Origin of the sequence: Listeria sp. PSOL-1 (genome assembly GCF_902806445.1) — a bacterium.
GTDB lineage: Bacteria > Bacillota > Bacilli > Lactobacillales > Listeriaceae > Listeria.
Genome location: NZ_LR760298.1, coordinates 634,387 through 749,729, shown reverse-complemented (window position 1 = coordinate 749,729; position 115,343 = coordinate 634,387). Strand labels below are relative to the sequence as shown.

The following is a 115,343-nucleotide window of genomic DNA, read 5'->3' as shown; positions in this document are numbered from 1 at the left end:
GAAAATCACGTCCTGGTTCCGTATAATCTGCTAGATAAATAATTTTATCAAGCGTACTCATAGCTGCTTTACCAGTTGTGTGCACACGGATCGCTTCAATAATTTCTGGATCGGTCACCGCAAACGCTTGCTGAATAAGATAACTGCCGACTGGCCCATGCCAAATCGATGGATGGAAATCAAGTAGCCGAGGATCTAGCTTTTGGTTAATGATGACTTCTTTTGCATGCTCATTGGAATAATATTTAGCATAATCATGTAAGATCCCAGCAATACTTGCTTTTTCAGTCGGAATATTGTAATGCTCAGCTAAATGAATGGCTGTTGTTTCAACGCCAAGTGAATGTAAATAACGCTTTTCGGGCATAGCTTGTTTCACTTTTTCAAGCATTTCAGTTCGTTTCATAGCATTTATGCTCCTTTATATATTGGACAACCTCAGCGGGTGTATAATAGTCAATTGGTTTGTTAGCTGCTATTTTCCTGCGAATAAGTGTTGAGCAAATCGCTGTTTCTGGCACATCTACCCAAAGAACATCAAACGCTGATTGCTTCAAATAATTAGGGCGATTCACACCAACAAATTGAACAAGCTGAACAAGCTCATTTACATGATACCATTTTGGCAAATATTCTACCATATCTCCACCAATAATAAAATAAAATAAGGTCTCTGGCTCTTCTGCCACCATTTCTTTCATCGTGTCAAATGTATAGGATTTTCCCTTGCGATGAAGCTCTCGTGGATCAATCTCAAAATAAGGGTTCCCTTTGATCGCAAGCTGAAGCATAGCAAGACGCTCCTCGTTGGATGCGAGAACGGTGGTTTCTTTATGTGGTGGCTGATTATTAGGCAAAAAAATGATCTTTTGAAGACCGAGCTTGTTGCGCACTTCATTAGCGATAATTAAGTGCATGATATGCGGTGGATTAAATGTTCCACCAAGGATGCCAATTTTCTTTTTCATCAAAAGAACTCCTTTTATGGCAAAATAATTTCTTTTTTACTTCTTGATTCTTTGTAGAGAATGATTGTACGACCGATCACTTGAACAAGCTCTGAACGCGTTCTCGCGCTTAAGGTTTCAGCGATTTTTTGACGATCTTCTTCAGCGTTTTGTAAAATGGATATTTTAATTAACTCGCGCGCTTCAAGAGCTTCAGTAATTTGCTGTACCATATTGGGATTCACGCCACCTTTTCCAACTTGAAAAATTGGCGTTAGCGCATGTGCCTGTTTTCTTAAATAACGTATTTGTTTTCCTGTTAACATGATGTCCTCCTATTTTGAAAGTGCTTCAAGTACAGCTTCTTTCATTAATTTACGATCTGGGGTAATTCCTGTCCAATATTTAAACGCGAGTGCTCCTTGACCAATAAACATCGATAAACCATTTTGTGTCTTCGCTCCTTTTTCACGAGCCACTTTAAGAAATCTGGTTTCAAATGGATTATAAATAATATCTGAAACAAGGGTATCTGCGGATAAGTTTTTAAGTGAAAGTGGCAACTGATCCTTTGTTTCTATAAGGCCAATGGATGTCGTTTGAATGATGATCGAATACTCACTTAAGCGAGCTTCTGCTTCAGCAATCGAAAGCGCTGAATCTTCTCTTGAAATGAGCATCTCTTTTGCACGCTGGATCGTACGATTGGTAACGTCAATGCGTGCCAAACTTCTTTTTTTCAACGTTAAATAAATTCCTTTACTTGCACCACCAGCACCAATAATTAATATTTTGTCGTTTGGATGAATTTTATAAATGTCCATCAATGCTTCAAAATAACCGTCACCATCTGTGTTATAGCCATGCCAACGATTATTTTCACGAACGACCGTATTGACTGCATAGCAGCTTTTGGCTAAACCATGAATTTCATCTAAATAAGGAATAATCCGTTCTTTAAAAGGGACAGTGACATTAAAACCTGATATATCCGATTGTTTAAGTCGCGTTATTTCGGCATCAAATCGTTCTGGATCTATTTGTATCGCATCATAATGCGCATCTAAACTAAGCTCTTGAATCAGGCGGTTATGGATGATTGGTGATAGCGAATGATGAATCGGATTTCCAATGACGGCATATTTTTTCAAGATGAATTCGCTCCTTTTTAAATAAACGCATCGCGAATCGTTACATTAACACCTTTTGGCACCCACGCGATTATTTTTGCCTCTCCTGCTGGAAGTGTAACCCAACCTAAACCAGAAAAAACAATGTCAGAGCGTTTATTTATTTTAAACTGATGGGGGACTAGTTCTGGTAATAAATCTAATTCATCGGTTGTTGGTGGAGCTAAAACTTCACCTTTTTGTCTTTCGTATAACTGGTCGGCATTTTCTAGTTTCGTACGATGTGGCTTAAGTTCTCCCGCCATATAAATGATGAATGGCTGTCTTTTACCTTGAACAAAATCAAGACGTGCCAATGCACCAAAAAATAGCGTTTGCTCTTCATTAAGCTGGAAAGTAATTGGTTTAATTTCTTTTTTAGGTGTAATCAGTTTAAGCGTTTTTGGTTTGATAAAATGAGCCATTTGATGGTGATTAATAATTCCTGGTGTATCAACTAATACATGATCATCTTCTAAAGGGATTTCAATTTTATCAAGTGTTGTTCCCGGAAATTGAGAAGTTGTAATGACATTATTTTCACCTGAAACAAGCTGAATAATTTTATTGATTAATGTTGATTTACCAACGTTTGTACAACCAACTACATAAACATCTTTCCCATGTCTAAGCTCTTCAATTTTATGAAGTAACAGTTCAACCCCATAATCTTTTTTGGCACTAATTAAATGGACATCTTTTGCCTGAACGCCTAAATCTTTTGCTCGCGTGCGCATCCAGCGAACGAGCTTGTCTCTTTTTAGCGATTTAGGAAGTAAATCTTCTTTATTCCCTACTAGAAGAATTGGATTGTTTCCAGCAAAGCGAGGCATTCCAGGGAGGAAGCTTCCATCGAAGTCAAAAATATCCACAACATAAACGATTAAAGCTTCTTTTTCACTTATCTGATTTAAAATCCGCAAGAAATCGTCATCGGTAAGTGATACATCTTGAATTTCGTTATAATGTTTTAAACGAAAGCAACGTTTGCAAATCATATTGCCCTTTTTTAAAGAAGAAGCTGGTACATAACCTGGTTTTGTTTCATCTTCTGTTTGAATAATTGCTCCGCATCCAATGCATCTTAATTCTTCTGTCAAAGCGACTCCTCCCACTCTAATTTTTGTTGTTTACTTAACTGTTTTAAAATAAATCGTTCCATCAGGCGATTAAATTTCGTCGCTAGTCCGTCGGTTTCCTTTACTGGACGAACAAAAATGGTCATCAATTTTTGTCTATTTCCACCTAAAATGTCAGTCATAATCTGATCACCAATCATAACCGTTTCTTCAGGTTTTACGTCTAATTCTGCTAATGCTTTTTGAAAATTTTTAGCAAGTGGTTTTTTTGCTCTAGCAATAAATGGAATATCTGCCCGACGTGCAATGCGTTCTACTCGCTCAACTGAATTATTGGAAAGGAGCATCACTTTAATTCCCTCTTCCTCTAACAGCGTAAACCAGTTAATAATTTCATCGGTTGCATCAAGCTCATCCCATGCAAGGAGTGTATTATCAAGATCTGTGAGCACGGCTTTTTTTCCTAAGTCGCGTAAATGTTCTGCTGTAATCCCAAAAGGAGTTAGCAGCATCTTATCTGGTGAAAATTGCTTTAACAATCAGTTGCACCTCAATTCAAAGTATACGTTCTTATCTATCTTAAGTAGATATTCTACAAAATTTTAACATCTTTTGCCCTTTTTTACAAAAAAATTTTTGTTTAATGCTATAATAGGGTATATTTTACCTGAGTAGTTTGCGAGGAGGAATAGATATGTCAGACCAGTATCAAGATGTTTTTGAACTTGATTCCATTTATCAAGGTGGAAGCTCTTCTACAGAATTAAAAGAAACATTAGAAAAAGCAAAAGAAACATTAGATCACTTTATTTCAGATATCAAAAACTGGAACATTCCTGAAAGCAAGGAAGACAGTGCTGAATTTTTGCTTCTTATCAATCAACAAGCTGATATTTCCAAAAACTTAATGAATGCGAGTTCCTATTTAGAGTGTCTTGCTTCTGCGGATGTAACTGATGAAAAAGCGGTAGAAATTAGTGCGTTGATTTACGCGTATGATGCGCTTTTACAAACGGCTGAAGACGAATGGCACCAAAAATTTGTCCAAATTGAAGACCTTGTTTGGGAAGAGCTCCTTCAAATCAACGGATTGGATTCTATCCATTTTGTTTTAAATGAAGCACGTGAAAATCGTAAATTAAAAGGTAGTAAAACACAAGAAGAGGTCATCAATGCTTTGTCTGTTGACGGCTATCAAGGCTGGTCAGATCATTATGACACCATCGTTAACAATATGCGTATTAAACTAGACGAAAAAAAAGAAATATCCCCGGGTCAAGCGCTCAATTTATTAAATGATCCTGATCATGCTGTTAGAAAGGCTACATTTAAAGCTTATACAGAAGCTTGGCAAAATAATCGTCGTATTTTTGCAGACACTCTTAACCATTTAGCAGGATTCCGCCTTGCTAAATATGCGATTCGCGACACGAAAGAAGTGCTCAACGAACCGCTTACATTAAATCGAATGCAGCCTGAAACACTTAAAGCAATGTGGCATGTTATTCGTGAGCAAAAACCGATTTTTGTTTCTTTCTTAGAACGGAAGGCCAAATTACTTGGTTTAGAAAAATTGAGTTTTTACGATGTTGAAGCACCTTTACTACTTGAAGGTGAACCAAAAAAATATAGCTACCAAGAAGGTGCTGAATTTATTCTTCGCCATTTTAACGCATTTAGTCCTAAAATGGCAGAATTTGCTGAGCATGCTTTTAAAAATCGCTGGATTGAAGCAGAAAATCGTGATAATAAGCGTCCAGGTGGTTTTTGTACAGATTTTCCAATCAATAAAGAAAGTCGTATTTTTATGACCTATGACGGGGCCCCTGGAACAGTAGCCACGCTTGCACATGAACTTGGGCATGCTTTTCATTCTTATGTGCTCCGAGATGAACCTTATGAAAATACACATTACGCTATGAATGTTGCAGAAACAGCATCTACTTTTGCCGAAATGATCATTGCCGATGCCGCAGTCAAAGAAGCAAAAACAAAGGCAGAAAAAATAACATTATTAGAAGATAAAATCGGACGAAGTATCGCCTTTTTCATGAATATTCATGCGCGCTTTTTATTTGAAACACGTTTTTATGAAGCACGAAAAAAAGGCGTTTTAACTGCCAACAGTTTAAATCGCTTAATGGAAGAAGCTCAGCGTGAAGCTTATATGGACTCACTCGCTGAATATCATCCTGAGTTTTGGGCTTCTAAACTTCACTTTTATATTGCTGACGTGCCTTTTTATAATTTTCCTTATACATTTGGCTATTTATTCTCACTTGGCATTTATCAGCATGCACGCAAAACAGGTTCAAGCTATGAAGACGATTATATTGCTTTATTAAAAGATACAGGGAAAATGACAACAGAAGAGCTTGCCCAAAAACACCTTGGTGTAGATCTAACGACAGCTTCTTTCTGGGAAGATACACTAGCGGTAACGGAAGAAGATGTGCGAGAGTTCTTGCGTTTAACTGAAGATATGTGATCCTACTACCAATTTGCAAGTAGTTGCATAATACAAACAGAAGAAGCTTTGGCAGCGGTTTTTAAAAAGGCATCAAACGAGACCGCTGCCTCTTTATCAGCAACATCTGAAATCGCACGAATAATAACAAATGGCACGCCAAATTGATATGCTACTTGGCTGATTGCAGCAGCTTCCATTTCGACTGCTTTGACTTCTTTAAAGTGGGATTTAATTCTTTCGCGCTCTTCTTCTGTTGCAATGAACGAATCCGTTGTAACAACTAAACCATAACTTGCCACATTGGCTGTTTGGGCAAAATATTTCTCATACATACGTTTTGCTTTCTGGGCAAATCCACTATCTCCTAAATAAGAAGCTGGCATCTGCGGCACTTGACCATACTCATAACCAAAAGCAGTGGCATCTACATCTCCGTGAACAACTTTATCAGAAATAATGACATCTCCAATATTTAATTCTTTAGAAACGCCCCCTGCTGATCCTGTATTAATAATAACTTCTGGACTAAAATGATCCATTAAAAGGGTCGTACTAATGGCAGCATTTACTTTCCCAATTCCAGATTCTAATAGTACAACGCTTTTGCCACACAGCTTCCCGTCGTAAAATTTTACATTTGCGATCTGACTCTCCACTACTTCTTCCATTTCTGCTTTTAAAAAAGTGATTTCTTCTTTCATTGCACCAATAATACCAATTCTTTTCATTCTTTTTCTCCTCATACTAAAAACACAGGTAAAGACACGAATTCTCCCTGCGTTTGTTATCTTTTATCATTTGATTTAAGTTCTTCCATTTTTGTTGTCTGCCAACCCTCGCCATCGCGCCAAGCAATATACACACGATAAGCTTTATCAGGTGTTTGTTTTTCGCTAATGGTTCCTACACTTTCTGTAGCAGGATCCTTACCACGCCCTACAAACCAAACTGTCATATTATTTTCCTTGATTCCCGTTGCACTAGAAAAAGTTTTGATTTTTTCTTTCCAATCTACGCTTGTTGCGTCATACGAATTAACATGATTTCCTCTTTGCTCTGTTCGTGTTACTTTCCAATCTTTTGTAATCACTTGTTTAACATTAGGATCATCACTTGTTTGTTTTTCATCTTTTTTTTCATCTTCAGACTTTGGTTTTTTGGCATCTTCTTTTTTATGGGTAGAAGATGCCGTTTTGACTTCTTTTGGCTGAGTTCCTTTATCGGTTGTATAAAAAACAACATAAAGCGAGCCGATAATGAGCAAGGTTACGATAATGATTAAAATATTTAACACAATATTGGTTTTCTTGCGTTGTGTATTTTGTTTTAGACGTGAACCCTCTACTTGATTTTGTTTTGTCCGTTTATTTGGTTTTGGCCTTTGGTTTCGTTCCAACTATTTCACCACCTTAGTTGTAAAAAGAGCAGTTAAAACAAGCCATTCTAAGCTTCATTTTACATCTGCTCTTATTTCATCATGGCATTATGCCTCAATTTTAATAATTTTTACTTTCATTTCGCCATCTGGCGTTTGAATTGAAACTGTTTCACCGATACCATGACCGAGTAGTGCTTTTGCAATTGGAGAATCATTTGAAATACGTCCTTCAAAAGGATCTGCTTCTGCACTACCAACGATTGTATAAGCTTCTTCTTCGTCGCCTGGAACTTCAGTGAATGTCACTGTTTTACCTAGAGAGACAAGATCATTGCTAGCATCACCGCTATCAATAATTTGAGCATTTCGAAGCATCATTTCAATGGTTGTAATGCGCCCTTCAACAAATGCTTGCTCATCTTTCGCTGCATCATACTCGGAATTCTCGGATAAATCACCGAAACTCCGGGCAACTTTAATTCGTTCAACCACTTCTTTACGGGTAACCGTAATTAATTTATTTAATTCTTCTTCAAGTTTCAATTTACCATCTAATGTCATTGGGTAACTTTTTTCTGTCGCCAAATTCTTTCTCTCCTTTATCTCAACATTTACAATATGTGCCTTTGACATAAAGCAAATAAATCGACGACAAGCGTTCGCATTCTTGGATTTTAAGGCTTCTGACTTCTGCCAAAACCAAGAAATACAAACGCTTTTGCTCGATTTGTTGCACTAGCATTCATTGATTTATGTCCCAGACGCTTTGTTAAATATCTACTTCAAATTTTTTCATTTACTAGGAAAATTTTAACGTAAAAAGAACCATTTGACAAGTCTAATGAGTTCTTTTATAGATTTTCTTGTAAGACGGCGGCAATTTTGGTTGTCATTAAATCAATCGCTACATGATTTTGCCCGCCTTCTGGGATGATAATATTCGCGTATTTTTTAGTTGGCTCAATAAATTCATTGTGCATTGGCTTAACGACAGTTAAATATTGTTCAATAACCGAGTCAAGTGAACGTCCACGCTCTTTAATATCACGCATTAAACGACGGATGATGCGGATGTCATCATCTGTATCGACGTAGACTTTAATGTCCATTAAGTCGCGCAAACGCGGATCCTCTAAAATTAAAATGCCTTCTAAAATGATCACATCTTTCGGTTCTTGAAAAATTAACTTATCAGAACGAGTGTGCGTAGCGTAATCATATACTGGTTTTTCGATAGGCTGATAGTGCAGCAATTTTTTTAGATGATCGATGAGTAGATCTGTATCGAACGCTAGTGGATGATCATAATTCGTTTCTAAGCGCTCTTTGAAAGATAAATGCGATTGGTCTTTATAATAATAATCTTGTTCAAGCATTAAAATGGAATGACCCTTAAAAGATTCAAATATTTTCTTGCATACGCTGGTTTTTCCGGATCCTGAACCTCCAGTAACACCAACAACAACAGGTTTTCTACTCACTTTTTCCACCTCGTTTTCGTTTTCTTTGGGTGATTCCTAGTCCATCACCAAGTGGAATAATAAACGTTGTAAACTCGGACTGTTTGTTTAGAAATTCATTGAATTCACGCATTTTACGGGCAACACGCGCTTTTTTTTGTGCTTCTTGATCTAATTCTAAAGCGAGGCCCTTAAATAAGACATTATCGCTATAGATCACACCATTTTGAGATAAAAGCGGGGAATATAAATAGAAAAATTTCTCATATTGTGCTTTAGCGGCATCGATGAAAATAGCATCATAAGGCCCATTTTCTTGCAAAATACTCGTATCAACGAGTGCATCCCCAAGGCAAGCTTTAACGTTTTTTTCAGCACCAAATAAAGCAATATTTTTCCGAGCTTGCTCATAGCGCTCTTCATCACGCTCCATTGTCGTAATTTCTACATCTTGAAGCGCTGCAAACATTCTTAGCGCAGAGTAGCCAATCGCTGTCCCAATTTCTAAAATTCGTTTTGGCTTACTAATTTGCATGATTTGAAGCATCGCAAAAATGGAGTCTGGCTCCATAATCGGTACGCCATGTTCTTTAGCATATTGTTCTAATTTCAAAAAAAATGGTTCGCTCTCAGGTACTTGTGAAAGCAAATATTGGTGGATACTTTCATTCATGAATAAAATCCCTCTTTTTAATGATCCTTAGTAATATGTTCTTCTTTTAGCTTGTTATGTTCTTCTAGTGTTTTTGAAAAATAGACTTTACCTGTCTTTTCATTTGCCAAAAAGTAAAGGTAATCTGTTTTTTTCGGATAAAGTGTTGCCTCGATTGATGCTATACTACTATTTGCAATTGGGCCAGGGGGTAGGCCTTTATTCGTGTACGTGTTATAAGGCGAATCTATCTTTAAATCCTTATACACAACTCGACTTTTATGTTTTCCAAGAGCGTATAAAACAGTTGGATCTGTTTGTAATGGCATTTTTTTCGCAATCCTATTATAAAAAACGCTGGCAATTTTCTTACGATCAGCATTTTTTGTTGCTTCGGTTTCGATGATTGATGACATGGTTAAAAGCTGATGAATCGTTTTGTGCTGTTTTTTTAGCTCAGCTTCATAAGGAACAATTTTTTCAGCTGTTGTTTGAATCATCGTTTCGATCATTTCGCTTGGCTTCGGTTTTTTCTCTTTAAATGTATAGGTTGCTGGGTAAAGGTAGCCTTCAAGTGGATGTTTGATCTTATCATTCAATACTTCTTTTGTAAGTAATTTAGGGTATTTCTTGATCATCTCATTGATAAATGCTTGATTATCCATTTCTTTTAGGATATCTGCTTTTTTTAATTGCGGCATAAAATAAACCATGCGATCAGCAATTTGATCTAGTGAATAGCCCTCTGGGATAGTAAGCTTATCTGTTAGAAATGTTTTTCCTTTTTGTAAAACGTTTACGATCTGCTCTGTACTCATCGAAGGGCTAAGTGCATATTTACCAGCTTTTAACTTAGTATTTCCTTTATATTTTACATAAAAGGAAAAAATTTTAGCATGCGTAATGACTTTTTCCTTTTCTAAAATTTCGCTGATTTTAGTCACATTTGAGCCACTTGGTATTTCAACAATGATCTTTTTCTGGTCATCAGGATTCTTTGCTTCTAGTTGATTTTTGACATAAAAATACCCTAAAAGAGTAACAATGACAAGAACAATTACAATCGCAGTAATAACTATTGTAATTATTTTGCCTTTTGACTTTTGCATATGGACCCTCGTTTCTTCATTTTCTTTGTTTATTATACCTATTTTTACTAGATAATGCTATGTTTTTGTTAAAATTTTAACTTGAGAAGCATTTTTTATATGCTATAATAAAAATATGTTTTTTATGAATAGAGAAGGAGTCTTTTTATGCTGCACTCGCTTATTCAAGCTTTGCAAGATTTTGTGATGTTCTTAATTAATACGCTTGGCCATGTTGGCATTTTCCTTGCGATGTTGATTGAAAGTGTTTGTATCCCTCTCCCAAGTGAAGTTGTTATGCTCTTTGGCGGTTTTATGGCCGAGCTTGGTAAATTAAACTTTTGGCTTGTGGTGATTGCTGGAATTCTTGGCAATTTAGTAGGATCGTTCATTGCTTATTATATTGGGAAAAAAGGTGGACGGACACTTGTTATTCGGTATGGCAAATACCTTTTTTTAAACCTAAAACACTTGGATAAAGCCGAGCTATGGTTTAACCGTTACGGTGCATCTGCTGTTTTTTTCGGGCGAGTGTTGCCTGTCATTCGAACGTTTATCTCCCTTCCAGCAGGTATGGCTAACATGAATATTACAAAATTCATGCTATATACTCTTCTAGGTTGTATTCCGTGGAATTTATTTTTAACTTGGTTTGGTTACACACTTGGTTCAAATTGGGGAATTGTTGAAAAATATACACGCCCGATTACATATGTTATCTTAGTCCTATGTTTGTTAACCATTGTTTGGCTAGCTTACCGAATTTGGAGTAAAAAAGCGCATAGAGAAAATGAGCATTGAATATAAAAAACTGTTAACTAATATTTTAGCTAACAGTTTTTTTATTATTATTCCTCTTCATCAGCCAAAAAAGTAGCTAAAATTTCTTCAATCATGTCCCATTCTTCATCGGTTTCTACAGGTTCAAGTCGGCCTTGCGTTCCGTCTTCATCTTGGATATAGGATGAAGCCATAATTTCAATTTCTTCGTCTTCGCTAGCACCTGCTGGGAAATAAAGGACATAGGATTTACCAAATTCATCAGAATCAAAGTCAAAAAGAATCTCAAATTGTTCCTCGACTCCTTCTTCGTTTACAATCGTAATGATGTTTGCTTCTTCATGATCATGCTTTTCAGCCATATTATTCACCTCTCCTTAATTATGTGCATCTAAATAAGATTGCAAAATCATAACTGCTGCTAGCTTGTCAATGACTTGCTTTCTTTTTTTGCGACTAACATCTGCTTCAAGTAGCGTTCTTTCAGCTTGAGCTGTCGTTAAACGTTCGTCCCATAAAACGACTTCTTTCCCTAAACGATTGGCAAGAACTTCGGCATATTTTTGTGAGCTTTCCGCCCGTGGTCCGATGGTATTATTCATATTTTTGGGTAAGCCGACAACGACTTTCTCCACTTGATAAAGCAGGACAAGCTCTTGAACACGTTTATAGCCAAACTGCTTGGCTTCTTCATTAATTGTAATCGTTTCAATCCCTTGTGCAGTCCAACCTAGTTCATCACTTATTGCCACACCAACTGTTTTTGAGCCAACATCTAAACCCATGATTCTCATTTTCCACCGATTTCATTGTTTTTTAAGTAGGAACGAACAAGTTCTTCAAGAATCTCGTCTCGTTCTAAACGACGAATTAAATTCCGAGCATCATTATGTCTAGGAATGTACGCTGGATCGCCTGAAAGTAGATAACCAACAATCTGATTAACGGGATTATAACCTTTCTCTTGGAGCGCGCTATACACTGTTCCCATCAAAATTTTGACATTTTTTTCAATGGAATCATCCCCAAAATTATAAAACATGGTTTGTTCTTTTGAGTCCATAATGAATGTAACACCTCATTTCTTTCTAGTATCCAGCTTTGTTTCTATTTTACACTATGGAGAGTTAAATGACAAAGGAATAAGACCTTTTATTGTGCTGCTAAAATCTCTTTGACAGCTGCAAGCGCTTGTTCAAGTTCAGCTGGGTTTTTACCACCTGCTTGTGCTAGATCTGGTTTCCCGCCACCGTTTCCACCACATCTTATAGCAACTTCTTTAATCAATTTCCCAGCATGATAACCTTTTTCCTGCGCTTCTTTTGAAACAGCTGCAAGCAAATTAACTTTTTCGCCTTGAAGCGCACCTAATACTAATATACCGCCAATTTGCTTTTCTTTCCAGTTATCAGCAAACTGACGAAGTGCTGCCATATCTTTGGCATTTACTTGTTTTGCGATCACTTTTTCGCCATTGACATCTACTGGATTGCTAAAGATATCTGAACTCGATGCATGGCTAAGTTTTGCTTGTAAGGAATCATTTTCACGACGCACTTCTTTCATGTCTTGTTGTAATGTTTCAATTTTTTGTGGGATTTCTTTACTGGTTGTCTTTAATTGTTTTGCAGCCTGTTTTAAAAGTTGTTCTTGTTCATTCATAAATTGATAAGCTGCTTCTCCTGTAAGTGCTTCGATTCGGCGAGTCCCAGCACCTATACCTGTTTCACTTTGGATTTTGAACAAACCAATCTCAGCGGTGTTTTTCACATGAACACCACCACAAAGCTCGATGCTATAATCACCAATTTGAACGACGCGAACAATATCGCCATACTTTTCACCAAATAAAGCCATGGCACCAAGTTCTTTTGCTTCATTAATTGGCATCTCAGTAATAGAAACTTTTAGTTGTTCCCAAATCTTTTCATTGACTATTTGTTCCATTTTATTGAGTTCTTCTTCGCTAATTTGACCGAAATGCGAGAAATCAAAGCGTAAGCGATCAGGTGCAACAAGTGATCCAGCCTGATTAACATGTTCACCTAATGTATCTTTTAAAGCACGATGAAGTAAATGGGTCGCTGTATGATTTTTAATGGTGGCTAACCGTTTTTTAGTGTCAACCGTTAATTTTACTGTGTCTCCTAATTTGAGGGAGCCTTCTTTAACCGTCAAGCGATGCAAATTTTGTTTATTAGGCGCTTTTTGAACATCTGAAACAAAAGCAAACCCCGTTTCTGCTTGAACGATCCCATGATCTGCAACTTGCCCACCACTTTCAGCATAAAATGGCGTCTCTTTAAAAATCACTTGCACTTCTTCTGAAGCCTTGGCTTCTTCAACTAAATGATTTTCTTGGATCATATAAAGAATTTCCGACGTACATTCAAGTGTTTCATAGCCAACAAAGACACTTTCATCTGTAAGGCTTCCAAGCAAATCGCCTTGTACATTCATTGATTTTGTATCTGCTCGAGCAGATCTCGCACGTGCGCGTTGTTTTTCCATCTCAGCTTCAAAGCCAGCATGGTCCACACTTAAATGATGATCAATCGCATACTCTTCAGTGAGTTCAACTGGAAAACCATACGTATCATACAGTTTAAAGATTGCTGTACCACTAATTGCGGTTTTGCCGCTTGTTTTTGCTTCTTCAAGGATCTCTTCTAAAATAGCCAAACCTTCATTTAATGTCTCATGGAAGCGCTCTTCTTCGTTCCGGATCACTTTTTGAATGAATGCTGCTTGTTTTTCCACTTCTGGATAAAAACTATTCATAATTTGTCCAACTATAGGAACTAATTTATACATAAATGGCTCATTGATATTTAAAATTTTAGCATAACGTACCGCACGACGAAGTAAACGACGAAGGACATAACCACGGCCTTCATTAGATGGTAAAGCTCCATCACCTATAGCAAAAGCAACGGTCCGAATATGGTCACTAATCACTTTAAAAGCGACATCTTTTTCCGGCGTTACTGCATATTTTTCATTAGAAATTTGCTCTGTTTCGCGAATAATTGGCATAAATAAATCTGTTTCAAAATTTGTCGGAGCGTTTTGAATGATTGAAACCATTCGTTCAAGCCCCATCCCGGTATCAATATTTTGTTTTGGTAACGGTGTGTAAGTACCATCTGGGTTATGATTAAATTGAGAGAATACTAAGTTCCAGATTTCTAAGTAACGCTCATTTTCACCACCTGGATAAAGTTCAGGATCGGTTGGATCATCACCAAAAACAGGTCCACGATCGTAGAAAATCTCGCTATCTGGACCACTTGGACCTGCTCCAATGTCCCAGAAATTATCTTCAATCTCGACAATATGATCCTCGCTTAAACCTATTTTTTCTCGCCAAATTGTCTTCGCTTCTTCATCTTCTGGATAGACTGTTACATATAACTTTTCTGGATCAAAGCCGATCCATTTAGCGCTTGTTAAAAATTCCCACGCCCATTCAATCGCACCTTCTTTAAAATAATCACCAATCGAAAAATTGCCAAGCATTTCAAAAAAAGTATGATGTCTTGCTGTTTTCCCTACATTCTCGATATCATTTGTTCGAATTGATTTTTGTGCGTTAGCCATTCTTGGATTATCTGGGGTTACACTTCCATCAAAATATTTTTTCATCGTGGCAACACCACTGTTAATCCAAAGTAACGTTGGATCATTCACAGGTACAAGGGGCGCGCTTGGTTCAATTCGATGCCCTTTTTCTTTGAAGAAGTCCAAAAACATTTGTCTGACTTCACTACTTGTTAATTGTTTCATCATTTTTTCCTCCTTTAGAATAACAAAAAAGCCCTATATCAATGCTTTCAGGGACGAATGCTCGCGGTACCACCCTGATTGCAATGATATAAGACATCATTACCTCTTTTAAGTATCTTTAACGTAGATAAACGGATTTAATCACCTGTGAAAGAGCAATTACGAGAACGAGCGACATCTTTCTTTCAGCCAAAGGAAAGATTCTCTTATAGAAGTGTCCCGCGCAACCATATTTTCACTTAAACCAAAGCAATATTATAATAACTAAATTATAGGGTAGTCATGTTCAGTTGTCAACTGTCTAATGAAGCCATAAAATGCTTGATCACTCCATAAACTGATAAGGCGAAATCCCATCCATTCCAATCATTGGGTCAATCGAGGAGATATTTTCTTCAGTGAGTGTTTTCTTGTTACTCATTTGTTCGAGTTCTTCTTCACTGAGCAAACGTTCATATAATGTTGTTTTACGACTTGTTTCAGCTGTTCTTTCGACACCCATTCGAAAAGCGTCTTCCTCGCCGCATAAAATCAAAAAGCGCTTGCTCCTTGTTACTCCTGTATAAAGCAAATCACGCCTAAGCATGCGATAATAACTACGAACAATTGGCATAATCACAATCGGGAATTCACTGCCTTGCGCTTTATGAATCGAGCAGCAATAAGCATGTGTCAATTGATTGAATTCTTGCCGGTAATAGGTGACTTCGGTTTGATCGAACTTCACGACAATCATATCTTGTTTTTCAGTATTTTCACGTGCGTACATTAGTGAAACGATTTCACCAATATCCCCATTGAACACATTTTTTTCTGGCTGATTTATTAATTGCAAGACTTTATCATGCACACGATATTTAATGTCGCCAAATACGATTTCTTTTCGCTTTCCTGATTCATTTGGGTTAAAAATTTCTTGCAAATTGCGATTTAACACATTAATACCAGCTGGTCCGCGATACATCGGTGCAAGGACTTGGATATCTCTAGCACGAAAACCTTTCTCCCTGGCATTTTTAACTACTTGTTCAACAACATCTGCAATCTGATTCGCATGACAATGAAAAAAAGAACGATCTGCGCTATTTTCAGCAAAATTATTAGGCAAAAAACCACCTTTAATGTGATGCGCCATTTCGATGATAGACGAACCATCTTTTTGACGATAAATATCAGTTAACTCAACAGTTGGAATGATTTTCGCCTTCAAGATATCTTTTAACACTTGTCCAGGGCCAACAGAAGGAAGCTGATCTTGGTCTCCTACTAAAATAACTTGCATGTGATTTGGTAAAGCACGGAACAACTGATTCGCAAGCCATGTGTCAACCATTGACATTTCATCAACAATAAGCATTCGTCCATCTACAGTGCGCTCAGCGTCATCATCAAGTGCTTCTTGTCCATTCATACCTAGCAAACGATGAATGGTAGTTGCTGGAAGACCTGTTGACTCACTCATTCGCTTAGCTGCACGTCCAGTTGGAGCAGCAAGTAGGATTGGCATCTTTTCTTCGCCTTTATAGGAATGTGGATCTAAGCTAACCCCATTTAACTCGCTATAAAGTTCAACGATGCCTCTAATCACTGTCGTTTTCCCCGTTCCAGGTCCACCAGTTAAAACAAGCATCGGTGACATAAGCGCATCTTTTAAGGCATCTTTTTGCGATGAGCCATACGTCACACCTAGACGTTCTTCAAGCTCACCAAGAGCTAATAAGAATTCGGATTCAGGGAACTCTTCCGCGTATTCTGTTTGCTTCATGATTCTTTTTAAATGATGGGTTAAACCATTTTCAGCAAAATAAAGGGATGGCATGTAAACACGCGTATTTTCAATGATTAGCTTTTCTTCTTCTTGAAGTGCGGCAAGTTCACGTTTGATGCTTTCGTTTTCGATTTGAATTGGTGCACTTTGTTCAAGGAGTTGTTTCGCATAGTTTAGAAGTTCGTCCTTTTCCAAGTAAACATCACCTTGTTTTAAAGACTCCACATCCAAGCAATAAATAATCGCTGCACGTAACCGCATAGGATGGTCTCCTTCAATCCCAAGCTTTCGTCCAAGTTCGTCCGCTCGTTGGAAACCGACACCTTTGACATCTTCAATTAGGCGATAAGGGTTTTTTTCGAGTATATCTAAAGCATCTTGTTTATAAACTTGAAAAATTTTCATTGAAAGTTGTGGTCCAAAGCCATATTCATTAAGACCAACCATCACGTGTTCTAGTCCTTGATTTTCTCGTAATGTTTCAACAAGTGTTTCTGCAGCTTTTTTAGGGAGTTTTGGGACTTGACTTAACAAACTAGGATTTTCAAGTACTCTACTAATCGCGTCTTCACCAATGGTTTCAACAATGGCTTCCGCTGTTTTTTTACCAATCCCCTTAAAAAGCTCGCCTGATAAATAATTAATCATTGCTTGCTTTGATTTTGGCATTTCTTTATGAAATTTTTCGGCTTTAAATTGCTGGCCAAACTTCGCATGCTCCTGCATGATTCCAAAAAACTGGTAAACTTCTTGTTCTAAGAGTTTTGGGAAAAAACCAGTTACGATAATATCTTTTTCTTGCCAGTCTGTATTGGTATCTGTAACAGCAATTCTCACTACAGAAAAAAGGTTCTCAGCGTTATGAAAAATGGTTGAAAGCACTGTTCCCTTCATATATAATTCTTCATTTTTTTGTTCAAATAACTGAAACGAACCTTGCTCTTCCATTTTTCACACCTTCTTTCGCTTACTTTTCCTCTGATTCTAAATCAGAAATGGCATTGATTGCATTCTGTGCTAAGAGATGATTGCTGTCAGACTGAAGGGCTCGTTCAAAATAAGTTTTGGCCAAAACAATATCTCCTTGCCAGGTTAGATAAACTGCACCAAGGTTATACAAAGCATCGGCATCTTCCTGCTTAAGTGTAAGTGTTCTTTCAAGCATCGCAATGGCTTCTTCATATACGCCCTCTTTTGCAAGCGCAATTCCGTACTGAAAAGTTGCCTCTCCGTCTTCAGGGGCTAGTTCTATGCTCCTTAAAAGATACGGCAACGAAAGCGCGTTTTTATCCAAATTAATAAAACTCATACCAAGCATAAAGAAGACGTCCCCATTTTCCAGTCCATCTTTCACTGCATTTTGAAAACATTCAGCGGCTTCTTGAAAACGCTCAAGTTCAAAATATAAATTACCTAAACTATAGTAAGCTGCTGGAACATGATCATCTAATGCGATCGCTCGCTTAAAAAATAGCTCAGCTCGTTCAAAATCATCCAGCGATAAAAGCACATTGCCAAAATTAATATAACCAACTGGGTCATTAGGATGCTCTTCGATAACTTCAGTAAACATTTTTACAGCTTCTTCTAAATTACCTTCTTGCATCAATTGAATACCTTGCTCGTTTTTATCCATCTTCCTAATCACCTGACTTTTCTATTTTTAGCTATCTATGCTTTACATTTTACCATAAAGCAGATTAGATTGGTCGACAAACAAAATAAATCGGCGAGAAGCGCTTTGCTTTCGCTCGATTTATTTTGTTCAAAATGTAGCCGAATTTTTCTAAATCAGCCAACATAATCTAATTTTTTCTTATTTTTCCATACCGTATCAATGGTTCCACCGCCGAGACATTCTTCACCTTGGTAAAAAACGACCGCTTGTCCAGGTGTCACTGCACGAACTGGCTCATCAAATACTACTTCTGCCTGGTTGTTTTCAAGCAGTCGAACTTTTACGCCAACATCAGCTTGACGATAACGAAACTTCGCTGTGGCAGAAAAACAGGTTTCTTTTGGCAAATCCGATGTAAATGATAGGTCGGTTGCTATTAAAGCATCAGAATATAAACTTTCATGATGAAAACCTTGTGTAACGAATAACGTGTTTTCTTGTAAGTCTTTACCTGCAACAAACCATGGTTCCCCGTCTCCACCAATACCAAGCCCATGGCGTTGACCAATCGTATAATACATTAACCCGTCATGGTTCCCAACTTCTACACCAGAAAAAGTTTTCATTTTACCAGGTTTTGCTGGTAAATACTCACTGAGAAATTTTTTAAAATCACGTTCTCCAATGAAACAAATCCCTGTGCTATCTTTTTTTGTTGCCGTCGCTAAGTTAGCAGCCATAGCGATATGTCTTACTTCGCTTTTTTCCATATGCCCAAGCGGAAACATGACTTTTTTTAATTGGCTTTGAGAAAGTTGGTTTAAAAAATAGGTTTGATCTTTATTTTGATCCAGTCCTCGCAAAAGCTTTATCTCGCCATTTTCTTCTTTAACACGTGCATAATGACCAGTTGCTACATAATCTGCCCCTAAACTTTCCGCATGTTCTAAAAATGCTTTGAATTTAATTTCCTTATTGCACATGACATCAGGATTTGGTGTTCTGCCTAATTTATATTCATCTAAGAAATAAGTAAATACTTTCTCCCAATACTCTTTCTCAAAATTCACAGCATAATACGGGATATCAATTTGATTGGCTACACGAATCACATCTTCGTAATCTTCGGTTGCAGTACATACACCAGATTCATCCGTATCATCCCAGTTTTTCATAAAAATACCTACGACATCATAGCCTTGTTCTTTCAATAAATAAGCAGTAACTGAGGAATCCACGCCACCAGACATGCCCACAACAACGCGTGTCTTGCTATTATCTGTTGTCAACTTTCTCTTCCTTTCAATCATTTTGCTAACCGCTTAACAATAGTAATCATCTTCTCAGCGACTTCTTCAATTTCATCGAATGTATTGCCGAGGCCAAAACTAATTCTAACTGTCTCTTTTACAGCTGGTGCATTTTCACCAAATAACGCCGTGAGCACATGCGAAGGATCAACCGTCCCCGCTGTACAAGCAGAGCCACTTGAAACAAAAATACCCTCCATATCCAAGTTCATTAGAAGTTGCTCAACAGAAACCCCGTGAAAACGAATGCTAAAAATATGTGGCAATGTTGTTTTCAAAGCACCATTTATTTCAAAATTTAATCCAGCGTCTTCAAATTTTTGGATCATACATTTTTTATATTCATTGTAGTCATCTATTTTTTCTAGCCGTTCTAAAGTCATGATTTCTGCTGCTTTTTTAAATCCACAGATGCCAGCTAAATTTTCGGTTCCAGGGCGGCGCTTACGTTCTTGTTCGCCACCGTGAAATGGAAATTCAAGCTCTGTGCCATCTTTGACATATAAGAGACCAACACCACGAGGGCCATTGATTTTATGTGATGATGTGGTTAATAGATCAACGCCAAGCTGCTTCACATCGATTTGAATTAAACCAAATGCTTGGACTGCATCTGTATGGAAAGTCGCAGAATGCTGCTCTAAAAGGCTGCCAATTTCAGCAATCGGTTGAATCGATCCAACCTCATTATTCCCATACATCACACTGACTAAAATGGTGTCTTCCCGAAGCGCTTTTTTAAACTCATCCAAGCGAATAACACCATGGTCATCTACTGCAAGATAAGTCACTTCAAAGCCTTTTGTCTCAAGATACGCACAGGATTTAAGTACAGCAGGATGTTCAATTTGTGTTGTGATGATATGTTTGCCTTGATCTGCTTTTTTTAGTGCAGTTCCAATGACTGCTGTATTATCGCCTTCTGTGCCGCCACTTGTAAAAACAATTTCTTTTTCATCTGCATGAATGAGTTCGGCTAATTTCTCTCTTGCTGAATCTAACGTTTTTCTCGCGCTTCTTCCAGCCGAATGGATACTTGAAGGATTACCGTAACTATTTGTAATACAACCTAGCATTTCTTGAATAACCTCTGGATGAATCGGGCTTGTTGCTGCATGATCTAAATAAATTCTATTTTCCAATGAAATCTCATCCTTTTGCGGTAAAGTTTCGTACTTTATTGTAACAGCATTTAAATGATTAATCAAAACTCTAAATCACTAAGTTATTTAAACGAAGTATATTTGGATTTCTTCCTGTTCTTTTCACAAAAAAGAAACCCCAATCGTACCGTTTTTAGGATTCCTAACCTTTGAACCCGCAGAAAAAGCAGGTGGGTGCTCTGCCAAACGTTTTGCAAGTCCTCGTGTAAAGGCATGTGCGCTGCATCTGAACGCCAAGCTCCCAAGGTCTAAATAATTGTTCGGTTCAAATATATAGGAATTATAACGAATACATTAGGGTTTCTCTACTTTCCTTAGGATAGCATATTTTAATATGGATTTCAATTTGCGCAACTTTTATTGTCTTTTTATAATGATGCTAATGCCTCGCATGAATTAGCAAACATTTTTTGGATGGGCATTTTATCAAAAGCAGCCATGATTTCATTTCTAACTTTACGATTTTCATCATTTTTTATTAGCGGAAGATCTCCCCAAAAGTAGCCATTATGATCCAAAAATGGTGTCGTTTGATTATTCATCCGCCGACCAATGTTTTCAAAAAGAATGAGCTGCTTTTGTTCATTTTCCCATAAGTTCTGATAAACATGACTTTGGTGATGATCGATCCGAATATAAACGCACTTTTTTAATGGGGCTAACGTTTGAAATGTTCCAATTCCTATTTCAGAAGGCGTGATTCTTTTTTTAATATCCCATTCATCGAGTTGTTTTTTGGAAGAAGCTTCAAATGCTGGTTTAAGAAATGATAAGCATTCTGATGAATGAACTGCTGTTTTCCTGACAAGAAACCAGTCACTCCCTCCTTCTGTATATAGATTTGAATCAATTAGCCGTAAGCGCACAACATCATTCCCAATAAGTTGATATCCTTTTTGTTTACAAAGTGTTAAAGTGAGCGATGTTTTCCCTGCGCCTTTTTCACCTAAAATCAACTGGGCGGCTTTCATTTGGTCAGAATAAATCGCTGCTCCATGTATCAAAACACTATGATTTTCACAAGTTAATAGGGATTCTGCTAAATACTCGCAAGCATAGTACATTGAAGTCGTTAGCTTGCCTGATTGAAATGGCCCGCTTATTGTTAATTTATTGGTCGTTGGTGAAAAAGATGCCTGAAATGAATCGGCTGTTTCAAAAACAACGATAGCAGAAGCAATGATCTCGCTTTCTTCAGTGCTTTTATACAGTCCAATTTTTTCTTTTAAATTTTGAATGTGTGAATAGACTCCAGGTATGAGCGTATCGATTGCTATTTTTATACCGCTAAAGTTAAGTGTAGGCAGTTGATGAGCCAACTCACTTACCCCCTAGTTTAAAAGTGTCAGTTCGTGGAAGAAAATATTTGCTGGATACAATGTGACTTGTTATTTTTCTTCCCTCTGAAAATATGCTTTCTACTAAGGCATCTACTTTCTTTTGATCGATTTCTGCTTTGGTTGAAATGATGATTTTAGAAGGTGAAAATAATGGATCTCCGTTATTTACTTCCATCACAACGACGCAAGGTTGTTTTGTTTCTTCATAGATTTTTTTGGCGAGTTGATCTGTTGCATAACCAAGTACTTTTCCTACAAAGTAAGTAGGATTTTTCCCTTGAGGTGCTTCCATTGTGTTAGGTCGTAAAGAAGCAATCACTCCGTGGGTTTTGTTTCCTCTACCTACAGCACCCTCTTCGCCAAAGTCGATGGCAGATCCAGCTGTTACCATATAAAATCTGCGTTCTTTTTTATCCTTAACTGTATTGACAATAATTTTGATATCTTCACTAGGGAATGCATCCGCAATATATTCTCTAATTTCATTTTCCATTTCATCTAACCTTGCCATGTAAGCCTCTTTTGATTTAGTAAGCGTTGTAACTAATGGCAAAGCAACGGTTACATTGTAGCAGTTGTCATTTCTAATAACCATTACTTTAATATCTTGTCCAATATCCTTAAAGCGAGGTTCTGGTAAGCCAGATTCATTATCACGATAGAAGTACCCTTCAATTTTAAGTGCTAATTGTTCAGCGATTGTTAATGGCCAGTAACTAATCATTGCTGCTGTATCATTTGCCACTGGATTTTCTTTATATTCAGGTAGATCTTCTAGCGATTGGGGAGAAAACCAATTTTCACGAGTGCTGCGGTCACTAGTTAAAGATTCGAATTGGATCATATTTGGATCATTAACATCAAGATGTGGCAATATTCGTGCTAGATAATCTTGTGCTGCTTTTTTTTGTATTTCAAACAAAGGGATTGGCTCGCCATTATACGACGTACTTGCACGCCCCATAAATACCACTCGAATTGGTTTAGAAAAAGCCTCACCACCATAAACTTGTTGACTTAATCCACCAAGAATCATTAATTTATCAAGATTGTGATGTAAGATAACACCAAAATGGTCTAAACAGTATTGGCAATAGGCTAGTTCAGTCGCTTCAGCTAAACCATCTGCTAATGTATCGGGATGTCCTAATCCTTTTCTTTCTACTACCTCGTATGCGCTGTCTGATGGAAGAATAAGGTTATTATCATAAAAAATATTCATATATATCTCCACTCCGTTCTCCGTATATTTTATAAATTTTTTTATTGTTACTTAACTAAGATCATTTTTTGAATGAAGGGCATCTGAAATTTTGCTCGTAGGATCAAATGTAAAATCTAAACCATGAATAACCGCTAAGGGAACCCCTGTACCACGTTGTCCCATTACAAGTGCAGCTGAAGCAGCTAGCAGATCACAAAGTGTCTCTTTCGGTTTTTTTTCAGTGGGTGAATTAGCGTTTGTTCTTAAAGCAGGTAACCCAAAAAGCCCAATAGCTATCTGTGTGGCGCCAATTTTTTCTTCGCGTCCATCGCTATCTGTGATGATAACAGCCACTTTTTTCTTATATCGTTCAGATAAAAAGTTTGATATTCGTTGTGCGCTTAAATCCGGATCTTCTGGAAGAACAACTACAGCTTCGTCCCCGTATTTATCCACGCCTGCGCTCGTTAACTTATTACCATTAGGAAGCCAACCAGCAATGTAATCTTTCTTTACCTCCACTCTTTCACCACTTAAATCTCCAGTTTGTTCTAAAATAATTTGAATAACACGAGGATCTTTACGTGGAATAAAGTCACGCTGAATTTTGATAGCAACATCTGATGGTGTGACATCATTTAGCTTGATTACCCTATTTTCACAAATGGACACAACTTTAGAAGCAACACAAAGGATATCCCCATCAGCAGGTAATTGGTTAAGGCTTTTTATCCCTAGCTCAATAAAATCCAGTAAATTAGTTGCTGCGGTAACTGAAGGTAAATCATGGATACCTATGATTTGAATTCCAGTTTCTGTCATATCTTTTCCTCCTCACAAATTAGTTCTTCTAAGAAACGATCTCTTGTAAACGTTTTCCCAACGACTTCTTTGAGATCTTCGTCGTAATAGTTAGCCACAATAATCTCACTTGTTTGTTGAAAAGATTGGAATGACTGCACAACTTTCATTCCATTAAATAAATCAGTATCTAGTAAAGGTTCAAAAATCTGAATCTCTTGCTTAGGCGATATCGACTTAATACAATTGATTATTTTAATTGATGGGCTTTCTCTAAAATTATCACTTGCTTTTTTCATCGTCAGTCTATAAACACCTATAACTGAAGGCTTAGTTTCTAGAATCTTAAGTGCAATATTGATGGCTCGTTGCTCATTAGAAGCAATGATAGCAGGAATAAGTTTACTCGTTTGTTTATCGATAAGCGAAACCAAGGCCCTTGTATCTTTTGGCAGACAATAGCCGCCGAATCCAAATGAAGGCGTATTATAATAATCCCCAATTCGTTTATCATGAGAAATCCCTTGAATAATCTTGTTGCATCTTAAATTTTTTTGCTGAGAAAACTCATCAAGTTCATTGAAGAAAGCGACTCGCATAGCAAGATAGGCATTAGAAAACAGTTTCACAGCCTCTGCTTCTTCTTCAGACATATAAAGAATGGGTACATTTTTCTTTTGAATAACTGAAAGGTATAATTGTTCAAGTGGATACCATTTTTCAAGATCTCCACCAATAACAATCCGGTCAGGCCGTTCAAAATCTAAGATCGCAGTGCCTTCTCTAAGAAACTCTGGAATGATACAAATGTTTGCTTGAGGATATTTTTCACTGAGACTTTTTGTAAAACCAACTGGAACCGTTGATTTAATAACAATGGACGCCGTTGGATAAACAGAAACAATACTCTTTACTACCTTCTCGATCGATGTGACATTCATTTTTTTTGTTTCTGCTAAATAATCTGTTGGTAAACAAATGAAGTAGATGTCAAAGCTTGTTTCTAGTAAGCTATCTACATGCTTGACAGAAAAATTTAAGTTTTCCTTCCCAACTTTGTGGACCCAATTTCTTGATTCTAAGGTAAGATATTGCTGCTTTTCTAGCGCTAAGATCTTCTTCTCATCGTTATCAAAACCACTAACAGCGATGCTTTTTGAAAAAACTAATGCTTGTGTTAGGCCAACGTAACCAAGGCCAATAACTGCTATTTTTTTCATGGTTTCTCCATCAATCCTTTATGACATTTTAAAGCGAATAGCTTATCTACTATTTTACTAGCATGGGACACATCAAAATAAGTTGGCAATTGTCCAGAGAGTGTTCGTTGTACCACTTGATCCAACATATCATCAAAAAAATAATTGATTTCTGTTTGGTCACAAATGGAAGAATAGTACCTCGAAAAATTAGGAATAGGATCAAACCACGCAGCCCATTGCTCTCCTGTAGCAGATGTAATTGCCACATTTCGCTTAATATTTTTTGCATCTAAATGGCTTTTTAAGATGATATTGATCCCACTAGATTCACCTTGAACAGTGACCCCTGAGTAGAAACTATCTGGCTCAAGATATTCAACATCTGTAATTTCAAACTGCTCAAGAAGGTTAAGTTTATCCAAAATAGCTAACATATGAGGAAACTCAATTCCAAATGTCCCAAGCACTGTATCCTTAAATCTTCCTTTTTCTTCATCCAATGTTCGATCTTTAGACATTTCGATCTCCATTTGGATAATCTCATTTGTTCCGCAAATGATTTCCAAAGCTTCCAATGCACTAGAAAGATAATACTGTTCTTGAACAAATACTTGAATCCCGACTTGTGAATATTTCTCAACCAAGTTATTAATTTTATTTAAAGCATGGATATCATTCGTTAGTGGCTTCTCAATTAGGATCTTTTTAAACGGGTATTCTGCGATTAAAAGTTCTTCAATAATTTGCAAATGTTTATCAGTAGGAACACATATATAGACAACATCATAAAAAAATGAAGGAGAAATGGCCTGGTTAAGCTTTTCTAAACTGGAATAAAATTGAACGCGTTTTGATATTTTTTCGGTAGGGTCATGGTTAATATCAACGACATCAACGTTTTCTACATAATTGAGCCATTTCTTCAGCATGATTCTTCCCATCGTTCCAAAGCCAACCATTAATACTCGTTTAGACAATTTTTTATTCATCTTACACCTCTCTAAAATCGTGATTACCTTTATCGTCAGTTTTAAATCTTAAGTATCTCTTTGATAAAATAAAATGACTTGAGTGAAGCATATTCTTTCCGGTCTGGATTTTTCTCGTGTGTTTCGATACTTAATATCACGTTATTTTGTGTAGGTATCTCTTGGATAATCTCTGGTAATAAATCCGCATACGGGATGATGCCATCACCTACAGGGACATACTGAATGCCTCCACTTGCATCGAAGACATAGTCCTTAAGGTGAATATACTTAACAAGTGGCAATAATGGATAAATATCTTGAAGTGTCATCTGTTTTTCTAGTTGAAATAAATTAGAAATATCTAACCAAATCCCTAAATTGCTAGCCTTATACTGTGTGATCTTTTTAGCTAGATTGGTCATTTCTGATAGACTAGATATTGAACAAACTAATTCATTTTCAATAAGATACGTATGAGATTGATCAGTTAGAATTTGTTGAAAGTCAGGTTCCTGAAATAAATTTTCAACTGGAAATTCAATATCCCCGAGAAAAGAGAATATTCTAATCCGATCAACTTCAAGAAGATTAGCGAATTGGCGTATATTCTCGATATAAAAGTTTTTCTTCGTGCTAGATAAGTTTTGATCGATTCCAAACAAGTCCAAATTGGAAGGGATATTTTTGCTTCTGTTACTAGACCACTTTAATAATGGGCTACTTATAGCAATTGGTGAAATATCATAAGAATTGAGTTGTTTTTTTAACTTCTTGATCGCTTCAACATCCAGCGTTACAATATTTTGATCATCAATGGTTCTTAATTCACACGTATGGATATGATTTTTTTTTAAAACTCGCATCGCGTAAGCTGTATCTGCTGAAATTTCATCAAGGTTGATCGTTAACTGTATAGCCATTAAAAACACTCCTTAATTAAATTTATGCCTTCTTAGATGGTGGTACAGCAGGAAGCAACTCATAGACTCTATCAAAAAGCCCAATATTTTCTGTGTGTACTTGGTGCGTGACCATAACTAGCGTGATTTTACGATTGGATAGAAGCTCTGTTTCTATTTCAATGGCTAACTCTTTGTCCAAGCTATTGGTACTTTCATCTAATAAAATCACATCATATTCTCGGATCAAAGCTCTAGCTAGTGCCAACCTTTGTAACTGCCCGCCTGATAAGCTTTTGCCCATTTTTCCTAAATAGCTATCCAATCCCTTAGGCAATGCTGAAATGACTTCTTCCATTTTTGTTTTTTTCAAGGCATCCCAAATAACTTGATCAGAGTAGTCATCACCTAATGTAAGGTTCATTCGTATTGTGTCCTCAAAAATATAAGGATGTTGATTAAAATACAAAATATGCTTTCTTAAAGTAGCTGTTTCAATTTTAGAAATATCTTCTCCACAATAGAAAAACTTTCCCTGATCCGCTTCTACTCCACCTATCATCATTTGGAGCAATGTACTTTTCCCTATACCAGATGGGCCAATTAAAGCTAACTTTTGCCCTTGAAAAAGTTTAAATGTAGCAGGCAAGAATAACTGTCTATCATGAATCTTACATGTAATATCTGTAGCCTCTATAATGGGGACTTCTTTAGTTGATGGTAATTCTAAAAATTTTTTTCTTGAAAAGTTGTTTACCTCGTCGCAGGATAAACGCGCATGCTTTGAATATATTGGAAAAATACTGTAAATATCTGCAAGTGCTGGCGCTAATCTCATTAATCCGTCGTATATATTCTTTCCTAATGAATTGATAGCGATTACGCTGCCAATACTTGTTATCCCACTATACGAAAGCCATCCAGCCCAAGCCATCGTGAGGATTTGGCTAAAAACATTTGAAAGCGTGCTCAGTGCCGTAATCTGACCTTGAGTTGCTGTTAGACGAATTTTGGCTGTTTTCATTTTTTCACTCAACATCTGCATTTCTTTTTCAATAAAGCTTGTCCTATTAAAGAAAAATAACAGATCGAAACCATGAAATAGATCGCTTGCCTTCTTATTCAATTGTTCATAGTTGTTAACGACTTCATTATTTTTTCTTTTTAGTTTTCTACTCAATACTTGGGGTAGAAAAACGGTAAAAATAGAAAAGAAAGTAATACATAGGATTAAGCTCCAATGATAAGAGAACAACGCAATCAGTGAAAACATGGTATCTAATACGATTGCACTTACAAGAAAAAGCTGGGACAATGATTGATTTTCAATAATGGTCATATCATTCGTTATCCAAGATACTAATTTTCCTGTGTTTGTTTTATGAATTTTATCAATATTGGCGTGTGCAATATTGCGTGAGATTTTCATCCTCATCGATTGGATCATTTTCTGACTAGCTACTCCCGCTAAATATTGATAAAGATAATAAAAAACGGCAAAAAGCAACCAGAAAAGAAGAGATAATCCTGTATAAATAAGAAACTGATCATATTCTTTCTCCACTAAACTGTTAAGCATGTCAGCGCTAAAAAAAGCTGTAAACACTTTTAAGATAGAAGCTACTGCTCGGCAAAGAATGGTTATCAACGTAACTGTCTTATATTCTTTCAAAAAAGTTTTCACTTGTTATCTCCTATTATCGCAGTAGTGGTAATCTATATTTATCAGTGTTCTTCGTTAAGCCTGATACTTAGGTTCATTTGACGCGCTAATATCAGCCATTAATTGTCTGTGTACTCTTATTAATGCATTTGTAGAAAAATTCAAATTCTTATTTGACCAAAAAGATAGTGCTTGGATCGCTTGAAAAATCATCATCCATAGTCCATCAATTGTCATCGCTCTATTTTTGAATAATTTCAAAGTAGGAGTTTCAACTGGATTAAAAACAGCATCCACATAACAATTGCAACTACCAATATCTTTTAGAAGATCAGCTAACACTGCGTCATCAAAAGGGAATTGAGTATTTGTCCCAATCATTCCAGCTGACGTTGTTTGAATAATACACTGGCTTGTTCGTATCGCCGGCACTGAAGCGTCATATGGGACCATTTCAATACCAAGTTCGCTACTTTCTTCCATCATTTCCTGACTATTTGTACTAAGTGGATTAGCACGATAAACGACTACCACTTTAGCAGCTAGCTTTTTAGCAGCGTAGATCGCAGCTCGACTAGCTCCTCCTGTGCCTAATATTGTAATCTTGTCAATGGACTGATAATCTTTATAGAATGTTTTGATTGATTGATATAGGCCATACCAATCTGTATTGCACCCCACCTGTTCACCGTTTCTAAAAATAACGGTATTCACTGCGCCAATCGTTTTGGCTTCGGTGCTTAGATCATCAAGCAGTGGCATGATGACTCTTTTATAAGGCAAAGTAACATTATATCCAAACCTTACATTTTTCGTTGCGGTTTTAACGAATGCTGAAAGATGTTCTACTAACATTTTTTGATGCTTGTAATCTTTCATATCTGTCAGTTCCGCTAAATAGCTAAACAAGAGATTGGATACTGAATGACTTACTGGATTTCCAATTAATGATGAACTTGGTAATTTACTCAAATTTAATCATCCCCATATTTCTTGATTATAAATAAGACTCTTCCACATCGGATTTATTTTTTTATTTCTGTATTGGATAATTGAAACAGGGAATTAATTTCTTGACAGAAGTGTTCCCTCGCTTCTTTAATGCTATGAATTTTTAATAAATAATTTTTTACTTGTACTAGGAAAAATGGTGTCAATTCTTTCACAATCGAATCAATATCTTCTCGCTTATCCTGTTCAAAATCGCATAATTTTTTTGCCCAAGAGAATGGCTGTTTTGTCTCTGGAAAGCCTGTTACTAAATCAGTAATTTTCTCATAAACAATAGGATCTTTAGGATCTAAGAAGTGCATATTGGAGTAAATCTGCTGTTGTAATTCATTGTTCACTTGTGCAGAAGGGGTTTTATCATCATTCCAAAAACTTCTAGATGTACTCAAATACGATGTTGCTACTTCTGGAAACATTTTTGCCATTTTTAAAAAGCTTGCATTGTGAATTTTTTTATCTAAAGAAATCTCTTTCACTGTATAGGCTCCGTATAAAGCATTTAGCGTTAAAAAGATATCAATGCCATACCTTAAAACACTAGGTGAGGCTATTTCTGATGAAAGTACTGCTCTTATTAACTGGAGAGAAAGAGCACAATCACCAGATATTGGTTGTCTTGGGCAAGCTTGTCCAAAATGGTAAGTAAGTAGTGGAAATACAAAATGATTTGTCGTATTCCCCTCTTGAAAGTTGCGCTTATAATTTGGGAGAACGTAATCCGCTCCGTCGATTAAAGCAGCCGTAAATTTCTTTATCCATGCAGGTGTTAATGATTTAATATCCCCGTCAATCAGCAAACACCCCTTAAGATCAGAAATCGTTTCTGCGTGCTTAAGGATTCTTAAAACGGCTCTCCCTTTACCTTGTTGTGAAAGCTTAAAGGATCTTTTTTCACATTTTGTCTCTGTTTGTAAAAATTTTTCTGGTGTCCCGTCTATACTACCGCTATCTGCATTAATTAAAATAATCTGTATGCCGATTTCTTGTGCATATTGATCGATTTGCTTAGTCAATTGAACAATGTTGTCTGCTTCGTTAAGCGTCGGTATTCCAATACAAAACATTTTTTCACTACTCCCATATAAAAATAGTTTGTTTAATGCTTTTAAATTAAATTTTAGAACGATCACCCTCTAACAAAAGGAATAAAACCGCTTTCTTTTTTTCTTTGAATGTTCATTAACAGATCAAACAAAAAATTAAAATCTATATACCTAAATTTTTAGAGTATTGGAACGTTTAGCTAATCCTTTTTCTTCCTTTCGATTTTACATGGAGTCCACCTCCTTATCGGTGAAAAAGTTTTACTATAATATAAGTTTACTTTTAAAAAAAAATATAAAATGTATTTAGAATTCGATTTCTTTCTTTATTTACGAATTTTCTGTGTATAAAAACAGAAAATTTCGCTTTTAACACTGGATTTAAGTCCAAAAGACAGACAAAATAAAAGGTTTGCCCAATTCCCGGTTCTCACGTACAGTTTCCGGTTTCTGGCAAACCTCTTCAATGCAAACACTTTCGCTCGATTTATTGTGCTCAAAATGCAGGAGCCCTCAGACTAACAAACAGCAAACTTACTTTTTCGCTTTATTTTCGTTAATCTTTTGATACACTTGAGCAATTGTCTGTTCAAATTTAGATGTGTATTTAGGTTCGTAATATACTTTATCCATGAGATTATCAGGTAAATATTGTTGATCTACCCAAGCGTTTTCATAACTATGTGGATATTTATAATCTAGAGCACGCCCTAGCCCACTAGCACCGTAATAATGTCCATCACGCAAATGAGCAGGTACTTCACCACTTAAACCTTGGCGAATATCTTTAAGCGACTTATCGATCGCAACAATAGCAGAATTAGATTTTGGCGATAAACATAGCTCAATCACAGTATTTGCTAGCGGAATTCTTGCTTCTGGAAAGCCAATTTTTTCAGCAGTTTGGATAGCAGCGAGTGTTCTCGCTCCTGCTTGAGGGTTAGCAAGCCCAATATCTTCATACGCCATAACGAGTAGTCTTCTTGAAATACTGACTAAATCACCTGCTTCAATCAATCGTCCCATGTAATGCAGTGCTGCATTTACATCACTGCCACGAACAGATTTTTGAAAGGCACTTAAAACATCATAGTGTGCATCCCCGTCTTTATCATGTGCTAAGCTTTTTTTCTGTAAACATTCTTCTGCAACGTCAAGTGTGATCTGAATTTGTCCAGCTTCATCTTTTTCAGACGAAACAACTGCTAATTCTAAAGCATTTAAAGCACTTCTAACATCACCATTACTTGCTACAGCTAAATGATTCAATGCTTCTTCCTCTACTTCTACTTGATACTCCCCTAAGCCGCGTTCTTTATCTTTTAAAGCGCGCTTGATTGCTTTGATGATCTCATTTTTCGCTAAAGGTTTTAATTCAAAAATTTGCGTTCGACTCCTAATTGCTGGATTAATCGCAATATATGGATTGCTTGTCGTTGCGCCAATTAAAATAATCGCTCCGCTTTCAAGGTGTGGTAAAAGAAAATCCTGCTTTGCTTTATCTAAGCGATGGACCTCGTCAAGTAAAAGAATAACCGTGCCACTCATTTTTGCTTCAGCAACAACCACTTCCATATCCTTTTTATTATTTGTCACAGCATTTAAAGTACGAAAAGCATATTTGGTACTCCCAGCAATAGCCGAAGCAATTGACGTCTTGCCAATACCAGGCGGGCCATATAAGATCATAGATGATAATTGTTTTGCTTTAACCATACGATAAATTATTTTATTTTTTCCTACCAAATGAGTTTGCCCAACGATTTCATCAAGCGTTTTGGGCCTCATTCGGTAAGCTAATGGTTGAATTGCCATAACTAATCTCCTTCACTTTTCTTCTACCTATTAGTATAACATAGTAGGCAGACCTCAGCGCATTTAGTGAAAGAGTTATGTTATAATAATTGAAAGCTTATTGTTTGATGGAGGTTATATAAAATGAAAATCACAACAAAAGGCAGATATGGACTGACTATCGCTTTAGAACTTGCTCGTGCTTATGGCAAAAACCCCGTTTCTCTTCGAAGTATTGCAACAAGTAAAAATTTATCCGAACATTACTTAGAACAGCTCGTTGCCCCACTGCGAAATGCTGGAATTATAAAAAGCATTCGTGGCGCTCACGGAGGCTATATCCTAAATGGCCCGCCACGTGAAATTACTGCTGGCGATGTGATCCGAACACTTGAAGGACCCATCGTCCTTGTTGAAAGTCTGGAAGATGAAGAAGCCGCACAACGCGAGCTTTGGATCATGATGCGTGATGCGATTAGACGTATTTTAGATCATACGACGCTTGCTGATTTAATTCAACATGATCCTGATGATCAGTCAAGTGGCTATATGTTTTATATTTAAGATTGATTAAAATTCGACCTGTTTTCTAAAAATACAATGAGAATTGTGTTTAGCCCCTTCCACAAAATCCCAACCTCGCTTATAATGAGAAAGGAAATGTATTTTTAGGATTGGAGGCCGCTTGTAATCTTATGCGAAAGATTCCCATTTTCACACTTATTGCAGCCTTTCTTTTAGGTGCTTCTTATCTTTATTATCATCATGCTAAATCGAGGGTTGAACTTAACTTTAATTTTGCGGTTGATAAAAAATTAAGCAACTATACTATCAGTGGTCGCATTGACGGAGCTGGTGATAAGGTTATCACTTTACCCCTTGCCAAAAGCGAATGGCAGTCGGTAAAGAAAGGGAAATACTACACGATTAACTTGACCTTTTATAATAAAAAAACGCTAGACCAAAAAGACAAAGCTAAACTTCAAGGTCCTTTTTGGTTAAATCAAGCAAACCAAGGTTTACTTGTTAATAAAGTAAAAGTCATTAAAATTGAAGAAGCTGACTTTTGATTAAAAAAACAGCTTATGCGAAAAAACGCATAAGCTGTTTTTTTTAATCAAAATGAAGTTTTAATTCGGCAAGTTGAGCTTCACTAACTTCTCCTGGTGCATTTGTTAACGGATCAATCGCACTACCAGTTTTCGGAAAAGCGATTGTATCACGTAAATTTGTTCGCCCCGCTAAAATCATCACAATCCGATCAAGCCCAAGTGCAATTCCGCCATGTGGTGGCGTCCCGTAATCCAGTGCATCCATCAAAAAGCCGAATTGGCTCTCTGCTGCTTCGTCAGAAAAACCAAGTGCACGGAACATTTGCTGTTGGACTTCTTTTTGGTAAATTCTAAGTGAACCCCCGCCAATTTCATAGCCGTTTAAAACAATATCATACGCTTCTGCCATCGCATTTTCTGGATTCGTTTCAAGTAAAGGAAGATCTTCTTTACGTGGCAATGTAAATGGATGATGCGCCGCTGTAAAACGCTTTTCTTCTTCATCGTACTCGAATAATGGCCAATCTGTAACCCAAAGAAAAGCAAGTTCAGTTTCATCAATGAGTTGAAGGTCTTTTCCAAGTTTTCCTCGTAAAGCGCCAAGAGCTGCCGCAACCACATTCTTATGATCGGCCACAAAAAGCAGCAAATCCCCTTCTTCCGCTTCTAATTCACTGATAAGCAATTGTTCTTTCTCTTCATCAAAAAATTTAGCAATCGGCCCTTTAAGCCCATCCGCCTCAACTTTCATCCAAGCCAAACCTTTTGCTCCATAAGTTGCTACAAATTCACCAAGTGCATCAATCTCTTTACGTGAATATTTACTAGCTGCTTGTTTCGCATTAATTGCCTTAACTTCGCCCCCACCTGCTATTGTCCCAGAGAATACATTAAACGTTACGTCACGAACAATACGAGAGACATCTTTTAATTCAAGACCAAAGCGAATATCTGGCTTATCGCTACCAAAACGTGTCATTGCCTCTTGATATGTCATTTTTAAGAAGGGGCGCTCCAGTTTTTCACCGGTTACTTTTGCAACGATCGCAGCTAACATCTCTTCTGTGATCGATTGGATTTCTTCTTTCGTTAAAAAGCTTGTTTCCAAATCAATTTGGGTAAATTCGGGCTGACGATCTCCACGTAAATCCTCATCACGAAAGCAGCGTACAATTTGGTAATACTTATCAAACCCAGCAGTCATTAACAGCTGCTTAAAAATTTGTGGCGATTGTGGTAAAGCATAAAACGATCCTGGATACACACGACTTGGCACTAGATAATCACGCGCGCCTTCTGGTGTACTTTTTGTTAAATAAGGCGTTTCGATATCATAAAATCCTAATTCATTTAATTTGCTACGAAAAACATTTGTTACATCATGACGCATTTTAAAAATTTTATTCATCTCTGGTCTTCTAAGATCAAGGTACCTGTATTTCAAGCGCAGCTCATCAGAAACATTAATCCCATCTTCAATATAAAAAGGAGGCGTCTTTGAAGCATTTAAAATAGCAATTTCGTCTGCTAAAATTTCTATTTTTCCAGTAGTAATTTTTTCATTTATCGCTTGATCACTACGCTTTACTACCTTTCCTTTAATCGTAACGACAAATTCACTGCGTACCTTTTCTGCAATAGCAAGGGCCTCAACGGATCTTTCAGGATTAAAAACGACTTGTACAATCCCAGAACGATCTCTTAAATCAATAAAAATTAGACCTCCTAAATCTCGTCTTTTTTGCACCCATCCATGTAAAACAACGACTTCCCCAATATATTCTTCTGTTACTTGCCCACAATAGGTTGTTCTTTTTTCCAACGATATTCCTCCTCATTTCATGCGTGTTAGTAAAGTAGCAACTAATTCTGTTTCAGCGACTTCTTCCTGCTCACCCGTTGCCATATTTTTAAGTTGATATTTTCCCGTTTCAAGTTCACTTTCACCTAAAATAACTGTATAAAGTGCGCCTTTTCTACTAGCATCTTTTAATTGTCCTTTTATTTTACGATCGAGATAGTCTTTTTCTGCTGAAATGTCTGCTTGACGTAAAGTATTTACAAGTTCAACAGCTTTTGTGTTCGCTTCTTTTTGTGCAGTGATAACGTAGCAGGTGAGAACTTCCTTTTCTGGTAAAGAAATGTCCGCTTTTTCAAGTGCAAGCAATACACGCTCTACCCCCATACCAAAGCCAATTCCTGGGGTCTGTGGTCCGGCAAATTCTTCTACTAAACCATGATAACGCCCACCACCGCAAAGTGTGGCTTTCGCACCAAAGCCTTCTTCAATACTCATAATCTCAAAAGTTGTATGATTATAATAATCCAAACCACGTACAAGTGTAGCATCCACCGTAAAATCAATTTTCATTGCTTGTAAATACGCTTTTACTTGCTCAAAATAGGCGAGCGAATCATCATTTAAAAAAGCTAAAATAGCCGGCGCCGTTTTGACAAGTGGATGTTCATGATCTTTTTTACAATCTAGGATCCTAAGTGGATTCTTGTGCAGACGCTTTTGACAATCTTCACAAAACTCATCAATTTGCGGCTCAAAATGGTTGATAAGTGCTTCTCTATGACGTAGTCTACTCTCTTTATCACCTAAGCTATTCATAACTAGTTGAATATTTTTCAAGCCGATCTTATAAAAGAAATTCATGGCAAGTGAAATCACTTCAGCATCGATTGAAGCATCAGCACTTCCGAGCGCTTCAATACCTATTTGATTAAATTGTCTTTGCCTTCCCCCTTGTGGACGCTCGTAGCGAAACATTGAACCACGATAAAATAGTTTCACAGGCTGGTCAACGTTACCATACATCTTGTGTTCAACAAAAGCACGCACGACAGGTGCAGTTCCTTCTGGTCTAAGCGTCATACTACGTCCACCTTTGTCATTAAACGTGTACATCTCTTTAGAAACGATATCTGTAGAATCACCAACGCCACGTTCAAAAAGCTCCGTATGCTCAAAGATAGGCGTACGAATTTCACGGTATTGATAATTATCCGCAATCTTCATAAATGCTTTTTCTAAAAAATGCCATTTTGCCACCTCTTCAGGCAAAATATCTCGTGTGCCGCGTGGTAATTGAAATTTCATCTCATTAGACCTCCTAAAATTCTCTTAAATACACAAAAAAAACTCACGTCACTTGTCAAAAAACAAGGGACGAGAGATTACTATTCACCCGTGGTACCACCCTAATTGGAACTAAAATTCCCACTTTTTCCGTTAACGCCGAAATACGTCTTGACCTACTTGAAAAAATCGTTTGGCCAAAACCTCTAGAGTGTCTTTCCAAAAAATATCACAATGAATTTCTTTCAGCATCCGAAATTCTCTCTACAAATTGGAGGGATTTTTTGTACTTTTCTCCGTCTCTGGTTTCTTATTATGAATTATTACTAGATTACTAAAAATCATTTAGAAAGTCAACATTCTGTCCGTTTTTTCAAAAAATGGCAGTAAAAGGTTTCCCGAAAAGCGAATTTATGGTACGATTTTAATGTTATGATAAGTTAATAGAGAAGTTTTAGGTGGTGTGCCCATTTCGTGAAAAAGAATTTGTTATTGATTACCATTATTTCGTTTTTACTGATTGCTGCAGGAATTATGACAACCATTGCCATGGCAAATGCCAATACAGTGACGGTTCAAGCTGAAGTTATCAACGTCAGGAGTGGCCCAGGACTTGCTTATGATGTAACCCATCAAGTAAGAAAAAATACTGTCTTAAAAGTAATCGGTGAAGAAAATAAATGGTACAAAGTAAGATTTAAAGATGGAAATACTGGTTTTGTCGCCAGCTGGTTAGTAAAAAATACCGAAGTTAGCGCCGCAAGTAATAGTATCGCTGTCGTTACTTCGAGCGGTGGCTTAAATATCAGGAAAAAACCAACATCTGACAGCGAACGCCTTGGTATGTTAAACACTGGTGACCAAATTAATGTCGTTAGTGAACAAAATGGTTGGGCTCAAATCCAGTACAAAGGTCAAAATGCTTGGGTAAATGCTTCATACATCAAAATTCGCGAATCAACCACAAAAGCAAGCGGATCTAATCTACAAAAATTAACCATTCGTGATAATGCAACCAATATTCGTAATAAGCCCAATTTAAATGGTTCAGTCATTGAAAAAGCCGACTCTGGCCAAAGCTATTCCATTGATGGCGTACAAGGCGATTGGTACAAAATCACAACAACTTCCGGAAAAGAAGGTTATGTAGCAAACTGGGTAGTCGACATCTCAAGTTCAAAAGAGGCTGCACCTGTCGAAAAATCCAAAACAACAAGCTTGTCTGAAGCAACGATTGTTATCGATCCCGGCCACGGCGGACACGATCCCGGTGCAAAAGGTGCAGATGAAACAATCGAAAAGAAAGCTACATTAAAAACGGCCAAAATCCTCGCTGAAAAATTACGTAAAAGCGGTACAAAAGTGATTATGACGCGTGAAAGCGATGAATATGTTTCTTTAAAAACACGCACAAATATTGCCCAAGAATATCATGCAGATGTTTTCGTAAGTCTACATTTCGATAGCGTTGAAGAAGATCAAAAAAGCGTCCATGGACAAACGACTTACTACTACAAAAATAAAGATGAAAGCTTGGCCGAATCAATTAATCAAAGCCTAGGCAAAGAACTTCCTACTTCTAACCGTGGAGCTCGTATTGGTGACTTCTATGTCGTTCGTGAAAACACTCAACCTGCTGTCTTACTTGAACTTGGCTATCTAAGTTCCAAAAGCGATGAGAAAAAAATCAATTCTAAAAGCTACCGTGAACACGTAGCAACAGCAGTTTACCAAGGCCTTTCAAATTATTTTGCTAACTAAAAGAAAAGGAACCCATCCGGATTTTCATGAAGCTACGGATGAGTTTCTTTTTTTATTTGAATCGCTGTCATTTTAATAGAAATATTCTAGCATTTCTAGAAACTATGGTATAATGAATTAGACGTTATTAAATACTGGAAGTGACTAAATCATAAAAAGCATTCAAGCTGAAGTCTTGCTATGGACAAGTGGCGCGATTACGAAACCTTGGGAACTAGGACGTCCTACGAGGTTTTAGAGCTATGTAGTTTTGAATGCTTCCAAAACTATTTTAGAAAATATTTCTCAAATGGATTTGTTTTAGAGCTATGTAGTTTTGAATGCTTCCAAAACACGCTTGTGTTGAGTAATGAAGATTGTGGTGTTTTAGAGCTATGTTGTTTTGAATCTATTATAAAAAAATCAGATCATGTCTATAAGTTTTAGAACTACATTATTTCGAACAAACAAGTTCTTTAAATCACAGAACATTACAACTCACCCCCTGATCATAAACTGCCTTTTTCAAACACAACAATTCAAGCTTTTCGTTTTGAAAGTCTAGTAAGATTTACAAAACGAAAAGCTTGTTTTTGTTTTATTCTGTTTGTAAGGATCAGTCCAACAATTCTTCTGTATCAAGCATTATGGTAACTGGTCCATGGTTATTAATGCGAACATCCATGTCTGCTCCAAATACACCACGTCCAATGCCGATTCCGCTGTCTTCTAGCTTTTCGTTCAGTAGTTCATAAAGAGCTTCTGCTTGTTCTTTTTCAGCAGCTTGGATGAAACTTGGACGCCGACCTTTTTTAGCATCTGCATATAACGTGAATTGTGATACTGAAAGAATATCACCTTCAATTTCTGTAATTGAGCGGTTCATCTTTCCTGCTTCATCTTCAAAAATTCGTAAGCTGCTAATTTTCTTTACAAGATAATCGACTTCTTTTTCAGTATCTTGATGTGTGACGCCAACAAAGAGTGTCAGGCCCTGGGCAATTTCAGCAATGACCTCATCATCAATCGTAACACTTGCTTCTAAACACCTTTGAATTAAAACACGCACTGCAAAAACCTCCTAATTCATTAACCTGCGAACGGTATAAACATCTGGGATTTGCTTGATTTTATCAACAACACGTTGTAGATGACTGATATTATGGATTTGAAGTGTGACAACAAGTGTTGCCATCTTGTTATTATCCACTTTCGCATTCACTCCATTAATATTAGAGGTTAAACTGTTGATCACTTGAAGAATATCATTTAACAGCCCACTCCGGTTATATCCGTAAATCTCAATATCAACATTATAATCTGTTTTAGCGTCAAGATCTGCCTCTTCCCATTCCACTTCGATAAGACGATCCTTTTCAGCAGAGTGCACATTGGGGCAATCCTTGCGATGAATAGAAATACCGCGTCCTTTCGTGATATAACCGACAATGGCGTCACCTGGAACCGGATTACAACAACGTGACAAGCGGATGAGTAAATTCCCGATGCCCTGAACGACAACTCCTGCACTATGCTTGATTTTTAATTTTTCATTATTAGCTTCTGTGCTATTTGTCTCAGGTTGGTTCAAAAGGCGTCCTGTCTTCTCTTCATTCGCGCGTTCTTTACGTAATTTTTCAGTCAAACGATTGGCTACCTGAAGCGCCGTAATGCCATTATAGCCAACAGCCGCAAAAAGATCATCTTCATGTGAGAAGTTTAATTTTTCAACAAGTCGATGAAGATTTTCTGTTGTTAAAATTTTCTTTGGATCAAAATCGAGCTGACGCAATTCTTTTTCAACTAAATCATGGCCCTTTTCAACGTTTTCTTCTTTCGTTTGTCGTTTAAAAAATTGTTTGATCTTATTTCTTGCTTGTGACGTTTGCACCAATTTAAGCCAATCACGACTTGGGCCATAGGAATGCTTTGATGTCAAAATTTCAATGATGTCTCCTGTTTTTAATTTATAATCAAGTGTGACAATTTTACCGTTTATTTTCGCGCCTATTGTTTTATTTCCAACTTCTGTGTGGACACGATAAGCAAAATCAAGTGGTACTGAACCATTTGGTAGCTCAAAAACGTCCCCTTTCGGTGTAAAGACATACACCACGTCAGAAAATAAATCGAATTTTAATGATTCCATAAATTCTTCTGCATTATCTGATTCATTTTGGTATTCGAGAATTTCACGGAACCAAGACATTTTATTATCAAATGAGGTTTTGCTATTCATCTGCCGGCCTTCTTTATATGCCCAATGTGCTGCGACCCCATATTCAGCGATTTGGTGCATTTCATGTGTTCTGATTTGCACTTCAAGCGGCTCACCTTGTGGACCGATTACCGTTGTATGAAGCGATTGATACATATTTGATTTAGGCATGGCGATATAGTCTTTAAAACGCCCAGGCATTGGCTTCCAGCGCGTATGAATAATGCCAAGGACAGCATAACAATCTTTAATGCTACTAACAATAATTCGAACAGCTAGCAGATCGTAAATCTCATTAAATTGCTTGTGCTGTTCGCTCATTTTACGATAAATAGAATAAATATGTTTTGGTCTTCCAGAAATGTCTGCTTTAATTTTCAGCTCATCCAAATTCTCATTTACGCCGTCAATCACATCTTGTAAATAGCGCTCCCGTTCCCCGCGTTTTTGCTTCATTAAATGTACAATTCGGTAATATTGCTGCGGGTTTAAATAGCGAAGTGCTGTATCTTCAAGCTCCCATTTTACACGGCTAATCCCTAACCGATGAGCAAGTGGTGCAAAAATTTCTAAAGTTTCATTAGCAATCCGCTGCTGCTTTTCAACAGGTAAATGTTTAAGCGTTCGCATATTATGCAATCGGTCAGCTAATTTGATTAAAATAACACGAATGTCCTCTGCCATAGCAATAAACATTTTTCGGTGATTTTCAGCTTGTTGTTCTTGATGTGATTTATATTTGATTTTACCTAGTTTGGTAACACCATCAACAAGCATAGCTACTTCAGCACCAAACGCCTTTTCTAAATCAGCTAATGTGATGTCTGTATCTTCTACAACATCATGCAAAAATCCTGCTGCAACAGTTGATGGGTCCATTTCAAGTTCAACCAAAATGCCAGCGACTTGAATAGGATGAAGGATATAAGGTTCACCTGATTTACGAAATTGCTCAATGTGAGAATCACGAGCAAACTCGTAAGCTTTTTGAACGATTGTCAGATGTTCTTTATTCATATAATGAGAAGCCATTTCAATGACTTGTTCTGCAGTTAAATTCTTTTCTTTAGCCATCTCATTTCCCCCTCTTTTCCCATTTTTTAAAGCTAAAATTTAGAAAAGCCACTATAAAAGTAGCAAATCCTTTCAAAAAATGATTCTTATTTTTTATTATATCACGATTAAATAACCTTTATAAAGTAATTCGGGTTTAGAGTATAAACGATAAACACTCGCCCTTACGTGATTTTTGACAGACTTTCGAAAACTTGCACAAATACTTGTACAAAATTGACTTATCCTCTACATTTATTTCTAAAAATCCATTAAAATCAAACGGTCATAGCCACTTAATTTTTTATGTCCTTCAAGTTCAGTTAATTCGATTAAAAAGGCACATCCTGCTACAATACCGCCTAATTTTTCAACGAGGTGAATCGTAGCTTCGATTGTTCCGCCTGTTGCAAGTAAATCATCTGTGATAAGCACACGTTGCCCAGGCTTAATGGCATCTTGATGCATAGATAAGATGTTCGTTCCATACTCTAAATCATATTCCATATCAATCGTTTCTCGAGGCAATTTATTAGGTTTTCGAACAGGTGCAAAGCCGATTCCTAATGCATAAGCTACCGGGCAACCAATGATAAAACCTCGCGCTTCAGGGCCAACAATAATATCAATGTCAAGTTTACGTGCATACGCAACAATTTGATCGGTAGCAAATTTATAAGCTTCCCCATCATTCATAAGTGGGGTAATGTCTTTAAAAACAATGCCTTTTTTAGGCCAATCATTGACAATCGCTACATAATTTCTTAATTCATTTAAGTCCATATTTTCTTTCCTCCAACGTTTGGCAAACAAGTTTAAGTTTCAAGAACCTGCTTCATCCATTGATATAAATCGTGATAATTGGAATAAAGCAACTTTTGATGTGTTTCAATTTGTTGCTGTTGTTTTTTGTAATAATTTGATTCTGTTAAATCTCGTTTAGATTGAACAGGCGTTAATGTAATCGCTCCATTATCCATTTCAGCAAATTTCAGCTCGAAAAACACATTGGCCATAAATTCGATCTGCGCTTTTTTCCAACCAAATTTTTGTGATAAGCGCGGGATATATTTATCTAAAGTGAAAGGCTGAAATTCCTTGATTAATTTATAAAAAGTAGCAAATTCTGCTCTACTTGGTAAACGATCAAATCCTTCTGTCTGTGAGTTACCAAAATGGACATAAAGTCTCTTTGGCTTGATTTCCCTAATAATTTGCTCAATAGCTAAAAGATCGTTTGGCATATCCGCAATAATCAACTCATTGATTGTCGTTTTTTGCAACTGATGAGTTGTTGGGAGTTGTAAGACTGGTTGATGCTCAGCTGCAAGTTGCTGATAGGTTTCTTCAAGAAAACAAACGAAAAGCCGATCATCTATGGCTTTTTCAGCGATTAATTTTTTCCAAGTTATTTGATTTCTGGCATCGAATAACTGCCAGTGTCTGACAGCTACATCTACTAACTGTAGTTGTGCTTTTTGGCTACCGTTCCATTCATTGATGGATAGTTCCCCAATGACATCCACTTGTGCATTGATAGCGATCTTTTCTGCTAAAAAACCGACATGAAAACCAACCGCATCAAGTCGGCTGTTTTCTTTAGCAAGCGTTGTTTTTAAATGGGTTTTATCTGCACCAATCCTTCGTGTATTCGCAAATTCTATCTCTTTAAATAAAAAGATTGGCTTAGGATTGCAGATACCAAATGGCGCTAGCTTCTCGATTTGTTTTATGAAAGGAAGGCTGACCGTACTTAATTCTAATTCGGCTTCAATGCATTGTTCCTTACGAAAATCTTCGTCATGAAGTTGCTTAGCTTGTTCATTTAAGTTTTCAATGAGTGACTGAAGATGGACCATTTGAACTGTTAATCCTGCTGCCATTGGGTGTCCACCAAACGCTTCTAAAAGTGCTCTATTTTTGTCTAATGCTTGATATAAATGGAACGCTTGGATACTTCGCCCTGAACCTTTAGCAAGACCTGTAGCTTCATCAACTGCAAGAAGAATTGTAGGGCGACTATATTTTTCTACAATACGTGAAGCAACAATCCCCAATACACCAGGATTCCAATCAGGGTTTGCCAGGACAATAACGCGCGGTATTTCGCTCTTATTTTCTAATAAAGCGGTTGCTTCCGTTGTAATATTTGCCACTATTTCACGGCGCTCTTTATTAGCCATATCAATTTTCTCTGCTAAAAAAGTGGCTTCGTTATCATCGACTGTTAAAAGAAGATCACAAGAAGCATCAGCAGGACCAAGACGCCCAACAGCATTAAGACGTGGCGCTAGCGCAAATCCAATCGCTTCTTCACTTACTCCTTCTAGCTTGACACCTGCTTTTTTAGCGAGTGCTTGAAGGCCTAAATTAGGACTTTGCTGCAATTTCATCAGTCCTTTTTGAACAAAAAGACGATTCTCATCTGTTAGTGCAACCAAATCAGCGACCGTTCCAACAGCAACCAAGTCAAGAAGCTCAGTCGGTTCTTCTCCAAGTAAAGCGTGAGCCAGCTTATAACTTACACCAACGCCAGCAAGCTCTTGAAACGGATACTTCGAATTAGGATGTTTAGGATGAATAACAGCAATCGCTTCAGGCATTACCGCGCGAGCTTCATGATGATCTGTCACAATAACATCTAAAGCAATTTCTTTTGCAAATTTCATTTCATCAAGTGCAGCAATTCCATTATCCACTGTAATAATTAAATGATACCCTTGATCCTTCGCTTTTTTTAAAGCCGCTTTATTTGGGCCATATCCTTCAGTAAAACGATTGGGGATATAATAGTCTGGCGCAGCGCCTAATTTTTTAAGTGCATAATGAAGAACAGCAATACTCGTGACCCCGTCCGCATCGTAATCGCCGTAAATTAAAATACGCTCTTTATTTTGAACAGCTTGGTTAATTCTTGAAACAGCTTTATCCATTTCAAAAAATAAAAAAGGATCGTAACCACTATACTTTTCGGGGTGCAAAAATTTATCCAATTGATCTTTTGTTGTTATACCACGTTTTAAAAGGATTTTTGCTAACTGTTCATCGATTTGAAGTGCATCTTTAACTTGTTTGGTCTTGTTTTCATCTACTCGATCAATTTTCCAGGAGTATTTTGCATCAATCATTTGCTCCCCACCTTTCAACTTTCCTATTATAGCGAAAAAATAAGAAAATGCCAATTGTTTACGGTTTTTAGTTGTTTTCGCCAGCAAAAAAATTGGTATGCTATGTAATGAGTTAAAACAATGCGCTCACTTTTTAGAATTCTTGCTTCGATTCATTTTTTTCCAGTTCAATCTTTTTCATACCGAGTGCTTCTTCAGCTGCGAGTTGTCTTTTCAAATCGTTAATTTCTTCGTTCAATTGTCTGACTTCTTTTCTCGCTTGTCTTGCTTTTGCGATATTTAAAAAGAACATGATTAAACAACCGATTAAAACTGAACCTAGAATAAGTAAAATAAGCGGCCAGTCTGCTTTAGTAAATAAAAAATTCACTTCTACTGGATCCGTATTAATGACAGCAAACACTGCAATCATGAGAGCAAGAACAATCCCTGTTACGACTTGCCATTGTATTTTCATTTAAAATCCCCCACTTCTCTTATAAAAAAACCGGGAACACCTCTGTTCCCGGTTCATGTATTTTAATTATACAACTGGTTGACCAGCATTGCGTTTTTTCTTTTTCTTCACTGTATCAAGTGGCCCTTTTTTATTTACTTGATGGGATTTAAATACGTACCAAAGCTGCATCGCCATAAATATGGACGAGAATACACTGGAAATTAATCCCACAAGAAGAGCGATTGAAAAGCTCAAGATTGATTCATTACCAAAGATAACAAGTGCTAAAACGGTAATCAAAACAGTCACAATAGTATTGATGGAACGAGTAAATGTCTGTCTTAAACCATGGTTAACTGCAAAAGCAACATCTTCTTTCGTTTTGTACCGTTTCATTTTCTTACCGATATCGCGAACACGGTCAGCTGTTACAATCGTGTCATTAATCGAATAACCGATTACGGTCAGAACTGCTGCAATAAAGGTTAAATCTACTTCAATTCTAAAGATACTAAAGAAGATGAAGATCGTAAAGGCATCAAATAAAAGTGACAGAATCGCTGCAATACCCATGTAAAACTCAAAGCGGACCGCAATATACAACACAATTAAAACAGAAGCGATGGCAAGTGCATAAATGCCGTTTTTGGCAAGCTCTTTTCCAACTGTTGGTGTTACGGTGCTAATGCTTGGTTCGTGTTTGTATTTATCACTGAAGTAAGACTTAAATTTAGCTACTTCATTTTGTTTCAATGCGCCTTTATAAGAGATTACTGCCGTTGTTGAATTTTTACCTTGGAATGTAATATTATCCGATGGCATATTAATTTCTTTTAGATCTTTTTCAACCGTTGATTGTGTGATCTTCGCATTTGAAGTAATCTCAGCACGAGTACCACTTGCAAAGTCGATGCCAAGGTTCATTTTGAAAACTGCTAACAAAATAATACCAACAATCGTAATGGTTGTAAAAATACCTAAGAACAAACGATGATGTTTTACAAAGTCAAAGCGATCGAAACGCGTTTTCAAGTCATAGGTGCTTACGCCATCATGCAGACTATGAATTTGTTTTTTATTAACAGAAAATAATCCTGGTTTATTATTAAGGACATTGCTTTTAACAAGAAGGCCAAGTAAAAGACGAGATCCCCAAACAGCTGTTAAGAAGCTTAATAAAATACTGATGATTAATACTGTTGCAAAGCCTTTAATTGAACTTGTACCGAAATAAAAGAGGACACAAGCAACAATTAATGTCGTAAGGTTTCCATCCAAAATGGCCCGGAAAGCTTCCTTACTCCCAACATCAAAGGCCGCTTTTGTTGATCTTCCGACTTTGAGCTCTTCTTTTATCCGCTCATAGGTAATCACATTGGCATCAACAGCCATACCGATTCCTAGAATTAATCCAGCAATCCCCGGAAGTGTTAACGTTGCATTTAACAAACTTAAAACAAGCAGCACTAAATACGTATAAGCAATGAGTGTAATCGATGCAACGATACCTGGTAAACGGTAAACAGCAATCATAAAGACAAAAATTGCTAGCACGCCGACGATTCCAGCAATTACTGTTTCATTTAGAGCATCTTGTCCAAATTGAGCACCTACAGAAGTAGAATAAACCTCATTCATTTTAACAGGAAGCGCACCAGAGTTTAAGAGATTAGCCAAGTTTTTCGCTTCGTTTGCAGTGAAGTTTCCTTCGATTTGAACATTGTTGTCATCAATGACTTTGCTTACATTAGGTGCAGATAAGTAAGCCGGATTTTTTTTACTTTTCTCAGTTTCATATTTTTGACCTTTTTTGTAATCTAGCCAAATAACCAATTGATTGTTTGGTGTTTGATTTGCAATTTCTTTTGTTACTTTAGCAAATTTGTCAGCACTTTTTAATTTTAACGTAACAATTGGATTATTATTTTGACCAAAAGCTTGTTTAGCGCCACCAGGAACGAGATCAGATCCATCTAGCTTTACGTTATCTTTTGCATCTCTAAAAGATAACTCAGCTGTCGTTGAAAGCATCTTTCTTGCTTCATTTTGATCTTTAATTCCCGCTAATTGCACGCGGATACGATTATTCCCTTCAATTGTAATCGACGGCTCAGCTACACCAATGCTGTTAATCCGACGATCAAGTGCACTTACAGTATCAGTAAGTGTTTGTCTGTCCACTTTTCCTTTTCCATTTGCAGGCTTCACTTCATAAAGAACTTCAAAGCCGCCCTGCAAATCTAGTCCGAGATTGATTTTTCCAAGCATCATTTTAGCAGTACCAAAAACGACACCGAAAACAATCGCCACGACTAAAAAGAAAGTAATTAACTTGCCTTTTTTAACCATTTCCTTATCTTTCCTCCTTATGGAACACTCAGTCCGCGTCGCTCTTTAAAACTTCTTGAACAAGCGTCTCATCTAACAAACTTTGTTTCACCTGTTTTTTAGATGGTGTTGTGATAAACTGCATCAATTGCCCAATGTTCATCTGCATAATATCATTAATTCCTTCATGCAGGCTTGGAGGTGAAACATTTCTCCATTTTACTTCTGTTAAAAAGGACCATATGTGACTCATCTTTATTTCCCGGTAACCAAGGATATGAAAATCTTCTACTTTAATTAAAATTGCTGGTTCCAGCCTCTTATACCAGTTTTCAAAAGCTCCCGTCATAAATTCCCCTCCCCATATAACAATCAACTATTCTCATTTTATCGAATTATTGACAAAATGGAAAGTATAATTTTACTTAAACCTGCATAAAAAATATAAAAAACGCCATTCTAACTAGGAGAATAGCGTTTTTAAATTATTTCTGTTCTTCATCTTTTTGTTCTGTTTCTGGCGCTTTTTCTTCAGTACTTGCTTCTACTCTATTTCCTTTTTCAAGCACAGTACGAATGGCATTTCGATCGAAAGTTAATTTCGTATTGCCAGATTTTAAAACAACCGTACCATCTTCAATAGCCTCAACAACACCATGAAGTCCTCCGATTGTAATAATTTTATCACCTTTTGAAAGTGAATTTTGCATGTTTGCTACTTCTTTTTGTCGCTTTTGTTGTGGGCGAATCAATAGGAAGTAAAACAAAATAATCATTAAAATTATTGGAATAAAAGCTCCTAAACTTGCCAACTATTTCAGCTCCTTTCAAGCTATCTAACAGTAATATATTTAGAAATTTTTCGCATTTGGACGGTTAAACCCATATTGCTCAAAAAATTCTTCCCGAAATTCAAATAGACGATCCGCTAAAATTGCTTTTCTGACATCTTTCATTAAGTTTAACAGAAAATATAAATTATGGTAAGTTGTAAGCCTGATACCAAATGTTTCTTCACAACGAATTAAGTGGCGAATATAAGCTCTTGAATAATTACGACATGTATGGCAATCACAATTTTCATCAAGTGGACGAAAATCACGTGCAAATTTCGCATTTTTAATAACTAAGCGCCCGTTTGAGGTCATACAAGTGCCATTACGAGCAATCCGCGTAGGTAGTACACAATCAAACATGTCAATCCCACGAATCACACCATCAATTAAAGAATCAGGCGAACCTACACCCATTAAATAGCGTGGCTTATCACTAGGTAAATGAGGTGTTGTAAATTCAAGCACTTCATTCATAACCTCTTTTGGCTCCCCGACCGAAAGCCCACCAATGGAATACCCAGGAAAATCTAGTGAAACAAGGTCACGCGCACTTTGCTTACGTAGGTCCTCATAAGCGCCACCTTGTACGATTCCAAATAAACCTTGATCATGCGCACGTGTATGCGCAGCAAGACCTCGCTCAGCCCAACGTGAAGTCCGTTCTACCGATTTTTTCATATAATCATGTGTGGCTGGATAAGGTGGACATTCATCAAAACTCATCATGATGTCCGAACCTAGTGCATTTTGAATTTGAATTGCTTTTTCAGGTGAAAGAAAAAGCTTGTCCCCATTTAAATGATTGCGAAAATGAACGCCTTCTTCTTTAATGTCCCGCATATCGCTCAAACTAAAAACCTGAAACCCACCTGAATCAGTTAAAATGGGCTGATCCCAGTTCATAAATCGATGAAGCCCACCAGCTTCTTTGATTAAGTCTTCACCAGGACGAAGCCATAAGTGATACGTATTGCTTAAAATGACACCGGCTCCCATTTGTTTTAGTTCTTCCGGGGACATCGTTTTTACTGTAGCAAGTGTTCCCACTGGCATGAACATTGGCGTATCAAATGTCCCGTGTGGTGTATGAAGCTTGCCAAGACGTGCGCCCGTTTTTTTATCAGTTTTGATTAATTCATAACGAATGGCAGTCATTTGTTCCCTCTTTCTCATTTACTCTAATTTCTAGCATATCGAAAAAAAGCACAGAACACAAGTCTTTTATTCATTGTTTTTTTAGTAAATCAACATTGCATCGCCAAAACTAAAAAAGCGGTATTTTTCAGAAACGGCATGCTTATAGGCATTTAAAATATTTTCGCGTGTTGATAAAGCAGATACAAGCATAATTAATGTTGATTTCGGCAAATGAAAATTCGTGATGAGCGCATCAACTGCTTTAAATTCATACCCCGGTGCAATAAAAATATCCGTCCACCCAGAATCAGCAACAAGATGACCATCATGCTTTGTTGCAATCGTTTCTAGTGTGCGAATCGATGTCGTCCCAACAGCAATAATTTTGCCACCCTGTTTTTTAACACGCGTCAATTCTTCAGCCACCTCTTCTGTTAAACGATAAAATTCAGCATGCATCTTATGTTCACTTGTATCAGCAACATCTACCGGACGAAAAGTACCTAATCCCACGTGTAATGTAACGAAATTGATGGAAATGCCTTTTTGCTTTATTTTTTCTAGCAACTCTTCTGTAAAATGAAGTCCTGCGGTAGGTGCTGCTGCTGAACCCATGTCTTTTGCATAAACCGTTTGATAGCGATCTTGATCCTCAAGCTGTTCTTTGATATAGGGTGGAAGTGGCATTTTACCAAGTTTTTCTAAAACCTCATAAAAGATTCCTTCGTAATGAAATTCAAAAACACGGCCTCCATGTTCTAACTCTTCTGTACAAACCGCGCGTAATTCACCATTTCCAAAAATGATTTCGTTCCCAACATGAACGCGTTTTGCTGGTTTGGCTAGTGTTTCATATGCTCCGTTTTCAAGCGGCTTTAAAAGAAGAACTTCAACACGCGCGCCGGTTTCTTCTTTTATACCATAAAGACGCGCTGGTAAGACGCGTGTATCATTTAAAACAAGTGCATCACCCGGAGTAAGATAATCAAGAATGTTCGTAAATGCTTGGTCTTTGATCGCTCCTGTTTTTTTATTTAAAACCATCAAACGACTAGAAGAACGATCTTGTAGTGGTGTTTGAGCAATTAGTTCTTCTGGTAAATCAAAATCAAAATCTTCAACTCTCATCATTAAACACCTTTTTCATTTGGAATTCCAAGATGCTTGTATGCAGCATCTGTAGCGAGCCGCCCGCGAGGTGTCCGTTGTAAAAATCCAATTTGGAGAAGATATGGTTCGTGCATATCTTCAATGGTTTCACGTTCTTCACCGATGCTTGCAGAAATTGTATCCAGTCCAACAGGCCCACCGCGAAAAGCTTGGATAATTGTTTTTAATAATTTTTGATCAATCGTATCGAGACCTCTTGGATCGACTTGTAACAAGGTTAACGCCTCGCGCGCCATCTCAAAAGAAACAAGACCATTTCCTTTTACTTGGGCAAAATCACGCACCCGTTTAAGTAAACGATTCGCAATCCTTGGGGTCCCGCGTGAGCGTCTAGCAATTTCAAGTGCACCATCTGAATTAATTTCGGTATTTAAAATCGCTGCCGTTCTTAAAACAATATTTTGAAGCTCCGTTTCATTATAAAATTCTAAATGATCAACCACACCAAATCTGTCACGTAGTGGAGCAGATAATTGACCTGCTCGTGTAGTAGCACCAACGAGAGTGAATGGTGGCAAATCAAGGCGAACAGAGCGCGCAGTTGGACCATTTCCAATCACGATATCAAGGCAGTAATCTTCCATTGCTGGATATAAAATTTCTTCAACAGATTTTGTTAACCGGTGGATTTCATCAATAAAAAGCACATCACCAGCTTCAAGTGAGGTTAAGATGGTTGCTAAATCGCCTGGACGTTCAATGGCAGGACCACTCGTTGTTTTAATCTCAGAACCCATTTCCTTAGCTATAACCATCGCAAGCGTCGTTTTTCCAAGACCAGGAGGCCCGTAAAGAAGCACATGATCAAGTGATTCTTCCCGCATTTTTGCTGCTTCAATAAAGATCGCTAAGTTATGTTTTACTTTTTCTTGTCCAATATATTCAGAAAGAAATTGTGGACGCAAACTCGTTTCAAAGAATACTTCTTCCTGATTAACGTTTTCGCCGGAAACAATTCGTTCATCCATACCACGTTCCTCCCTCTTACTTTGTCATCAACTTCAAGGCTAATTTAATATACTCGTCACTTGACAACGCCTTTTCACTTAGTTTAGATAATACTTTCTTCAATTCACGCGGGCTATAACCAAGAGCTTCAAGTGCTAAAATCGCTTCTTCAAGCTCTGGTGTTAATCCATCAGTTATCTCCGCTTTAGTATGCGCTGTAGTCATTTCATCGACCACGATATCTCCTAACTTTCCTTTTAAATCCAAAATAATTTGGCGTGCGGTTTTTTTACCAACGCTTGGAAATTTAGTTAAATAAACATCATTTTCTGCTTCAACTGCGGTAATTAATTGTTTCACATCAGAAGCTGCAACAATGGCTAAAGCGCTTTTTGGACCAATTCCTGAAACGCTAAGTAATTTTTTAAATAATGAGCGTTCATCAATTGTCTTAAAGCCATATAATGTGATGCTATCTTCGCGTACATTTTGATATAAATAAATTTTAATGATTTCCTTATTAACTTGGAATGAAAATGGATTTCCAGTAATAACTGAATAACCAATTTGTCCTGCTTCAATTACAATATTTTGTGGTGTAATCTCAGTGATTTCACCTTTTATATAATCATACATCAAGTTCGTCCTCTCTTTTCAAACACTCTATTATTTATGATAGCATAAAAACGAACGTTTGTGCTATGGAAAAGGTTAAGGGATCTTAGTTTACATAATACTATTATCGCTAATTATAAAGCTTGAATATACCCTTTAATAACATGAGCTGAATCGGTAAAAGCTTGTTTTTCTGACGCATTCAATTCAAGCTCAATAATTTCTTTCACACCATCTTGGGTGAGGATAGCTGGGACACCTATCGCAATTCCATCTTCACCATATTCTCCAGAAAGAATGCAAGAAACCGTTAACGCACGCTGACTTCCACTAAAAATATGGTGGCAAATTTCAACGATTGTCCCACCAATTCCGTATTCAGTACACCCTTTTTGGTGATAAATTTCAAATCCCATATTTTTTGCTTTCTCACCAATTGCTTTTAAATCGAATGGAGCACCAAGTTTTGCTTTACTATAATCATTAAGTGATTTCCCGTAGATAGAAGAGTGCGACCAAACGGGAAACTGAGAATCCCCGTGCTCTCCTAAAATAAAAGCATCGATACTTTGTGCTGCAATATCAAGCTCTTCGGCTAGAATGCGGCGTAAACGAGTTGTATCAAGCCAGACACCAGTCCCTATGACGCGCTCTTTAGGTAAGCCAGATAATTTCCAAACTTGATATGTAATAATATCACATGGATTGGTTGCAATTAAAAAAATGCCATTAAAGCCACCTTTCATCATTTCTGGAATAATTTTGGCAACAATATTTGAAGTAGATTTAAGTTCATCAAGACGTGTTTGACCAACTTTTAGTGGACCTGCTGTTACCGTAATAACCGCAATATCAACATCTTTGCAGTCACTTGCAGCGCGTACGGAAATATCAAGTTTTCCAGGCATAAATGCAGCTGCATCGGCTAAATCTTTACGATGCCCCATCACACGTTCCTCATTCAAATCGACTAAAATTAATTCTTCAATAAATTTTTGATTAATAAAAGCATGAGCTGCTGCTGAACCTACGTTCCCAGCGCCAATGATCATTACTTTACGTGGTTTCATTTAAAACTTCCTTCCATTCTTATGTCTTGTCTATTCTACACAAAAAAGTTGGATTGAAGCAAGTGTTTCTTGTCATACTGTTCGAATGTCTGTCGGAGAAGGAAAATAATACTTATCTCCATAAACAAGTTTTCTACAACATGAAAACACACACTCTAAAAATAGAATGTGTGTTTGATATTCTTATTTTGCATATTCTACAGCCCGTGTTTCACGAATCACGGTTACCTTGATATGCCCAGGGTAATCAAGTTCTTCTTCAATTCGTTTCCTGATATCGCGCGCTAATCGATAGGAAGCAAGGTCGTCAATCGCTTCAGGTTCTACCATGATACGTACCTCACGCCCCGCTTGGATAGCATAAGATTTCTCAACACCTTCATAGGATTCAGAGATCTCTTCTAATTTTTCAAGACGACGAATGTAGTTTTCAAGCGTTTCACTACGAGCACCTGGTCTTGCAGCAGAAAGTGCATCTGCAGCAGCTACTAACACGGCAATAATCGATGTTGGATCCGTGTCACCATGATGTGAAGCAATACTATTTATAACCACTTCATTTTCTTTATATTTTGTTGCAAGCTCAACGCCAATTTCAACGTGACTACCTTCAATTTCATGATCAATTGCTTTACCAATATCATGTAAAAGACCTGCACGTTTAGCAAGTGTCACATCTTCGCCAAGTTCTCCTGCTAAAATACCAGCTAAGTTTGCAACTTCTAATGAGTGATTAAGTACATTTTGTCCATAGCTTGTACGGTAACGCAAACGTCCTAGAATCTTAATCAGATCAGGATGAATAGAATGAATACCCACTTCAAAGGTTGCTTGTTCACCAACCTCACGAATATGTTCATCAACTTCTTTGCGTGCCTTATCTACCATCTCTTCAATTCGAGCTGGATGGATACGCCCATCTTGAACAAGTTTTTCAAGAGCAATCCGTGCAATTTCACGACGAACAGGATCGAATCCTGATAAAATAACTGCTTCGGGTGTATCATCAATGATTAAATCAATGCCAGTTAATGTCTCGAGTGTCCGAATATTCCGTCCTTCACGTCCAATTATTCTACCCTTCATTTCGTCATTTGGTAATGAAACAACAGATACGGTTGTTTCAGCAACATAGTCAGCTGCAGAGCGCTGGATGGCAAGTGACAAAATATTCTTTGCCTTTTTATCAGCCTCTTCTTTGGCTCTATTTTCTGCCTCTTTTACCATAATAGCAGTGTCATGGGACAATTCTTCTTCTACTTGGTTAAGGATGATATGTTTAGCTTCATCTTTTGAAAGTGCAGAAATTCGCTCTAGTTCAGCTTGCCTATTTTGCATCATCTCATCAATTTTGCTTTCCTTCTCTTCAATATGTTGTTGCCGTTTACTGATATTCTCCTCTTTTTTCTCAAGTGTAGCTTCTCGTTTACTCAAAGAAGTATCTTTCCTGTCGAGGTTTTCCTCCCTTTGCAATAAGCGATTTTCTGATTTTTGTAATTCGACTCTTCGCCCACGAAGTTCATTTTCGATTTCAGTACGTAACTTATGGCTCTCTTCCTTTGCTTCTAGCAGCGCTTCTTTTTTTGTTGTTTCTGCTTCCTTCTTCGCATCTTCAACAATTAATTCAGCAGTGCCACGTGCAGCAACAAGTCTCTTTTGTGTACTTGATTTATTAACAAGTGAGCCCACAACTAAACCGACGATTAAGAAAAGCAAGCTGGAGATGATTATGATTGCAATTGTCATCCTTACACCTCCTTTGCTATTCAATTTTCGTTATGATTATGTCGGTAGCCGAAAACAAAATTCGGCACAAGTGTATTTTTCATCATTCATTAGGGGATTCCCCAACGTACGCTATACAACTGATAAAATACCTAGTTCTATAACGATGTAAAATATACAATTTAATTCTATAGATCAAAACTGACATTGTCAAGGAAAGGGTAACAAAGAATGAGCAAAATCTAAATTATTTTATAAATATAGGGTAAGCGATTACATTTTTGCATAAATGAACAATAAATGTACTAAAAATAAGGGATAGGTTCTTTACTGGAAGAACCTATCCCTTAACCTTATATTATTCATCTTCAAGTAACTTAAATTCATCGTCTGACTCTTCATTCACATCTTTTGCTATATCGATCTCATATTCTTCACGAACTCGTTTTGAAATCTCGTCACGAATCGTTGAATTTTCTCTGAGATATTGTTTAGCATTCTCACGTCCTTGACCAATTCGCTCTTCATTATAGGAATACCACGAGCCGCTCTTGTTAATAACATCTACTTCTGAAGCCATATCAACAAGTTCACCTTCACGCGAGATTCCTTCTCCGTACATAATATCCACTTCTGCGACTCTAAATGGAGGTGCTACTTTGTTTTTGACTACTTTTATCTTGGTTTTATTCCCAATGACTTCTGTTCCTTGTTTTAATTGTTCTGCTCGTCTGACTTCTAAACGCACTGTTGAATAAAATTTCAATGCTCTTCCGCCTGGTGTTGTTTCTGGGTTTCCAAACATAACGCCAACTTTTTCACGGATTTGGTTGATGAAAACGGCAATGGTCTTGGATTTGTTAATAACACCTGAAAGCTTACGCAATGCTTGAGACATTAAACGGGCTTGTAAACCTACGTGTGCATCACCCATTTCGCCTTCAATTTCAGCACGAGGAACAAGCGCTGCTACCGAATCGATAATCAAAATATCTACTGCACCACTACGGACAAGCGCTTCAGCAATTTCAAGAGCTTGCTCACCTGTATCTGGTTGAGAAAGAAGCAATTCATCAATATTTACGCCCAAATTTTTAGCATATGTTGGGTCAAGTGCGTGTTCAGCATCAATAAATGCTGCAGTCCCGCCTTGTGCTTGAACTTCTGCAATAGCATGTAGCGCTACTGTTGTTTTACCAGAACTCTCTGGGCCGTAAATTTCAACAATTCTTCCGCGTGGATAACCACCCACACCAAGTGCAATATCTAATGCTAGCGATCCACTTGATACCGTAGATATATTTTGATCAGTATGCTCCCCAAGTTTCATAATGGAACCTTTACCAAATTGTTTTTCGATAGATTTTAATGCTTGTTCTAAAGCCGCTTGACGATCATTCACAATATTGCCTCCTTCTTATTCTGGAAAAGTCTTTATTTCTCACTTCCATAATTCCTAGAACTACTATATCTTATTTTAATATGATAAGCAAGCAAAAAGCGAATAAACGTTCGCTTTTTTTATTTACATGAAACAGAGCGCTTCTGTAGCTAATATTATAGCTTGAAATCCATCGTCCGTCTATTTATTTTTTCTTGGAAAATATGGCGTGTTCATTCGGTTTTATCTCTTTTTAATCCTTAAGTTTATCTAAAAAATTACGAATCACTTGAAACCCTTGTTTTACTGCTTTTCGACGATTCATATTACGATCTTTTCCAAATTTAAATAAATAGGCCGTTGTTTCAAAACCACTCACACTTAACCCAATCCAAACTGTGCCAGCAGGATGCCCTCCGAGACCATCTGGACCGACAGCACCAGTAAAACTAATCCCCATTTCAGTTTGACAAGCTAAACGTATATGATCGGCCATCTCTTTAGCACAAGCTGCACTAACAACACCTTCTTGCTCAATCACATCTTGCCTAACCTTTAACAAATGGTGCTTTATCTCTTCGCTATAAGTTACCATGCCACCTGCAAAAATTTTTGAAATACCGGGAATGCTGGCAAGTTCTGCTTGAAACAATCCAGCAGTTAAACTTTCAGCAGCTGAAATCGTTATCTTTTTTTCTAACAATTCTTTAGAAACGACTTCTTTTAATGACGTATTTCCGTAGCCATAAAAATAAGTCCTTTCTTTTTTAAGTATCTTCAATTCAGTCTCATCTAATAATTGCAAAGCTTCTTCTTTCGTATTGGCAGTAGCAGTAATTCTGATTTCTACTTCATCTTGACTAGCATATGTCGCAATTGTTGGATTCCTTTGTTTGGAAATTAAATCGCTTAAATCATCGGCTAGCTTCGATTCCCCTATCCCAAAAAAATGCAGTATACGTGATTCTAAATGAACCATTTCATCATTTAGCCCGAGGATAATCGGTTTCGCATAGTTTGTAAACATTGGCTGCATTTCAGAAGGTGGACCTGGAAGTAAGAAATAAGCATGTTTATTCTCAGTCAAATACATGCCAGCAGCAAAACCGACATCATTTTTTAAAACTTGTGCGCCTTGAATAACCAACGCTTGCAACTGATTGTTTTGTGTCATTTTGCGCTTATTGGCTGTAAAGTAATGCGCTATTTTTTGGAGGTGTTCTGCATCGATGATAAGACTTTTACCGAGATATTCAGCTAAAACTTGCTTTGTGATATCGTCTTCTGTTGGTCCAAGTCCTCCAGTAAAAATAAGAAAATCGCTTCTTGATTCTGCAACTTTAATTACTTCTAAAAGTCGTTCACGATTATCTCCTACAACGGTCTGATAATACGTATAAACCCCTAATCCAGCAAGTTCTTTTGCTAAAAAAGTGGCGTTTGAATTGATGATTTGTCCAAGAAGAAGTTCAGTTCCAACAGCAATGATTTCTGCTTTTTTCATGACATAACGCGCCCTTTCAGTTCTAGTAAAAAACAAGCGCACGATGAAATGAAAGAATACGTGCGCTTGTTATCGTTTAAACTTACATGGATCCCTTAAAAATACCACGATTTCTATAAAAATAATCAATACCGGACCAAACCGCAAAAAAGGCACAAACGTATAAGAAAATTAAATCTACACGAATACCACTCCAAGCAAATGGAAAATTATTAAGTAACATTAATGGAATAGCAATCATTTGTGTAAATGTTTTAATCTTACCAAGTTGACCTGCTGCCATCACTTCTCCAGCCTCAACCAAGAGCAATCGAAGTCCAGTAACAGCTAGTTCACGACTAATAATTAAAATGATGACCCAAGCCGGTGCAATCTGCATTTCAACTAAAACAATAAAAGCCGCAGTCACAAGTAATTTATCAGCCATTGGATCAGCAAATTTCCCAAAATTTGTAATTAGATGATACTTCCTAGCCAGATGACCATCAAACCAGTCAGTAAGAGCAGCTATAATAAAAATAAGCGTTGCGATTAAACTCGTCACCCGGATAGTGGAACCAAGCCATGAAATACTTCCAAAATGAAATGGAACAACACACAAAATAACAAAAATAGGGATTAAAATTATACGCGCTACAGTAAGCTTATTAGGTAAATTCATTTTTTTCGCTCCTTTTATGTACTAAAGCATGAAGTAGAAGATCATAAGGATTTACGTTCTCTACTCCATGCTTATCACATTATTTAGTTAGTATCAGAAGATGTATCTTCATCCTTTTCAAGGTTAATCGTTAGGACTTGTTTAACAGGTGATGAGTCAAGCTCGATTTTTTCGTCGTTAATTTTTACTGTTGTAGCAGGCGCATTCCCAATAACAATAGATATGGTGGATTCGCTACCGGCATCAATTGATCCAGAGCTATCACCAGCATTCAACGTTTTATTATAAAGGCTATTTCCACTTTTTCCAGAAATACCTATCCACGAAGCTGCGTCCTCTGCACTGACCTGAACACTTAATTTATCAGCGTTTTTGACAGTATACGTTGTGGTGTTACCTGATGTTTCGCCTTTAGTAATTTCTGTTTTTTTGTCGGATTCTTTTTTCTTTTCTTCATCTTCTTTTTTGTCTTTATCAGCTTTTTTCTTTTCTTCGTCAGACTTACTGTTTGATTTCTTGGTGGAAGACGAGTTGGTATCATCTTGGAGATTTACTTTGGAATCGCTATTTTTGTTTTTCGTCGCACTATCATTTGAACCGCCACTTGCAAAAACAAAATACCAAATAATAAAGAGAATAAAAAGGATAAAGAGCACAATCAAAACTTTAGGTAAAATATCAAACAAACGATGACGCCCATGACCACTTCCTCCGACCGAATGAGCTGCAAGTGAGGACGCTTTTTTTCGAGCGCGCCTTTGTTCTTGTTCGGGGCCCTCTTGCTGTGTTTTAGGGACTTCTGTTTCAAATTCATTAAACAAAGCTTCACTATCTAAATCCACTGCTTCAGCATATTGTTTAATAAAAGCTCTTGCATAAAACTTCCCCGGCATCACTGAGTAATTCCCTTGTTCAATTGCTTCTAAATAACGCTTTTGTATTTTTGTTACTTGTTGTAGATCGTCTAAACTGAGTCCTTTTTCCGTACGTGCTGCCTTCAGTTTATCGCCTAATTCAGTCAATATTAAACACCTGCCAATAAGTTATTTTCTTTTTAAAAACTACATATGCCAACCGCCATTTATCCCAAGCGTTTGGCCAGTAATGTAGCTTGCATTTTCACTAACTAAAAACAAAACCGCATTTGCTACTTCATCGGTGGTCGCCATTCTACCAAATGGGATCTCGCTTTCCGTAGCTTCTTTTTCATCTCTATTAAAAAAATCCATCATTTTTGTATCAACAGCACCTGGCGTAATACAGTTCACGGTCGTTCCACTATAGGCTAGTTCTTTGCTAAGTGCTTTGGAAAAAGTAATCTGTCCGCCTTTAACAGCGGAATAAACCGACTCCATGACAGCACCCATTTCTCCCCAAATCGAACTAATCAATATAATGCGACCTTGTTCTGACTTTGTAATCTTCGGTGAAAGATCACGTACTAAGCGCATCATCGCGTATAAATGAACATTCCAAAGCTGACTCATTTCGTCGTCTGTTGTATCTGTTAAAAGCTTATAAACAGTATTTCCAGCAGCATAAATCATCATATCAAGCTGGAATATACTTTCGCTGATTGTCGTCACACTTTGGTGCTCATTTAAATCAGCTTGGATTGGAATATATTCTCCCGGAAAAAGGGCAAGCTCCTTAAGTAAAGAAGAAATCGCTTTTTCACCTTTATTATATTGTAAGTAAAGGTTATAACCGCGTTTGGCAAGCTTTAATGAAATTGCTGTGCCAATATCGCCACTTGCACCGATAATCAAACAATTAAAACGTCCCAAATCCAATCAAAAACTCCTTATATCCATTTACTTCATGATAGCATGACTTGAAAAAAAAAACCATTTTTTCACTAAGATTTCCTAAAAATCATTTTACTCGGGTAAAATTTGGAAAGTAGTAAAACGATTTTCATCAGCTAAATGCTGTAAAAATTGGTCAATATCTTGTTTTGTAATCGCGTAAATCGCTCCTTGGATATCAAACAAAGAAGCCTCTTCAAAGATATAATGACTAAACATTTGAGCAATAAACTCATGTGAATTAAGCGAACGCAAAAATTGGCCAATTTTTTTCCGTTTCACAAGTTCCAGCGCCTCTTCGCTGACACCATGTTTCGCGGTATCAAAAAACACGTTTACAATTTGTTTTGCTTGTTCATCTGGATCTTTTGCATCGCCACCAATAAGCACAAAAGAAAAGCTATCTTGTAGTGAATAATCAAAACCAAATGTATCATCAATGACGCCTTCATTATAAAGCGTTAGATAAGCATCGCTCGTTGCCCCAAATAGCAACTCTAAAGCGATTTTAGCTTTCATCTCATGTTTTACAGCGTCCATTCCGGATAGTTTACCAATATCTTCTTTAATGCCTACAAGATTTTTAGCAATTTGTACAGGAAGCTTGATTTTACGCATTTTTGTTGCTACTTCAGCTGGCTCTTCTTTAAAAGATCGCTTAACTGGTTTTGCTTCTGGAAATGTTTTTTGAGCTTGATTACGACGAATTTGTTCCATCATCTCTTCAGGTTCTAAATTCCCAACAACGAATAAAACCATATTACTTGGATGATAAAATGTATTGTAGCAAAGATAAAGCAAATCTTTATCAATTTCAGCAATGGATTCTACTGTACCAGCAATATCAATTTTTACCGGATGATGGTGATACATGTTTTCAATCGCTCCAAAATAAACACGAAAATCCGCATCATCATCATACATTTGGATTTCTTGCCCAATAATTCCTTTTTCTTTTTCAACCGTTTGCTCTGTAAAATAGGGCTCTTGGACAAAATCCATGAGTATCTCTAGATTTTCTGAAACATTTGATGTGCTAGAAAACAAATAAGCTGTTCTTGTAAAAGAAGTGAAAGCATTTGTAAAGGCCCCTTTTTCACCAAATTTAAAAAAGACATCGCCATCTTCTTTTTCAAATAGTTTATGTTCTAAAAAATGAGCAATCCCATCTGGTACATGTGTAAGTTTATTTTCACCAATAGGCACAAATGTATTATCGATCGAACCATAATTAGTTGTAAAAATGGCATACGTCTTATTAAACCCTGTCTTAGGCAGCAAGAAGACCTTTAGACCGTTTTCAAGCGTTTCATGATAGACCGTTTCGCGAGCTTCTTTAAAATCAATTTTCTTCATGAATAGCTTCTCCTTTACTCAAGAAATAAATGGTATCTAGCTTGATCTTATTTATGGCCGTGACGACTTCTTGTTTCGTCGTTTGCTTAATTTGTTCAATCCAATTTTCTAAGGTTAAATCTTTCCCACGCAATACATTGTTATAATGAAGTTCGATTAAACCTTGCACGTTATCACCTGTTTCTAGCAATTCGTTAATATACATTTGTTTTGTTTGCTCTAACTCCTCTTCAGTGAAGTCCGCCTCTTTCATTGCTGTTACTTGTTCACCAATGATCGCTAGTGCCTGTTGATAATTTTTTTCATCAATTCCCGCAGTAATTAACATCACGCCTTTAAAACTATCAATGCCACTTGAAGCATAATAAGCAAGGCTTTCTTTTTCTCTTACATTAATAAAGATTTTGGAATTCGGATAGCGGCCAAGCAACCCATTTGCTAATTGCATCGCCACAAAGTCATCATCGCCAAATAAAGTATTTGTACCATATCCGATCACAAGCTTCCCTTGATTAATTGGCTGTATTTCATTAATTTCTTGTGACTGACTACGTGCTTCAAACGCCAAAAGATTTGCTTTTCGTTCATTCCGCTTTTTAAAAGGGAGTTTTTCAATTAATGGGATGATTTTATCACGTGAAATATCGCCACAAATAAAGACATCAATGATATCATCAGCTAAAAACTGTTGATAATATGTATAAAGTGATTCAGCAGTAATTGAGTCAATATCCGCTAACACGCCTAATGCTGAATAAGCGAAAACATCTCCAGCAGACATTTCTTCCACTAAACGTTTATTTGCATACCGAATTTTATCATCAAATATGCTTTCCAGTCGGCTTCTTAGATTGGCTTTTTCAACCTCCAGTGTCGCATCATCAAAAGCATAATCAAAGACAAGAGGTTCAAAGAAAACAGTCGTTAAAAAAGCAAAGGCTGCTTCTAAAAGCTTGTCTCCTTCTGCCACTAATTTCCCGTCCACAAGGTCTAAAATGACAGTTAAAATATGTTCATTTCCTTTTTTTTCAACGGAGGTATAAAAATCAGCCCCATATAAATAAGCTAGTTTTTTACGAAAAGCCGTTTGTGTCGGATATTTTTTGTTGCTTGTTTCAAATAAAATGGCAAGCAAAGAACGCTTTGTTAAAGTTTCACGTTCTAATTGCGCCCTAAATTTAAAAACGATTCGATTTGACTTATATTTATCTGTTTCAAGTAAATTTACGTTTATAGCACCAATTTTTTCTTGATAAACTTGCATCGTCATACCCCTTTCTATCTAGCTATCCATCAGTTATTTTACCGTAAACGCTAGGATTCTACAATTATGAACCCTTTTATACGCAAAAATTAGGCCATAAACGAAATAAATCGACGACACGTTTTCATTCGATTTATTTTATTTATGGCCCAAAATCATGTTTTATTTGCCTTTAATATAATTAACGCCATCAGCTTTCGGTGCCTCTGATTTACCAATAAAGCCAACTAGTGCCAAAATCGTCAGCACATAAGGAACAATTTGCAAGTAAACATCAGGAATCTCTTTAAAGAATGGCAATGTGCCTCCTGTTACAGCCAAGCACTGCGCAAATCCGAAGAAAATAGCAGCCCCCATCGCACCAAGTGGATTCCATTTCCCAAAAATCATGGCTGCAAGTGCCATATATCCTTGGCCAGAAATCGTTGCATGGCTAAAGTCGAGTGTAAAACTTTGAGCGTAAACCGCGCCGCCAAGACCCCCTAAAATGCCGGATATAATAACCCCTTGGTATCTCATAAAGCGCACTTTTATCCCCATTGTATCTGCTGCTAGTGGATGTTCACCGACAGAGCGTAATCGAAGCCCAAAACGAGTTTTATAAATAATCACATAAGCCAAAATAGCAAAAAGAATGGCAACATAACTCATTACTGGTACATTTCTGAAGAAAATTTCACCAATAATGGGAATATCTTTAAATAGTGAGATATCTGGTTTTCCAAAATAATAGGAAATCTGACTTGTTTGCCCTTTACCATAAATGACTTTAACTAAAAAAAGAGACAAACCCGTTGCTAAAAAATTAATGGCTACACCACTAATAACATGATTTGCCCGGAAATTGATGGTAGCAACAGCATGAATCAGTGAAAAAACGCCACCAACAAGCATTGCTGCAACAAGAGCAATCCACGGTGTAAGTGCACCAAACACATTTTGAAAAGTTAAATTAAAGACGATGGCTGAAAAGGCCCCCATGACCATCATGCCTTCAAGGCCGATATTTACAATTCCTCCGCGCTCAGAAAAAACGCCGCCAAGCGCTGTAAAAATAAGTGGCCCAGCCATAAGCAGCGTACTTGAAACAATCGTTGCAAAAATCGCTGTCATTCCGCCTTCACTCCCCTTCTTAATTTTGACCTCACAAAATTAATGATATAACTTGACGCAACAAAGAAAATGATAAGCGCGATAATGACATTAACAAGCTCATTAGGAACACCAGCTACAGCAGGCATATTTAGCGCACCGATTTTAAGAGCGCCAAATAATAGCGCAGAGAAGATAATGCCAATCGGTGAGCTTCCACCAAGAAGGGCGACCGCAATCCCATCAAAACCGATACCTGGAGAAGCATTCAAAATATAAGCATTTCCATATGTACCAAGGCCTTCCATCACTCCAGCAAGTCCAGCAAGTGTTCCTGCTAATACCATTGCTGTAATGATTGTTTTTTTTACACTCATGCCTGCATATTTTGAGGCATTTTTATTGAAACCAACCGCTTCGATTTCATAACCAAATGTCGTTTTATTTAATACTAACCACATGATAATCGCCATACCAATAGCAATCATAATCCCCCAGTGTAGCGTTGAATACTGGGTTACTTTTTGTAAAAAGACCGATGCAAGTGATGCCGAATTATGAATCGTAGCTGTTTTATCTAATCGATTTGTAAGTACGTTTTGGACGATATAATTAAAAAGATAAAGAGCTGTATAGTTTAGCATAATTGTGACAATTACTTCATTAACTTTAAGCGTTGCTTTTAAAACCCCTGGAATCAATGCCCAGAAAGCACCAAATAAAGCACCAACAATAATAGCAAGTGGTAGGTGAATCCATTTCGTCAAACCATCAAAATGAACAGCCATAATAATTGAACCAATCCACCCCATAAGCATTTGTCCTTCAGCTCCGATATTAAATAAACCTGCTTTAAAAGCCACTGCAACGGATAAACCGACTAAAATATAAGGTGTAGCTTGCCGAATTGTTTCCCCAATGTAATATGGCTGGCCAATGATTCCATTCATAAGCGCACTGTAACCTATAATCGGATCGTACCCGAAAAACAGCATGATTAGCGCTCCGGAAATAAGGCCTAAAATAACGGCTGTTACAGGAATAATGAGTGCATTTAACATTGATTTTACCTTTGTCATGATCCTGCCCCCGTTCGTTTTTTGCTTCCTGCCATGAGTAGGCCTAGCTCTTGTTCAGTGGTCTCTTCTGGTTTCACAATAGCAACGATTTTACCTTCATAAATGACGGCAATTCGGTCACTCACATTCATAATTTCATCTAGTTCAAAGCTCATTAACAAAACTGCTTTTCCTTTATCACGTTCTTCAATTAAACGTCTATGGATAAATTCAATAGCACCAACATCAAGGCCACGTGTTGGCTGAGCTGCAATTAAAAAGTCAGGATTACGACTAATTTCTCGGGCAATAATAGCTTTTTGCTGATTCCCTCCAGAAAGGGATTTTGCTGCAACATATTCACTACTTGTGCGCACATCATATTCTTTAATCAATTCTCGGGCAAAATCATACATCGCTTGATGATTCAAAAAACCAGCGTTAGAAATCGGCCTTTTATAATAGGTTTGTAGCGCGATATTTTCACCGATTGTCATTTCAAGAACTAATCCATGTTTATGGCGATCTTCAGGAATATGGCCCAGTCCAGCTTCAGTAATTTTGCGAGGTCTCCGGTTATGAATAAAACTTCCATTAAGTGAAATCGAGCCATGTGCTATTTTCGTTAAACCGCTAATTGCTTGGATTAACTCGCTTTGTCCATTTCCATCAACACCAGCAATTCCAACAATCTCACCTGAGCGAACAGTTAAATTAAGCCCACGTACACTTTCTATCCCCCGACTTTCTTTTACCACTAGATCTTTAATTTCAAGGACATCACTTCCAGGTAGACTCGGCTTTTTTTCGGTTTTAAAAATAACTTCACGCCCTACCATCATATTCGCTAATTCTTGCGGGTTGGTTTCAGAGACCTTCACGGTCCCCATACTTTTCCCACGGCGAATGACAGTGACACGATCACAAACGTCCATAATTTCTTTTAGTTTATGTGTAATTAAAATAATTGATTTTCCTTCTTTAATTAACGTTCGCATAATCTGTGTTAATTCTTTAATTTCTTGTGGGGTAAGGACAGCTGTTGGCTCATCAAAAATCAAAATATTAGCGCCCCGATAAAGTGTTTTAAGAATTTCGACACGTTGTTGCATGCCAATTGAAATATCGCGAACCTTCGCATGTGGATTTACACGCAACCCGTAACGTTCTGAAATTTCTTCTATTTCTTGGATCGCTTTTTTCTTTTCAATCATTCCAAGCTTACTTGGCTCTTTTCCCAAAATTATATTTTCAGCTACTGTAAATTTATCAACTAACATAAAATGCTGATGAACCATACCAATACCGAGTTCGTTTGCTTTATTTGGGCTACTAATGTTTTGCTCTTTTCCGCGAACACGTATTTCTCCTCCATCTGGTTCATGCAAGCCAAAAAGTACATTCATTAACGTTGATTTCCCTGCACCATTTTCACCTAACAGAGCATGAATTTCTCCCTGCTTTAACTGTAAGGTAATGTTATCGTTCGCTACAAATCCTGAAAACTCTTTCCTGATTCCTAACATTTCAATAACATACGCCACATTCGCACTTCCTTCCATTCCGTTTTCAATTAACATCGCACATTCTTATGTAATGCGTTTATTCCTAATGAGCAAGATTTGCAATCATTTTTAACCAAAAAAGAGCTTGAGCACATAAACAAAATAAATCGGCGTTAAGCACAAGATTCTAGAACATTTTCGCTCAATTGTCGTGCTTAAATACACACGTTTTTCCTATTTATGGCTCAAACTCTTTTTTAATTAAGGCTTGCTTGGAACTTTAATTTCACCGCTTATCATTTTCTTTTTATATTCCTCTACTTTTGTTAAAACATCTTTTGAGATATTATCTTGATGAGGAGATAAGCCTACAGCATCTTTATCAAGCCCGTACTCAAGCTTTTTACCACCAGGGAAATTCCCGGCTTTTGTGCGCTTAGCTAGGTCTTCTACAGCAATATCAACACGTTTGACTTCAGAAGCTAAAGTGACATTGTACTCCTTACCATCGTTCGCTTTTACTTTGCCTTCATCCCACTGATCACGGTCTACACCGATGACCCAAACATCGCGACTAGGGTCTTTTTTCTTAAGATTTTTCGCTTCAGCAAATACGCCATTACCCGTTGCCCCTGCAGCATGGAAAATAACATCTACACCACCTGAATACATCGCAGAAGCAATCTGCTGTCCTTTATCTGCTTTGGCAAACTCGTTTGCATATTGGACCTCTACTTTGACGTCAGGATTTGCAGCTTTAACACCAGCCGTAAAACCCGCTTCAAATCGATCAATAACAGCTCCTTTGACACCACCAACAAAACCTACTTTCTTTGTTTTTGTTGTGAGGGCGGCGACAACACCGGCTAAAAATGAGCCATCGTTGTCTTTAAAGCCAATGCTTGCAACGTTCTTATGACCATCAATCGCTTCGTCTACAATGGCAAACTGCTGATCTGGTTGTTGTTTTGCGATAGTTGTAAGCGCTTCTTTTATTTTGTAGCCAATACCCAAAATAAGGTTATAGTTACTACGAACAGCAGTATTCAAATTTGTTTTATAATCCGCTTCTGATGAAGATTGCAAGTAATTATAGCCATCTGTCCCTTTTTGCAAATGATTGTCCTTACCAAATTTTTCCAATCCTTCCCAAGCAGATTGATTGAACGAACGATCATCAACTCCACTCGTATCAGTGACCATGGCTAGAGTGAAGTTTTTGTTACTATCTTTCTTATTATTACCACTTGATCCACAAGCTCCTAAAAAAACAGCTGATGCTAAAATCATAACGAGTGCTAAAGCAAACGTCCGCTTTTTCACCTTTAAACCCCTCCTATAAGACAAATTATTTGCTAGCATGATCCAGTAGGTTATGTAAAAAATGGTTCAATAAAACTAGATGCTGCTAACTATAATTAATATACCATGAACAAAAAAATAAATATAGAAAAAGATCATAAAATAAGATGAAGAATCGACCATATTTTTTAAGAATAACAACGATTTTAAAAATACGGCCGATTTCCTGCACTGATCTCACATCTTTTATTCCTCAGGCATAGCTTCAATATTAACTCGACGCGGCTTTGAACCTTCATGTGGACCAACAACCCCGCGTTGTTCCATTTCATCAATTAAGCGTGCTGCCCGGTTATAACCGATTCTAAAGCGGCGTTGTAGCATGGAAACAGAAGCGGTTTGCATTTCGACAACGAGTGCCACTGCGTCATGGTATAACTCGTCATCTGTTTCTTCATTGTTATCAGGGAGTTCATCAGGAATCATTTCTTCACTGTACTGGGCTTTTTGTTGTGAAATTGTAAAGTTTACGATATCTTCTACTTCGCTATCTGATAAAAAGGCTCCTTGAATCCGTGTTGGCTTACTCGCTCCAACTGGAAGAAAGAGCATATCCCCACGACCAAGTAATTTTTCGGCTCCACCCATATCTAAAATCGTCCTGGAATCTGTAGCACTTGATACAGCAAATGCAATTCGCGACGGGATGTTTGCTTTAATAACACCAGTAATGACGTCAACAGAAGGCCGCTGTGTCGCAATAATTAAATGAATACCAGCAGCGCGAGCCATTTGTGCAAGTCTTGTAATCGCATCTTCTACATCATTTGAAGCGACCATCATCAAATCAGCTAATTCATCGACAATCACCACGATAAAAGGTAATTCCGATTGTTTTTCTTCATTTTGATCATTATGCTTTCTTATATATTCATTGTAACCTTCCATATTTCTTGTTCCTGTATGTGAAAATAAATCGTAACGTCGCTCCATTTCCGAAACAACTTTTTGTAAAGCTTGAGCTGCTTTTTTAGGATTGGTGACAACTGGCGCAAGTAAATGCGGAATACCATTATAGACATTGAGCTCTACCATTTTAGGATCGATCATCATCATCTTCACTTCATGTGGTTTAGCCCGAAGTAAAATGCTTGTAATAATCCCATTGATACAAACCGATTTACCACTACCTGTAGAACCCGCAACAAGTAAATGCGGCATTTTATTTAGGTGCGCTAAAATGGCATCGCCTGAAATATCACGACCAAGCGCAATTTGCAATGTATCTTCTGGATTGTTTTGTTGATTATTTTCAATCACTTCTCTTAATGTCACCATGGCTACATTTTGGTTAGCCACCTCAATCCCAATGGCTGATTTACCAGGAATTGGCGCTTCAATGCGAATATCTTTTGCAGCAAGTGCAAGTGCAATATCATCACTTAGCGAAACAATCCGACTTACTTTAACACCAATAGCTGGTTGAACTTCATATTTTGTTACAGCAGGCCCAAGATGGACTTGCGTAATCTTTGCTTTTACCCCAAAGCTTTCGAAAGTTTCTTCGAGTTTTTTTGCATTGGACTTAATTTGATCGTATTCCTTGGATTGATCAGTTGGCTTTGCTGCTTTTAAAAGATTAACTGATGGCAACTGGTAAATCTCATTTTCAAAAGTTTCTTGTTCAAATGTTAATTCTTTTGAAGGCTCTTCTTGTTGATCTTCCGTTTCAGGTAGTGCTTCTTTAGAATGAAAATTTGAAATAATAGGTGGTGTTTTTGTTTCTGGCTGTTGATTTTCTTCTAAATCTTTTGGTATTTCTTTTGGTTTAACTTGGCGTTGTTTTGCTGCCTTTTTCAGAGCAGTTTTTGCTTTCCCTTTTTTAGCTAAGGCCTGGCTCTTAGAAAAGAAATGGCTTGTACTTGTTACTAGTTTTTCAGCAAAAGTTCGTAATGCTACGCCTGAAATGAATGAAAGCCCAAATAAAATGAGCAAGACAGCAATGAGTTGTGTACCAATCTTAGCAATAAGAAAGTAACTCGTAGCAGTTAATGCAGCACCAATCATTCCCCCGCCAACAGAAACGATTTGGGATGGATGAATGAGGTTATTTGAAGCAACCTTCCACGTATGTATAAAAACGTGATCTATAAAGCCATATTTAAACATAAAGGAAAGGTGAAACAGCATTGAAAGCCCAAAAAGAGCTAAATAAATTCCCATAAGGCGCTTCGTAAAGAAATTCAGCATCTTGCGTTTGACCACTAAATAACCGCCTAAAAAAACAATCCCTATCAAAAGGAGATAACTTAGACTACCTAAGACAAATTCACCTAGTGCATAAACAATTCGTCCAACAAAACCTAACCTAAAAATACCAATTAGTGCTACAATCGCCATGATTAAACCACTTATTTCAAAACGATAGGTTGTTTTTGGTTTATTTTTACTTTTTCTAGACGTTGTTTTTTTTCGTGTACTCGCTTTTTTTTGTGTTGTTGCCAACTTATTTCCCCCTAGCCTTGCTTTTTACTTGCTTCATTATAGCATAGAAGCTAAACGGTTTGCTCATGCAAAAGTCCTACTGTCAACCTGAGGGTGATAAAACATATATTTTTATTTTTCTGAACTTTAGGTGTGTTTCACTCAAAATCAATGAATGTTACTTCTTTTGAAGGATTTTACCCGTGAGTCGCAACATGCTAGTTTGCTTATTTATCCTTCAAGATCTATTTACCACATTTTTAGGTATCACTTTAAATTCGCTTCTGCTTCGTTTTTTTGAAAATAACAAGCATGATTGAAATGGTCCAAATAATAAAAAATATAGTGATAAGAACAACAGAGATGCCACTTGTCAAAATATTAAACCAACGAAACGCTAAAATTAAACCAAACATAAAGACAAAAACTAATTGCAATTTATAAAGTTCTTTAAAAAACATGGCACCCTCCTTTTACGCTTACATTTTGACCTAATTTTCAAGATACAAATCAACTGTATTTTCTGCTTTTCAATAACCTCTTATTTGATGCTAAGCTTACTTTCTTTTTCCATACTTTCACATCATCATTACAAATGCGGTGTTTTTTTCTTCTTTAATTTCCCACCACGAACTTCCGACATGCTACCGCCAACAGCTAAAAATGCGTCTGGATCAATGTCATCTAAAATCGATTTTAATTTAACCTCTTCAAAGCGAGAAATAATAACAAAGATTACTTTATGTACATCACCTGAATAGCTTCCTGTTGCTTCCAAATATGTAACGCCTTTACCAAGCTGCTCCATGATTTCATAACCAATTTCTTCATAATAATGGCTAATAATAAAAGCACTTTTTGATTCATCAACACCTTGGATGACAATATCAATCACTTTATAGGCTAAAAAATAAGTAATCAGTGAATACATCGCTCGGTCCCAGTTAAATACAAGCCCAGCAATACTAAAAATCGCAATATTGATCGCCATAATAATTTGTCCTGTTGAAAAAGGGGTTTTATCATTAACAAGTAAAGACACAATTTCTGTCCCATCGAGCGCGCCCCCATTCCGGATAACAAGCCCAACACCAAGGCCAAGCGTCACACCACCAAAAACAGTGGCCAAAAGTAAATCATCTGTCACAGGGTCCATATCATGAAGTAATAAGGTCACAGTAGACATGACAGCAATGCCATAAGATGTATAAATGGCAAAAAGTTTACCAATTTTACGATAGCCAATAATAAAAAAAGGAATATTCAAAACAAAGGTAAGGAGGCCAAGCGGAAGAGGTGAAAGCTGTGAAATAATAATGGAGATCCCAACAATACCACCATCTAAAATCTGATTATTCACAAGGAACAACTCAAGGCCCACACCCATAAGCACTGCTCCTAATGTCACCATAATAAATTTATAAATAAGCCACTTTAGCCTTTTATGGCGACTCAATCTCACCTGCTTTAAGGCTTCTTGTTCAATATAATTAAAGTCAACCTGCACATAGATCACCTCCTAATTATTAATGAATCCTCATAAATTATAGCATAGCTACCTTAAAATTTATAGCTTAAGGCAAGCTCTTGCTTGAAAAAAAACGGTTGACTATAGTATAGTAATAGCTGCGCAATGTGGAGAATTTCTACACTTAGAAAGAGTTTTCACATAAAAATAAAATAAAGGTGGTTTAAATCATGGCAGACTATCAAGTGTTGTTATACTACAAATACACGACAATTGATGACCCAGAACAATTTGCAAAGGAACACCTTGAGTTTTGTAACAAATTAGGGTTAAAAGGCAGAATTCTTGTTGCTAAAGAAGGAATTAATGGAACTTTATCTGGCATTTTAAGCAATACAAAAATTTATATGGAAAAAATGCACGAAGACTCACGCTTTCGCGACATGGTTTTTAAAATAGACGAAGCTTCTCAACATGCTTTCCAAAAAATGTATGTTCGCCCTCGTTCTGAAATCGTTTCATTACATTTAGAAAATGATATAAACCCCTTAGAAGTGACTGGAACTTACATGGAACCTGAAGAGTTTAGAGCAGCCTTAGAAGATGAAAATACGGTGATCTTAGATGCTCGAAATGACTACGAATTTGATTTGGGGCATTTTCGTGGAGCTATTCGACCAGATATTAAAGCCTTTCGCGAGCTACCAAACTGGGTTCATAAGCATAAAGAACAACTAAAAAACAAAAAAATTGTCACCTATTGCACTGGTGGCATTCGTTGTGAAAAGTTTTCCGGTTGGTTAAAAACAGTTGGCTTTGAAGATGTTTCTCAGCTTCATGGCGGTATCGCTACTTATGGGAAAAATGAAAAGACAAAAGGCGAACTCTGGGATGGTAGGATGTATGTCTTTGATGAACGCATTTCTGTTCCAATCAATCAAGTAGAACATCATATTGTTGGAAAAGATTATTTTGATGGGACGCCTTGTGAACAATATATTAACTGTGCTAATCCTTATTGTAACAAGCAAATTCTTGCCTCACCAGAGAATACTGAAAAATACTTGCACAGTTGTTCTTATGAATGCCGTACGCATCCAGAAAACCTTTATATCAAAAAACAACAATTTTCAAAAAAGGAATTAGCTAACCGCTTGGAAGCAATTGGTGAAACGCTTCCTGAGACCATTAGTTAATAACGTTTCATCCTATATACAAGTAAAAGGAGACAGGTAATCATTCATTACTCGTCTCCTTTTACTTTTTCTACTTTATCCAAGAATAGACTGTTCATCTTTCAAATTCTCGGCGTGCTCTAATTTGCTAATTGTTTTATATCGACCGCGCGTGCGTCACAAAAGTCTTTCAAATCACCACGCACAATAAGTGGAGCATTTTGAAGTTCGTCCAAACTTGTTGCATCAAATAAAACAAATAATGCTTTAAGCGCTTCTTTATATTGCTCAAGTAAGTGGATTGTCATTTGTTTGCCAAAATTTTTATAAAAATAGAATAGGTACCCAGCCATACCTGCACTTTTTGCCCCTAAACGAAACGACTTAACCATATCAAGTGGCGTTCTGATGCCACCGGAAGCCAAAATTTCCAGCTTATTATTTCCTTGTAGTCGTCGCAAATCAAGTAACGATTCTGGTGTCGTTAAACCAAAATCATACAGGAAATCATACGCATGATCGCGTCGGCGTTCATTTTCAACTTGAATGAAATTAGTACCACCTCTCCCGCTGACATCAACCGTTTTTACACCAACTTCTGCAAGTTTTGCAACCGTTTCACAGCTCATGCCAAACCCTACTTCTTTCACAACAACAGGGATATCGAGCTTTGTGACATATTGTTCAATTCGCCGTAACCAGTTCGAAAACTCACGATCCCCTTCTACCATAACAAGTTCTTGTGCGGGATTAAGATGAATTTGCAGCAAGTTGGCATCCACCATTTTTATAGCTTCCATTCCAAGATCAATAGGAATCGCTGGGCTAAGATTAGCAAATATTTTGCCATCTGGATTTTTTTCGCGAACAATTTCATAACTATCTCGAACGCTTGGGTTTTTAAGAGCAGCTGACTGTGAACCAACTGCCATTCCCACGCCTACTTCACGTGCAATTTCAGCAAAATCAGCATTGATTTGCTTTGTACGTTCACTACCGCCTGTCATCGCATTAATATAAAAGGGATACGCAAATTCTATCCCGGAAAAAGTAGTATTTAAATGCACGTCATCCACCCCGCAGCTTGGAAGTGAAGTCCCTATTAAATCTAGATCTTTAAAAGCGCTCTCTTTATCCACTTCAAATTGCTGATAGGAAAGTGCTAGATGCTCATCTTTACGACGTGCGCGCAGTAAATCATCCTCTTTATCCATCATATCCTCCCTTGCACGCTTTTTATAGATATTTTGCTAAATTTTTAAACCATTGTTCTTTTTCCTGTGCTTCTGGTTGATACACCTTGCCATCACATAATAAAATAATACCATGAAACACTTGAATATCATCATCACAACTTTCACAATACTCGACTTCTTCCTCATTCCAAGCAGCGAACAAAACTTCTTTTTTTAAGCGATGTTTAGGATATGTCTTAATGAGAATATTCGTAAGTTCATTATATTTTTGAAACGCTTCTTCTTTCATCTGAAAAGCATAGTCTGCTTCAATGGTTTCTTGCCAATTCTCAAAAAACCACCACGGCTCATATTCACCTTTTGTTTGAATAACTTGCCACTTCATTTTCCCATCTCCTGCTCTTAAAACTGCTATTATTATAGCACATCCTAAACCAAAGTAAATTTTTGAAACTTATCGCAAAAAAGGCTACACTGTTTATTAAAGACATCTTATTAAAGGAAGAGGATGAGAGAAAATGACAGTCCAAACGGCTATTTTGCGTATAACCGGTTTAGTTCAAGGTGTAGGATTTCGCTATTCAACAAAACAAGTGGCTTATAAATATGATATCAGTGGTACCGTTAAAAACCTAGAAGATGGATCTGTTGAAATTTATGCGCGTGCTGAAGAAAAAAAACTTGAACAATTTATTGAAATAATAAAAAAAGGCCCTTCTCCAGCTTGCCGGATTGAGCACGTCTATATTTATATGGGAGCGCCTGTTGAAGCTAGAAAAACATTTGATATTATCTATTAAATTTCGACTTGAATTCCTTAGCCGTTTGAATTATAGTTAATGGGTAATTAATTCTTTAACAGAAGGGAGCCTGCTTTTATTGATCATCTTATTCCAAATGTTTTTTGAACCGGAATATCTTTCGATGACCGTTACGCTTCTTCTAATGTTGTCTTTGTTCCGGTTTTGGCCTGCTATTAGTTTCTTAAAACCGACAATGTTACTGCATACAGAAGCCATTTGTCTTTCCAGGGTTTCACTTTTGTATATTAAATTAAAACATGTCATACTCAATAATTTTATTCTTAGCTGGCTTGTTATTACTTTTAAGAAAAATCAATTTGATGATGAAGAAGACAGTTGTTCTTTTTACTAAAAAGGAATTTATTTTAGTTAGTAGGAGGAACAAAAATATTGAAGAAAAAAAATCTTATTTTAATTGCCATACTTGTTATTTCACTAGGTGTCCTTTCAGGTTGTGGGCTTGATCCGTCACAAAACTCAGATGGCTTTTTTAACGTTTATTTAATCCAACCATTTACCACGTTTATTAAATTTGTCGCTTCTTTCTTTGGCGACAATTATGGCATTGCAATCATCATTACAACGCTTATTATTCGCGCAATTATCTTGCCGCTAAATTTAAGAACAGCTAAAGCACAAATGACAATGCAATCAAAAATGGCCGTTGCCAAACCTGAAATTGATGACATTCAAGCACGGCTAAAACGGGCAACTACAAAAGAAGAACAAACATCCATTCAACAAGAAATGGTCACCGTTTATAAAAAATATGATATTAATCCAATGCAGATGGGCTGCTTACCAATTATTATTCAAATGCCTATTTTAATGGCGTTTTATTACGCGATTCGTAGTTCTTCTGAAATTGCTAGCCATAACTTCTTATGGTTTAGCCTTGGTCATCCAGATACCATTTTGGCAGTTATTGCTGGTCTTGTTTATTTAGGTCAATATTTTGTAACAATGATTGGTTACACACCTGAACAAAAAAAGCAAATGCAAATCATTGGTTTAATTAGCCCAGCAATGATTTTATTCATTTCATTCTCTGCCCCTTCAGCTTTAGCACTTTATTGGGCTGTTGGTGGAATTTTCCTTGCTGGCCAAACTTGGCTATCGAAAAAGCTTTATATGAATAAACACCCCGAGGTAAAAGAAATGGAAAAACAAGAAAAAGAATTTGAAAAAATCGTGAATGAGCATAAAAAATAAAAGCACCAAGTCTAACACATCATACGATTCAGCCCTATTTCTCAAGAAAATATGATTTAAAAAATAAAGCATAGATGCTAATCTCGAACACGACAAATCGAGCGAAAGCGTTTGTATTTAAGCAGTTTGCCAGACTCTGATAAACTGCTTAAATGCGAGCGCTTGTCGCCGATTTATTTTGTGTATATCACTTTTTTATTTACTATTTCCTTCAATTAAGGGTAGTGTAATTGTAATTGTTGTCCCTTTAGTAGGCTCACTAGTTGCTCGAATGGTTCCTAAATAACCTTCGACTAACTGTTTAGCAATCGCAAGACCTAGACCGTTTCCTCCTTTTTCGCGACTTCTTGCTTTATCCACGCGGTAAAAACGGTTAAAGACTTTATCGATTTCATCTTCTGAAATGCCAACGCCATAGTCGCGAATGGCCACACGAATTTGGTCCTTATCACGATAAAGGTGAAGGTCTACTTCTTTTGAATCACCGGAATATTTAACTGCATTGTCCATAATAATGATTAAAAGCTGCTCCAAATGATTATGCTGAATCATTGCTTTTAAATCGCTGCCATCTTCTTTTAAAGTAAACAGAAAATCTTCGTACATCACTTCAAAATTACGCCTCACCTGTTCAACCGTATCATTTACACTAGTGATCTGTAATTCTTTTGTTTGAGAAACTTGTTCTGCTCGTGAAAGATCTAACATTTCTTGGACAAGGTGTTTCATGCGATCTAGTTCAGTCAATGAAGCTTTTAAAGATTCATCTAGAACTTCAGGGTCATTTTTTCCCCATCGGTTTAAAAGATTGAGATGTCCTTCCATAATTTGCACAGGTGTTCTAAGTTCATGAGAGGCGTCCTCAACAAATTGCTTTTGCTGTTCAAAACTTGTTTCAATTCGCGACATCATCTCATTAAAAACCGTTGTCAATTCGCCAATTTCATCGCGTGAATTGTTTGTTGCCTCAATTCGCTTTTGAAAACCATTTTTGCGAATGGCATTCATCGTCCGCGCTAGATTGGTTAGTGGCTTCAAAAAGTTTTGCGCAAGTAGATACCCCAACATACCACTGATAAACAAAGCTACAGCGCCTAAAATAAACATGGTCACAAGTAATTTGTTCATCATTTTATTATAACTCGTGAGTGGATTGATCACTTGTACATAGCCAACAACTGTTAAATTATCGCTATTAGAAATGATTGGGCTTTGGGAAACGATCATTTTTTGACCGTCAATCGTGGGTTTTATCGTTTCAATTACATTTGTATCTGCAATAAAGTATTTACTATAATCTTTCACACCGATATCATGGTATTGTGGATAATAATAGTTATTAATTCTTTGGTCTTTTTTATCATAGAGTACAATAACCTGATCTTGCATGCGCTGATTGATTGCCTTAGAATCATCCATAACACCTTTATTCAGCTCGTCATTACTAATATTTCCACTTTTTAAAACCTCATTCGATGCAGTCGCCACAAGTAAAGAATTTGCTTTTTGTTCCTCTTCGTTAAGTAACATTTTACTGATTCCTTGATAGATAGCAAACGAAAATAAGAAAAACGTTAAAAAAATCGCCGCACTTGCACCAAAAGTCCATTTAAATTTTAACGAACGGCTTCTAAGTGAAAAGGTGCTTGTTGGAGACGGGGACGGAGTGGTCATGTACGCATCACATAGCCCGTGCCACGGACAGTCTGAATGTAGCTTTCTTCATCAGGATGATCAATCTTATTGCGTAAATAACGGACATAAACATCAACGACATTGGTTTCTACTTCTGTCTCGTAGCCCCAAACTTTATTTAGCAACACTTCTCTTGTCAGCACAATATTAATATTTTCCATTAAAGTCAGTAAAAGTTCGTATTCACGTTTTGTTAAATCAATCACTTCTTCACCTCGGCGAACGATACGGCTTTCTTTTTCAACGACAAGGTCACGATATTCTAATGTCGTTTGTTTGGCAGTATGTTCAGCGTTCTCAACGCGACGAAGCAAAGAACGAAGGCGAGCAAGTAATTCTTCAATTGCAAAAGGTTTAACGATATAATCATCTGCACCATGATCTAATCCTGAAACACGATCAATGACTGAATCACGTGCTGTAATCATAATAATTGGCGTTTGTTTGGATTGTCGTACGCGACGACAAACTTCTACACCATTTAAATTTGGGAGCATCAAATCTAATAAAATAGCATCCCAATCTTCATTTAATGCTAAATCAAGACCAGTACGGCCATCATTTGCCACACTTGTTTCATAATTCTCATGTTGTAATTCTAGCTCAATAAAGCGTGCAAGATTTTTTTCATCTTCCACGATCAATATTCTATTCATCTTGTTAACCTCTCTTTCGGCTATGCTTACTACTATTGTATCGAACTTTTTGCTAAAAACAACTAATATTTCCCTTTATGATAACTTTTTCCCGTAAAATTTAGCAATTTTTCATTTTAAACAAGGAAAAGCGCATCTGGAAACTCAGATACGCTTTCTTTTTTTATTCTTCAATTTCAGGCCATTCTGTATGGAAAACACCTGGTTTATCTACGCGTTCATACGTGTGTGCACCAAAATAGTCACGTTGCGCTTGAATAAGATTAGCTGGTAAAACTTGCGAACGGTAGCTATCGTAGTAACTGATTGCAGCGGTAAATGTTGGAACTGGAATACCTGCTTTAACAGCCTCTGAAGTTACTTCGCGAAGTGCTGCTTGGTAATTGTGAGCAATATCTTTAAAATAAGGGTCAAGTAGTAAGTTCTTCAAATTTGGATCATGGTTATAAGCGTCTGTAATCTTTTGCAAGAAGCGAGCGCGTATAATACAACCTGCTCGGAAAATCTTAGCAATTTCACCGTATCCTAAATCCCAATTATATTCATCACTTGCTGCTCGCATCTGTGCAAAACCTTGTGCATAAGAAGCAATTTTACTGAAATAAAGGGCGCGGCGAACAGATTCAATAAATGCTTTCTTATCACCTGTAAAGCGATAATTATCTGGGCCATGAAGAACCTTGCTTGCTTCCACGCGTTCATCTTTTAATGCAGAAATGAAGCGCGCAAAAACAGATTCTGTAATTAAAGAAAGTGGTACGCCTAAATCAAGTGCACTTTGGCTCGTCCATTTCCCTGTCCCTTTTTGGCCAGCTTTATCTAAAATAACATCAACAATTGGCTTACCTGTTTCATCATCTTTAACGGTCAAAATATTTTTCGTGATTTCGATTAAGTAGCTATCTAGCTCGCCTTCATTCCATTCAGCAAATACTTCAGCTAATTCATCATGACTTAACCCAACAATATCACGCAAAATTGTATAGGCCTCAGCAATAAGCTGCATATCTCCGTATTCAATTCCGTTATGAACCATTTTAACATAATGACCTGCACCATCTGGACCAATGTAAGTCACACAAGGCTCACCGTCAGCAACAGCTGCGATTTCACGCAAAATAGGCGCAACTAAATCATATGCTTTTCGCTGACCACCAGGCATAATTGATGGGCCTTTAAGCGCGCCTTCTTCTCCCCCAGAAACACCTGTCCCAATGAAATTAAATCCTTCATCGCTTAACTGTTTATTGCGGCGAATGGTATCTTTAAAGAAAGCATTCCCACCGTCAATCAAAATATCTCCCTGATCAAGAAAAGCCTTCACAGCTTTAATCATCATATCCGTTGCTTCTCCTGCTTTAACCATAATTAAAATACGACGAGGAGTTTCAAGTGAGGCAACAAATTCTTCTAAACTATACGTTGGCACTAATTTTTTATCTTGGTGCTCTTCCATGACCATTTTTGTTTTCTCACTTGAACGATTAAAAATGGATACAGTATGACCGCGACTTTCAATATTGAGTGCTAAGTTGCGCCCCATGACACCCATTCCAATTACGCCAATTTCTTGTTTTGCCATTTGCAATAAACTTCCCTTCCACGATTGATTTCCAAACCAATTTTTATTTTCAAACGAGTACCTAAAATGTATCAACATTCATTACTATACCAAAGAAATGCCACTCAAGCAACGGATCTAAACCAAAATGCAGGACTTTCTGGCCTAAAATGTTGCTGTGATCCTATCACTTGTTGCCCCGATAATCAGTTGCTTTACAAGTTCTGCCAAATCAATAAGCGATTGTTCTGTGATCGTTTCTGCATGTGAATGCTCATTTTGATAACCGCAAGAAAGCAAACAAGTCACAAAGCCACGTTCATTCAATACATTTGCATCGCTACCGCCATCTAACTTTAATTCAGTCGCTGTTAAATGGCTATTTTTTATACCTGCTTTTAAAAGATGGAGTACTTGATGATTTGGCTCAATACGGTAACCATGGTAAGTGACTCGTGTATCAGCTTCAATATCAGCATTATATTTCGTTCCTGCTGCATAAAAAGCCTCTTTAATATCCTCAACAAAAGGAAGTAGTTCGCTTAAAGTCCGCGGTGCAAAAAGGCATGTTCGCGCCTTAACAAGTTCATAACTTGCTTCCTGGCTTCCTTCAAACTGGTCAAACAAAAAAGTAATATCACGTGGTAACTTTTGCAACTTTACTTGATGAATGACGGAGCGCACAATATTAATAGCTGAAACATTACTTTCAGCAAAATTTTGACTTACTTGAAAGTCTAAAACAATATGCGTTTTACTTTCAGGATAATAACTACCAACATCCCCTGGCGCATCTAATGTATAACCAAAATGGGCATGTAGTAATTCTGTATCAAACATCTTTATTCCAGCCATGCCCTCTTCCTCGCGTGTTGTAAATAGCCATTCTGTTTCCCCGTGAGGCTCATTTGTTGTCGATAGAAAATCCATAACAGCAAGCATAGCAGCAACGCCTGCTTTATCATCAGCTCCTAGAAAACCAGCACTCGCAGAATATGTGCCATTTTCATAGTTAAATACTAGCTTTTCTTCATTTTCTTTTTGATCGAGATGCGCATTGAAAAACAGTGTTTGATAATTTGCAGCTGTTTCTGGGATGCGAACAAGAATGCCACCTTCATTTTGACTTATAATTTCTAATTGTTTATTTTGGCAAAAGGCAACGATATAATCTATCATTTTTTGTTCTCGCCGCGGAGGTGCATAAAATGATAACATATCTTCAAAATAGTTGCTAACTTGTGTTTTCATTGTTATTCCTACTTTCAAAGGAAAAATTTTTAGCTTCATTTTTTAAGAAATACTTGAAGTTTTTTTAAGACATGGGTAAAATAAAAGTAACTAATTGCATTTTGAAGGGAGCTATTTTTTCAAATGTCTAACAAAAGGTTTGTTCGTTTTGTTGTTATGTTAATGTTAATTGCTATTGTCTTATCGAGTATCATGACGGGATTCTTAATATTCTTTTAGTTTAATATGTATCTTTAGAAAAGCTAGTACTCTGTTTAGAGCGCTGGCTTTTTTGTGTAAAAAAAAGAGCAGCACTGAAAGCAGCACTACCCAAAAACATTTAGGGAGTTTAGGGGTATAGGTCTCGGTGTGATTATTTCATTTCCCCATCCTTGTTTTTTTAAACATTTTTAATAAATTGGTGTATTTTCTTCGGTCATTCCTTCAACAATTTCTTTAATTCTACTTAAAAAGCGTCCTGCAAGTAAGCCATCTAAAATACGATGATCAATTGATAAACACAGGTTAATCATATCGCGCACAGCAATCATGTCATCAATAATAACTGGACGTTTAACAATCGTTTCTACTTGTAAAATAGCTGCTTGCGGGTGATTGATAATTCCCATAGACTGGACTGAACCAAACGAACCGGTACTATTGACAGTAAATGTCCCACCTGCCATATCTTCTTGTGTTAATTTATTTGAGCGCGCTTTATTAGCAAGTTCGTTAATTTCACGTGCAATGCCTTTGACTGATTTTTCATCAGCATTTTTAATGACTGGAACATAAAGTAAGTCATTTGCAGCAACAGCAATAGATAGATTGATATTTTTATGCTCGATAATCTTGTCATTTGCCCATGTACTATTTAGTTCTTTGAATTCTTTAAGCGCTTGGGCAACTGCTTTAATAAAGAATGCAAAGTAAGTTAAGCTATAGCCTTCTTCTTTCTTGAAGCGATCTTTCATTCGATCACGATATTTTACTAAATTTGTTACATCTGCTTCAACCATCATCCAGGCGTGAGGAATTTCTTGCTTACTTGCTACCATATGTTGAGCAATTGCTTTTCTAACACCATTTACAGGGATTTCACGGTCACCACTTGTTGTTTTAGAAGACGAGGGTAGAACGTTTGCTTGTGGCACTGTTTTTTCTTCGGATCCTACTTTTTGGTTGCCGCCTTCCATATATTTCAAGACATCTTTTCGTGTAATGCGGCCACTTGATCCAGTACCAGTAACATTTGCTAAGTCAATTTGATTTTCATTTGCCAAGTGAAGAACAGCTGGTGAAAATCGTGCGCCTCGAGCTTCTTGTTTTGCTTCTTTTCGTGAAACAGTTTGCTGGACTGCTTTTTCTTCAGGTTTAGAGACGCTTTCTTCTTTTTCTGGTTTTTCTTCTTCAGCCTGAGAAGCTGTTTCTTCATTTGTTTCAATGGTACAAATCACTTCACCAACTTCAAGTGTCTCATCTTCTTTAGCAATGATTTCCTTTATTGTGCCACCAAATGATGAAGGGATTTCTGCAGTTACCTTATCTGTTAATACTTCTGCGATTGGATCGTATTTTTCAACTTTTTGGCCGGGTTCCACAAGCCAAGCACTAATCGTTCCCTCTGTTACACTTTCACCTAACTTTGGCATCGTTATTTTTTCTAAAGCCACTGATTTTCACTCCTTTACGTAGTACATATGTTTAAAATTCTGCTAATTCACGCATAGCTTTTTGAACTTCTTCTGGATTAATCATAAAGAATTTTTCCATCATAGGTGAAAATGGCATTGCTGGTGAGTCTGGTCCAGCAAGACGAGCAATGGGTGCATCGAGATCAAACAAACAATTTTCAGCAATGATTGCACTGACTTCACCAATAATGCTTCCTTGTAAATTATCTTCAGTAACAAGTAGTACTTTTCCCGTTTTTTTGGCTGCTTCGATAATGGCTTCTTTGTCCAGTGGATAGATCGTTCGAAGGTCCAGGATATGAGCTTCAATCCCCTCACTAGATAGTTTTTCAGCTGCTTGCTTGGCAAATTCTACGGCTAAACCATACGTGATAACAGTAATGTCATCCCCTTCACGAACAATGTTTGCTTTCCCGATTGGAACTGTATAGTCAGTTTCTGGAACTTCGCCTTTTAAAAGCCGATATGCCCGTTTGTGTTCAAAAAATAAAACAGGATCATTATCACGAATAGCCGCCTTAAGTAATCCTTTTGCATCGTAAGGGTTACTTGGAATCACAATTTTTAAGCCAGGTTGACCAAAAAATACTTTTTCGAGAGATTGTGAATGATAAAGAGCACCATGCACACCACCACCAAACGGAGCGCGAATCACAAGAGGGCAGCTCCAATCATTGTTTGAACGATAGCGAATGCGAGCTGCTTCTGAGATGATTTGGTTAACAGCTGGCATGATAAAATCGGCAAACTGCATCTCAGCAACAGGCCGGTAACCGTACATTGCAGCACCAATCCCAACTCCAGCAATTGCTGATTCAGCAAGCGGGGCATCGATGACACGACTTTCACCAAACTGATCATAAAGACCGACTGTTGCTTTAAATACGCCACCTTTTTTGCCAACATCTTCACCGATAATAAATACTTTTCCATCGCGTTCCATCTCTTCACGGAGCGCTTCTGTAATTGCTTCAATATATGAAATAACAGCCATGAATTATTCCTCCCCACTTTCTTCATAAACAAAACGAAGCGCTGATTCAGGCTCGGGATAAGGTGCTTTTTCAGCATAATCCGTTGCTTCATTCACTTCTTGCGCAATGTCTTTCTCAAATTGCGCTACATCTTCTGTCGTGAGAAATCCTTCATCCAGCAATTGTCGTTCAAAAATTTTAAGAGGATCACTGGCCTTTTCTGCCTCTACTTCTTCGCGTGTTCGGTAGCTTCGATCATCATCATCAGAGGAATGTGGTGTAAAACGATAAGAAACTGCTTCAATTAACGTTGGACCTTCGCCTTTTCTTGCACGATCAGTTGCTTCTTTAAATGCTAAATAAACTTCGGCAAGATTTTTCCCATCCACACGGGCACCTGGAATGCCGTATCCTAACGCACGGTCAGATAGTTTTGCTGCTGCATATTGTTTTTCTGCTGGCACACTAATGGCATATTTATTATTATGAATAACAAAGACAACTGGCAATTTATGGACACTTGCAAAGTTAATTCCTTCGTGAAAGTCACCTTGATTAGATGAGCCTTCACCAGTTGATGCGTAAGAAACAATAGGATCTCCTGCAAGTTTTGCTGCTAAACCAATCCCTGCTGCATGAGGGAATTGTGTCGTCACTGGTGAACTCTGCGTAACAATCCGGTTTTTTTTATCTCCAAAATGAGCGGGCATTTGTCTTCCACCAGAGTTAGGATCTTCAGCTTTTGCAAAAGCTGAGAGCATAATCTCTTTTGCTGTCATCCCAAAGGCAAGTACTATTGCTAAATCCCGATAATAAGGCAAACAATAATCTTTTTGTAAGTCAAAAGCGAATGCTGCCCCTATTTGAGCGATTTCTTGACCTTGTCCTGAGATCGTAAATGGAATTTTCCCCGAACGGTTTAAAAGCCAAAGACGTTCGTCAAGCCGCCTTGCAAGAAGTGCTACTTTATACATTTCTTGCAATTTTTCTTTGGATAAGAGTGTATCTTTTAAAGCCATTTTTTATTTCCTCCTAGTTTGAAACAGTTTAAAGCGCTTATCATCCATGAATTTGATTACCATCGACAGCAAGAGCTGCTTCAGCAAAAGCTTCTGATAAGGTTGGATGTGGGTGAATGGTTTCACCTATTTCAAATGGCGTGGCATCAAGAACTTGGGCAAGTGCTGCCTCACTAATCATATCCGTTACATGAGGCCCAATCATGGATACACCAACCAAGTCATCTGTATTCTTATCCGCTACAATTTTAACGAAACCATCCGACTCACCAAATACAAGTGCTTTCCCAATTCCTCGGAAAAAGAATTTCCCTGATTTCGTTTCTGTTCCTAGTTTTTTTGCTTGTTCAGCTGTTCTTCCAACGCTTGCAATTTCAGGCGTCGTATAGATACAGCGTGGAACTAAATCATAATTTAGTGGTTCTACCTTGCCACCAGTAATATGATTGACAGCAAGAACCCCTTCATGCATGGCTACGTGAGCAAGCTGTAACGTTGGAATGCAGTCACCAATTGCAAAAATATGTGTTTCTTTGGTTTGATAAAATTCATTCACTTGGATAAAACCTTTTTCAACAACAATCTCTGTATTTTCAAGTCCAATATTAGAGACAGTGGCTGTTCTCCCAACAGAAACAAGCATTTTTTCTGCAGAGAATTCTTGTTTTTCACCTTTTACAGTTGCTGAAATGGTTACACTAGCTTCATCTTTTATTAATGAATCTGCGATCACTTCAGCACTTGTAACCATTTTGATTTTCTTTTTCTTAAAAAGACGTGTAAGTTCTTTTGAAATTTCTGCGTCTTCAGTTGGAATGACTCGATCAGCATATTCTAAAACAGTAACTTGAACGCCGAAATCATGCAGCATCGAGGCCCATTCCATCCCAATTACACCACCGCCAACGATCAAAATTGACTTCGGTAGGCTTTCCATTTGTAGCGCTCCATCTGATGAGAAAACAATTTTTTCATCAAGCTCAAGGCCAGGAAGCGACCTTGGTTTAGAGCCTGTTGCAATAATTAAATTTTTAGGGATTAACATTTCATTTTCTGAACCATCTTCATATTCAACAGAAATCGTACCTGCTGTAGGTGAAAAAATGGATGGTCCAAGGATTCTACCTGTTCCGGCATATAAATCAATTTTCCCTTGTTTAAAAAGTTGATGAATCCCATTCTCAAGTTGGCTAACGATTTGTTCTTTGCGCTTTTGCGCTTGTAAAAAATTAAACGTTGGAGAAGCAACCTCAACACCGAATTCAGCAGCTTTTTTTACAGTTTGGAATACTTCTGCTGAGCGAAGTAATGCTTTACTTGGTATACAACCACGGTGTAAGCAAGTTCCTCCTAATTTATCTTTTTCGACAACTGCCACTTTTAAGCCTTTTTTTGCAGCAGAGATCGCCGCAACGTAGCCTCCCGTTCCTCCCCCGAGTACAACCACATCATATTCTTTTGCCATATGAAAAGCCTCCTTTATTGATAAATTTTCTCTTTTTCAAGTCCTGCTAAAACACGCTGGACGCCACCATTCAATGCTTCAAGCTCATCTTCCCCTGGCTCAATCGCAACAGGTGCAATCCAAGAAATATTTTTTTCAATCTCATGCATAAACTGTTCACTACGAGCAAGTCCGCCCGTTAAGATAATAGCATCAATGTTTCCTTGAAGAACTGTCGCATAAGAACCTATTTCCTTAGCGATTTGATAGGCCATTGCTTGAAAAATCAATTCAGCATAAGCGTTACCAGAAGCGATCATTTTTAAAACAACCCGCATATCATTGGTATCTAAATAAGAAATCATGCCACCTTGCCCAACGATTTGCTTATATAGGTCAGATTTTGAAACCTCTTCGCTAAAACAAGCGGAAAGAAAACTCCCAAGAGGTAAACTACCGCTTCGTTCAGGACTAAATGGCCCCTCGCCGTCTAACGCATTATTCACATCAACAACTTTTCCATTTAAGTGAGCAGCAACAGAAATTCCGCCGCCAAGATGCGCTACGATAAAACGGCTTTCTTCATATTTTTTATCTAGTTTAGCCGCTATTTTTCGCGCTGTAGCTTTATGATTTAAAGCATGAAAAATACTTTTTCGTTCATAGTTTTTATGGCCTGTTATTCTAGCGATGGGTTGCATTTCATCAACGACTACAGGATCGACAATAAATGCAGGGAGATGGCCTAGCGATTCACTTAAATCTTGTGCAATCAAAGCTCCTAAATTTGAAGCATGTTCCCCGCACACTGCATCTGCTAAATCTTGTATCATTTGTTCATTGATCCGGTATGTACCGCCAGACATTGGATGAAGAAGTCCTCCGCGTCCAACAATGGCATCAAGTTTTTCAAACGTAAAATGGTGTGTCAAAAGCACGTGCTCCACAACCTTTTTTCTAAAAGAAAGCTGATCGATAACACGCTCAAAGCTTTGAAGTTCTTCCTTTAAATGACGAACTTCCTCTTCAAAAAGTAGTGTGTATCCTTGATAAACCGCCACTTTTGTCGATGTTGATCCTGGATTAATTGTAAGAACTGTGAATTCCATCATTTTCCCTCCAGCTTATCTGATAATTTATGAAGCAGTACCATTGTAACACGTGACATTTGATAGAGAAAAAGGCTTTGCTCTAAAGTAACGATTTGCTAATCATTCTGCTAGTTAAAAATAATGATGCGAGTTTATTTTCAGCAGAATCACTACGAGATGAAATCACAATAGGTACTTTAGCGCCAATAATGCTACTTCCCACTTTAGCATGGGCACAATAAACCAGTGTTTTATAAAGAACATTACCGGTTTCGATATTTGGGACGATAAGAATATCAGCATCGCCTGCTACGCTATCCGTTATTCCTTTATGCCTCGCTGCTTCTTTTGAAATGGCTGCATCCATAGCAAGTGGGCCAGAAACAGCTACTTTTTGGCCACTTTTTATGAAATACGTAACAAGTTTTTCAGCATCCATAGTCGAAGGCATTTTCGCAGTAGGAGTTTCGACAGCCGATAAAAAAGCGACCTTAGGGCAAGAGATCCCAAGTGCATGTGCTGCTGAAATAGCATTCTGTGTGATTTGTTTTTTCGCTTCAAAATCAGGTGCAATATTCATCGCCGCATCTGTTATTAAAAGCGGCTTATGATAAGATGGGATTTCAAAAAGAGCAATTTGTGATAATAAAGAATCTGTTCGCAAATGATTTTCCTTCAACAATACATGATGAAGAAGGGTTGCTGTTTTAACAAAGCCTTTCATTAGAATGTCCGCTTTCTTGCTTGTGATAGCTTCTACTGCTTTTTTTACAGCCTCTTGCTCGTCTGCTACTTGGATACAAGTCACTTTATCTTTTAAATCGCTCAGGTCAAGTGGTTCTGTGCTAACTAATAAAAACTTCCCTAGATTTTGTGCTACAGCTAGCCGAACTGTTTTTAAAATAACGGGATCACAAGCGCCCGCAACGACATAGGTCAACTGTTCTATAGGTTCATGCCCATCAAAAAATGATTTTCTGTTCATAAAAACGCTCCCTTCTTTCACAGCAAAAATAGCATATCAAAATTAGCAGTTGTTTTTATGACCAGGTAATAATTTATTCCTTTATCATTTTAAGCAAAAAAGTTTCGATATGCAAGCATTTTTTAATTTTTATTTTGTTTTATTTTCGCAGCAAGATCTAGCATTTCTTTGGCGTGGCTTTTGGCTAGTTCAGTAATTTCTGATCCAGCAATCATTCGTCCAATTTCAACTTCACGATCAGCACCAATTAAAACATCTACAGAAGTCTTTGTTCGCTTTCCAATAACCTCTTTTGTAATATAAAAATGATAATCAGCCATTGCTGCTACTTGTGGTAAATGTGAAATACAAAGAACTTGCGAACCAACTGAAACCGTGTAGATCTTCTCCGCAATAGCTTGTGCCACTCGCCCGCTTACACCAGTATCAACCTCATCAAAAATAATTGATGTGATTCCTTGGTGTTTAGAAAAAATACTTTTTAGCGCTAGCATCATTCTTGAAAGTTCTCCACCAGAAGCTACTTTGGCAAGTGGTTTTAATGGCTCTCCTGGATTCGTTGACATATGAAAAGCAACCTGGTCATAGCCATCTTTTCCTAACTGCTTAGTTTTTTCAAATTCAACTTTAAAAATGGCTTTATCCATGTAAAGTTGGTTTAATTCTTCCTTGATCTGTTTTTCCAGAAGAGTTGCTGCTTTTTTTCGACATAACGACAGTTTTTCAGCCATTTGTTCTGCCTCAGCTTTTAACTGATCACACTTAGCTTCTAATTCAGTAACATGCGATTCACTATCTGCCAGCTGGTCAATTTCTGATTGAATTTCTGTATGATAGGCCATGATATTTTCAATGGTTTTCCCGTATTTTCGTTTTAACTGGCTCATTTCAGCCAGCCGATTTTCAATGCGATTTAATTCATCTGGTTGAAATTCCATCCGTTCAAGCGCTTGACGAATCTCAGTTACAGCATCTTCTAACATATAGTAACTGGAAGAAACAGCTTCACTTACTTCTTCGTAATCGCTTGAAATCTCCTTTGCTACTTCAAGTTGTCGCATAGCTTCCCCAATGAAAGTAAGTCCACCTTGTTCTTTTTCAAGTGCTTGATAGGCCCCAGATAAATTTTCATTTAGCTTTTCAAAGTTTGCTAAAGTGTTTTTTTGTGCATTCAAGTCCTCTTCCTCACCTAGCACTAACTGAGCCGCTTCAATTTCTTGATGTTGAAACCGCAACATATCAAGTCGCTGGGCAAGTTCCTGCTCATTTTTTGTCCAATTTTGCAACTCTTGGTCAGCTTCCTGCCATTTATGAAAAAGTGTTTGATATTCTTGCTTTAGCTTTCCAATTTCCGCTACACTGAAGCGGTCAAGTAAATTCAGATGAAATTCATCATGAAGTAATTCTTGATGCTCATGTTGACTGTGAATATCAATCAAACGACTTCCTAAATCCCGCAACAAAACAGTTGTCACTAATTTTCCGTTTACGCGACAACTATTTTTTCCAGTTTTATATAAAATTCGTTCTAATACGATCATCTTATCAGAGCTATCAATGCCATTTTCTAAAAGCCAGTCACTTATTTTCTGATCTTCATCAGATAAAGCAAATAAAGCTTGAAGTTCAAGACTTTCAGCACCATGACGGATGAGCTGACTTGAACCTCTCCCACCAACAAGAAGTCCTAGTGCGTCAATGATAATCGATTTCCCAGCACCTGTTTCACCAGTTAAAACAGTCATTCCCTCTTCAAAAGAAAGCTCCAGTGATTCAATGATCGCAAAGTTTTTTATCGTTAATTCTTGAAGCAAAATTTATTCCTCCTTCTTGTCTTGCTTATAGCATCTCAACAAGATTTTCTGCTACTTCTTTCGCATCGGCCTCACTTCGACAAATAATCAAACACGTATCATCGCCACATAATGTCCCGACTTTTCCTTTCCAAGTGATATTATCAAGAAGAGCCCCAATCGCATTACCATTACCAGGCATGACTTTTAATATTAAAATGAAGTGAACATGATCAATACTGATAAAGCAATCCACAAGCGCTCGCCTTAATTTTTGCACTGGGTTAAACTTATTATCTGCAGGTAAACTGTATTTATAGATGCCATTTTGTGTTGGTACTTTAACAAGGTGGAGTTCTTTAATATCTCTTGAAATCGTGGCTTGTGTTACTTTTACATCCCGCTCTTTTAGATGTTCAACAAGCTCTTCTTGTGTTTCAATTTCATTCGATGTCACTAGCTCTCGAATAATGATATGGCGATGCCCTTTATTCATTTACTTCTCACCTCACGATTTATTTACTATTCTTATCTTATCGAAAAAATTGGATAAAGTCACGGATAAGTGAATCAAAATAGGAACAATCTTTGTTATTTTTCAGCCATCAACTGATTAACTTTCTCTTTAAGTTTAGCAACAGTAGCTTTTTCGGTTTTTATTGTTTTTTTAAGCGCTTGCTTTTCTTTAAGTAAGGACTTAATTTGATGCTGCCGAATCGTTATTTCATAATTCACTTTAAAATCATGTCTTTTTTTCAATAAATTAGAAGCTAAACGTATTCGTTCTAATACTTGTTTTTTACTTAAAGCTGTAATTGGTAGCGTACTAGATGGATATTGCTTAGACGCTATTATTTTATCAAGCGGGGCTACTTTTCGACCCCGATCTTCTTTATAAATATGGTCAAGATGATTAAGATTTAAAAAATCAATATAATTGTCGAAATTTCTTGTTTGGACCTTTTCGGCAGAGGTTAAATCCACGCATGTTAATAAATCTTCTAGGTTATGTAACTGCTCTAATTTATCTATCGTTACATGAGGTAAGGCGTGATATAAAGCGAGTTCTCTCATTCTTGCATCTTGAACAAATGAAACGTTTGGCGTCCCAACAATTGTTGAAATAACATTCCCATGTAATCTCGCTCCAACACTAAGATCAACGTTTTTTAAAAATTCCAGCCAACTAGGCATATTAGGAAAATACTGAACACGCCCTTCCTGGTAAAACTTATGTTCAATTGTTGTCGGATAACCGGCTTTTTCGCTTAGGATATCTGGACCTCCAGCAAAGGATAAGTATAGTTCATCAAGGTGTTGGGGAATGAAAGAATAGTTTGGATAGTTCGTCGTCGTATTTAAGAGAAATTGAATAGCCGTTTCAGAAGTGGTAGGAGATAAGTTAATGGCTAATTTAGATTGCTCATTTAAATGGACGTCTCTAATCTTTAAAGTTCGTCCAAATGTGTAAAGTGATGGACAACCAATAACTCGATAATCAACGTTTTCTATAAACCCTAATTTTTTCAAATAATCTGCTGTAATTTGCCCTCTAAGACCCAATTGAGCTGATTTTTCTAGTACTGCTTTGACAAATCGCTTAACATCTTCATCAAAAATAAAACCTTGTTCTAATTGAGGTTCATAATCTGCTCTTAGGCCGACACCTGTTACAATAACTGGGATCTTTAATTTTTTGATTAATTTGGTGTAATTGCGTAACGTTCCGCGAAAATCTGCTCGAAAGGCGTCTGCAAGTGGAAAAACATAAGCATCATATTTTTCATTAATTTCTGCAGCACGCGCTGGATTCGATAATAATCCATCTGCTTCAATCACAACATCTTCTGTCCAAAGCGTTCGAAATACGCTATATTGATAAGCTAGATTACCATTATTATAGCCTGTTCGATCCTTCGTATAAATGTCCTCTGAATGATAAGGGTCAAGTGGGGTCATGCCAGCTCTCATCAATATTTTTTTCACTTCACAAACACATCCTTACGATCGATAAAAGATTAGGACATAAACGCTGATTCGCTAATTTATGTCCTAATCTCTTTTACTCTAAATTTTCATGCGCCTGACGAACAATTTCATCAATGGCTTGTTTAGCTAAATGGTTTTCTCCTTTAAGATCAAATGAACCGCTCCATTTAAAATGAGCAATAAACTCAATATTTCCTTCTCCACCTGTAATCGGCGAATAATTTAATCCTAACAAATCATACCCTATTGAAAGAGCAAACATCGTAATTTCGCTTAACACTTCTTGGTGAATAAAGGGATCACGTACAATCCCTTTTTTACCAACATTTTCTTTACCGGCTTCAAACTGTGGCTTAATTAGAGCCATCACATCGCCTTTAGGAAGTAAAACGGTTCTTAAAACCGGCAAAATCAGTTTTAAAGAGATAAACGAAACATCAATGGTCGCAAAATCAGCTAATCCTAATTTAAAATCGGCAGCTGTTACGTAGCGAAAATTCGTACGTTCCATCACCGTTACACGCTTATCGCTTCGCATTTTCCACGCAAGTTGATTATAACCAACATCAAGGGCGTACGAATGTTTAGCGCCGTTTTGAAGTGCGCAATCAGTAAAACCGCCTGTTGAAGCACCGATATCAAGCATCAATTTATCTTTCACAGCAAAATCAAATACTTGCAATGCTTTTTCAAGCTTTAACCCACCGCGACTAACGTAAGGTAAAGTTTTTCCTTTAACGCGCAATTTAGCTGAAATGGCAATTTTTTCACCTGGCTTATCGATACGTGTATCTTGGTCATAAACAATACCAGCCATAATGCCACGCTTTGCTTTTTCTCTTGTTTCAAATAAACCATTTTCTACCAAAAGAATATCTGCACGCTCTTTTTTTATCGTCATAACAACTTTTCCCCAAGCTTTCCAAAATGTCTTAGCATTTCCAGTAGTTTTAACTGAACGGCTTCGCTTGAAATTCCATGTTTTGCAAGTAAAACTTTCACATCACCATGTGGAATGAATTCATCAGGTAGTCCAGTACGATGAACCAGTTCAGTATCATACATATTCATCTCAGCAAATTCTAAAATCGCAGAACCAAAACCTCCTGCAAGAAGCGCTTCTTCCATTGTCAAAATTGGGATTTGTCGTTTAAATAAACCATGTAGCATTGCTTGATCAAGCGGTTTAATAAAGCGTGCATTAACCACACCAACTTTAAGGCCCTTTTTCTTCAGTTCATTTGCAGCAGCTAATGCGACCTGAATGGTTGGTCCAAAAGTAAGAATAACAGCATCTGATGGCTCAAGCAGTGTTTCCCAACTACCTATTGGAAGAGCAACTTTTTCTTGATCGATTGGTACGCCTAACCCATTTCCTCGCGGGTAGCGGAGCGCAAATGGGCCATCAAATTCATAAGCTGTTTGAAGCAAATGAAGGGCTTCATTTTCATCTTTTGGCATCGTGATCACGATATTAGGTATACTACGTAAAAAAGCAATATCAAAAATGCCTTGATGTGTCTCACCATCACCGCCAACAAGTCCAGAACGATCAATGCCAAGCATCACATTTAATTTCTGGCGACAAATATCATGTACCATTTGATCGTATCCACGTTGTAAAAAAGTCGAATAAATCGCTAGAAATGGCTTTAATCCTTCTGCTGCAATTCCGCCAGCCATTGTCACAGCATGTTGCTCTGCAATTCCCACATCGAAAAAGCGATCGGGAAATGTTTCTGCAAACTTTTCTAATTTAGACCCGACAGGCATAGCTGGGGTAATCGCGACAATACGTTTATCTTTTTTAGCAAGTTCAAGTAAACCTGTACTAATCACTTCACTCCAAGCAGGTGCAACGCTTCTTGGTTTAATAAAAGCACCTGTCTCTACTTTGTAGGGTCCAGTGCCATGCCAAACGCCGCTTTTATCTGTCTCAGCTGGTTTATAACCCTTGCCTTTTTTTGTGACAACATGAATAAGCGTTGGGCCTTTTGCTTTTTTAGCAAGCTCGAAGTTTGTAATTAAATCATGGTAATTGTGTCCATCAACAGGACCAAGGTAAGTAAAACCTAATTCTTCAAAAAAAGTGCCTTGTACAAGTAAATACTTAATACTATCTTTAATACGCTCTGCTATATTAGCAATCGCGTTACCAGCTGTAGGGATTTTTTTCATCGCGCGCTCAACATCTTTTTTAGCTCGCTTAAAATTTTGTGATGTTCTTAACTTACCTAGCATATTGTGCATTGCGCCAACGTTTGGCGCAATAGACATATTGTTATCATTTAAGATCACAATCACATCTTTTTTCATGTCTCCAATATGATTAAGTGCTTCAAGCGCCATGCCTCCAGTAAGTGCCCCGTCTCCAATAATTGGAATGACATGATAATTTTCTTGCTTAATATCACGCGCAATGGCCATTCCTGAAGCAGCAGATAAAGAAGTAGAGCTATGTCCAGTTTCAAAAACATCGTGGATCGATTCTTTCATCTTTGGAAAACCATCTAATCCATCTTGTTGTCTAAGTGTATCAAACTGTCCTGCTCTTCCTGTTAAAATCTTATGCACATAAGACTGATGACCAACATCCCAAATAAACTTATCTTTTGGACTTGTAAAAGTATGATGCAAAGCAATCGTCAGTTCAACGACACCTAAATTAGGTCCAATATGTCCACCAGTAACGGATGTTGAATTTATAAGAAACTGACGAATTTCATTTGCTAATTGCTCCATTTCGGGAATCGTCAGCTGCTTTAAGAAGAGCGGATCCTTAATTTGTAAAAGATCCAATGAAAACAACTCGCTTTCTATAAAGTTCTCCTTTTCATTCACTATTTCTGAGAATACAACAAATGTAAAAGCCCTTTACTTTTTTCTTCATAAATTGATTGTTTCTATTATATCATCTTGGGCCCGATTTAACCAAATAAATTTAAACAAAAAAAGAGCAAATCACGATTAAGTGACTTGCTCTTTATATAACGATCAAAAGTTAAGCTTTAACAACGTTAGCAGCTTGAGGTCCTTTTTCACCTTTTTCAATGTCAAAAGTTACTGCTTGACCTTCTTCTAAAGTTTTGAAACCTTCACCTTGAATAGTGCTGAAATGTACGAATACATCGTCTCCGCCTTCACGTTCGATAAATCCAAAACCTTTGTCTGAGTTAAACCATTTTACTGTACCATGTTCCATATTGTTCAATTCCTCCTCGTGTGTTATGCACACAATTATTTACTATTCTTGCTTAACGGCACGAGATGGGAAATCATTCACATCATATCTTTACCCACAAAAATAATTCTACTACATCGTATCATACAACGACCAAATTTGCAAACAGAAAGGGTTTAGTTATCGCGCTTAACAATCCAGCTTGCCAGTTCAGTTAAAAGTGGTGCTTCCCTTCCTAATTCGCTGAGTGCCTCTATACTTTGATTATAATGTTTGAACAGGGCTTTTTGCGCACCATTTAAAGTCAACAATTCAGGATAAGTGCTTTTATGAAGTGCAGAATCCGCACCTGTTTTTTTTCCGAGTTTTTCCTCATCACCAGTGACATCTAAAATATCATCACAAATTTGAAAAGCGACCCCGATATGGTCGGCAAAAATGGCAAGTTGTTGTTGCTCTTTTTTACTCGCATCAGAAATAATCGCCCCAGCGGTCACCGCGGCAAAAAGGAGAAGACCTGTTTTTCGGTGATGAATTGACTGGAGTTCCAATAGCGTTAAATCTTTCCCTTCAGCAAGAATATCTGCTTGTTGTCCAGAAACCATACCAAGAGGCCCCGCACTGTCAGAAATAAGTTTGGACAAAGCTACTTTCTTTGCATCACTGATTGTTTGATCCTCACTAAGAATTGTAAAAGCGAGTGTAAGTAAAGCGTCGCCTGCTAAAATGGCTGTTGCATCACCATACATTTTGTGGTTCGTTAGCTTTCCTCGCCTATAATCATCGTTGTCCATTGCAGGTAAATCATCATGAATAAGGCTATATGTGTGGATCATCTCAAGTGCTAAAGCAGTGTTTAATCCCTGTTCCAAATCCCCACCTAATGTTTTGATTGTAGCAAAAAGAAGAAGTGGCCTAATTCGCTTTCCACCGGCCTGCAAAGAATAAATCATTGCTTCTTTTAAACGCGGTTCGATTTGACGGTCTACTTTCATTAACAACGCTTCATCTATTTTATTTTTGCATTCCGTGAAAAATTGATCTAGCTGCGACACCACTACTCACCTTCCACTTCAAACGGTTTTTCTTCGTCTGCTTCATCCACAACCTTAGCGAGTTTATCTTCAGCATCTTTTAATTTTTCTTGGCAAACTTTAGTTAACTTAACACCTTCTTGATACATATCCAAAGATTCTTCCAGCGTTGCACTTCCACTTTCAAGCGCTGAAACAATTTTTTCAAGCTCTTTCATAGCTTCCTCAAATGTTTGTTTTTTTGTTGCCATTTATGATTCCTCCTTCTGCAGTACCTTCGCCTGAAACTTACCATCATAAAGCGTTACCTCAACTTCATCATGAACAGTAATATCAGCAACCGATTTAACCATTGCACCATCTTTTTCCGTCATGCTATAACCTCTTTTTAAAAGCGCAAGTGGACTTAAATATTCTAGCGCCTCAACTTGTCTTAAAAAACAACTTTTTCGATTTTGGAACACAGTAGTTACACTGCTTTTCAAGTTGTTTTCTAAAATCGCTAAGCGGTTTTTAAAAAGGAGAACCTCTTGTTTTAGCGTTAAACGTTCAAAACGATGTTTCAATCTTTCAAATTCACTTTTTTTAAGCAAAATAAAACGTGAATATGCATTTTCCAAGCGCTCCGCAAAATAATCTGTCTTTTCTTGTTGTTGCTCGATATAACGTTTGGGATCATTTTGTAATAACCGATCTTTAAATCTTGTAAAAATAACATCATTTTGCTCGATCATTCGTTTTGTAAGAACATGCAATCGATATTTCTGTTCGACAAGCCGATTTTCCAGATCGCGATAGTCAGGAACAGCAAGCTCAGCGGCAGCAGTAGGCGTAGCAGCTCGAATATCAGCAACAAAATCAGCTAATGAGAAATCTGTTTCATGTCCAACAGCAGAAATAACCGGGATATCGGAATCATAAATAGTTCGTACAACTTCTTCTTCATTAAAAGCCCATAACTCTTCAAGTGAGCCACCGCCACGCCCGACAATGATCACATCAATATCGCTTCGCTTATTAATACGTGCAATATTTTGCGCAATCGCTAGTGCCGCTTTTTCTCCTTGCACCATTGTTGGGTAAACAATGACTTCCACGCTTGGCATACGTCTTTTAGCTGTCGTTAAAATATCTCGTACCGCTGCACCCGTCGCACTTGTTACAACCGCAATCTTTGACGGAAAAGAAGGAATTTTTTTCTTATGTTGTTCTAAAAAAAGCCCCTCTTTTTCAAGTTGTACTTTTAGCTGTTCGAAGCGAACATAAAGAGCACCAACGCCATCTGGCTCCATTTCTTCAGCATAAAACTGGTATCTACCAGCTTTCATAAAAACGCCGACCCGCCCAGAAATCAACACATTCATTCCATCTTCTGGCTGAAAGGCTAATTTAGTCGCTGCTTTTAAAAACATAACAGAACGAAGCATAGCTGATTCATCTTTTAACGTGAAATAAAGATGTCCACTTGCTGGCTGTTTCAAATTTGAAATTTCACCTTTAACATAGACTTTACGTAAATATGGATCGACATCAAATTTTTTCTCAATATATTTTGTTAAGGCATCAACGGTTAAATACTTTTCTTGCAAAATCAACACATCCAGTGATTAATGATTATTTTTTAGTGGCTGCTTTTAGCGTATTCATTAATAGCATAGCAATCGTCATTGGGCCAACTCCGCCTGGAACCGGTGTAATGAAGCCTGCTTTTTCTAAAACGTCATCAAAATCGACATCGCCACATAACTTATTATTTTCATCCCGGTCCATACCAACATCAATAACAACCGCACCTTGCTTTACATAGTTTTTTTTCACAAATTTAGCTAGGCCTGTTGCGACGACTAAAATATCAGCTTCACTAGCCACTTCAGGCAAATCTTTAGTTCTACTATGAGCAATTGTTACGGTTGCATTTTCTTGTAATAAGAGCTGAGCAACAGGTTTTCCAACAATATTACTACGTCCGATAACAACTGCACGTTTTCCTTCGATTTTGGTGCTCGTTGATTTGATTAATTCAATAATTCCAGCAGGTGTACAAGGAACAAGTGTCTCTTTCCCAATAAATAAATTGCCGACATTCGCTGGATGAAAACCATCTACATCTTTTTTTTGACTGATTGTATCGATGACTTTTTCTTCAGAGATATGCTTAGGTAATGGCAATTGTACAAGAATACCATGAATGCTTTCATCTTGATTTAGTTCTTCTACTGTTTTAAGCAACTTCTCTTCTGATACATTTTCTGGTAATTCGATTAAAACGGATTTCATACCACATTCTTCTGTCCGTTTTTGTTTATTTCTTACATATGTACGTGATGCTTGGTTGTCTCCAACCAAAACAACAGCGAGCCCTGGCTTCTTCCCTTGCCTTACAAGCTCACTTACTTCTTTTGTTACGCGTTCTTGAATCTCTTTTGCTAATTTTTTACCATCAATTATTTGTCCCATTGAAATTGCCCCCTTAAAACGAATATAGTATTTAATGAAGAGAAAGCGCCCCTTCTCTTCATTAAACCAACCATTTTAATCTTCTTGCGCAATACTAGCGAGCACACCATTGATAAATTTACTAGCCTTTTCATCACTATATATTTTTGCGATTTCAATTGATTCATTTAAACTCACGCGATCAGGCACTTCTTCAATAAACAGCATTTCAAACGCTCCCACACGTAAAATTGATAAATCGACTTTATTCAAACGACTAATTCTCCAGTGGTCAAGCTGCTCTGAAATTCTTTGATCTAGCTCTTCTTTATGCTCGGTCACGCCGTAAACTAATCTTTCTACATAGTCTTCCGTCTCACCAGCTAACACATTTCTAATCGCTTGATCTTCACTCATCTGGTTGAGTTCCATTTGAAATAATGCCTGAAGTGCTTTTTCCCGCGCTTCTCTTCTTTTCATTTAAAAAGCTCCTTTTTTCCGTAGCCAAAGCTGTTTTTTAAAGTGGAAAGTCTTCTAGTGATACGTTTTCTGCTTTATCAAACTGCACACCAACGATATGAACATTGACTTCAAGAACAGAAAGCCCTGTCATGCTAAGGATCGTATCTCTTACTGCTGTTTGAATGGATTCAGCCACAAGTGGAATAATCGCTCCAAAAAACACCGTACAGTAGACATCAATTGTGATCCCATTCTCTTCTAAAACAATTTTAACGCCTTTGCGATAATTTGTTGTTCCTCCAAGGCGTTCGCGTACTTCACTAGCAAATCCTCCTTGCATTGCTGCCACATTATCTACTTCACAAGTGGCCAATCCTGCAATAACACCGATTACTTCAGGTGCAACCTCGATTTTTCCTAGTGTAACTTCTTTATTTCGCAGATTGTTTGTGTATGCCATTCGTTAAGCCCCCTCAAGCTTTTTTCATTACATCGTTTTGTTCAAGAAACTTTGTATTAAAATCACCAGATATAAACTTATCATTTTCAAGCACACGAATATGAAAAGGAACCGTTGACGGAATACCATCAATGGCAAATTCCTCGAGTGCACGTTTCATTTTTTTAATGACTTCTTCACGTGAATCAGCGTAACAAATTAATTTTGCGATCATTGAATCATAAAATGGTGGTATTTTATAATTTGGATAAGCAGCAGAATCCACCCGTACTCCGTTTCCACCCGGAGGCAGATAAAATTTAATTTCACCTGGTGCTGGCATAAAGTTCTTTGAAGGATCCTCAGCGTTGATCCGACATTCCATCGCCCAACCTTTTAAACTGATGTCTGTTTGCTTTATTTCAAGTTCCTTACCAGAAGCTACTAAAAATTGTTGTTTCACTAAATCAACGCCAGTGACTAATTCAGTTACAGGGTGCTCCACTTGAATACGTGTATTCATTTCCATAAAATAAAATATTTTCCCTTGCGGCTCATAGATAAATTCAATCGTCCCCGCTCCAGAATAATTAACTGCTTTAGCGGCTTTTACAGCGGCTTTACCCATTTTTTGGCGCATTTTTTCATCAATAGCAGGTGATGGACTTTCTTCAATGAGTTTTTGCAAACGACGCTGTACAGTACAATCACGCTCGCCTAAATGAATAATATTTCCATGATTGTCGGCTAAAACTTGAATTTCGACATGGCGGAAGTCTTCGATGTATTTTTCAAGGTAAACACCTGGGTCACCAAACGCTGCTTCTGCTTCTTGTTGTGTTGTTTTAATCCCTGATACAAGTTTTTCTTCATCTTCAGCAATGCGAATCCCTTTTCCACCGCCACCAGCTGTTGCCTTGATAATCACAGGATAACCAATTTTTTTAGCAATTTTTTTAGCTTCTTCGGCATTATGAATAATGCCTTGCGATCCAGGCACAACTGGCACTCCTGCTTTTCGCATTGTTTCGCGAGCAACATCCTTTGTGCCCATTTGTGAAATAGCTTCCGCGCTTGGACCAATAAAAGTAATATTACAATCAGCACAAAGATCCGCAAAGTCAGCGTTTTCAGATAAGAAGCCATAACCAGGGTGGACAGCATCACAATTTGTCAAAAGAGCAACACTCATGATATTTGACATATTAAGATAACTTTCTTTTGACTGGGCGGGTCCCACGCAATAAGCTTCATCTGCAAGTTGAATATGTAGTGCATCACGATCTGCTTCAGAATAGATTGCCACTGTTTCAATATCGAGCTCTTTAGCTGCGCGAATAATACGGACGGCAATTTCACCGCGACCAGCAATTAAGACTTTTTTTATCATGACAGATTACTCCTTACTTTTTCTTCACTTTAAATAGGGGTTGCCCAAATTCAACTAATTCTCCATTTGTTACTAGAACTTCAGCAATTTCACCTTCTATGTCTGCTGTAATTTCGTTAAATAACTTCATTGCCTCAACAATGCAGACAACGGTCTCTTTAGAAACGCTTGAACCAGCATGGACGAATGGGCCATCTTCTGGTGATTTTGAAGCATAAAATGTTCCAACCATTGGCGAAGTGATAACCTCTAGTGCATCTATTTCTTCTTTTACTTCCGGTGCTTCTACCACTTGTTCACTTGGTTTTGCAATAACTGGTGCCTGACTCACACTTGCAGGTGGTAAAGCTTCTATCGTACCATTATTTTTCTTTAAGCGAATTTTTGTTTCTTTTGTTTCTAGCTCAAATTCATCTACTTGAGACTCGTCAATCAGCTCGATTAGCTGTTTAATATCGTCTAATGATAGCATGTTTTACACTCCTTAATACATTATAAAAAATTGTATGATTCCAATATATGATCTATTGTATCATATTTTAACTACAAAAGGCGAATAGACTCCTGCTTGTAAACTCCAAAGAAAAAACACCTGCTAAAAAGCAAGGTGCATAAAGATTAAGCCCGTGAAACGTAAGAAGCATCTGTTGTATTAATCACAAGTTTATCCCCTTCGTTTACGAAAAAAGGAACGTTAACAACAAGTCCTGTTTCAAGCGTTGCTGGTTTAGAGCCGCCAGATGATGTGTCCCCTTTAATGCCAGGCTCAGTGGCTGTTACTTCAAGTTCCACCGTATTGGGTAAATCTACACCAATCGTTTCACCTTGATACATAACTATATTCATTTCCATGTTTTCTTTTAAAAACTTGAGTTCATATTCAATTCTTTCTTCTGGAAGCTCAATTTGTTCATAAGACTCTGTATCCATAAAAACGTGATTATTCCCATCAGCGTATAAATATTGCATTTTTCGATTATCAATTTGTGCTTTGGCTACCTTTTCACCACCGCGGAAGGTCTTTTCTTGAATAGCACCTGTACGCAAATTACGTAATTTTGAACGTACAAAAGCAGCGCCCTTTCCTGGTTTTACGTGTTGGAAATCAAGGACACGCCAAATGCCTCCATCCACTTCAATCGTAAGCCCAGTACGAAAATCATTTACTGAAATCATGTTTTTTCCTCCTGTTAATGATCTTAAAAAGATCTGTTCATTCCATTTTCTTTACTTTTATTATTTAACCATAAAATCGGCTAACTTACAAATTTCCTTAAAGGATAATTAATTCTTTTGGAGCCTGCGTCAAAACGCTACATCCGGTCTCTGTAATCAATAAATCGTCCTCAATTCGCACGCCACCAATTTTTGGTAAATAAATTCCTGGTTCATCGGTAACCACATTCCCGGGGATAAGCATTTGCGGGCTTTTTACTGACAAGTTCGGACCTTCATGAATTTCAAGACCGATTCCATGGCCAAGCGAATGACCAAAAGCTTCCCCGTAACCAAAGCTTGTAATGTAATCCCGGGCAATTTTGTCAGCTTCGACACCGCTCATTCCTGGTTTGATTGCTTCGATCACTTTAAGCTCAGCAGCTAAAGTAATTTGATAAATCTCTTTTAATTTTGCATCAGGTTCTCCAAGCGCAATCGTACGTGTCATATCTGAGCAATAGCCACCGTAATAACAGCCGTAATCCATCGTAACAAAATCACCATCTGCTATCTTTTTATTCGAAGCTACCCCATGTGGTAAAGCAGAGCGGTACCCACTTGCAACAATCGTATCAAATGAAGAGCCGGTTGCCCCATTACGACGCATGAAAAACTCCAATTCATTTGAAACTTCAATTTCAGTCATACCGACCTTGATAAAGCCTAAGATATGTTCAAAAGCAGCATCAGCAATTTCACAAGCTGTTTGGATAGCTTTTAACTCAGCTTCCGTCTTTACCTCACGCATCGCTTCAAAAAAGCCGCTTAATGGTTTTAAAAGTGTAGAAAAAGCTTGCTCCATCATCTTAAATTCAGCTACTGTAACATAATCTTCTTCAAAACAAAGCTCTTTTATATCGTTTGCTTTTAATAGCCTTTCTACTTCAGCAAAAATTGAACCTTGATGCTTAATCACTTCATAGCCTTCTGTCTCTTTCGTTGCTTGTTCTGTATAGCGAAAATCTGTTATAAAAAAGGCGTTATTTGGAAGAAGGAGCGCCATGCCACTTGTACCTGTAAAACCAGAAACATAACGTCGATTAAATTCACTTGTCACCAAAACAGCTTCCATCTGCTTTTTCGCAAGTAATTTTTGGATTTTTGCTAGCTTATTCATTTTTTCCTCCTTACGTACCCTACTCGTTTCTTAAGTTATTTTAGCATAATTTGATTTTTATATATACGAAAGTGATTTTTTAGCGTAAAATAGCACCATAAGAAAGAAAAGGTTGGTGAATTTTTTGTCAGAAAAAAGAAAGCCTGCATATGGCGGTCAAGCCTTAATTGAAGGCGTTATGTTTGGCGGCAAAAAGCAAACTGTAACCGCGATTAGAAAAAAAGATGGTTCACTCGCTTTTTTTTATTTAGAAAAAAACACACCCGCTTGGTCTACTAAACTCAAAAAAATCCCCTTTATACGAGGAATTGTCGCTTTGGTCGAGTCCAGTGCTATCGGCGCTAAACACCTTAGCTTTGCAACTGAAAATTATGATCAAGACCCTTTAAATCCAGAAAAAAAGGAAGAGAAGGAATCCAAGCTTGTTATGTGGTTAGGTGTCGCTCTCATTGGGGTCCTTTCGTTTATTTTTGCTAAATTTGCGCTGACACTTGCTCCCGTTTTTTTAGCACAACTCTTTAGATTTATTGTTCCAAGTGATGTAGGACAAGTTATTTTAGAAAGTTTTTTCAAGCTTATTTTATTGCTTACTTATCTTTTTATTATTTCACAAACACCACTTATCAAGCGTGTTTTTGAGTATCACGGCTCTGAGCATAAAGTGATTAATTGCTATGAAAAAGAATTACCACTTACGATTCAAAACGTCCAAAAACAATCACGACTACATTACCGCTGTGGTAGTAGCTTTATTTTATTCACCGTCGTTATCGGTATGTTCATTTATTTTTTAGTTCCGACTGATCCATTTTGGCTAAGAATTCTTGATCGTATCTTACTTATTCCGGTTGTGCTTGGTGTAGCTTTTGAAGTACTTCAACTGACAAATAAATGTCGTGATCTCCCCATTCTACGCTTTTTAGGCTATCCTGGACTTTGGCTTCAGCTCTTAACAACAAAAGAGCCAGATGATAGCCAAGTAGAAGTTGCTATTGCATCATTTAACGAACTTTTACACACAGAACAAGCGCCTTTGAAAAATGAACCAGAAAACCTTGAATTACTCGAATGAGGTGATCATTGATGAAATGGAATTGGTTTTTTTGCTCCATTTTGCTTGGACTTACGCTTATTGGCTTACTAACTGGCGGAGTCAAAAGCTTTCTCATCCTGCTTTTGACTGGCTTGATTGTCGCTTGCCTAGGCCTATTCTTTTTATCTCGATTCAAAAACACTGAGGATAAAAAATACCAAAAAGCTGTCAAACAAAACAAAAGCCGTCAAAAAAGAAAAAAATCCAGATTGAAAGTCATTGATGGTGGCAAAAAATAGGTTATAATAGAGTTTAAAGTTAAGAGAGGAGAATAGAATTTGGCTAGTTGGATTGTTGCAATTATCATTTTACTAATTTTATTAGGATATGAGATTTATAAACTGATTATGCGAAAAAAAGCATTAACTGTTTTAACAGAGGAGCAGTTCAAAGAAGGTTATCGTAAAGCGCAATTAATTGATGTTCGTGAACCAAATGAATTTAATAGCGGACACATTCTTGGAGCTAGAAACATTCCTGTTACTCAGCTAAAGCAGCGGGCAGCTGAAATTAGAAAAGACTTACCTGTATACTTATATTGTCAATCTGCTCAAAGAAGTAATCGAGCAGCCATTATGTTATATAAGCGCGGATACACCCATTTATATCAATTAAAAGGTGGCTTCCGCAAATGGACAGGCAAAACAAAAGCAAAAAAATAAGTAAAACGATAAAATGAAGGACCTCGCTATATTTTTTGTTTAAAAATATAGCGAGGTCCTTCATTTATTTTTGATAACGTAGGATAGGATGACGTGCCGCCTTTGTCTCATCCAATCGTTTAACATAAGTATGATAAGGTGCTTCTTGAACAATTTCTGGATTTTCCTCTGTTTCTTTAGCAATTTTAAGCATTGTATCAATAAATCGATCGAGCGTTTCTTTTGATTCCGTTTCAGTTGGCTCAATCATGATGGCCTCATCCACAATGAGCGGGAAATAAACAGTTGGTGGATGAAAATTATGATCAAGTAAACGTTTAGCAATATCAAGTGTTCGAACGCCTAATTTCTTTTGCTTACTTCCACTTAAAACAAACTCATGCTTGCATATTTGATTAAATGGCAATTCAAACGCTTCCTCTAATCGGCGCATCATATAGTTAGCATTTAAAACAGCGTATTCCGTTACTTTTTGTAACCCTTGTGGTCCCATTGTACGGATATACGTGTAAGCCCGTACATTAATACCAAAATTCCCATAATACGGTTTTACACGTCCAATTGACTGTGGATAATGATAGTCAAAGAGATATTTTTCCTCTTTTTTAGTTAAAACAGGTGTGGGTAAAAAGGGAATTAAATCTTTTTTTATCCCAATTGGACCAGAACCCGGTCCTCCGCCGCCATGTGGCCCTGTAAATGTTTTATGTAGATTTAGATGTACAACATCAAATCCCATATCTCCTGGACGCACTTTCGCCATAATTGCATTCAGGTTCGCACCATCATAATATAATTTACCTCCGGCCTCGTGAATGATCTCAGCAATTTCAACAATGTCTTTTTCGAATAATCCTAGTGTGTTAGGGTTCGTTAACATAAGTGCCGCAGTATCGTCGCCTACAATTTTTTTCAAATCTTCAACATCAACAAGTCCATGATTGTTTGATTTAACGGTCACTACATCTAATCCTGCAACCGTTGCCGAAGCTGGATTGGTCCCGTGAGCAGAATCAGGTATAATCACTTTTGTTCGTTTGGTATCACCATTAGCAGTGTGATAAGCGCGTATTAGCATTAGCCCTGTCCATTCACCTTGTGCTCCTGCTGCTGGTTGGAGCGTTACTTCATCCATTCCTGTAATTTCAATTAAACTTGTTTGCAAATCATAAAGCAGCTTCATTGCTCCTTGAACAGAACTTTCCGGCTGGTAAGGGTGAATATGAGAAAAACCAGGAAACCGTGCTACTTTTTCATTGATTTTTGGATTATATTTCATCGTACATGAACCTAGTGGATAAAAGCCTGAATCAACTCCAAAATTATGATTGGAAAGCTCTGTATAGTGCCGCATAATTTCAAGCTCGCTTAATTCCGGCAAAGCAGCCAGATTACTTCGGACATAATCTTTCGCTAAAACGCTTGTTAAGTTAATCTTAGGGACATCAGATTCTGGCAAACTAAAACCAATACGACCAGGAACAGAACGCTCAAAGACTAGTTTCATCGTTTCACTGTTTTTCATTTTGCTCCCTCCAAACTTTCAACAAAAGCATCAATTTCTTCTTTTGTCCGCATCTCCGTTACAGCGACTAACATATGATTTTGATATTTATCCGCATAACGTCCTAAATCAAAACCTCCAATAAAACCTTTTTCTAACAGCGCTTGATTGACTTCATAAACGGATTGATTTAATTTCACAACAAATTCGTTAAAGAAAGCATCTGAAAATATGACGTTAAAACCGCTTTCGCTAAAACGCGATTTAGCATAATGCGCTTTATCAATATTTTGTTGTGCCATTTCGGCTAAACCATTTTTGCCAAGTGCTACCATAGCAACAGAAGATGCTAAAGCGTTTAATGCCTGATTGGAGCAAATATTTGATGTAGCTTTATCCCGGCGAATGTGTTGCTCACGTGCTTGAAGTGTCAAAACATAGCCTCGTTTACCGGATTCATCCGTTGTTTCACCAACAAGTCTCCCTGGCACTTTACGCATCAATTTATTAGTGACCGCAAAATAACCACAATGCGGTCCACCAAATGATTCTGGTATCCCAAATACTTGAGTATCCCCTGTAACAATATCAGCACCAAATTCACCAGGTGGAGTTAAGATTCCTAATGCAAGTGGATTACTTGAAACAATGAAAAGTGATTGGTTGTCATGAACAAGTTTTTCAAAATCAGCAAGCGGTTCAATTTGACCATGAAAATTAGGATATTGAACAACAAAAGCTGCAACATTTTCATCAAGTAAATTGGCTAAAGCTTCTTGATCTGTCGTTCCATTTTTTTCTGGAACAATGGTTACCTCAATATGCTGGCCGCTCGCATAAGTTTTTAATACATGGATAGATTCTGGGTGAACACCCTCTGAAACAAGAATTTTTTTACGTTTTACATGAGCACTTGCAAGCATTGCACCTTCAGCTAGAGCGGTTCCCCCGTCATATATCGATGAATTTGCTAAATCCATGCCAGTAAGCTCAGCAATCATCGTCTGAAATTCAAAGATCGCTTGGAGTTCCCCTTGTGAAATTTCTGGCTGATAAGGAGTATAAGCTGTATAAAACTCTGAACGTGAAATTACGTGATCAACAATCGTTGGAATATAATGGCTATAAACGCCTGCTCCTAAGAACGAAGCATGATCCATCGTATTAGCATTTTTATTTGCAAGTTCTGCTAGCTCTTTTAACAAAGTTGGTTCAGGCGCTGCTTCTTTTAACTGATAGTTGCGCTTGAAACGTATTTTCTCAGGAATATCGCTAAATAAGTCATCAATTGACTTAGCGCCAATTTTTGCTAACATTTCTTTTTCATCTTGTTCTGTCATCGGTAAGTAACGATATTTCATTGTCTTTTCCTCCTTATTTAGAACGCTTGTAAAAGGGTGTCTTAACAACTATAGCTTCTAGTTTTTTATTTCGAACAAGCACTTGTACTTTTGTTCCTACTTCAGCATAGTCCGTCTTTATTAGCGCCAAACCAAGGCTTTTCCCAAGTGTTGGTGATTGCGTTCCAGACGTTATTTCTCCTATTTCTTGTTCGCCTGCATAAACTGCATATCCATGTCGCGGTATGCCACGATCAATGAGTTCAATGCCAACTAATTTGCGTGGTACACCTTGCTCTTTTTGTTTTGACAAAGCTTTTTTTCCAATAAAATTAGCTTCTTTTTTTAATTTGACTGCAAAATTTAGCCCCGCTTCAAGTGGTGTAATTTCTTTTGTTAATTCTTGCCCGTAAAGTGCAAGATTTGCTTCAAATCGAAGTGTATCACGTGCACCAAGCCCAATTGGTGGTACATTTTTTTCCATAAGTGATTCAAATACTTTTTCAGTGTCTTCGCTTTTTGTATAGATCTCAAAACCATCTTCACCAGTGTAGCCACTTCGAGAGATTAACGCTTTTACACCTGCAACTTCTACGTCGGTTACAAAACCGAAAAAAGAAATAGCGCTTAAATCGGCATTTGTTAAGTCCGATAAAATTTTTTCAGCATTAGGTCCTTGTAAAGCAAGTTGACCATATTCTTTTGAAACGTTTTCAACAGCGACATCTTCCGTTTCATGCTCTTTTAGCCAGCTGTAATCTTTTTCAATATTAGCCGCATTGACAACAAGTAAATAATCATGCTCACCCTTGCGATAAACAACTAAATCATCTACTGCACCACCATCTTCGTAGCACATGATGTTATATTGAGCACGTCCATCGCTTAATTTTGTCAGATCATTCGATAGCATTTTCTGTAAATAAGCTTCACTTCCGGATCCCTTCACAGTAATCTCACCCATATGTGAAACATCAAAAACGCCTACATCTGTACGAACAGCTTCGTGCTCTGCTTTAATTCCAGCAAATTGCACAGGAAGATCCCATCCTCCAAAATCGATTGTCTTTGCTCCGTACTTAGCATATACAGAGTGAAGCGGTGTTTTTTTTAATTCTCCCATCTCTACTCCTCCTCATAGAAAAAAGGCTTATTATTAAAAAGATAAGCCTCTGTCGTATCCTGATTTACTCCAGAGTCGCGTCCAATAAACATTCTTTTGCCTGAGAGTTTCACATACATATGCTTTCCCCGTCGGCGCCGAAAGCTCGATCTCTCTGCTTATTTTCACCCGCAATTGCTATGTATTTTTGCCTTTCCTATAGCTTACCATTTGTTGAAACGTTCAGCAAATAATTGATTTTGTTCTGTTTTAAGGATTTATTTTAAAATTCGTTCGGAATGTAAGTGCTTTTATGGATTTAAATAATGTAAATGTACGTATGTTAAAAACAGCACAATGTTTATCAAATTATTTCTCAAAAATATTTTTTTTATTTGGAGAACAAGTTATTTTTCACAAACAAGCGAAAATATACGTGCTATATACTTCAAAAAATTCATTTTTCCATTAAAAACGTTCATTTCCTAAAAAAGGAATTAACCAGAAGGCGGCGAATATGTATACTAATAGGAGGTGCTCAATGCCCCAACAACTTTTTTCGCGTATTCTCACCAAAGCAACGAATTTAAATGCTTCTGACATCCATATTCATCCAACCACCAAATACTGGATTGTCCGCTTACGAATTCTAAATAAACTTCATACCATTATGCAATTACCTCTACTTGAAGGCGCTAAATTACAATCTTATTTGAAATTCCAAGCATCTATGGATATTTGCGAAAAGCGTAAACCGCAATCTGGACAATTCGAAAAACAATTAAACGAAAAGACATTCGCATTACGTATTTCTGCACTTCCAGACAAATTAGGTTCTGAAAGCTTAGTCATTCGCCTTTTTCATTACCAAGCAACGATTCCTTTTTTAAATAGTACTATTTTTAAAGCAAGCGCCAAAAAAATCATAGCGTGTTGCCATAATCGCTATGGCCTGTTCTTATTTTCAGGAACAACAGGCAGCGGAAAGTCAAACTCAATGTATAGCTTAGCCAATGAACTTTGCCGTAACCGCGCAAAACATGTCATCACTGTTGAAGATCCAGTAGAACACTATTCTCCTTCTTTTTTACAAGTTGAAATCAATGAAAAAGCTGGCTTGAATTATGAGAAGGTCCTTCGTGCTGTCCTGCGACACGACCCTGACATTTTAATCATTGGTGAAATACGTGATTCTGAAACCGCAAAAATGGCCATTCGTGCAGCTCTAACAGGACATTTAGTTCTAAGCACAATCCACGCTTCAAATCTAAACACAATGATTACAAGACTAACAGATCTTGGTGTAACACGTGATGATTTAAATGATGCTTTATTAGGTATAAGCTATCAACAATTAACTGATTTATATTGCCCTTTATGTCACAGAAACTGTTCGATTTATTGCACACATCACCCACTCAAACAAACAGTTTTATATGAAACTGCGAATGATGAGCTTTTAACCGATTGCATCAATGGCCAAGCTTCTATACATTCTTCTATTAAAAAGCAATACAGGAAAGGAGTTGCTTATGGTTTTTTTGCAGAAAAAAGATTGGAATAAAGATGGTGATTTTTTGATTAGACTTGCAGATTTACTTGAAAAAGGCTTTCCAATCGAAACTGCCGTTGTTTATTTAAGTATCACCGCAAAACAGCACCAAAAACGTTACCTAAAATTAAATCACTATTTAAATCAAGGAGATTCTTTAGCCGATGCTTTACATGGCATTGCTTTCCCTCTTTTTATTACTGCCCCCATTTCCTATACAGGTGAACACGGCTATTTTAATCACACATTAAAGGATTGTGGACAGCTGTTAAAGAAAAGAGCTCTTCAACAAAAACATTTACAAAAAACCATTCGCTATCCAGCATTTTTAATGTTTACAATGATCATTGTCCTTTTTTTACTAAAAATCTTCCTACTTCCTAAATTCAATCTATTATTTCATCAATTAAATGCGAATAATAATCGTACAAATTTCTTTATTCTAGAACAATTACCAATAATTTTATTTACTATTTTAATAATTACCTCTATTCTTATATTTATATTTACAAGAAAAATAGCTAAGTTAACACCACTTGAACAATATAACTATCTTAAGCGTATCCCTGTAGCTCGCTCAATGTTCCGTATCCATTACTCTCAATTACTAGCACGTGAATGTGGTTATCTGTTAAAAAGTGGTTTATCTATCCAAAATATCATTCAGATTTTCCAAAGAGACAAAGCACCATTATTATTTAAAGAAATTGCTCAAAAGATACAATCCTCATTAGAAAGCGGCTTATCTTTTTCTGCTTCACTAAAAAAGTTGCCTCTTTTCGAACAAGAACTAACAAAAATTATTGCTCATGGTGAACAAAATGGGACGTTAACTGAAGAGCTAATTGATTATTATGAAAGCAGTCACACTCGATTACTCGAAAAAACGGAACGAATTTTTGCTTGGATTCAACCGATTGCCTTTTTGATCATTGGCATTTTAGTTATCGCAACCTATCTTTCCATATTATTACCGATGTTTTCTATGATTGAACAAATTTAAGGAGGTTGAAATCACATGTTTAAACTTAATTGGCGTGATTCTGAAGCGTTTACCTTGATTGAGATGTTAATTGTTTTACTTGTTGTCAGTATTCTACTCCTTTTAACCATCCCAAATGTTGTCAAACAAAGTAAGAATATTAATAATAAAGGTTGCGATGCGTTTATTTCACTAGTAGAAGGACAAGTTCAAGCATATCAACTTGAATTTAATCAAATTCCCTCGCTAAATGAATTAATCAGTAAAGGTTTTTTAAAAGCAGACCAGAAATCATGTCCCAATGGAAAAAACATCCAAATTGATGCTGATGGCCATGTTCAAGAAAGTTAAGCCAAATGGTTTTTCATTAATTGAAATCCTATTTGTCCTTACCATATTTATGCTTTTAATCCGCATCACTTTATTCCCAATTGGAAAATTACTTGATAACCAACAAGAACGGAATTTTTTTCGCGAATTACAAACGACGATTTATACGGTTCAAATGGCAGCAATAACTAGCAATGAAAATAGTACACTGTCATTTACCTCAGAATCCATAACGATGAAAAGCGCAAATCAACAGCCTATCCATATGAACTATCCTAAAAATCTACATTTTAAAGAGGCCCAAGATGAAACTTTTAAATTCCATGCATCCACAGGCCATATAAATAAATTTAAAACAGTAACGCTTTACGGTAAAGGCTATGACTATCAAATTATCTTTCAAATCGGAAAGGGGCGCTTTCGCATTGCTAAACAAAATTAATGGTTTTTCTCTCCTCGAAGGGCTCATTTCTCTAAGTATTTTTTCACTGATTTGCTCTTTTTTGATTCCTGGTTTATTCAAAATGGTTGATACACTTCAAACAGAAAAGCAAAAAACAATGTTGTTACAAACAATAGCCGATGAAAGCAATTTATTACTCCACGATAACAAAGAAAGCAATAAAACAATTGGTAATCTAACAATCCAAAAAAGTAAAACAGAAGGAGTGTGGCAAATCTGTGCAAAATCAGCAACCTTTAGTTACTGTTCGTTATCGGATCAAAAATAGTGCTGGTTTTACACTAATTGAAGCGATATTAACTTTAATCATTGCCACATGTATGACTACACTGATTCCCATTGTCATCTTGTCACTTCATTCTATATTGGATTTATCAGACATGTCTTTAACAAGCGAATGGACAATCTTTCGAAATCAACTGTTAAACGAATACAATCATAGCCAATCCATTTCTTCTATTTCAAAAGAAAGCTTATGTTTAACTTCTACGAAAGGCCTTGTTTGCTTTACAAAGTACCAAGATATGATTCGCAAGCAAATCAATAACAAAGGACATGAACCACTACTTTTCCAAATTAAAGATATTGATATAAAAAAAGCAAATCATGCAATTAAAATAAATGTGGAGCTGTCTAATCGAACGATCCAAACCATGCAATTACCACTTCATCCTGAGGTGAATGAACAATGAAAAAAAATGGATTCACTTTACCATTTACGCTTTTTATTTTTTTAATCACTAGTTTAATTATCACTAGCACCCTATTTATATATAGCCAACAACTTCATTTTGAAAAAAGCATTCAAAGTTATTATCAAGCAGAAATTGAAGCTAGATTAGTGCTTATGCAAAAAACAACAGCAAGTGAGATGTATTATGGTTCAAGTAAAATTCAATTTTCAAATTACAATTCTATCAATGCTACAATAACCGCCAATATTTGGTTGAAAAACGGCTACCATTTACAACGCGAATTTTTTCTTCCCGCAACCAAAGAGTCTGGAGCATAGTACGGTTCAGCTATATTTTACGATTTGAAAAATAGCGCGTAATACTACATGTTAAACGCGACAAATCATGCAAAAACTTTAGTATTGAAAAAGTTTGCCAGAAACCGGAAATGGAGTACACGTGAAAACCGGAAGTCTGGCAAACCTCTTCAATCGCGAGCGCTTGTCACCGTTTTATTTTGTTTATGCCTCTTGATCTTCATCGTCTGGAAGTGCAAGCCAAGCAGCACCAATAATTCCTGCATCATTTCCAAGTGTGGCAATTGAAATTTTGGTTGATTCTCTCACCACTGGAAATACCATTTTTTCAAAATAAGAAACAATAGGCTTAAGTAATGAATCTCCTGCAGCAGATACACCACCGCCAATAATGATCTTTTCTGGATTTAGCATATTACCGATATGACTGAGCGCTAGTGCTAAATAGAAAGAAATCCGGTCAATAACAGCAACAGCAAGTTGATCATTCTTTTTTCCTAAATCAAATACCTTTTTAGACGTAATTTCTTTTTCGTCTGAAATGAGCTGTTTTAACTCAGAAACATCAGAGAATTCTTTTGCCATTTCCTTAGCTACTCGAACAATTCCAGTTGCAGAGGCAACCGTCTCTAAGCATCCTTTTTTCCCACAAGTACACTGATAGCCATTTTCAGGCATAACAGTAACATGACCAATTTCACCAGCTGCACCTCGAACTCCGTGAAGAATTTGTCCTTCAGCGAAAATTCCGCCACCAACACCAGTCCCAAGCGTAACAAAAACAACATTGGCCCCGCCTTCTCCTGCGCCTTTCCATCTTTCACCTAAAGCAGCAACATTTGCGTCATTATCCAAGAAGATCGATAGGCCAGTGATTCGCGCTAAGCCATCTCTGACATGCTGTTCTTTTGACCAGTTAAGGTTATAAGCACCTTTAACAATTCCTTTTTCATAATTAACTGTTCCAGGCGTTCCCATTCCTACTCCGTAAAACTGTTGATTATCAAGCCCTAATTCGGTCAGCTTTTGATTTAAGCTATCACCTAATTCTTTAACGATGTGCGAGCCATTATCACTGATATTTGTTTTAATTGACCATTTTTCTTCTACCTCTCCATCTTTAGTCAAAATAGCCATTTTTACTGATGTCCCGCCTAAATCAACACCAATTAGTTTCTTTTCCATTAACATTGATTCCTCCAACCCATTTAATGCTGGTTATTTATTCGCTTTTCTTTCATCAACTCTTGCTTTAAAATACTCCTTGCTCGGGCATAATTTTCACGATCTAAAAGGCTATGTTTAAACAGTTCTGTCAGTTCATGTTCCATCATTTCAATATCATACTCACGTTTGCCAAGATAAACATAAATACCAAATTTCTTTAATAACTGCCCTACATCATAAACAGAATCCAAATTTTAACCTTCTTTATCTATTATTTTCTTGCATTAATCGGGCATAAAATTCACGATATATCGGATCATCAGATAATTCTGCTGCTTTT

General features: G+C 37.2%; 113 protein-coding genes, 1 other RNA gene, 1 riboswitch and 1 other annotated feature (2 of these 116 only partly in view). Of the genes, 19 read left to right on the top strand and 95 right to left on the bottom strand.

Annotation, left to right across the window (positions count from 1 at the left end; genetic code table 11):
* The 6 genes in view from yqeK to G6Q10_RS03695 are tightly spaced (at most 17 nt apart) and all read right to left on the bottom strand, a layout consistent with a single transcriptional unit that may run on beyond the window.
* Positions 1–406, bottom strand: partial view of a bis(5'-nucleosyl)-tetraphosphatase (symmetrical) YqeK gene (gene yqeK, locus G6Q10_RS03720; protein ID WP_163653015.1) — the 5' portion only. It extends 170 nt beyond the left edge of the window; 406 of the gene's 576 nt are visible here — the first part of the coding sequence; the start codon lies at positions 404–406; the stop codon falls past the left edge of the window.
* Positions 393–968 carry a nicotinate-nucleotide adenylyltransferase gene (locus tag G6Q10_RS03715; RefSeq protein ID WP_163653013.1) on the bottom strand — a complete coding sequence of 192 codons (576 nt, stop codon included), beginning with the start codon at positions 966–968 and terminating at the stop codon, positions 393–395. Before G6Q10_RS03715 ends, yqeK begins: the two co-directional genes overlap by 14 nt.
* A gap of 14 nt (positions 969–982) precedes the next feature.
* Positions 983–1,273, bottom strand: coding sequence for a ribosome assembly RNA-binding protein YhbY (gene yhbY / locus G6Q10_RS03710; RefSeq protein WP_163653011.1), 291 nt, complete (start codon positions 1,271–1,273; stop codon positions 983–985).
* Between the two features lie 9 nt (positions 1,274–1,282).
* Positions 1,283–2,098 carry a shikimate dehydrogenase gene (gene aroE / locus G6Q10_RS03705; RefSeq protein WP_197914076.1) on the bottom strand — a complete coding sequence of 272 codons (816 nt, stop codon included), beginning with the start codon at positions 2,096–2,098 and terminating at the stop codon, positions 1,283–1,285.
* A 17-nt stretch (positions 2,099–2,115) separates the two neighbouring features.
* Positions 2,116–3,216: a ribosome biogenesis GTPase YqeH gene (yqeH, locus tag G6Q10_RS03700; protein ID WP_163653009.1), complete on the bottom strand. Its 1,101-nt coding sequence runs from the start codon at positions 3,214–3,216 to the stop codon at positions 2,116–2,118.
* Positions 3,213–3,734, bottom strand: coding sequence for a YqeG family HAD IIIA-type phosphatase (locus G6Q10_RS03695; protein ID WP_163653007.1), 522 nt, complete (start codon positions 3,732–3,734; stop codon positions 3,213–3,215). Before G6Q10_RS03695 ends, yqeH begins: the two co-directional genes overlap by 4 nt.
* 155 nt (positions 3,735–3,889) lie before the next feature.
* Here G6Q10_RS03695 and G6Q10_RS03690 point away from each other — a divergent pair, with 155 nt between their 5' ends.
* The gene (locus tag G6Q10_RS03690; protein WP_163653005.1) at positions 3,890–5,683 is read left to right on the top strand and encodes a M3 family oligoendopeptidase; all 1,794 of its coding nucleotides are present in this window, start codon (positions 3,890–3,892) and stop codon (positions 5,681–5,683) included.
* Positions 5,684–5,688: 5 nt separating this feature from the next.
* Here the strand turns inward: G6Q10_RS03690 and G6Q10_RS03685 are convergent, their stop codons facing one another.
* From G6Q10_RS03685 to mltG, 6 genes are all read right to left on the bottom strand, one after another.
* Positions 5,689–6,393, bottom strand: a complete 705-nt coding sequence (locus tag G6Q10_RS03685; protein WP_163653003.1) for a 5'-methylthioadenosine/adenosylhomocysteine nucleosidase — start codon at positions 6,391–6,393, stop codon at positions 5,689–5,691.
* Positions 6,394–6,449: 56 nt separating this feature from the next.
* The gene (locus tag G6Q10_RS03680) at positions 6,450–7,061 is read right to left on the bottom strand and encodes a YrrS family protein (RefSeq protein ID WP_163653001.1); all 612 of its coding nucleotides are present in this window, start codon (positions 7,059–7,061) and stop codon (positions 6,450–6,452) included.
* A gap of 87 nt (positions 7,062–7,148) precedes the next feature.
* Entirely contained in the window at positions 7,149–7,628 is a 480-nt protein-coding gene (gene greA / locus G6Q10_RS03675; protein ID WP_163652998.1) for a transcription elongation factor GreA, read from the bottom strand.
* Positions 7,629–7,894: 266 nt separating this feature from the next.
* The gene (gene udk, locus G6Q10_RS03670; RefSeq protein ID WP_163652988.1) at positions 7,895–8,524 is read right to left on the bottom strand and encodes a uridine kinase; all 630 of its coding nucleotides are present in this window, start codon (positions 8,522–8,524) and stop codon (positions 7,895–7,897) included.
* A complete protein-coding gene (locus G6Q10_RS03665) occupies positions 8,517–9,176 on the bottom strand; it encodes an O-methyltransferase (protein ID WP_163652986.1) in 660 nt (219 codons plus the stop codon). The genes udk and G6Q10_RS03665 overlap by 8 nt, the downstream gene beginning before the upstream one ends.
* Positions 9,177–9,193: 17 nt before the next feature.
* A complete protein-coding gene (gene mltG / locus G6Q10_RS03660) occupies positions 9,194–10,264 on the bottom strand; it encodes an endolytic transglycosylase MltG (RefSeq protein WP_163652983.1) in 1,071 nt (356 codons plus the stop codon).
* Between the two features lie 147 nt (positions 10,265–10,411).
* Here mltG and G6Q10_RS03655 point away from each other — a divergent pair, with 147 nt between their 5' ends.
* On the top strand, positions 10,412–11,044 hold the full coding sequence (locus G6Q10_RS03655; protein ID WP_163652980.1) for a DedA family protein: 633 nt from the start codon (positions 10,412–10,414) through the stop codon (positions 11,042–11,044).
* Between the two features lie 47 nt (positions 11,045–11,091).
* Here G6Q10_RS03655 and G6Q10_RS03650 read toward each other — a convergent pair whose 3' ends face one another.
* The 19 genes from G6Q10_RS03650 to G6Q10_RS03560 all read right to left on the bottom strand — a co-directional run bounded on the left by G6Q10_RS03650 (position 11,092) and on the right by G6Q10_RS03560 (position 32,617).
* Complete coding sequence (locus G6Q10_RS03650; protein WP_163652977.1) at positions 11,092–11,385, bottom strand: DUF1292 domain-containing protein; 294 nt, start codon at positions 11,383–11,385, stop codon at positions 11,092–11,094.
* Between the two features lie 15 nt (positions 11,386–11,400).
* Positions 11,401–11,817, bottom strand: a complete 417-nt coding sequence (gene ruvX, locus G6Q10_RS03645) for a Holliday junction resolvase RuvX (RefSeq protein WP_163652974.1) — start codon at positions 11,815–11,817, stop codon at positions 11,401–11,403.
* The gene (locus tag G6Q10_RS03640) at positions 11,814–12,086 is read right to left on the bottom strand and encodes an IreB family regulatory phosphoprotein (RefSeq protein ID WP_163652971.1); all 273 of its coding nucleotides are present in this window, start codon (positions 12,084–12,086) and stop codon (positions 11,814–11,816) included. The genes ruvX and G6Q10_RS03640 overlap by 4 nt, the downstream gene beginning before the upstream one ends.
* Positions 12,087–12,175: 89 nt before the next feature.
* Entirely contained in the window at positions 12,176–14,809 is a 2,634-nt protein-coding gene (gene alaS, locus G6Q10_RS03635; protein WP_163655708.1) for an alanine--tRNA ligase, read from the bottom strand.
* Positions 14,810–15,134: 325 nt separating this feature from the next.
* Positions 15,135–17,525, bottom strand: a complete 2,391-nt coding sequence (locus G6Q10_RS03630) for an SF1B family DNA helicase RecD2 (protein ID WP_163652968.1) — start codon at positions 17,523–17,525, stop codon at positions 15,135–15,137.
* 19 nt (positions 17,526–17,544) lie between these two features.
* Positions 17,545–18,213, bottom strand: coding sequence for a tetratricopeptide repeat protein (locus G6Q10_RS03625; protein ID WP_163652965.1), 669 nt, complete (start codon positions 18,211–18,213; stop codon positions 17,545–17,547).
* A 155-nt stretch (positions 18,214–18,368) separates the two neighbouring features.
* Positions 18,369–19,484: a tRNA 2-thiouridine(34) synthase MnmA gene (gene mnmA, locus G6Q10_RS03620; protein ID WP_163652963.1), complete on the bottom strand. Its 1,116-nt coding sequence runs from the start codon at positions 19,482–19,484 to the stop codon at positions 18,369–18,371.
* A gap of 17 nt (positions 19,485–19,501) precedes the next feature.
* Positions 19,502–20,647, bottom strand: coding sequence for a cysteine desulfurase family protein (locus G6Q10_RS03615; protein WP_163652960.1), 1,146 nt, complete (start codon positions 20,645–20,647; stop codon positions 19,502–19,504).
* Positions 20,648–20,779: 132 nt separating this feature from the next.
* A non-coding RNA gene (gene ssrS / locus G6Q10_RS03610) (6S RNA) lies at positions 20,780–20,972 on the bottom strand.
* Positions 20,973–21,036: 64 nt separating this feature from the next.
* Positions 21,037–21,987, bottom strand: coding sequence for a phosphoenolpyruvate carboxykinase (ATP) (locus tag G6Q10_RS03605; RefSeq protein ID WP_163652957.1), 951 nt, complete (start codon positions 21,985–21,987; stop codon positions 21,037–21,039).
* A 1-nt stretch (position 21,988) separates the two neighbouring features.
* Positions 21,989–23,230 (bottom strand): methionine adenosyltransferase, encoded by a 1,242-nt coding sequence (locus tag G6Q10_RS03600; protein ID WP_163652955.1) that lies wholly within the window; start codon positions 23,228–23,230, stop codon positions 21,989–21,991.
* Positions 23,231–23,281: 51 nt separating this feature from the next.
* Positions 23,282–24,034 (bottom strand): coenzyme F420-0:L-glutamate ligase, encoded by a 753-nt coding sequence (locus G6Q10_RS03595; protein ID WP_163652952.1) that lies wholly within the window; start codon positions 24,032–24,034, stop codon positions 23,282–23,284.
* On the bottom strand, positions 24,031–25,233 hold the full coding sequence (locus tag G6Q10_RS03590; protein ID WP_163652949.1) for a nucleotide sugar dehydrogenase: 1,203 nt from the start codon (positions 25,231–25,233) through the stop codon (positions 24,031–24,033). The genes G6Q10_RS03595 and G6Q10_RS03590 overlap by 4 nt, the downstream gene beginning before the upstream one ends.
* Entirely contained in the window at positions 25,230–26,204 is a 975-nt protein-coding gene (locus tag G6Q10_RS03585) for a Gfo/Idh/MocA family oxidoreductase (protein ID WP_163652947.1), read from the bottom strand. The genes G6Q10_RS03590 and G6Q10_RS03585 overlap by 4 nt, the downstream gene beginning before the upstream one ends.
* 41 nt (positions 26,205–26,245) lie before the next feature.
* Entirely contained in the window at positions 26,246–27,106 is an 861-nt protein-coding gene (locus G6Q10_RS03580; protein WP_163652945.1) for a sugar phosphate isomerase/epimerase family protein, read from the bottom strand.
* 22 nt (positions 27,107–27,128) lie between these two features.
* Complete coding sequence (locus G6Q10_RS03575; protein ID WP_163652943.1) at positions 27,129–28,769, bottom strand: ATP-binding cassette domain-containing protein; 1,641 nt, start codon at positions 28,767–28,769, stop codon at positions 27,129–27,131.
* Between the two features lie 54 nt (positions 28,770–28,823).
* Positions 28,824–29,720, bottom strand: a complete 897-nt coding sequence (locus G6Q10_RS03570) for a shikimate dehydrogenase (protein ID WP_163652941.1) — start codon at positions 29,718–29,720, stop codon at positions 28,824–28,826.
* A gap of 53 nt (positions 29,721–29,773) precedes the next feature.
* Positions 29,774–30,823 (bottom strand): glycosyltransferase, encoded by a 1,050-nt coding sequence (locus tag G6Q10_RS03565; protein WP_163652939.1) that lies wholly within the window; start codon positions 30,821–30,823, stop codon positions 29,774–29,776.
* 513 nt (positions 30,824–31,336) lie between these two features.
* Positions 31,337–32,617, bottom strand: coding sequence for a replication-associated recombination protein A (locus G6Q10_RS03560; protein WP_163652937.1), 1,281 nt, complete (start codon positions 32,615–32,617; stop codon positions 31,337–31,339).
* 123 nt (positions 32,618–32,740) lie between these two features.
* On the opposite strand from G6Q10_RS03560, the gene cymR reads away from it, so the two are divergent.
* Complete coding sequence (gene cymR, locus G6Q10_RS03555) at positions 32,741–33,160, top strand: cysteine metabolism transcriptional regulator CymR (protein ID WP_163652935.1); 420 nt, start codon at positions 32,741–32,743, stop codon at positions 33,158–33,160.
* Between the two features lie 131 nt (positions 33,161–33,291).
* Positions 33,292–33,666, top strand: coding sequence for a hypothetical protein (locus G6Q10_RS03550; protein ID WP_163652932.1), 375 nt, complete (start codon positions 33,292–33,294; stop codon positions 33,664–33,666).
* A gap of 43 nt (positions 33,667–33,709) precedes the next feature.
* On the opposite strand, the gene aspS is transcribed toward G6Q10_RS03550, so the two are convergent.
* Both aspS and hisS read right to left on the bottom strand, forming a co-directional pair.
* Positions 33,710–35,470, bottom strand: coding sequence for an aspartate--tRNA ligase (gene aspS, locus G6Q10_RS03545; protein ID WP_163652930.1), 1,761 nt, complete (start codon positions 35,468–35,470; stop codon positions 33,710–33,712).
* A gap of 12 nt (positions 35,471–35,482) precedes the next feature.
* Positions 35,483–36,754 (bottom strand): histidine--tRNA ligase, encoded by a 1,272-nt coding sequence (gene hisS / locus G6Q10_RS03540; protein WP_163652927.1) that lies wholly within the window; start codon positions 36,752–36,754, stop codon positions 35,483–35,485.
* A gap of 62 nt (positions 36,755–36,816) precedes the next feature.
* Positions 36,817–37,045, bottom strand: a binding site (T-box leader).
* A 222-nt stretch (positions 37,046–37,267) separates the two neighbouring features.
* Between hisS and G6Q10_RS03535 the strand changes: the two genes are divergently transcribed.
* The gene (locus tag G6Q10_RS03535) at positions 37,268–38,494 is read left to right on the top strand and encodes an N-acetylmuramoyl-L-alanine amidase family protein (protein WP_163655706.1); all 1,227 of its coding nucleotides are present in this window, start codon (positions 37,268–37,270) and stop codon (positions 38,492–38,494) included.
* A gap of 595 nt (positions 38,495–39,089) precedes the next feature.
* Here the strand turns inward: G6Q10_RS03535 and dtd are convergent.
* The 28 genes from dtd to G6Q10_RS03395 form a co-directional block, all read right to left on the bottom strand.
* On the bottom strand, positions 39,090–39,542 hold the full coding sequence (gene dtd / locus G6Q10_RS03530; protein WP_163652925.1) for a D-aminoacyl-tRNA deacylase: 453 nt from the start codon (positions 39,540–39,542) through the stop codon (positions 39,090–39,092).
* Between the two features lie 12 nt (positions 39,543–39,554).
* Positions 39,555–41,765, bottom strand: a complete 2,211-nt coding sequence (locus G6Q10_RS03525) for a RelA/SpoT family protein (protein WP_163652923.1) — start codon at positions 41,763–41,765, stop codon at positions 39,555–39,557.
* A gap of 240 nt (positions 41,766–42,005) precedes the next feature.
* Positions 42,006–42,527 carry an adenine phosphoribosyltransferase gene (locus G6Q10_RS03520; RefSeq protein WP_163652922.1) on the bottom strand — a complete coding sequence of 174 codons (522 nt, stop codon included), beginning with the start codon at positions 42,525–42,527 and terminating at the stop codon, positions 42,006–42,008.
* A 32-nt stretch (positions 42,528–42,559) separates the two neighbouring features.
* A complete protein-coding gene (gene recJ / locus G6Q10_RS03515) occupies positions 42,560–44,872 on the bottom strand; it encodes a single-stranded-DNA-specific exonuclease RecJ (RefSeq protein WP_163652920.1) in 2,313 nt (770 codons plus the stop codon).
* A 133-nt stretch (positions 44,873–45,005) separates the two neighbouring features.
* Positions 45,006–45,329 carry a LapA family protein gene (locus G6Q10_RS03510; RefSeq protein WP_163652918.1) on the bottom strand — a complete coding sequence of 108 codons (324 nt, stop codon included), beginning with the start codon at positions 45,327–45,329 and terminating at the stop codon, positions 45,006–45,008.
* A 66-nt stretch (positions 45,330–45,395) separates the two neighbouring features.
* Positions 45,396–47,660, bottom strand: coding sequence for a protein translocase subunit SecDF (secDF, locus tag G6Q10_RS03505; protein ID WP_163652916.1), 2,265 nt, complete (start codon positions 47,658–47,660; stop codon positions 45,396–45,398).
* A gap of 28 nt (positions 47,661–47,688) precedes the next feature.
* The gene (locus G6Q10_RS03500; protein ID WP_163652913.1) at positions 47,689–47,988 is read right to left on the bottom strand and encodes a post-transcriptional regulator; all 300 of its coding nucleotides are present in this window, start codon (positions 47,986–47,988) and stop codon (positions 47,689–47,691) included.
* A gap of 136 nt (positions 47,989–48,124) precedes the next feature.
* Complete coding sequence (gene yajC, locus G6Q10_RS03495; RefSeq protein WP_255464898.1) at positions 48,125–48,451, bottom strand: preprotein translocase subunit YajC; 327 nt, start codon at positions 48,449–48,451, stop codon at positions 48,125–48,127.
* Positions 48,452–48,490: 39 nt separating this feature from the next.
* Complete coding sequence (gene tgt, locus G6Q10_RS03490) at positions 48,491–49,630, bottom strand: tRNA guanosine(34) transglycosylase Tgt (RefSeq protein WP_163652910.1); 1,140 nt, start codon at positions 49,628–49,630, stop codon at positions 48,491–48,493.
* An 81-nt stretch (positions 49,631–49,711) separates the two neighbouring features.
* Positions 49,712–50,740, bottom strand: coding sequence for a tRNA preQ1(34) S-adenosylmethionine ribosyltransferase-isomerase QueA (gene queA / locus G6Q10_RS03485; RefSeq protein WP_163655702.1), 1,029 nt, complete (start codon positions 50,738–50,740; stop codon positions 49,712–49,714).
* Between the two features lie 2 nt (positions 50,741–50,742).
* Positions 50,743–51,750 (bottom strand): Holliday junction branch migration DNA helicase RuvB, encoded by a 1,008-nt coding sequence (gene ruvB / locus G6Q10_RS03480; RefSeq protein ID WP_163652906.1) that lies wholly within the window; start codon positions 51,748–51,750, stop codon positions 50,743–50,745.
* A 16-nt stretch (positions 51,751–51,766) separates the two neighbouring features.
* The gene (gene ruvA, locus G6Q10_RS03475) at positions 51,767–52,366 is read right to left on the bottom strand and encodes a Holliday junction branch migration protein RuvA (RefSeq protein WP_163652903.1); all 600 of its coding nucleotides are present in this window, start codon (positions 52,364–52,366) and stop codon (positions 51,767–51,769) included.
* Between the two features lie 113 nt (positions 52,367–52,479).
* Complete coding sequence (locus G6Q10_RS03470) at positions 52,480–53,415, bottom strand: L-lactate dehydrogenase (protein WP_163652901.1); 936 nt, start codon at positions 53,413–53,415, stop codon at positions 52,480–52,482.
* A 183-nt stretch (positions 53,416–53,598) separates the two neighbouring features.
* Entirely contained in the window at positions 53,599–55,161 is a 1,563-nt protein-coding gene (gene rny, locus G6Q10_RS03465) for a ribonuclease Y (RefSeq protein WP_163652898.1), read from the bottom strand.
* A 337-nt stretch (positions 55,162–55,498) separates the two neighbouring features.
* A complete protein-coding gene (gene recA, locus G6Q10_RS03460; protein WP_163652895.1) occupies positions 55,499–56,542 on the bottom strand; it encodes a recombinase RecA in 1,044 nt (347 codons plus the stop codon).
* Between the two features lie 232 nt (positions 56,543–56,774).
* Positions 56,775–58,025 carry a competence/damage-inducible protein A gene (locus tag G6Q10_RS03455; protein ID WP_163652892.1) on the bottom strand — a complete coding sequence of 417 codons (1,251 nt, stop codon included), beginning with the start codon at positions 58,023–58,025 and terminating at the stop codon, positions 56,775–56,777.
* A gap of 82 nt (positions 58,026–58,107) precedes the next feature.
* Positions 58,108–58,686 carry a CDP-diacylglycerol--glycerol-3-phosphate 3-phosphatidyltransferase gene (gene pgsA, locus G6Q10_RS03450; RefSeq protein WP_163652890.1) on the bottom strand — a complete coding sequence of 193 codons (579 nt, stop codon included), beginning with the start codon at positions 58,684–58,686 and terminating at the stop codon, positions 58,108–58,110.
* An 83-nt stretch (positions 58,687–58,769) separates the two neighbouring features.
* Positions 58,770–59,708, bottom strand: coding sequence for a helix-turn-helix domain-containing protein (locus tag G6Q10_RS03445; RefSeq protein WP_163652887.1), 939 nt, complete (start codon positions 59,706–59,708; stop codon positions 58,770–58,772).
* 39 nt (positions 59,709–59,747) lie between these two features.
* The gene (gene ymfI / locus G6Q10_RS03440) at positions 59,748–60,479 is read right to left on the bottom strand and encodes an elongation factor P 5-aminopentanone reductase (protein ID WP_370519505.1); all 732 of its coding nucleotides are present in this window, start codon (positions 60,477–60,479) and stop codon (positions 59,748–59,750) included.
* An 87-nt stretch (positions 60,480–60,566) separates the two neighbouring features.
* Complete coding sequence (gene yfmH / locus G6Q10_RS03435; protein WP_163652884.1) at positions 60,567–61,850, bottom strand: EF-P 5-aminopentanol modification-associated protein YfmH; 1,284 nt, start codon at positions 61,848–61,850, stop codon at positions 60,567–60,569.
* A complete protein-coding gene (gene yfmF / locus G6Q10_RS03430; protein WP_163652881.1) occupies positions 61,837–63,120 on the bottom strand; it encodes an EF-P 5-aminopentanol modification-associated protein YfmF in 1,284 nt (427 codons plus the stop codon). Before yfmF ends, yfmH begins: the two co-directional genes overlap by 14 nt.
* A gap of 156 nt (positions 63,121–63,276) precedes the next feature.
* Positions 63,277–64,227 (bottom strand): ABC transporter permease, encoded by a 951-nt coding sequence (locus G6Q10_RS03425; protein WP_163652878.1) that lies wholly within the window; start codon positions 64,225–64,227, stop codon positions 63,277–63,279.
* On the bottom strand, positions 64,224–65,267 hold the full coding sequence (locus G6Q10_RS03420; RefSeq protein WP_163655698.1) for an ABC transporter permease: 1,044 nt from the start codon (positions 65,265–65,267) through the stop codon (positions 64,224–64,226). The genes G6Q10_RS03425 and G6Q10_RS03420 overlap by 4 nt, the downstream gene beginning before the upstream one ends.
* Positions 65,268–65,281: 14 nt before the next feature.
* Positions 65,282–66,808 carry an ABC transporter ATP-binding protein gene (locus G6Q10_RS03415; protein WP_163655696.1) on the bottom strand — a complete coding sequence of 509 codons (1,527 nt, stop codon included), beginning with the start codon at positions 66,806–66,808 and terminating at the stop codon, positions 65,282–65,284.
* Between the two features lie 222 nt (positions 66,809–67,030).
* The gene (locus G6Q10_RS03410) at positions 67,031–68,092 is read right to left on the bottom strand and encodes a BMP family lipoprotein (RefSeq protein WP_163652875.1); all 1,062 of its coding nucleotides are present in this window, start codon (positions 68,090–68,092) and stop codon (positions 67,031–67,033) included.
* A gap of 225 nt (positions 68,093–68,317) precedes the next feature.
* Positions 68,318–70,576, bottom strand: a complete 2,259-nt coding sequence (locus G6Q10_RS03405) for an FtsK/SpoIIIE family DNA translocase (RefSeq protein ID WP_232057784.1) — start codon at positions 70,574–70,576, stop codon at positions 68,318–68,320.
* A 251-nt stretch (positions 70,577–70,827) separates the two neighbouring features.
* Complete coding sequence (locus G6Q10_RS03400) at positions 70,828–71,016, bottom strand: hypothetical protein (protein ID WP_163652873.1); 189 nt, start codon at positions 71,014–71,016, stop codon at positions 70,828–70,830.
* A gap of 128 nt (positions 71,017–71,144) precedes the next feature.
* A complete protein-coding gene (locus tag G6Q10_RS03395) occupies positions 71,145–72,071 on the bottom strand; it encodes a YitT family protein (protein WP_163652870.1) in 927 nt (308 codons plus the stop codon).
* 182 nt (positions 72,072–72,253) lie between these two features.
* On the opposite strand from G6Q10_RS03395, the gene G6Q10_RS03390 reads away from it, so the two are divergent.
* Positions 72,254–73,219 (top strand): oxygen-dependent tRNA uridine(34) hydroxylase TrhO, encoded by a 966-nt coding sequence (locus G6Q10_RS03390; RefSeq protein ID WP_163652867.1) that lies wholly within the window; start codon positions 72,254–72,256, stop codon positions 73,217–73,219.
* 119 nt (positions 73,220–73,338) lie between these two features.
* Here the strand turns inward: G6Q10_RS03390 and fni are convergent, their stop codons facing one another.
* Both fni and G6Q10_RS03380 read right to left on the bottom strand, forming a co-directional pair.
* Positions 73,339–74,412, bottom strand: a complete 1,074-nt coding sequence (gene fni / locus G6Q10_RS03385; protein WP_163655692.1) for a type 2 isopentenyl-diphosphate Delta-isomerase — start codon at positions 74,410–74,412, stop codon at positions 73,339–73,341.
* A 22-nt stretch (positions 74,413–74,434) separates the two neighbouring features.
* Complete coding sequence (locus G6Q10_RS03380) at positions 74,435–74,779, bottom strand: DUF1033 family protein (RefSeq protein ID WP_163652864.1); 345 nt, start codon at positions 74,777–74,779, stop codon at positions 74,435–74,437.
* Between the two features lie 133 nt (positions 74,780–74,912).
* On the opposite strand from G6Q10_RS03380, the gene G6Q10_RS03375 reads away from it, so the two are divergent.
* A complete protein-coding gene (locus tag G6Q10_RS03375) occupies positions 74,913–75,194 on the top strand; it encodes an acylphosphatase (protein WP_163652861.1) in 282 nt (93 codons plus the stop codon).
* A gap of 393 nt (positions 75,195–75,587) precedes the next feature.
* Complete coding sequence (gene yidC, locus G6Q10_RS03370; protein ID WP_163652858.1) at positions 75,588–76,409, top strand: membrane protein insertase YidC; 822 nt, start codon at positions 75,588–75,590, stop codon at positions 76,407–76,409.
* 195 nt (positions 76,410–76,604) lie between these two features.
* Here yidC and G6Q10_RS03365 read toward each other — a convergent pair whose 3' ends face one another.
* The 4 genes from G6Q10_RS03365 to G6Q10_RS03350 all read right to left on the bottom strand — a co-directional run bounded on the left by G6Q10_RS03365 (position 76,605) and on the right by G6Q10_RS03350 (position 81,572).
* Positions 76,605–78,083 (bottom strand): HAMP domain-containing sensor histidine kinase, encoded by a 1,479-nt coding sequence (locus G6Q10_RS03365; RefSeq protein WP_163652855.1) that lies wholly within the window; start codon positions 78,081–78,083, stop codon positions 76,605–76,607.
* Positions 78,080–78,760, bottom strand: coding sequence for a response regulator transcription factor (locus G6Q10_RS03360; protein WP_163652852.1), 681 nt, complete (start codon positions 78,758–78,760; stop codon positions 78,080–78,082). The genes G6Q10_RS03365 and G6Q10_RS03360 overlap by 4 nt, the downstream gene beginning before the upstream one ends.
* A 163-nt stretch (positions 78,761–78,923) precedes the next feature.
* Positions 78,924–80,342, bottom strand: coding sequence for an NADP-dependent phosphogluconate dehydrogenase (gndA, locus tag G6Q10_RS03355; RefSeq protein ID WP_163652849.1), 1,419 nt, complete (start codon positions 80,340–80,342; stop codon positions 78,924–78,926).
* Positions 80,343–80,486: 144 nt separating this feature from the next.
* Positions 80,487–81,572, bottom strand: a complete 1,086-nt coding sequence (locus G6Q10_RS03350; RefSeq protein ID WP_163652846.1) for a M20/M25/M40 family metallo-hydrolase — start codon at positions 81,570–81,572, stop codon at positions 80,487–80,489.
* 123 nt (positions 81,573–81,695) lie between these two features.
* Between G6Q10_RS03350 and prli42 the strand changes: the two genes are divergently transcribed.
* Positions 81,696–81,791, top strand: a complete 96-nt coding sequence (gene prli42 / locus G6Q10_RS10145; protein WP_163652841.1) for a stressosome-associated protein Prli42 — start codon at positions 81,696–81,698, stop codon at positions 81,789–81,791.
* A 170-nt stretch (positions 81,792–81,961) separates the two neighbouring features.
* On the opposite strand, the gene G6Q10_RS03340 is transcribed toward prli42, so the two are convergent.
* From G6Q10_RS03340 to G6Q10_RS03235, 22 genes are all read right to left on the bottom strand, one after another.
* Positions 81,962–83,224 carry a dihydrolipoamide acetyltransferase family protein gene (locus G6Q10_RS03340; RefSeq protein WP_163652838.1) on the bottom strand — a complete coding sequence of 421 codons (1,263 nt, stop codon included), beginning with the start codon at positions 83,222–83,224 and terminating at the stop codon, positions 81,962–81,964.
* 31 nt (positions 83,225–83,255) lie between these two features.
* A complete protein-coding gene (locus tag G6Q10_RS03335; protein WP_163652835.1) occupies positions 83,256–84,239 on the bottom strand; it encodes an alpha-ketoacid dehydrogenase subunit beta in 984 nt (327 codons plus the stop codon).
* A 3-nt stretch (positions 84,240–84,242) separates the two neighbouring features.
* Entirely contained in the window at positions 84,243–85,238 is a 996-nt protein-coding gene (locus tag G6Q10_RS03330) for a thiamine pyrophosphate-dependent dehydrogenase E1 component subunit alpha (RefSeq protein WP_163652832.1), read from the bottom strand.
* Positions 85,239–85,278: 40 nt separating this feature from the next.
* On the bottom strand, positions 85,279–86,703 hold the full coding sequence (gene lpdA, locus G6Q10_RS03325) for a dihydrolipoyl dehydrogenase (RefSeq protein WP_163652831.1): 1,425 nt from the start codon (positions 86,701–86,703) through the stop codon (positions 85,279–85,281).
* Between the two features lie 14 nt (positions 86,704–86,717).
* The gene (buk, locus tag G6Q10_RS03320; protein ID WP_163652829.1) at positions 86,718–87,791 is read right to left on the bottom strand and encodes a butyrate kinase; all 1,074 of its coding nucleotides are present in this window, start codon (positions 87,789–87,791) and stop codon (positions 86,718–86,720) included.
* A gap of 82 nt (positions 87,792–87,873) precedes the next feature.
* Positions 87,874–88,758, bottom strand: coding sequence for a phosphate acyltransferase (locus G6Q10_RS03315; RefSeq protein WP_163652827.1), 885 nt, complete (start codon positions 88,756–88,758; stop codon positions 87,874–87,876).
* Between the two features lie 122 nt (positions 88,759–88,880).
* Positions 88,881–90,572 (bottom strand): DNA repair protein RecN, encoded by a 1,692-nt coding sequence (recN, locus tag G6Q10_RS03310; RefSeq protein ID WP_163652825.1) that lies wholly within the window; start codon positions 90,570–90,572, stop codon positions 88,881–88,883.
* A 25-nt stretch (positions 90,573–90,597) separates the two neighbouring features.
* A complete protein-coding gene (gene ahrC, locus G6Q10_RS03305) occupies positions 90,598–91,047 on the bottom strand; it encodes a transcriptional regulator AhrC/ArgR (RefSeq protein ID WP_163652823.1) in 450 nt (149 codons plus the stop codon).
* Positions 91,048–91,142: 95 nt separating this feature from the next.
* Positions 91,143–92,510 (bottom strand): polysaccharide pyruvyl transferase family protein, encoded by a 1,368-nt coding sequence (locus tag G6Q10_RS03300; RefSeq protein WP_163655690.1) that lies wholly within the window; start codon positions 92,508–92,510, stop codon positions 91,143–91,145.
* Positions 92,511–92,613: 103 nt separating this feature from the next.
* Positions 92,614–93,441 carry a TlyA family RNA methyltransferase gene (locus G6Q10_RS03295; protein ID WP_163652821.1) on the bottom strand — a complete coding sequence of 276 codons (828 nt, stop codon included), beginning with the start codon at positions 93,439–93,441 and terminating at the stop codon, positions 92,614–92,616.
* Positions 93,438–95,339 carry a 1-deoxy-D-xylulose-5-phosphate synthase gene (gene dxs, locus G6Q10_RS03290; protein WP_163652819.1) on the bottom strand — a complete coding sequence of 634 codons (1,902 nt, stop codon included), beginning with the start codon at positions 95,337–95,339 and terminating at the stop codon, positions 93,438–93,440. The genes G6Q10_RS03295 and dxs overlap by 4 nt, the downstream gene beginning before the upstream one ends.
* A 202-nt stretch (positions 95,340–95,541) precedes the next feature.
* Positions 95,542–95,742 (bottom strand): cold-shock protein, encoded by a 201-nt coding sequence (locus tag G6Q10_RS03285; protein WP_163652815.1) that lies wholly within the window; start codon positions 95,740–95,742, stop codon positions 95,542–95,544.
* 155 nt (positions 95,743–95,897) lie between these two features.
* Positions 95,898–96,776 carry a polyprenyl synthetase family protein gene (locus G6Q10_RS03280; protein WP_370519503.1) on the bottom strand — a complete coding sequence of 293 codons (879 nt, stop codon included), beginning with the start codon at positions 96,774–96,776 and terminating at the stop codon, positions 95,898–95,900.
* 2 nt (positions 96,777–96,778) lie between these two features.
* A complete protein-coding gene (gene xseB / locus G6Q10_RS03275; protein WP_163652812.1) occupies positions 96,779–97,006 on the bottom strand; it encodes an exodeoxyribonuclease VII small subunit in 228 nt (75 codons plus the stop codon).
* Positions 97,007–98,347, bottom strand: coding sequence for an exodeoxyribonuclease VII large subunit (gene xseA, locus G6Q10_RS03270; protein WP_163655686.1), 1,341 nt, complete (start codon positions 98,345–98,347; stop codon positions 97,007–97,009). It abuts the gene before it with no gap.
* Between the two features lie 22 nt (positions 98,348–98,369).
* Complete coding sequence (gene folD, locus G6Q10_RS03265) at positions 98,370–99,212, bottom strand: bifunctional methylenetetrahydrofolate dehydrogenase/methenyltetrahydrofolate cyclohydrolase FolD (RefSeq protein WP_163652809.1); 843 nt, start codon at positions 99,210–99,212, stop codon at positions 98,370–98,372.
* 75 nt (positions 99,213–99,287) lie between these two features.
* Positions 99,288–99,671, bottom strand: a complete 384-nt coding sequence (gene nusB / locus G6Q10_RS03260; RefSeq protein ID WP_163652806.1) for a transcription antitermination factor NusB — start codon at positions 99,669–99,671, stop codon at positions 99,288–99,290.
* A gap of 37 nt (positions 99,672–99,708) precedes the next feature.
* On the bottom strand, positions 99,709–100,113 hold the full coding sequence (locus tag G6Q10_RS03255) for an Asp23/Gls24 family envelope stress response protein (RefSeq protein WP_163652803.1): 405 nt from the start codon (positions 100,111–100,113) through the stop codon (positions 99,709–99,711).
* Between the two features lie 13 nt (positions 100,114–100,126).
* The gene (accC, locus tag G6Q10_RS03250; RefSeq protein WP_163652800.1) at positions 100,127–101,482 is read right to left on the bottom strand and encodes an acetyl-CoA carboxylase biotin carboxylase subunit; all 1,356 of its coding nucleotides are present in this window, start codon (positions 101,480–101,482) and stop codon (positions 100,127–100,129) included.
* Between the two features lie 13 nt (positions 101,483–101,495).
* Positions 101,496–101,954: an acetyl-CoA carboxylase biotin carboxyl carrier protein gene (gene accB / locus G6Q10_RS03245; RefSeq protein ID WP_163652797.1), complete on the bottom strand. Its 459-nt coding sequence runs from the start codon at positions 101,952–101,954 to the stop codon at positions 101,496–101,498.
* A gap of 146 nt (positions 101,955–102,100) precedes the next feature.
* The gene (efp, locus tag G6Q10_RS03240; protein WP_163652794.1) at positions 102,101–102,658 is read right to left on the bottom strand and encodes an elongation factor P; all 558 of its coding nucleotides are present in this window, start codon (positions 102,656–102,658) and stop codon (positions 102,101–102,103) included.
* Positions 102,659–102,755: 97 nt separating this feature from the next.
* Positions 102,756–103,817: a M24 family metallopeptidase gene (locus G6Q10_RS03235; RefSeq protein ID WP_163652791.1), complete on the bottom strand. Its 1,062-nt coding sequence runs from the start codon at positions 103,815–103,817 to the stop codon at positions 102,756–102,758.
* Positions 103,818–103,995: 178 nt separating this feature from the next.
* On the opposite strand from G6Q10_RS03235, the gene G6Q10_RS03230 reads away from it, so the two are divergent.
* From G6Q10_RS03230 to G6Q10_RS03220, 3 genes are read left to right on the top strand one after another with little or no spacing between them, the layout of a single operon-like run.
* The gene (locus G6Q10_RS03230) at positions 103,996–104,889 is read left to right on the top strand and encodes a DUF1385 domain-containing protein (RefSeq protein WP_370519540.1); all 894 of its coding nucleotides are present in this window, start codon (positions 103,996–103,998) and stop codon (positions 104,887–104,889) included.
* 11 nt (positions 104,890–104,900) lie between these two features.
* The gene (locus G6Q10_RS03225; protein ID WP_163652787.1) at positions 104,901–105,149 is read left to right on the top strand and encodes a hypothetical protein; all 249 of its coding nucleotides are present in this window, start codon (positions 104,901–104,903) and stop codon (positions 105,147–105,149) included.
* A 39-nt stretch (positions 105,150–105,188) separates the two neighbouring features.
* Positions 105,189–105,572 (top strand): rhodanese-like domain-containing protein, encoded by a 384-nt coding sequence (locus G6Q10_RS03220; RefSeq protein WP_163652785.1) that lies wholly within the window; start codon positions 105,189–105,191, stop codon positions 105,570–105,572.
* 64 nt (positions 105,573–105,636) lie between these two features.
* Here the strand turns inward: G6Q10_RS03220 and gcvPB are convergent, their stop codons facing one another.
* Genes gcvPB through gcvT form a run of 3 tightly spaced genes read right to left on the bottom strand, consistent with a single transcriptional unit; the run spans position 105,637 to position 109,539 of the window.
* Positions 105,637–107,097, bottom strand: coding sequence for an aminomethyl-transferring glycine dehydrogenase subunit GcvPB (gcvPB, locus tag G6Q10_RS03215; RefSeq protein ID WP_163652783.1), 1,461 nt, complete (start codon positions 107,095–107,097; stop codon positions 105,637–105,639).
* A complete protein-coding gene (gene gcvPA / locus G6Q10_RS03210; protein WP_163652781.1) occupies positions 107,094–108,437 on the bottom strand; it encodes an aminomethyl-transferring glycine dehydrogenase subunit GcvPA in 1,344 nt (447 codons plus the stop codon). The genes gcvPB and gcvPA overlap by 4 nt, the downstream gene beginning before the upstream one ends.
* Before the next feature lie 13 nt (positions 108,438–108,450).
* A complete protein-coding gene (gcvT, locus tag G6Q10_RS03205; protein ID WP_163652780.1) occupies positions 108,451–109,539 on the bottom strand; it encodes a glycine cleavage system aminomethyltransferase GcvT in 1,089 nt (362 codons plus the stop codon).
* Between the two features lie 78 nt (positions 109,540–109,617).
* A riboswitch (glycine riboswitch) is annotated at positions 109,618–109,707 on the bottom strand.
* A gap of 352 nt (positions 109,708–110,059) precedes the next feature.
* Here gcvT and comGA point away from each other — a divergent pair.
* From comGA to G6Q10_RS03170, 7 genes are read left to right on the top strand one after another with little or no spacing between them, the layout of a single operon-like run.
* The gene (gene comGA, locus G6Q10_RS03200; RefSeq protein ID WP_163652778.1) at positions 110,060–111,082 is read left to right on the top strand and encodes a competence type IV pilus ATPase ComGA; all 1,023 of its coding nucleotides are present in this window, start codon (positions 110,060–110,062) and stop codon (positions 111,080–111,082) included.
* Complete coding sequence (gene comGB, locus G6Q10_RS03195; protein ID WP_163652776.1) at positions 111,051–112,073, top strand: competence type IV pilus assembly protein ComGB; 1,023 nt, start codon at positions 111,051–111,053, stop codon at positions 112,071–112,073. Before comGA ends, comGB begins: the two co-directional genes overlap by 32 nt.
* 15 nt (positions 112,074–112,088) lie before the next feature.
* On the top strand, positions 112,089–112,403 hold the full coding sequence (gene comGC / locus G6Q10_RS03190; RefSeq protein ID WP_163652775.1) for a competence type IV pilus major pilin ComGC: 315 nt from the start codon (positions 112,089–112,091) through the stop codon (positions 112,401–112,403).
* Positions 112,387–112,824 (top strand): competence type IV pilus minor pilin ComGD, encoded by a 438-nt coding sequence (gene comGD, locus G6Q10_RS03185; RefSeq protein ID WP_163652772.1) that lies wholly within the window; start codon positions 112,387–112,389, stop codon positions 112,822–112,824. Before comGC ends, comGD begins: the two co-directional genes overlap by 17 nt.
* Positions 112,808–113,113, top strand: coding sequence for a type II secretion system protein (locus G6Q10_RS03180; protein ID WP_163652769.1), 306 nt, complete (start codon positions 112,808–112,810; stop codon positions 113,111–113,113). The genes comGD and G6Q10_RS03180 overlap by 17 nt, the downstream gene beginning before the upstream one ends.
* Positions 113,064–113,537, top strand: a complete 474-nt coding sequence (comGF, locus tag G6Q10_RS03175; RefSeq protein ID WP_163652765.1) for a competence type IV pilus minor pilin ComGF — start codon at positions 113,064–113,066, stop codon at positions 113,535–113,537. The genes G6Q10_RS03180 and comGF overlap by 50 nt, the downstream gene beginning before the upstream one ends.
* Complete coding sequence (locus tag G6Q10_RS03170) at positions 113,534–113,857, top strand: competence protein ComG (RefSeq protein WP_163652761.1); 324 nt, start codon at positions 113,534–113,536, stop codon at positions 113,855–113,857. Before comGF ends, G6Q10_RS03170 begins: the two co-directional genes overlap by 4 nt.
* A 183-nt stretch (positions 113,858–114,040) precedes the next feature.
* Here G6Q10_RS03170 and G6Q10_RS03165 read toward each other — a convergent pair whose 3' ends face one another.
* The 3 genes in view from G6Q10_RS03165 to G6Q10_RS03155 are tightly spaced (at most 23 nt apart) and all read right to left on the bottom strand, a layout consistent with a single transcriptional unit that may run on beyond the window.
* The gene (locus G6Q10_RS03165; RefSeq protein WP_163652758.1) at positions 114,041–115,021 is read right to left on the bottom strand and encodes an ROK family glucokinase; all 981 of its coding nucleotides are present in this window, start codon (positions 115,019–115,021) and stop codon (positions 114,041–114,043) included.
* A gap of 23 nt (positions 115,022–115,044) precedes the next feature.
* On the bottom strand, positions 115,045–115,254 hold the full coding sequence (locus tag G6Q10_RS03160; RefSeq protein WP_163652755.1) for a YqgQ family protein: 210 nt from the start codon (positions 115,252–115,254) through the stop codon (positions 115,045–115,047).
* 13 nt (positions 115,255–115,267) lie between these two features.
* Positions 115,268–115,343: the end of a rhomboid family protein gene (locus G6Q10_RS03155; RefSeq protein ID WP_232057782.1), read on the bottom strand. It continues 1,487 nt past the right edge of the window; the window shows 76 of its 1,563 coding nt (coding positions 1,488–1,563); its start codon lies beyond the right edge, outside the window — the gene reads right to left on this strand; it ends in the stop codon at positions 115,268–115,270.

Bases quoted from the DNA above. Each gene is read 5' to 3' on its own strand.
- alaS (WP_163655708.1), bottom strand. From the start codon at position 14,809: ATGAAACAATTAACAAGTAGTGAAGTCAGACAAATGTTTTTGGACTTC.
- secDF (WP_163652916.1), bottom strand. From the start codon at position 47,660: ATGGTTAAAAAAGGCAAGTTAATTACTTTCTTTTTAGTCGTGGCGATT.
- G6Q10_RS03520 (WP_163652922.1), bottom strand. From the start codon at position 42,527: ATGGACTTAAATGAATTAAGAAATTATGTAGCGATTGTCAATGATTGG.
- G6Q10_RS03690 (WP_163653005.1), top strand. From the start codon at position 3,890: ATGTCAGACCAGTATCAAGATGTTTTTGAACTTGATTCCATTTATCAA.
- pgsA (WP_163652890.1), bottom strand. From the start codon at position 58,686: ATGAATTTACCTAATAAGCTTACTGTAGCGCGTATAATTTTAATCCCT.
- G6Q10_RS03335 (WP_163652835.1), bottom strand. From the start codon at position 84,239: ATGGCTGTTATTTCATATATTGAAGCAATTACAGAAGCGCTCCGTGAA.
- hisS (WP_163652927.1), bottom strand. From the start codon at position 36,754: ATGAAATTTCAATTACCACGCGGCACACGAGATATTTTGCCTGAAGAG.
- G6Q10_RS03330 (WP_163652832.1), bottom strand. From the start codon at position 85,238: ATGGCTTTAAAAGATACACTCTTATCCAAAGAAAAATTGCAAGAAATG.
- G6Q10_RS03165 (WP_163652758.1), bottom strand. From the start codon at position 115,021: ATGGAAAAGAAACTAATTGGTGTTGATTTAGGCGGGACATCAGTAAAA.
- G6Q10_RS03420 (WP_163655698.1), bottom strand. From the start codon at position 65,267: ATGTTAAATGCACTCATTATTCCTGTAACAGCCGTTATTTTAGGCCTT.
- efp (WP_163652794.1), bottom strand. From the start codon at position 102,658: ATGATTTCAGTAAATGATTTTCGTACTGGGCTTACGATTGAAGTGGAT.
- G6Q10_RS03685 (WP_163653003.1), bottom strand. From the start codon at position 6,393: ATGAAAAGAATTGGTATTATTGGTGCAATGAAAGAAGAAATCACTTTT.
- G6Q10_RS03630 (WP_163652968.1), bottom strand. From the start codon at position 17,525: ATGGAAGAGCAAGGTTCGTTTCAGTTATTTGAACAAAAAAATGAAGAA.
- G6Q10_RS03470 (WP_163652901.1), bottom strand. From the start codon at position 53,415: ATGAAACCACGTAAAGTAATGATCATTGGCGCTGGGAACGTAGGTTCA.
- G6Q10_RS03590 (WP_163652949.1), bottom strand. From the start codon at position 25,233: ATGAAAAAAATAGCAGTTATTGGCCTTGGTTACGTTGGCCTAACACAA.
- G6Q10_RS03550 (WP_163652932.1), top strand. From the start codon at position 33,292: ATGCGAAAGATTCCCATTTTCACACTTATTGCAGCCTTTCTTTTAGGT.
- G6Q10_RS03225 (WP_163652787.1), top strand. From the start codon at position 104,901: ATGAAATGGAATTGGTTTTTTTGCTCCATTTTGCTTGGACTTACGCTT.
- comGB (WP_163652776.1), top strand. From the start codon at position 111,051: ATGGTTTTTTTGCAGAAAAAAGATTGGAATAAAGATGGTGATTTTTTG.
- G6Q10_RS03580 (WP_163652945.1), bottom strand. From the start codon at position 27,106: ATGGCTATACAGTTAACGATCAACCTTGATGAAATTTCAGCAGATACA.
- ruvB (WP_163652906.1), bottom strand. From the start codon at position 51,750: ATGGATGAACGAATTGTTTCCGGCGAAAACGTTAATCAGGAAGAAGTA.
- G6Q10_RS03535 (WP_163655706.1), top strand. From the start codon at position 37,268: ATGACAACCATTGCCATGGCAAATGCCAATACAGTGACGGTTCAAGCT.
- gcvT (WP_163652780.1), bottom strand. From the start codon at position 109,539: ATGGGAGAATTAAAAAAAACACCGCTTCACTCTGTATATGCTAAGTAC.
- rny (WP_163652898.1), bottom strand. From the start codon at position 55,161: ATGACAATTGCAATCATAATCATCTCCAGCTTGCTTTTCTTAATCGTC.
- accB (WP_163652797.1), bottom strand. From the start codon at position 101,954: ATGCTATCATTAGACGATATTAAACAGCTAATCGAGCTGATTGACGAG.
- G6Q10_RS03315 (WP_163652827.1), bottom strand. From the start codon at position 88,758: ATGAACAGAAAATCATTTTTTGATGGGCATGAACCTATAGAACAGTTG.
- G6Q10_RS03600 (WP_163652955.1), bottom strand. From the start codon at position 23,230: ATGAATATTTTTTATGATAATAACCTTATTCTTCCATCAGACAGCGCA.
- nusB (WP_163652806.1), bottom strand. From the start codon at position 99,671: ATGAAAAGAAGAGAAGCGCGGGAAAAAGCACTTCAGGCATTATTTCAA.
- G6Q10_RS03350 (WP_163652846.1), bottom strand. From the start codon at position 81,572: ATGAAAACACAAGTTAGCAACTATTTTGAAGATATGTTATCATTTTAT.
- G6Q10_RS03230 (WP_370519540.1), top strand. From the start codon at position 103,996: ATGTTTGGCGGCAAAAAGCAAACTGTAACCGCGATTAGAAAAAAAGAT.
- comGC (WP_163652775.1), top strand. From the start codon at position 112,089: ATGTTTAAACTTAATTGGCGTGATTCTGAAGCGTTTACCTTGATTGAG.
- cymR (WP_163652935.1), top strand. From the start codon at position 32,741: ATGAAAATCACAACAAAAGGCAGATATGGACTGACTATCGCTTTAGAA.
- G6Q10_RS03665 (WP_163652986.1), bottom strand. From the start codon at position 9,176: ATGAATGAAAGTATCCACCAATATTTGCTTTCACAAGTACCTGAGAGC.
- G6Q10_RS03510 (WP_163652918.1), bottom strand. From the start codon at position 45,329: ATGAAAATACAATGGCAAGTCGTAACAGGGATTGTTCTTGCTCTCATG.
- G6Q10_RS03300 (WP_163655690.1), bottom strand. From the start codon at position 92,510: ATGACCCCACTTGACCCTTATCATTCAGAGGACATTTATACGAAGGAT.
- yfmF (WP_163652881.1), bottom strand. From the start codon at position 63,120: ATGACGATGCAAGTTTATCAAGAAAAAATTGGTGCTATAAACGTAAAT.
- G6Q10_RS03255 (WP_163652803.1), bottom strand. From the start codon at position 100,113: ATGGCATACACAAACAATCTGCGAAATAAAGAAGTTACACTAGGAAAA.
- buk (WP_163652829.1), bottom strand. From the start codon at position 87,791: ATGGAATTCACAGTTCTTACAATTAATCCAGGATCAACATCGACAAAA.
- G6Q10_RS03170 (WP_163652761.1), top strand. From the start codon at position 113,534: ATGAAAAAAAATGGATTCACTTTACCATTTACGCTTTTTATTTTTTTA.
- G6Q10_RS03360 (WP_163652852.1), bottom strand. From the start codon at position 78,760: ATGAATAGAATATTGATCGTGGAAGATGAAAAAAATCTTGCACGCTTT.
- G6Q10_RS03655 (WP_163652980.1), top strand. From the start codon at position 10,412: ATGCTGCACTCGCTTATTCAAGCTTTGCAAGATTTTGTGATGTTCTTA.
- ahrC (WP_163652823.1), bottom strand. From the start codon at position 91,047: ATGAATAAAGGGCATCGCCATATCATTATTCGAGAGCTAGTGACATCG.
- G6Q10_RS03390 (WP_163652867.1), top strand. From the start codon at position 72,254: ATGGCAGACTATCAAGTGTTGTTATACTACAAATACACGACAATTGAT.
- xseB (WP_163652812.1), bottom strand. From the start codon at position 97,006: ATGGCAACAAAAAAACAAACATTTGAGGAAGCTATGAAAGAGCTTGAA.
- G6Q10_RS03500 (WP_163652913.1), bottom strand. From the start codon at position 47,988: ATGACGGGAGCTTTTGAAAACTGGTATAAGAGGCTGGAACCAGCAATT.
- tgt (WP_163652910.1), bottom strand. From the start codon at position 49,630: ATGACTGCCATTCGTTATGAATTAATCAAAACTGATAAAAAAACGGGC.
- G6Q10_RS03400 (WP_163652873.1), bottom strand. From the start codon at position 71,016: ATGTTTTTTAAAGAACTTTATAAATTGCAATTAGTTTTTGTCTTTATG.
- lpdA (WP_163652831.1), bottom strand. From the start codon at position 86,703: ATGGCAAAAGAATATGATGTGGTTGTACTCGGGGGAGGAACGGGAGGC.
- fni (WP_163655692.1), bottom strand. From the start codon at position 74,412: ATGGATAAAGAGGATGATTTACTGCGCGCACGTCGTAAAGATGAGCAT.
- folD (WP_163652809.1), bottom strand. From the start codon at position 99,212: ATGGGACAAATAATTGATGGTAAAAAATTAGCAAAAGAGATTCAAGAA.
- accC (WP_163652800.1), bottom strand. From the start codon at position 101,482: ATGATAAAAAAAGTCTTAATTGCTGGTCGCGGTGAAATTGCCGTCCGT.
- prli42 (WP_163652841.1), top strand. From the start codon at position 81,696: ATGTCTAACAAAAGGTTTGTTCGTTTTGTTGTTATGTTAATGTTAATT.
- G6Q10_RS03650 (WP_163652977.1), bottom strand. From the start codon at position 11,385: ATGGCTGAAAAGCATGATCATGAAGAAGCAAACATCATTACGATTGTA.
- G6Q10_RS03285 (WP_163652815.1), bottom strand. From the start codon at position 95,742: ATGGAACATGGTACAGTAAAATGGTTTAACTCAGACAAAGGTTTTGGA.
- queA (WP_163655702.1), bottom strand. From the start codon at position 50,740: ATGAGAGTTGAAGATTTTGATTTTGATTTACCAGAAGAACTAATTGCT.
- comGD (WP_163652772.1), top strand. From the start codon at position 112,387: ATGTTCAAGAAAGTTAAGCCAAATGGTTTTTCATTAATTGAAATCCTA.
- mltG (WP_163652983.1), bottom strand. From the start codon at position 10,264: ATGCAAAAGTCAAAAGGCAAAATAATTACAATAGTTATTACTGCGATT.
- G6Q10_RS03585 (WP_163652947.1), bottom strand. From the start codon at position 26,204: ATGAATAAAAAATTGTCTAAACGAGTATTAATGGTTGGCTTTGGAACG.
- G6Q10_RS03640 (WP_163652971.1), bottom strand. From the start codon at position 12,086: ATGGACTCAAAAGAACAAACCATGTTTTATAATTTTGGGGATGATTCC.
- gcvPB (WP_163652783.1), bottom strand. From the start codon at position 107,097: ATGAAAAACAGTGAAACGATGAAACTAGTCTTTGAGCGTTCTGTTCCT.
- G6Q10_RS03625 (WP_163652965.1), bottom strand. From the start codon at position 18,213: ATGGATAAAAACGAGCAAGGTATTCAATTGATGCAAGAAGGTAATTTA.
- G6Q10_RS03565 (WP_163652939.1), bottom strand. From the start codon at position 30,823: ATGTTTTGTATTGGAATACCGACGCTTAACGAAGCAGACAACATTGTT.
- G6Q10_RS03295 (WP_163652821.1), bottom strand. From the start codon at position 93,441: ATGACGATAAAAAAAGAGCGTGCAGATATTCTTTTGGTAGAAAATGGT.
- G6Q10_RS03525 (WP_163652923.1), bottom strand. From the start codon at position 41,765: ATGGCTAAAGAAAAGAATTTAACTGCAGAACAAGTCATTGAAATGGCT.
- yhbY (WP_163653011.1), bottom strand. From the start codon at position 1,273: ATGTTAACAGGAAAACAAATACGTTATTTAAGAAAACAGGCACATGCG.
- G6Q10_RS03235 (WP_163652791.1), bottom strand. From the start codon at position 103,817: ATGAATAAGCTAGCAAAAATCCAAAAATTACTTGCGAAAAAGCAGATG.
- G6Q10_RS03715 (WP_163653013.1), bottom strand. From the start codon at position 968: ATGAAAAAGAAAATTGGCATCCTTGGTGGAACATTTAATCCACCGCAT.
- G6Q10_RS03380 (WP_163652864.1), bottom strand. From the start codon at position 74,779: ATGAAGTGGCAAGTTATTCAAACAAAAGGTGAATATGAGCCGTGGTGG.
- G6Q10_RS03365 (WP_163652855.1), bottom strand. From the start codon at position 78,083: ATGACCACTCCGTCCCCGTCTCCAACAAGCACCTTTTCACTTAGAAGC.
- comGA (WP_163652778.1), top strand. From the start codon at position 110,060: ATGCCCCAACAACTTTTTTCGCGTATTCTCACCAAAGCAACGAATTTA.
- gndA (WP_163652849.1), bottom strand. From the start codon at position 80,342: ATGGCAAAACAAGAAATTGGCGTAATTGGAATGGGTGTCATGGGGCGC.
- yfmH (WP_163652884.1), bottom strand. From the start codon at position 61,850: ATGAAGAAAATTGATTTTAAAGAAGCTCGCGAAACGGTCTATCATGAA.
- G6Q10_RS03425 (WP_163652878.1), bottom strand. From the start codon at position 64,227: ATGACAGCGATTTTTGCAACGATTGTTTCAAGTACGCTGCTTATGGCT.
- ruvA (WP_163652903.1), bottom strand. From the start codon at position 52,366: ATGTATGATTATATAAAAGGTGAAATCACTGAGATTACACCACAAAAT.
- G6Q10_RS03375 (WP_163652861.1), top strand. From the start codon at position 74,913: ATGACAGTCCAAACGGCTATTTTGCGTATAACCGGTTTAGTTCAAGGT.
- ruvX (WP_163652974.1), bottom strand. From the start codon at position 11,817: ATGAGAATCATGGGTTTAGATGTTGGCTCAAAAACAGTTGGTGTGGCA.
- gcvPA (WP_163652781.1), bottom strand. From the start codon at position 108,437: ATGAAATATCGTTACTTACCGATGACAGAACAAGATGAAAAAGAAATG.
- G6Q10_RS03560 (WP_163652937.1), bottom strand. From the start codon at position 32,617: ATGGCAATTCAACCATTAGCTTACCGAATGAGGCCCAAAACGCTTGAT.
- recJ (WP_163652920.1), bottom strand. From the start codon at position 44,872: ATGATTGATGCAAAATACTCCTGGAAAATTGATCGAGTAGATGAAAAC.
- G6Q10_RS03595 (WP_163652952.1), bottom strand. From the start codon at position 24,034: ATGACAGAAACTGGAATTCAAATCATAGGTATCCATGATTTACCTTCA.
- G6Q10_RS03455 (WP_163652892.1), bottom strand. From the start codon at position 58,025: ATGAAAAAAGCAGAAATCATTGCTGTTGGAACTGAACTTCTTCTTGGA.